Source organism: Dyella psychrodurans, assembly GCF_003363265.1.
Classification (GTDB): Bacteria; Pseudomonadota; Gammaproteobacteria; order Xanthomonadales; family Rhodanobacteraceae; genus Dyella_B; species Dyella_B psychrodurans.
In genome coordinates this window covers 190,571-304,258 of the sequence record NZ_QRBF01000005.1, presented here as the reverse complement: position 1 = coordinate 304,258, position 113,688 = coordinate 190,571, and the positions used below count along the sequence as shown (strand labels likewise).

At 60.6% G+C, this 113,688-nt stretch carries 107 protein-coding genes, 1 tRNA gene, 1 other RNA gene and 2 pseudogenes; 52 read left to right on the top strand and 59 right to left on the bottom strand.

Annotated features, from left to right (window positions below; genetic code table 11):
* Nucleotides 1-31: 31 nt before the first annotated feature.
* The 3 genes from DWU99_RS14670 (at nt 32) to DWU99_RS14660 (ending at nt 4,383) form a co-directional block, all read left to right on the top strand.
* Entirely contained in the window at nt 32-2,038 is a 2,007-nt protein-coding gene (locus tag DWU99_RS14670) for an ATP-binding protein (RefSeq protein ID WP_115478807.1), read from the top strand.
* Between the two features lie 191 nt (nt 2,039-2,229).
* Complete coding sequence (trpE, locus tag DWU99_RS14665; protein ID WP_115478806.1) at nt 2,230-3,705, top strand: anthranilate synthase component I; 1,476 nt, start codon at nt 2,230-2,232, stop codon at nt 3,703-3,705.
* A gap of 3 nt (nt 3,706-3,708) precedes the next feature.
* The gene (locus DWU99_RS14660) at nt 3,709-4,383 is read left to right on the top strand and encodes a hypothetical protein (RefSeq protein WP_199535809.1); all 675 of its coding nucleotides are present in this window, start codon (nt 3,709-3,711) and stop codon (nt 4,381-4,383) included.
* Here the strand turns inward: DWU99_RS14660 and DWU99_RS14655 are convergent.
* On the bottom strand, nt 4,380-5,504 hold the full coding sequence (locus tag DWU99_RS14655) for a hypothetical protein (RefSeq protein WP_115478805.1): 1,125 nt from the start codon (nt 5,502-5,504) through the stop codon (nt 4,380-4,382). The genes DWU99_RS14660 and DWU99_RS14655 overlap by 4 nt on opposite strands.
* Nucleotides 5,505-5,795: 291 nt before the next feature.
* On the opposite strand from DWU99_RS14655, the gene DWU99_RS14650 reads away from it, so the two are divergent.
* The 5 genes from DWU99_RS14650 to DWU99_RS14630 all read left to right on the top strand — a co-directional run bounded on the left by DWU99_RS14650 (nt 5,796) and on the right by DWU99_RS14630 (nt 10,039).
* Complete coding sequence (locus DWU99_RS14650; protein WP_115478804.1) at nt 5,796-6,395, top strand: anthranilate synthase component II; 600 nt, start codon at nt 5,796-5,798, stop codon at nt 6,393-6,395.
* A complete protein-coding gene (gene trpD / locus DWU99_RS14645; protein WP_115478803.1) occupies nt 6,392-7,447 on the top strand; it encodes an anthranilate phosphoribosyltransferase in 1,056 nt (351 codons plus the stop codon). The genes DWU99_RS14650 and trpD overlap by 4 nt, the downstream gene beginning before the upstream one ends.
* Nucleotides 7,448-7,502: 55 nt before the next feature.
* Nucleotides 7,503-8,297 (top strand): indole-3-glycerol phosphate synthase TrpC, encoded by a 795-nt coding sequence (gene trpC / locus DWU99_RS14640; protein WP_115478802.1) that lies wholly within the window; start codon nt 7,503-7,505, stop codon nt 8,295-8,297.
* Nucleotides 8,298-8,301: 4 nt separating this feature from the next.
* Nucleotides 8,302-9,003, top strand: a complete 702-nt coding sequence (locus DWU99_RS14635; protein ID WP_115478801.1) for an HAD family hydrolase — start codon at nt 8,302-8,304, stop codon at nt 9,001-9,003.
* Nucleotides 9,004-9,082: 79 nt separating this feature from the next.
* Nucleotides 9,083-10,039 (top strand): bifunctional helix-turn-helix transcriptional regulator/GNAT family N-acetyltransferase, encoded by a 957-nt coding sequence (locus DWU99_RS14630; RefSeq protein ID WP_115478800.1) that lies wholly within the window; start codon nt 9,083-9,085, stop codon nt 10,037-10,039.
* Between the two features lie 157 nt (nt 10,040-10,196).
* Here DWU99_RS14630 and crp read toward each other — a convergent pair whose 3' ends face one another.
* Nucleotides 10,197-10,913 (bottom strand): cAMP-activated global transcriptional regulator CRP, encoded by a 717-nt coding sequence (gene crp / locus DWU99_RS14625; protein ID WP_425476822.1) that lies wholly within the window; start codon nt 10,911-10,913, stop codon nt 10,197-10,199.
* 266 nt (nt 10,914-11,179) lie between these two features.
* Here crp and speD point away from each other — a divergent pair, with 266 nt between their 5' ends.
* Nucleotides 11,180-11,965 carry an adenosylmethionine decarboxylase gene (gene speD / locus DWU99_RS14620; RefSeq protein ID WP_115478798.1) on the top strand — a complete coding sequence of 262 codons (786 nt, stop codon included), beginning with the start codon at nt 11,180-11,182 and terminating at the stop codon, nt 11,963-11,965.
* Nucleotides 11,966-12,160: 195 nt separating this feature from the next.
* Here speD and coq7 read toward each other — a convergent pair whose 3' ends face one another.
* A complete protein-coding gene (coq7, locus tag DWU99_RS14615; RefSeq protein ID WP_115478797.1) occupies nt 12,161-12,814 on the bottom strand; it encodes a 2-polyprenyl-3-methyl-6-methoxy-1,4-benzoquinone monooxygenase in 654 nt (217 codons plus the stop codon).
* Nucleotides 12,814-14,013 carry a (Fe-S)-binding protein gene (locus tag DWU99_RS14610; protein ID WP_115478796.1) on the bottom strand — a complete coding sequence of 400 codons (1,200 nt, stop codon included), beginning with the start codon at nt 14,011-14,013 and terminating at the stop codon, nt 12,814-12,816. Before DWU99_RS14610 ends, coq7 begins: the two co-directional genes overlap by 1 nt.
* A gap of 125 nt (nt 14,014-14,138) precedes the next feature.
* Here DWU99_RS14610 and rplM point away from each other — a divergent pair, with 125 nt between their 5' ends.
* The 3 genes from rplM (at nt 14,139) to DWU99_RS14595 (ending at nt 15,110) form a co-directional block, all read left to right on the top strand.
* A complete protein-coding gene (gene rplM, locus DWU99_RS14605; protein ID WP_115478795.1) occupies nt 14,139-14,567 on the top strand; it encodes a 50S ribosomal protein L13 in 429 nt (142 codons plus the stop codon).
* A gap of 9 nt (nt 14,568-14,576) precedes the next feature.
* On the top strand, nt 14,577-14,969 hold the full coding sequence (gene rpsI, locus DWU99_RS14600; RefSeq protein ID WP_115478794.1) for a 30S ribosomal protein S9: 393 nt from the start codon (nt 14,577-14,579) through the stop codon (nt 14,967-14,969).
* Nucleotides 14,970-15,036: 67 nt separating this feature from the next.
* Nucleotides 15,037-15,110, top strand: a tRNA-Gln gene (locus DWU99_RS14595).
* 572 nt (nt 15,111-15,682) lie between these two features.
* Here DWU99_RS14595 and DWU99_RS14590 read toward each other — a convergent pair.
* The 17 genes and pseudogenes from DWU99_RS14590 to DWU99_RS14505 form a co-directional block, all read right to left on the bottom strand.
* Nucleotides 15,683-16,813, bottom strand: coding sequence for a Fic family protein (locus tag DWU99_RS14590; RefSeq protein ID WP_115478793.1), 1,131 nt, complete (start codon nt 16,811-16,813; stop codon nt 15,683-15,685).
* 216 nt (nt 16,814-17,029) lie between these two features.
* Nucleotides 17,030-17,620 (bottom strand): dihydrofolate reductase family protein, encoded by a 591-nt coding sequence (locus tag DWU99_RS14585; RefSeq protein ID WP_115478792.1) that lies wholly within the window; start codon nt 17,618-17,620, stop codon nt 17,030-17,032.
* Nucleotides 17,621-18,297: 677 nt separating this feature from the next.
* Nucleotides 18,298-18,897 (bottom strand): transposase, encoded by a 600-nt coding sequence (locus DWU99_RS14575; protein WP_233511150.1) that lies wholly within the window; start codon nt 18,895-18,897, stop codon nt 18,298-18,300.
* 132 nt (nt 18,898-19,029) lie between these two features.
* A complete protein-coding gene (locus DWU99_RS14570) occupies nt 19,030-20,550 on the bottom strand; it encodes a glycosyltransferase (protein ID WP_158543291.1) in 1,521 nt (506 codons plus the stop codon).
* Between the two features lie 121 nt (nt 20,551-20,671).
* The gene (locus DWU99_RS14565; protein WP_115478790.1) at nt 20,672-21,907 is read right to left on the bottom strand and encodes an MFS transporter; all 1,236 of its coding nucleotides are present in this window, start codon (nt 21,905-21,907) and stop codon (nt 20,672-20,674) included.
* Nucleotides 21,897-22,640 carry an HAD family hydrolase gene (locus DWU99_RS14560; RefSeq protein ID WP_115478789.1) on the bottom strand — a complete coding sequence of 248 codons (744 nt, stop codon included), beginning with the start codon at nt 22,638-22,640 and terminating at the stop codon, nt 21,897-21,899. Before DWU99_RS14560 ends, DWU99_RS14565 begins: the two co-directional genes overlap by 11 nt.
* Before the next feature lie 44 nt (nt 22,641-22,684).
* Nucleotides 22,685-23,626, bottom strand: coding sequence for an extracellular solute-binding protein (locus DWU99_RS14555; protein ID WP_115478788.1), 942 nt, complete (start codon nt 23,624-23,626; stop codon nt 22,685-22,687).
* Nucleotides 23,623-24,198, bottom strand: coding sequence for a GDP-mannose pyrophosphatase NudK (gene nudK / locus DWU99_RS14550; RefSeq protein ID WP_115478787.1), 576 nt, complete (start codon nt 24,196-24,198; stop codon nt 23,623-23,625). Before nudK ends, DWU99_RS14555 begins: the two co-directional genes overlap by 4 nt.
* A 14-nt stretch (nt 24,199-24,212) precedes the next feature.
* Nucleotides 24,213-25,103: an S-methyl-5'-thioadenosine phosphorylase gene (gene mtnP, locus DWU99_RS14545; RefSeq protein ID WP_115478786.1), complete on the bottom strand. Its 891-nt coding sequence runs from the start codon at nt 25,101-25,103 to the stop codon at nt 24,213-24,215.
* Nucleotides 25,100-26,203 carry a fatty acid desaturase family protein gene (locus tag DWU99_RS14540; RefSeq protein ID WP_115478903.1) on the bottom strand — a complete coding sequence of 368 codons (1,104 nt, stop codon included), beginning with the start codon at nt 26,201-26,203 and terminating at the stop codon, nt 25,100-25,102. The genes mtnP and DWU99_RS14540 overlap by 4 nt, the downstream gene beginning before the upstream one ends.
* Nucleotides 26,204-26,223: 20 nt before the next feature.
* Nucleotides 26,224-26,919 carry an HAD family hydrolase gene (locus tag DWU99_RS14535; RefSeq protein WP_115478785.1) on the bottom strand — a complete coding sequence of 232 codons (696 nt, stop codon included), beginning with the start codon at nt 26,917-26,919 and terminating at the stop codon, nt 26,224-26,226.
* Complete coding sequence (locus tag DWU99_RS14530) at nt 26,916-28,265, bottom strand: NAD(P)/FAD-dependent oxidoreductase (RefSeq protein WP_115478784.1); 1,350 nt, start codon at nt 28,263-28,265, stop codon at nt 26,916-26,918. Before DWU99_RS14530 ends, DWU99_RS14535 begins: the two co-directional genes overlap by 4 nt.
* Entirely contained in the window at nt 28,252-29,385 is a 1,134-nt protein-coding gene (locus DWU99_RS14525) for a DegT/DnrJ/EryC1/StrS family aminotransferase (protein ID WP_115478783.1), read from the bottom strand. Before DWU99_RS14525 ends, DWU99_RS14530 begins: the two co-directional genes overlap by 14 nt.
* Nucleotides 29,382-29,888 carry an NUDIX hydrolase gene (locus DWU99_RS14520; protein WP_115478782.1) on the bottom strand — a complete coding sequence of 169 codons (507 nt, stop codon included), beginning with the start codon at nt 29,886-29,888 and terminating at the stop codon, nt 29,382-29,384. Before DWU99_RS14520 ends, DWU99_RS14525 begins: the two co-directional genes overlap by 4 nt.
* 7 nt (nt 29,889-29,895) lie before the next feature.
* Nucleotides 29,896-31,002 carry a DegT/DnrJ/EryC1/StrS family aminotransferase gene (locus DWU99_RS14515; RefSeq protein ID WP_115478781.1) on the bottom strand — a complete coding sequence of 369 codons (1,107 nt, stop codon included), beginning with the start codon at nt 31,000-31,002 and terminating at the stop codon, nt 29,896-29,898.
* Nucleotides 30,995-32,119: a Gfo/Idh/MocA family protein gene (locus DWU99_RS14510; protein WP_199535807.1), complete on the bottom strand. Its 1,125-nt coding sequence runs from the start codon at nt 32,117-32,119 to the stop codon at nt 30,995-30,997. The genes DWU99_RS14515 and DWU99_RS14510 overlap by 8 nt, the downstream gene beginning before the upstream one ends.
* A 338-nt stretch (nt 32,120-32,457) precedes the next feature.
* A pseudogene (locus DWU99_RS14505) lies at nt 32,458-32,832 on the bottom strand (DDE-type integrase/transposase/recombinase); the annotation flags it as partial.
* Between DWU99_RS14505 and DWU99_RS14500 the strand changes: the two are divergent.
* A pseudogene (locus DWU99_RS14500) lies at nt 32,815-33,623 on the top strand (IS5 family transposase); the annotation flags it as partial. The pseudogenes DWU99_RS14505 and DWU99_RS14500 overlap by 18 nt on opposite strands.
* A 615-nt stretch (nt 33,624-34,238) precedes the next feature.
* Here the strand turns inward: DWU99_RS14500 and DWU99_RS14495 are convergent.
* The gene (locus tag DWU99_RS14495; RefSeq protein WP_115478779.1) at nt 34,239-35,831 is read right to left on the bottom strand and encodes a porin; all 1,593 of its coding nucleotides are present in this window, start codon (nt 35,829-35,831) and stop codon (nt 34,239-34,241) included.
* Between the two features lie 514 nt (nt 35,832-36,345).
* On the opposite strand from DWU99_RS14495, the gene DWU99_RS14490 reads away from it, so the two are divergent.
* The 4 genes from DWU99_RS14490 (at nt 36,346) to DWU99_RS14475 (ending at nt 39,577) form a co-directional block, all read left to right on the top strand.
* Nucleotides 36,346-37,863: an MFS transporter gene (locus DWU99_RS14490; RefSeq protein WP_199535806.1), complete on the top strand. Its 1,518-nt coding sequence runs from the start codon at nt 36,346-36,348 to the stop codon at nt 37,861-37,863.
* 478 nt (nt 37,864-38,341) lie between these two features.
* Nucleotides 38,342-38,968, top strand: a complete 627-nt coding sequence (locus tag DWU99_RS14485; RefSeq protein WP_115478778.1) for a hypothetical protein — start codon at nt 38,342-38,344, stop codon at nt 38,966-38,968.
* A 12-nt stretch (nt 38,969-38,980) separates the two neighbouring features.
* Nucleotides 38,981-39,268: a hypothetical protein gene (locus tag DWU99_RS14480; protein ID WP_115478777.1), complete on the top strand. Its 288-nt coding sequence runs from the start codon at nt 38,981-38,983 to the stop codon at nt 39,266-39,268.
* A 108-nt stretch (nt 39,269-39,376) separates the two neighbouring features.
* Nucleotides 39,377-39,577, top strand: a complete 201-nt coding sequence (locus DWU99_RS14475) for a hypothetical protein (RefSeq protein ID WP_115478776.1) — start codon at nt 39,377-39,379, stop codon at nt 39,575-39,577.
* Between the two features lie 4 nt (nt 39,578-39,581).
* Here the strand turns inward: DWU99_RS14475 and DWU99_RS14470 are convergent, their stop codons facing one another.
* From DWU99_RS14470 to DWU99_RS14460, 3 genes are all read right to left on the bottom strand, one after another.
* Nucleotides 39,582-40,778 carry a hypothetical protein gene (locus DWU99_RS14470; RefSeq protein ID WP_115478775.1) on the bottom strand — a complete coding sequence of 399 codons (1,197 nt, stop codon included), beginning with the start codon at nt 40,776-40,778 and terminating at the stop codon, nt 39,582-39,584.
* Between the two features lie 158 nt (nt 40,779-40,936).
* Nucleotides 40,937-41,512, bottom strand: a complete 576-nt coding sequence (locus DWU99_RS14465) for a hypothetical protein (protein WP_115478774.1) — start codon at nt 41,510-41,512, stop codon at nt 40,937-40,939.
* The gene (locus tag DWU99_RS14460; protein ID WP_115478773.1) at nt 41,509-41,856 is read right to left on the bottom strand and encodes a hypothetical protein; all 348 of its coding nucleotides are present in this window, start codon (nt 41,854-41,856) and stop codon (nt 41,509-41,511) included. The genes DWU99_RS14465 and DWU99_RS14460 overlap by 4 nt, the downstream gene beginning before the upstream one ends.
* A gap of 153 nt (nt 41,857-42,009) precedes the next feature.
* On the opposite strand from DWU99_RS14460, the gene DWU99_RS14455 reads away from it, so the two are divergent.
* Both DWU99_RS14455 and DWU99_RS14450 read left to right on the top strand, forming a co-directional pair.
* A complete protein-coding gene (locus tag DWU99_RS14455; RefSeq protein WP_115478772.1) occupies nt 42,010-43,101 on the top strand; it encodes an FRG domain-containing protein in 1,092 nt (363 codons plus the stop codon).
* Between the two features lie 37 nt (nt 43,102-43,138).
* Complete coding sequence (locus DWU99_RS14450) at nt 43,139-43,390, top strand: hypothetical protein (RefSeq protein WP_115478771.1); 252 nt, start codon at nt 43,139-43,141, stop codon at nt 43,388-43,390.
* A gap of 12 nt (nt 43,391-43,402) precedes the next feature.
* On the opposite strand, the gene DWU99_RS14445 is transcribed toward DWU99_RS14450, so the two are convergent.
* The 13 genes from DWU99_RS14445 to DWU99_RS14385 all read right to left on the bottom strand — a co-directional run bounded on the left by DWU99_RS14445 (nt 43,403) and on the right by DWU99_RS14385 (nt 57,549).
* Nucleotides 43,403-44,200, bottom strand: coding sequence for an FRG domain-containing protein (locus DWU99_RS14445; RefSeq protein ID WP_115478770.1), 798 nt, complete (start codon nt 44,198-44,200; stop codon nt 43,403-43,405).
* Nucleotides 44,201-44,284: 84 nt separating this feature from the next.
* Nucleotides 44,285-45,052: a MarC family protein gene (locus tag DWU99_RS14440; protein ID WP_199535805.1), complete on the bottom strand. Its 768-nt coding sequence runs from the start codon at nt 45,050-45,052 to the stop codon at nt 44,285-44,287.
* A gap of 134 nt (nt 45,053-45,186) precedes the next feature.
* A complete protein-coding gene (locus DWU99_RS14435) occupies nt 45,187-45,456 on the bottom strand; it encodes an XAC0095 family protein (protein WP_115478768.1) in 270 nt (89 codons plus the stop codon).
* A gap of 573 nt (nt 45,457-46,029) precedes the next feature.
* Nucleotides 46,030-48,012: a hypothetical protein gene (locus DWU99_RS14430; RefSeq protein WP_115478767.1), complete on the bottom strand. Its 1,983-nt coding sequence runs from the start codon at nt 48,010-48,012 to the stop codon at nt 46,030-46,032.
* Between the two features lie 821 nt (nt 48,013-48,833).
* Nucleotides 48,834-50,423 (bottom strand): tetratricopeptide repeat-containing sulfotransferase family protein, encoded by a 1,590-nt coding sequence (locus DWU99_RS14425; protein WP_325048476.1) that lies wholly within the window; start codon nt 50,421-50,423, stop codon nt 48,834-48,836.
* Nucleotides 50,424-50,537: 114 nt separating this feature from the next.
* The gene (locus DWU99_RS14420; RefSeq protein WP_115478766.1) at nt 50,538-53,627 is read right to left on the bottom strand and encodes a TonB-dependent receptor; all 3,090 of its coding nucleotides are present in this window, start codon (nt 53,625-53,627) and stop codon (nt 50,538-50,540) included.
* A gap of 839 nt (nt 53,628-54,466) precedes the next feature.
* Nucleotides 54,467-54,688 (bottom strand): hypothetical protein, encoded by a 222-nt coding sequence (locus DWU99_RS14415; protein ID WP_115478765.1) that lies wholly within the window; start codon nt 54,686-54,688, stop codon nt 54,467-54,469.
* Nucleotides 54,689-54,883: 195 nt separating this feature from the next.
* Nucleotides 54,884-55,525, bottom strand: coding sequence for a ribose-5-phosphate isomerase RpiA (rpiA, locus tag DWU99_RS14410; protein ID WP_115478764.1), 642 nt, complete (start codon nt 55,523-55,525; stop codon nt 54,884-54,886).
* Nucleotides 55,526-55,639: 114 nt separating this feature from the next.
* Nucleotides 55,640-56,092 carry an EVE domain-containing protein gene (locus DWU99_RS14405; protein ID WP_115478763.1) on the bottom strand — a complete coding sequence of 151 codons (453 nt, stop codon included), beginning with the start codon at nt 56,090-56,092 and terminating at the stop codon, nt 55,640-55,642.
* On the bottom strand, nt 56,089-56,706 hold the full coding sequence (locus tag DWU99_RS14400; RefSeq protein ID WP_115478900.1) for a 5-formyltetrahydrofolate cyclo-ligase: 618 nt from the start codon (nt 56,704-56,706) through the stop codon (nt 56,089-56,091). Before DWU99_RS14400 ends, DWU99_RS14405 begins: the two co-directional genes overlap by 4 nt.
* 88 nt (nt 56,707-56,794) lie before the next feature.
* Nucleotides 56,795-56,980: non-coding RNA, 6S RNA (gene ssrS / locus DWU99_RS14395), on the bottom strand.
* A 7-nt stretch (nt 56,981-56,987) separates the two neighbouring features.
* Nucleotides 56,988-57,332, bottom strand: coding sequence for a cell division protein ZapA (locus tag DWU99_RS14390; protein ID WP_115478762.1), 345 nt, complete (start codon nt 57,330-57,332; stop codon nt 56,988-56,990).
* A complete protein-coding gene (locus tag DWU99_RS14385) occupies nt 57,325-57,549 on the bottom strand; it encodes a TIGR02449 family protein (protein WP_115478761.1) in 225 nt (74 codons plus the stop codon). The genes DWU99_RS14390 and DWU99_RS14385 overlap by 8 nt, the downstream gene beginning before the upstream one ends.
* Before the next feature lie 100 nt (nt 57,550-57,649).
* On the opposite strand from DWU99_RS14385, the gene DWU99_RS14380 reads away from it, so the two are divergent.
* Both DWU99_RS14380 and DWU99_RS14375 read left to right on the top strand, forming a co-directional pair.
* On the top strand, nt 57,650-58,213 hold the full coding sequence (locus DWU99_RS14380) for a UPF0149 family protein (RefSeq protein WP_115478760.1): 564 nt from the start codon (nt 57,650-57,652) through the stop codon (nt 58,211-58,213).
* A complete protein-coding gene (locus DWU99_RS14375; RefSeq protein WP_115478759.1) occupies nt 58,171-59,520 on the top strand; it encodes an aminopeptidase P N-terminal domain-containing protein in 1,350 nt (449 codons plus the stop codon). Before DWU99_RS14380 ends, DWU99_RS14375 begins: the two co-directional genes overlap by 43 nt.
* 117 nt (nt 59,521-59,637) lie before the next feature.
* Here DWU99_RS14375 and DWU99_RS14370 read toward each other — a convergent pair whose 3' ends face one another.
* Nucleotides 59,638-60,477, bottom strand: coding sequence for a helix-turn-helix domain-containing protein (locus DWU99_RS14370; protein ID WP_115478758.1), 840 nt, complete (start codon nt 60,475-60,477; stop codon nt 59,638-59,640).
* A gap of 159 nt (nt 60,478-60,636) precedes the next feature.
* On the opposite strand from DWU99_RS14370, the gene DWU99_RS14365 reads away from it, so the two are divergent.
* Nucleotides 60,637-61,611, top strand: coding sequence for an alpha/beta fold hydrolase (locus tag DWU99_RS14365; RefSeq protein WP_115478757.1), 975 nt, complete (start codon nt 60,637-60,639; stop codon nt 61,609-61,611).
* A 6-nt stretch (nt 61,612-61,617) separates the two neighbouring features.
* Here the strand turns inward: DWU99_RS14365 and cydX are convergent, their stop codons facing one another.
* From cydX to rph, 10 genes are all read right to left on the bottom strand, one after another.
* Nucleotides 61,618-61,752 (bottom strand): cytochrome bd-I oxidase subunit CydX, encoded by a 135-nt coding sequence (gene cydX, locus DWU99_RS14360; RefSeq protein WP_115478756.1) that lies wholly within the window; start codon nt 61,750-61,752, stop codon nt 61,618-61,620.
* A 12-nt stretch (nt 61,753-61,764) separates the two neighbouring features.
* Entirely contained in the window at nt 61,765-62,895 is a 1,131-nt protein-coding gene (gene cydB, locus DWU99_RS14355) for a cytochrome d ubiquinol oxidase subunit II (protein WP_115478755.1), read from the bottom strand.
* A gap of 93 nt (nt 62,896-62,988) precedes the next feature.
* Nucleotides 62,989-64,575, bottom strand: a complete 1,587-nt coding sequence (locus DWU99_RS14350; RefSeq protein WP_199535814.1) for a cytochrome ubiquinol oxidase subunit I — start codon at nt 64,573-64,575, stop codon at nt 62,989-62,991.
* Complete coding sequence (gene cydP, locus DWU99_RS14345) at nt 64,575-64,796, bottom strand: cytochrome oxidase putative small subunit CydP (protein WP_233511147.1); 222 nt, start codon at nt 64,794-64,796, stop codon at nt 64,575-64,577. The genes DWU99_RS14350 and cydP overlap by 1 nt, the downstream gene beginning before the upstream one ends.
* Nucleotides 64,797-64,964: 168 nt before the next feature.
* Nucleotides 64,965-66,281, bottom strand: coding sequence for a Xaa-Pro dipeptidase (gene pepQ / locus DWU99_RS14340; protein ID WP_115478752.1), 1,317 nt, complete (start codon nt 66,279-66,281; stop codon nt 64,965-64,967).
* Between the two features lie 54 nt (nt 66,282-66,335).
* Nucleotides 66,336-66,674 carry a PilZ domain-containing protein gene (locus tag DWU99_RS14335; protein ID WP_115478751.1) on the bottom strand — a complete coding sequence of 113 codons (339 nt, stop codon included), beginning with the start codon at nt 66,672-66,674 and terminating at the stop codon, nt 66,336-66,338.
* Nucleotides 66,671-69,130, bottom strand: a complete 2,460-nt coding sequence (locus DWU99_RS14330; protein WP_115478750.1) for a DUF1631 family protein — start codon at nt 69,128-69,130, stop codon at nt 66,671-66,673. The genes DWU99_RS14335 and DWU99_RS14330 overlap by 4 nt, the downstream gene beginning before the upstream one ends.
* Nucleotides 69,131-69,196: 66 nt before the next feature.
* The gene (gene hemW, locus DWU99_RS14325) at nt 69,197-70,360 is read right to left on the bottom strand and encodes a radical SAM family heme chaperone HemW (RefSeq protein WP_115478749.1); all 1,164 of its coding nucleotides are present in this window, start codon (nt 70,358-70,360) and stop codon (nt 69,197-69,199) included.
* Between the two features lie 3 nt (nt 70,361-70,363).
* Nucleotides 70,364-70,963 carry an RdgB/HAM1 family non-canonical purine NTP pyrophosphatase gene (rdgB, locus tag DWU99_RS14320; protein WP_115478748.1) on the bottom strand — a complete coding sequence of 200 codons (600 nt, stop codon included), beginning with the start codon at nt 70,961-70,963 and terminating at the stop codon, nt 70,364-70,366.
* Between the two features lies 1 nt (nt 70,964).
* Complete coding sequence (gene rph / locus DWU99_RS14315; protein ID WP_115478747.1) at nt 70,965-71,693, bottom strand: ribonuclease PH; 729 nt, start codon at nt 71,691-71,693, stop codon at nt 70,965-70,967.
* A gap of 71 nt (nt 71,694-71,764) precedes the next feature.
* On the opposite strand from rph, the gene DWU99_RS14310 reads away from it, so the two are divergent.
* From DWU99_RS14310 to DWU99_RS14280, 7 genes are all read left to right on the top strand, one after another.
* On the top strand, nt 71,765-72,622 hold the full coding sequence (locus DWU99_RS14310) for a YicC/YloC family endoribonuclease (protein ID WP_115478746.1): 858 nt from the start codon (nt 71,765-71,767) through the stop codon (nt 72,620-72,622).
* On the top strand, nt 72,619-73,266 hold the full coding sequence (gene gmk, locus DWU99_RS14305; RefSeq protein ID WP_115478745.1) for a guanylate kinase: 648 nt from the start codon (nt 72,619-72,621) through the stop codon (nt 73,264-73,266). The genes DWU99_RS14310 and gmk overlap by 4 nt, the downstream gene beginning before the upstream one ends.
* An 85-nt stretch (nt 73,267-73,351) precedes the next feature.
* Nucleotides 73,352-74,188: an ABC transporter ATP-binding protein gene (locus tag DWU99_RS14300; protein ID WP_115478744.1), complete on the top strand. Its 837-nt coding sequence runs from the start codon at nt 73,352-73,354 to the stop codon at nt 74,186-74,188.
* A complete protein-coding gene (gene mlaE, locus DWU99_RS14295) occupies nt 74,185-74,958 on the top strand; it encodes a lipid asymmetry maintenance ABC transporter permease subunit MlaE (protein ID WP_115478743.1) in 774 nt (257 codons plus the stop codon). Before DWU99_RS14300 ends, mlaE begins: the two co-directional genes overlap by 4 nt.
* A gap of 40 nt (nt 74,959-74,998) precedes the next feature.
* On the top strand, nt 74,999-75,871 hold the full coding sequence (gene mlaD / locus DWU99_RS14290) for an outer membrane lipid asymmetry maintenance protein MlaD (protein WP_115478742.1): 873 nt from the start codon (nt 74,999-75,001) through the stop codon (nt 75,869-75,871).
* A 27-nt stretch (nt 75,872-75,898) separates the two neighbouring features.
* Nucleotides 75,899-76,582: an MlaC/ttg2D family ABC transporter substrate-binding protein gene (locus DWU99_RS14285; RefSeq protein ID WP_115478741.1), complete on the top strand. Its 684-nt coding sequence runs from the start codon at nt 75,899-75,901 to the stop codon at nt 76,580-76,582.
* Nucleotides 76,569-76,883 carry an STAS domain-containing protein gene (locus DWU99_RS14280; RefSeq protein WP_115478740.1) on the top strand — a complete coding sequence of 105 codons (315 nt, stop codon included), beginning with the start codon at nt 76,569-76,571 and terminating at the stop codon, nt 76,881-76,883. Before DWU99_RS14285 ends, DWU99_RS14280 begins: the two co-directional genes overlap by 14 nt.
* Nucleotides 76,884-76,958: 75 nt before the next feature.
* Here the strand turns inward: DWU99_RS14280 and DWU99_RS14275 are convergent, their stop codons facing one another.
* Entirely contained in the window at nt 76,959-77,831 is an 873-nt protein-coding gene (locus tag DWU99_RS14275; RefSeq protein ID WP_115478739.1) for an MlaA family lipoprotein, read from the bottom strand.
* A gap of 198 nt (nt 77,832-78,029) precedes the next feature.
* Here DWU99_RS14275 and rpoZ point away from each other — a divergent pair, with 198 nt between their 5' ends.
* From rpoZ to DWU99_RS14240, 7 genes are all read left to right on the top strand, one after another.
* The gene (rpoZ, locus tag DWU99_RS14270; protein ID WP_115478738.1) at nt 78,030-78,320 is read left to right on the top strand and encodes a DNA-directed RNA polymerase subunit omega; all 291 of its coding nucleotides are present in this window, start codon (nt 78,030-78,032) and stop codon (nt 78,318-78,320) included.
* A gap of 156 nt (nt 78,321-78,476) precedes the next feature.
* Nucleotides 78,477-80,639 carry a RelA/SpoT family protein gene (locus tag DWU99_RS14265; RefSeq protein ID WP_115478737.1) on the top strand — a complete coding sequence of 721 codons (2,163 nt, stop codon included), beginning with the start codon at nt 78,477-78,479 and terminating at the stop codon, nt 80,637-80,639.
* Nucleotides 80,640-80,717: 78 nt separating this feature from the next.
* Nucleotides 80,718-81,101, top strand: a complete 384-nt coding sequence (locus DWU99_RS14260) for a RidA family protein (protein WP_115478736.1) — start codon at nt 80,718-80,720, stop codon at nt 81,099-81,101.
* A gap of 80 nt (nt 81,102-81,181) precedes the next feature.
* Nucleotides 81,182-83,296: an ATP-dependent DNA helicase RecG gene (gene recG, locus DWU99_RS14255; RefSeq protein WP_115478735.1), complete on the top strand. Its 2,115-nt coding sequence runs from the start codon at nt 81,182-81,184 to the stop codon at nt 83,294-83,296.
* Between the two features lie 85 nt (nt 83,297-83,381).
* Nucleotides 83,382-84,314: a nucleoside hydrolase gene (locus tag DWU99_RS14250; RefSeq protein ID WP_115478734.1), complete on the top strand. Its 933-nt coding sequence runs from the start codon at nt 83,382-83,384 to the stop codon at nt 84,312-84,314.
* Nucleotides 84,315-84,400: 86 nt separating this feature from the next.
* On the top strand, nt 84,401-84,646 hold the full coding sequence (locus DWU99_RS14245; protein WP_115478733.1) for a type B 50S ribosomal protein L31: 246 nt from the start codon (nt 84,401-84,403) through the stop codon (nt 84,644-84,646).
* Between the two features lie 236 nt (nt 84,647-84,882).
* Nucleotides 84,883-86,178 carry a citrate synthase gene (locus DWU99_RS14240; RefSeq protein WP_115478732.1) on the top strand — a complete coding sequence of 432 codons (1,296 nt, stop codon included), beginning with the start codon at nt 84,883-84,885 and terminating at the stop codon, nt 86,176-86,178.
* Nucleotides 86,179-86,259: 81 nt separating this feature from the next.
* Here DWU99_RS14240 and DWU99_RS14235 read toward each other — a convergent pair whose 3' ends face one another.
* Nucleotides 86,260-86,937: a hypothetical protein gene (locus DWU99_RS14235; RefSeq protein WP_115478731.1), complete on the bottom strand. Its 678-nt coding sequence runs from the start codon at nt 86,935-86,937 to the stop codon at nt 86,260-86,262.
* A gap of 46 nt (nt 86,938-86,983) precedes the next feature.
* Entirely contained in the window at nt 86,984-89,545 is a 2,562-nt protein-coding gene (locus DWU99_RS14230) for a penicillin-binding protein 1A (RefSeq protein WP_233511146.1), read from the bottom strand.
* Nucleotides 89,546-90,022: 477 nt separating this feature from the next.
* Between DWU99_RS14230 and DWU99_RS14225 the strand changes: the two genes are divergently transcribed.
* The 11 genes from DWU99_RS14225 (at nt 90,023) to DWU99_RS14175 (ending at nt 102,433) form a co-directional block, all read left to right on the top strand.
* Entirely contained in the window at nt 90,023-91,081 is a 1,059-nt protein-coding gene (locus tag DWU99_RS14225) for a pilus assembly protein PilM (RefSeq protein ID WP_115478730.1), read from the top strand.
* Nucleotides 91,081-91,791 (top strand): PilN domain-containing protein, encoded by a 711-nt coding sequence (locus DWU99_RS14220; protein ID WP_115478729.1) that lies wholly within the window; start codon nt 91,081-91,083, stop codon nt 91,789-91,791. The genes DWU99_RS14225 and DWU99_RS14220 overlap by 1 nt, the downstream gene beginning before the upstream one ends.
* Nucleotides 91,788-92,462 (top strand): type IV pilus inner membrane component PilO, encoded by a 675-nt coding sequence (locus tag DWU99_RS14215; RefSeq protein ID WP_425476821.1) that lies wholly within the window; start codon nt 91,788-91,790, stop codon nt 92,460-92,462. The genes DWU99_RS14220 and DWU99_RS14215 overlap by 4 nt, the downstream gene beginning before the upstream one ends.
* Nucleotides 92,459-92,989, top strand: coding sequence for a pilus assembly protein PilP (locus tag DWU99_RS14210; RefSeq protein ID WP_115478727.1), 531 nt, complete (start codon nt 92,459-92,461; stop codon nt 92,987-92,989). The genes DWU99_RS14215 and DWU99_RS14210 overlap by 4 nt, the downstream gene beginning before the upstream one ends.
* Nucleotides 92,990-93,044: 55 nt before the next feature.
* Nucleotides 93,045-95,210, top strand: coding sequence for a type IV pilus secretin PilQ (locus DWU99_RS14205; RefSeq protein WP_115478726.1), 2,166 nt, complete (start codon nt 93,045-93,047; stop codon nt 95,208-95,210).
* A gap of 134 nt (nt 95,211-95,344) precedes the next feature.
* A complete protein-coding gene (locus tag DWU99_RS14200) occupies nt 95,345-96,340 on the top strand; it encodes an AAA family ATPase (RefSeq protein WP_115478725.1) in 996 nt (331 codons plus the stop codon).
* Nucleotides 96,337-97,269 carry a DUF58 domain-containing protein gene (locus tag DWU99_RS14195; RefSeq protein ID WP_115478724.1) on the top strand — a complete coding sequence of 311 codons (933 nt, stop codon included), beginning with the start codon at nt 96,337-96,339 and terminating at the stop codon, nt 97,267-97,269. The genes DWU99_RS14200 and DWU99_RS14195 overlap by 4 nt, the downstream gene beginning before the upstream one ends.
* Nucleotides 97,266-97,769 carry a DUF4381 family protein gene (locus DWU99_RS14190; protein WP_115478723.1) on the top strand — a complete coding sequence of 168 codons (504 nt, stop codon included), beginning with the start codon at nt 97,266-97,268 and terminating at the stop codon, nt 97,767-97,769. Before DWU99_RS14195 ends, DWU99_RS14190 begins: the two co-directional genes overlap by 4 nt.
* On the top strand, nt 97,762-98,739 hold the full coding sequence (locus tag DWU99_RS14185) for a VWA domain-containing protein (protein WP_115478722.1): 978 nt from the start codon (nt 97,762-97,764) through the stop codon (nt 98,737-98,739). Before DWU99_RS14190 ends, DWU99_RS14185 begins: the two co-directional genes overlap by 8 nt.
* The gene (locus DWU99_RS14180; protein ID WP_325048475.1) at nt 98,709-100,706 is read left to right on the top strand and encodes a tetratricopeptide repeat protein; all 1,998 of its coding nucleotides are present in this window, start codon (nt 98,709-98,711) and stop codon (nt 100,704-100,706) included. The genes DWU99_RS14185 and DWU99_RS14180 overlap by 31 nt, the downstream gene beginning before the upstream one ends.
* Nucleotides 100,703-102,433: a BatD family protein gene (locus DWU99_RS14175; RefSeq protein ID WP_115478721.1), complete on the top strand. Its 1,731-nt coding sequence runs from the start codon at nt 100,703-100,705 to the stop codon at nt 102,431-102,433. Before DWU99_RS14180 ends, DWU99_RS14175 begins: the two co-directional genes overlap by 4 nt.
* Here the strand turns inward: DWU99_RS14175 and DWU99_RS14170 are convergent.
* Entirely contained in the window at nt 102,420-102,941 is a 522-nt protein-coding gene (locus tag DWU99_RS14170; RefSeq protein ID WP_115478720.1) for an O-acetyl-ADP-ribose deacetylase, read from the bottom strand. The genes DWU99_RS14175 and DWU99_RS14170 overlap by 14 nt on opposite strands.
* A gap of 48 nt (nt 102,942-102,989) precedes the next feature.
* Between DWU99_RS14170 and DWU99_RS14165 the strand changes: the two genes are divergently transcribed.
* Nucleotides 102,990-103,469: a MarR family winged helix-turn-helix transcriptional regulator gene (locus DWU99_RS14165; RefSeq protein WP_115478719.1), complete on the top strand. Its 480-nt coding sequence runs from the start codon at nt 102,990-102,992 to the stop codon at nt 103,467-103,469.
* A 51-nt stretch (nt 103,470-103,520) separates the two neighbouring features.
* Here the strand turns inward: DWU99_RS14165 and DWU99_RS14160 are convergent, their stop codons facing one another.
* The 5 genes from DWU99_RS14160 to DWU99_RS14140 form a co-directional block, all read right to left on the bottom strand.
* Nucleotides 103,521-104,966: a M20/M25/M40 family metallo-hydrolase gene (locus DWU99_RS14160; RefSeq protein ID WP_115478718.1), complete on the bottom strand. Its 1,446-nt coding sequence runs from the start codon at nt 104,964-104,966 to the stop codon at nt 103,521-103,523.
* Between the two features lie 90 nt (nt 104,967-105,056).
* Entirely contained in the window at nt 105,057-105,455 is a 399-nt protein-coding gene (gene mscL, locus DWU99_RS14155; RefSeq protein WP_115478717.1) for a large-conductance mechanosensitive channel protein MscL, read from the bottom strand.
* A 368-nt stretch (nt 105,456-105,823) separates the two neighbouring features.
* Complete coding sequence (locus DWU99_RS14150) at nt 105,824-106,510, bottom strand: fumarylacetoacetate hydrolase family protein (protein WP_115478716.1); 687 nt, start codon at nt 106,508-106,510, stop codon at nt 105,824-105,826.
* A gap of 47 nt (nt 106,511-106,557) precedes the next feature.
* The gene (locus DWU99_RS14145; protein ID WP_115478715.1) at nt 106,558-107,016 is read right to left on the bottom strand and encodes a hypothetical protein; all 459 of its coding nucleotides are present in this window, start codon (nt 107,014-107,016) and stop codon (nt 106,558-106,560) included.
* On the bottom strand, nt 107,006-107,278 hold the full coding sequence (locus tag DWU99_RS14140) for a hypothetical protein (RefSeq protein ID WP_158543290.1): 273 nt from the start codon (nt 107,276-107,278) through the stop codon (nt 107,006-107,008). Before DWU99_RS14140 ends, DWU99_RS14145 begins: the two co-directional genes overlap by 11 nt.
* 66 nt (nt 107,279-107,344) lie before the next feature.
* On the opposite strand from DWU99_RS14140, the gene DWU99_RS14135 reads away from it, so the two are divergent.
* The 4 genes from DWU99_RS14135 to DWU99_RS14120 all read left to right on the top strand — a co-directional run bounded on the left by DWU99_RS14135 (nt 107,345) and on the right by DWU99_RS14120 (nt 111,883).
* Nucleotides 107,345-108,577 (top strand): efflux RND transporter periplasmic adaptor subunit, encoded by a 1,233-nt coding sequence (locus DWU99_RS14135; protein ID WP_115478713.1) that lies wholly within the window; start codon nt 107,345-107,347, stop codon nt 108,575-108,577.
* A 102-nt stretch (nt 108,578-108,679) separates the two neighbouring features.
* Nucleotides 108,680-109,372, top strand: coding sequence for an ABC transporter ATP-binding protein (locus DWU99_RS14130; RefSeq protein WP_115478712.1), 693 nt, complete (start codon nt 108,680-108,682; stop codon nt 109,370-109,372).
* 10 nt (nt 109,373-109,382) lie between these two features.
* Entirely contained in the window at nt 109,383-110,552 is a 1,170-nt protein-coding gene (locus DWU99_RS14125) for an ABC transporter permease (RefSeq protein WP_115478711.1), read from the top strand.
* 14 nt (nt 110,553-110,566) lie between these two features.
* On the top strand, nt 110,567-111,883 hold the full coding sequence (locus DWU99_RS14120; RefSeq protein WP_199535804.1) for an ABC transporter permease: 1,317 nt from the start codon (nt 110,567-110,569) through the stop codon (nt 111,881-111,883).
* Between the two features lie 69 nt (nt 111,884-111,952).
* Here the strand turns inward: DWU99_RS14120 and yedA are convergent, their stop codons facing one another.
* On the bottom strand, nt 111,953-112,864 hold the full coding sequence (yedA, locus tag DWU99_RS14115; RefSeq protein WP_115478710.1) for a drug/metabolite exporter YedA: 912 nt from the start codon (nt 112,862-112,864) through the stop codon (nt 111,953-111,955).
* Between the last annotated feature and the right edge of the window lie 824 nt (nt 112,865-113,688).

Sequence of the window (113,688 nt, the reverse complement as noted above, 5' to 3'; positions counted from 1 at the left end):
TCTTGTGCGAGCTTATCGGCTGGAACACTGAATGACCCTGCGCCACAAACTGCTGCTCGTCGCGCTATGCACGCTCGCGCTGCCCGTGGCGGGCTGGTTGTACGTGCGCCAGATGGAAACGCTGTTGCGCCAGGGACAGGAGCAGGCGCTGCTGGCCACCGCCACGGCCGTGGCGCGCAGCCTTGCCGTCACCGACGCGCCGTTGCCGCTGGCGGGCAAGGGTTGGTACGTGCAGCAGGCGGTGAGTCCCATCACCGTCGATGGCTACGGCGACGATTGGGCACCGATGACACCGTGGAGCCAGCCGCTCGGCAAGAATGCCAAATTACTGCTGGCCGAGGACGACAACGGCTTCTATCTCTATATCGACGTGCGTGTGGGGCGCCGCACGCGGGCCGACGCGGCCGATCCCAATGCGCTTTCGGCCGATCATCTGATCCTGGATCTGTATCAGGGCGACCAGCACCGACGCTATCTGCTGGCGAGCGCGGCGCCGGGCGCATTCACGGCATTGCCGCTGGATCCGCCCGTCGGCGGTTTGCCCGATCGCGTCACAGGACAGTGGCAGGAAGACGGCAGCGGTTATCACGCCGAGTTGGGCCTGCCGCGCGGTCTTGGACTTACCTCGCTGGGTGTCGGTGTGTACACGGCCGTGGATGGCGGCGACCCGATGGCGGCGGATGTGCGTCCGCTGTGGCGTTATTCGCCCGATCTTTCGCAGGAACTCTCCCGTCTCGCACCCGACGACGCGCGCGCGCGCCTGCTCAGTCCGGCCGGCTGGTTGCTGGCGCAGACAGGACGCCTGACGACAACGGGGCCGCAGCCGGGTTGGCTGTCCTCATTTGTCTACCGTTCGCTGCTTGCCAATCCGCTCGAGGATGCCGAAGCCTGGACCTCCGATGCGCCGCGGCTGGATCTGCCGGAAGTGCAAGGTGCGCGCGACGGCCAGCCTACGGCCGTGTGGCGCCAGGGCGAGCAGCGCGACAGCGTGGTGCTGGCCACGGCCGTCCCCATCGAGCGCGATCGCAGCGTAGTCGGCGTGCTGCTGCTGGAGCAGGCCAGTCGCGCGGTGCCGCTGCTCGCCAACCGTGCGTTCCTGAGCCTGCTGATGACCAGCTTTGGCGTGATGCTGGTTGCCGGTGCGATCCTGCTTCTGTTCGCCACGCGACTGAGCTTGCGCCTGGGTCGCTTGCGCGACGCGGTGGAGCGAGCCCAGCTCGATGACGGACGTATGGACGGCCAGATGATCCAGGGCCATTTCCCGATGGCGGAGGCCGACGACGAGATCGGCGACCTGGCGCGAAGCTTCCAGCGTCTGTTCGAAGCGGTCGGCGGTTATACCGATTATCTGCGCACGTTGGCGTCCAAGCTCTCGCACGAGCTCAACACGCCGCTGGCGATTGTGAAGTCCTCGCTCGACAACCTCGAGCACGCCGAACTCTCGGACGAAGCCCAGCCGTATCTGGCGCGAGCACGCGATGGCGTAGCGCGACTGGGTACGCTGGTGCGCGCCATGAGCGAGGCAAGCCGCATGGAGCGCGCCATCGCCGCCGCCGAGCCGGAAGATGTCGATCTGGTCGATGTCGTGCGCGGCTGCGCGGACGCTTATCGTCCTTTGGCGGGCACTCGCCGACTCGATTGCGTGTTGCCGGACCAGCCCGTGCATCTGCACGGTGCACCCGAACTCATCGCGCAAGCCTTGGACAAGCTGTTCGACAACGCCTTGTCGTTCACGCCTGCTGACGGTTGGCTGCGACTCAGCCTGCGCGCCGTCGACGGCGGCGCGGAGATCGAGCTGGCGAATCAGGGCCCCCCGTTGCCGGCCGCGATGCAAGGCCGCCTGTTCGATTCGCTGGTCAGCTTGCGCGACAAAGCCACGCCCGGCGATGCGCCGCATCTCGGCCTGGGCCTCTATGTCGTGCGTCTCGTCGCCGAGCGGCACGGCGGCATCGCCGCCGCCCGCAACCTCGAAGAGGGTTCCGGCGTGGCTTTCAGCCTTCGCCTGCACGGCATGCCAAGGCAACGTTTGGCCGGCTAATTCGCACCCCCGCCCTCCCCTGCGTGCAGCAGGGGAGGGCGGGGGTGGGGTGAAGCCCATCACCGTGCGGCAAGCTCGTGCAACCCCTCCCCAACCCTCCCCTGGAAGGGGAGGGAGTAACAGTGCGCGAGAATTCATCGCACATCCCTATACAATCCCCCTTTCACGCTTCACCGGATGGATTTCCCCACGTGATTTCTCGCGACGAATTCGATGCGCTTGCCGCGCAAGGGCACACTCGTATCCCGCTGGTGCGCGAAGTGTTCTCCGATCTGGACACGCCGCTGTCGGTGTATCTGAAACTGGCCGATGGCCCGTACACGTTCCTGTTCGAATCCGTGGAAGGCGGCGCGACGTGGGGGCGCTATTCGATCATCGGCCTGCCGGCCAGGCGCGTGTATCGACTCCGCGGTCATGAGCTGGAAGTGGAAGAGGCCGGCGAAGTGATCGAGCGTCGTCATCTGGACGATCCGCTCGCCGAAATCGAAACGCTGCGCCAGCAGTTCGATGTGCCGCGCCTGCCGCAACTGCCGGCATTCAGCGGCGGATTGGTTGGGTACTTCGGCTTTGAAACCATCGGTTACATCGAACCGCGTCTGGCGCAGTGGGATCGCAAAGACGAACTGGGCACGCCCGATGTGCTGTTGATGCTTGCCGAAGAAGTGGCGGTGTTCGACAACCTCAAGGGCCGCCTGTATCTGATCGTGCACGCCGATCCCTCGCAGCCGCAGGCGTATGCGCACGCACAGCGCCGCCTCGATGCGCTGACGCATCGCCTGCGCCAGGGTGGCGCGTCCTATCCGCAGCTCACGCAATCGACGGCGCTCAACGAAAGCGATTTCAAATCCTCGTTCACGCGCGAGGAATTCGAGGCGATGGTCGAGCGCGCGAAGGAATACATTCGCGCCGGCGATATTTTCCAGGTGGTGCCATCGCAGCGCCTGAGCGTCGGCTTCAACGCGCGGCCGGTGGATGTGTACCGCGCGCTGCGTGCGATGAATCCGTCGCCGTATATGTATTTCGTGGATCTTGGCGACACGCAGATCGTCGGCTCCTCGCCGGAAATTCTGGCGCGCATGAAGGATGGCAAGGTCCTGGTGCGTCCGCTTGCCGGCACACGCAAGCGCGGTGCGACGGATGAAGAAGATCTTGCGCTCGAAGCGGAACTGCTGGCCGATCCGAAAGAACGCGCCGAGCACGTGATGCTGATCGATCTCGGTCGCAACGACATCGGCCGCATCAGCGAGACGGGTACGGTCGAGGTGAGCGAATCGTTCGTGGTCGAGCGTTACTCGCACGTCATGCACATCGTGTCGCAGGTGCAGGGTACGGCGAAGCCGAATCTCAGCTACATGGACGTGCTCAAGGCGACCTTCCCGGCCGGTACGTTGAGCGGCGCGCCGAAGATCCGCGCCATCGAGATCATCCAGGAACTCGAACCCTACAAGCGCAACATTTACGCCGGTGCCATAGGTTGGATTGGCTGGTGGGGCGATGCGGACACCGCGATCGCCATTCGCACCGCGGTGATCCAGAACGGCCGTCTGCACGTGCAGGCGGGCGCGGGCATCGTGTACGACTCCGATCCCGCGTCGGAATGGGAAGAAACGATGAACAAGGGCCGTGCGCTGTTCCGCGCGGTTGCCCAGGCCGCGAAGGGACTCTGAGTCATGCGATGCAACGTTCGCCGCCTTGGCCATCTCGCCGTGTTGTCGATGCTGGTATGCGCATCGTCGCTGTCGGCGCGCGACGCATCGCAAGGCTGGCCGGATACGCCGCTCAGCCGCACACAGGCGTTGGCGGAATTGCAAACGCTCAATGCGCAGTTGCTCAGCCATCCGAGTGCAACGTTGACACTGGAGCAGTGGTGCGGCGCGCATCACCTCGCACCGGAGGCGCGGGTCGTTGCACATCGCGTGCACGATGCGGACAAACCGCTGCCCGAGGGCGCACGTGCGCTGCTCGGCATCGGCCCGGACGAGCCTGTGCGTTATCGCCGCGTGGCACTGAGCTGCGGCGATGTCGTGCTGTCGGATGCCGACAACTGGTACGTACCCGCGCGCCTTACGCCCGAGATGAACCGGCAACTCGATACGTCCGATGTGCCGTTCGGCAAAGTCGTCCAGCCGTTGCACTTCCGTAGACAGACGCTCTCTGCCGATCTGCTCTGGTCGCCGTTGCCGGAAGGCTGGGACAGCGGCACGTCGCTGCCACCTGCCGGCGACAAGCCGTTGGCGATCCCCGATCATGTGCTACAGCATCGCGCTGTGCTGTATACCGCCGATAACCAGCCTTTCAGCCTGGTCATCGAGAGCTATACCTCGCACGTATTGGCTCGCCCTTAGCGTGCCGCCAGCTTCATCTGACCGATCAATCCGATCGCAACCAGCGATGCGGCGAACACAAAAAATCGGTAGGTGTCTGCGGGGAAGAGCAAAAGGTGAGCGGCGACAAACGCCATCGGGATGACGAAAACGGCGCCGAGTAGGCGCTTGTCTGCGGGAAGCGTCCTGGTTCCGCCCCTCATGAGAAACCATAGGGCGAGGCTGTAGATCACGAAATGCGGGTGCATCGCGAAGTCGTAGGCCATGAAAGCGTAAGGTCTGAGGTAATCGCCGATCGCATGTGAAGGAACCAGCGTGGCCGGATAAGCCGTCTTGTGGATCAACGATGTGTTGAACAAGGTCAACCATCCGTAGGCACCGTTCATCCTCTCGACCAACCCGTACACCACGCAAGCCACCACCGCCGACGCGAGCGCGTATTTTCTTTGGCCGAAAACGTAGGTGTGGCCCAAAACCAGCAACGAAAGCAGTAGAAGATCTGTCCTGACCAGCGGAAGCAAGGCGGCGATGACGAGGACCCACATGCTTCGTCTGATCAGCGCGTAGATCGTCAGAAGGGAGAAGAAACAAGCCATCGCATCGGGCGTCGATAATCTTGCGATGTCGACGAATCCGGCGAACGCGACGACCAGCGGAACGGCAGCGACAGGTGCGCCGGTTCTACGCGCGAGGAGCGCGAGCAGCAGGACCGAAAGGGCTGCGGACACCGCGCTTACGATGTAGGTCGATGTGGGGTAATCCCATCCCATCGCGTGAACCGTCCGGATCAATCCGACATACACCACACGAATGCGATAGAACGGCAGTTGTTGCGCGAGCGACGACGGGTCGCGATAAACGGTTTCCCGATATTCTCCCTGCGTCAATTGATCGAACGTACTCGCGCTCACCTCGCTTCGCACGCTGTCGTACGTCGCCTTGTTGAGATCGGCCCCGCGATACCCGTCGGCGTTGAGCGCCACGGCGACGTAGCCGACGATGTCCCAGTTGTTGGTAGGTTTCTTCAAGCCGAAAAACAGCACAACCAGTGCAGTGATGGTCGCGAGGATCAGGCCTGGCGCGCGTATCGAAGACCTTGTCAGGCGCGCGGGCTTCGTTTCGCCGATCGTTGCCACAGTCATGCGAAATACCGGGCAGGAACTAATGATGTGTGCTCCAGCAACTTATGGCGGTTGCGTTCGGGTGCCATAGCCCGCGTCTGACAGGACGCTTAGGCTCTTTAGGGGTGCCGCCTGAGCGTGGTATTGTTGCGATTCGTTCTCATTTGTCGGAATGCTTCCGCGGTAAGCACCCGGGCACATGACGGTTTGACATGAGCGCTGTGCCGTAAAGCAGATGACGGCGGCGAAGGCGATCGCGCACAATGAGCGTCCATGCCGCACTGCGGCATCGCACCTCCAGGATTCCCAGCCATGTTGTTGATGATCGACAATTACGACAGCTTCACCTTCAACCTCGTGCAGTACTTGGGCGAGTTGGGACAGGAGGTGAAGGTGGTGCGCAATGACGCGCTCGATATCGCCGGCATCCGCGCACTGCGGCCCTCGCACATCATGATTTCGCCTGGTCCGGGAACGCCGGACGACGCGGGCATTTCTCTGGACGTGCTCACGCAGTTGAGCGGCGACATTCCCGTGTTCGGCGTGTGCCTCGGCCATCAGGCCATCGGCCAGGCCTTTGGCGGCAAGGTGATCCGCGCCAAGCAGATCATGCATGGCAAGACCTCGCCGGTGCGCCATCGTGGCCAGGGTGTGTTCGCAGGATTGCCCGATCCGTTCGAGGCGACGCGCTATCACTCGCTGGTGGTCGAGCAGTCCTCGTTGCCCGATTGCCTGGAAGTCACGGCGTGGACGGAGAATCCGGACGGCAGCATCGATGAAATCATGGGCTTGCGCCACAAGACGCTGGCGGTCGAGGGCGTGCAGTTCCACCCCGAATCGATCCTGACCCAGTACGGTCACGACCTGCTGCGCAATTTCCTTGGATTGCCGCTGCAAAAGCTCGCGGCATGACCGGGCGCGCCATCACCATCACGCCCCAGGAAGCGCTTCAGCGCACGATCGAGCATCGCGAGATCTTCCACGATGAGATGATCGCGCTGATGCGCCAGATCATGAACGGTGAAGTGAGCCCGCTGATGACGGCGGCGATCATCACCGGCCTGCGCGTGAAGAAGGAAACCGTCGGCGAAATCACCGGCGCGGCGCGCGTGATGCGCGAGCTGTCGGCCAAGGTGGACGCGCCGCCGCATCCGCATTTCATCGACATCGTGGGCACCGGCGGCGACGGGGCCTCGAGCTTCAATATTTCCACCGCCGCGATGTTCGTCACGGCGGCGGCGGGTGCGCGGATCGCCAAGCACGGCGGGCGCAGCGTGTCGTCCAAGTCCGGCAGTGCGGATGTGCTCGAGGCGCTCGGTGCGCGCATCGATCTCTCCCCGGCCCAGGTGGCCACGTGCATGGCCGAGACGGACATCGGCTTCATGTACGCGCCCAATCATCATCCCGCCATGAAGGTCGTGGCGCCGGTGCGCAAGGAAATGGGCGTGCGCACGCTGTTCAACATCCTGGGACCACTGACCAATCCGGCCGGCGCGCCGAACATTCTGATGGGCGTTTTTCATCCGGATCTCGTGGGCATCCAGGTGCGCGCGCTGCAGGCGCTGGGCGCCCAGCACGCGATGGTGGTGTGGGGCAGGGATGGCATGGACGAGATTTCGCTGGGCGCGGCCACCCTGGTGGGCGAGCTGCGCAACGGCGAGGTGCACGAGTACGAGATCGAGCCGGAAGATTTCGGCCTGGCCATGGCGTCCAGCCGCAATCTGCGGGTGGAGGGCGTCGCCGAATCGAAAGCGATGCTGCTCGACGCCCTGCAGGACCGGCACGGCGTGCCGCACGATATCGTCTGCCTGAATGCGGGCGCCGCCCTGTACACCTGCGGGCTGGCCGGCTCCATCGGTAGCGGGATCGAGCTGGCGCGGGCGACCATCGCCAGCGGCGCCGCGCACGCCAAAATGGAATTGTTCGTGGCAACCACGCGGCGACTCGCCGATACTACGCCGTAAATGGCCCCTGAAATCCCCACGTCCGTTCCACCGACATCACGTTGATCGCGAGCCCATGACCGACATCCTTCAACGCATCCTTGCCCGCAAGGCGGAAGAGCTCGCCGAGCGCAGCACCAAGTTGCCGCTGAAAGAGCTGTCGGCGCGCGCGGCCGACATGCCCGATACGCGCGGATTCGCCGCCGCGATCGAAGCGAAGATCGCCGCGGGGCTTTCCGCCGTGATCGCCGAAGTGAAGAAGGCCAGCCCCAGCAAGGGCGTGATCCGCGCCGAGTTCGATCCGGCCGCGATTGCGCGCAGCTACGAAGCGGCGGGTGCGGCCTGTCTCTCGGTGCTGACCGACAAGGATTTTTTCCACGGCTGCGAAGATTTCCTGCAGCAGGCGCGCGCGGCGTGTTCGCTGCCGGTGCTGCGCAAGGACTTCGTGATCGATCCGTATCAGGTGTACGAAGCGCGCGCGATCGGCGCGGACTGCATCCTGCTGATCGTCGCGGCGCTGAGCGACGCCGATCTGCTCGAACTGTCGCTGCTCGCCGCCGAGCTCGACATGGATGTGCTTTGCGAAGTGCACGATGCCGAGGAACTGGAACGCGCGCAGGCCGTGCCCGTGCCGCTGATCGGCGTGAACAACCGCAACCTGCGCACGTTCGAAACCTCGATCGACACCTCGCTCGAGCTGCAGGAATTGATGGAATACGACCGCGTGCTCGTGGCCGAATCCGGCATCCACACACCCGCCGACGTGGCGCGCCTGCGCGATGCCGGCATCAACGCTTTCCTGGTCGGCGAGGCCTTCATGCGCGCGCCCGATCCGGGACTGGAACTCAAGCGGTTGTTCGGCACGAACTGACATCATGTTTACAGGGGACAAGACGGCTGCGCCGGAGCACACCGGCGCCGAGGCGCGCGCGTCGCGCATCGTGGTTTTCGATTTCGACGGCGTGTTGTTTCACGGCGATTCGTTCTCCATGTTCATGCGTCATCGCTTCAAGCATTCGCTGCTGAGCAAGCTGCTCGCGTTGCTGACCATGCCGTGGTGGTTGCTGTGCCTGGTGTTCTCGCGCTGGTGGGCGGCGCGTGCGCTGGTGCATGTGGCCCTGTTCGGCATGGGGCAGAAGCGTTATCAGCAGGCGGTCGATGCGTTTGTCGATCAGGCGGTGCGTCGCCCGCGCCAGTTTTGCCGCGATGGCCTGCAGACCTTGCGCAAGCACGTGGCCGATGGCGATGAAGTGATCGTGGTGACCGGCTGCGAGCAGACGCTCGCCGCGCGCCTGCTGTCGCAGATCGGCTTGCCGGACATCGGCGTGATCGGCTCGCAGCTGAAGCCCGGTTGGTCGGGCTTGCGGATCAGTTTGCACAACGTGGGGCGCCGCAAGGTGCAAAGCCTGGTCGGCAAGGGCGTGAAAAGCTGGCGTGTCGCCTACGGCGATTCGATGCTCGACGCGCAGATGCTCAAGCAGGCGCACGAGGCGGTGCTGGTCAACGGCTCGCCCAAGCTGTGCAAGCGCATGGAGAGGGCGCTGGGTCGGACGGTCGCGCGCGTTGACTGGTACTGATTTCCGTTTGGCAGACACTTGCAAGGCCATCTCGGCCGAGATACGTTAGTACTTACGTATCTGCTCGACGAGTCGGTCTATGTACTTGGCATCATTGGGAAAACTGGCCCTTGGGAGTCGCCTCAAGGCGCTCAGCGATCACTTCTATGGCGCGGCGGACGCGGTCTATCAGGCGCGCGGCGCCCGCATCGAATCCCGCTGGCTGCCGGTCATGCGCTACCTGTGGGATGTCGGGCCCGGTTCGGTCACCGAGGTGGCCAACGCCATCGGCCAGACCCACTCCGCCGTCAGCCAGCTCACCGACAAGCTGGTCCGTGCCGGCATGGTGAAGCGCCGGCGCGATCCGGCCGATGGCCGTCGTACCGTGTTGGTTCTCACCGATAAGGCGCACGGCGCGATGGCCGAACTCGGACCCATCTGGTGCGCCGTTCGCAAAGGCGTGACGTCGTCGCTCGGCGAACACGCCGCGCAGTTGCTGGCTGCCATCGAGGCCTGCGAGCGTGCGCTACAGGAGCGCCCCATCGTCGACGCCATTCTTGCCGAACACACGGCGCTGCTGGCCAGGCCGGTGGAGATCGTGCCGTATGCGCCCGAGTGGCGCGAACACTTCTATCGCTTGAATGCGCAGTGGCTGGAACGCTATTTCCGCATCGAGGACATCGACCGCGCGGTGCTTAACGATCCGGAGCGCTACATCCTGCAACCCGGCGGCGAGATTTTCTTTGCGCGCCTTGGCGACGAAATCATCGGCACCTGTGCGCTGCTGCAGGAATCGCCCGGCGTGTTCGAGCTGACCAAGATGAGCGTGGATGAAACATTCCGCGGCCTTGGTGCGGGCAAACGCTTGCTGGACGCGGCGATTGCCGAATTCCATCGGCGCGGCGGCACGACCTTGTTCCTGGAATCCAACAGCATCCTCAAGCCCGCGCTGCGCATGTACGAGCAGGCTGGATTCCGCTTGCAGCCGAACATCCGCCCGGGCTCGCATTACGAGCGGGCGGATGTCTACATGATCTACGAACCTCGCCGCTCATAGCTCCCTCTCCCCTTTGGGGAGAGGGTTGGGGTGAGGGGCAATCTTGCCTGATGCTCACATAAGAGCGTGGCTCTTATAAGGACTGGGGCGAGCGTGTCCCCTCACCTCGGTCCTCTCCCCGGAGGGGAGAGGAGGAAAAGCGCGAGGAGGCAGGGTGTCAGCGGGTGCCGCGCACCACGATGGTCTTGCCGGACACCTCGATCATGCCTTGCTCCTCGAGCTGCTTGAGCACGCGGCCGACCATCTCGCGCGAGCAACCCACGATGCGGCTGACTTCCTGACGCGAAATGCGGATCTGGGTACCGTCGGGATGGCTCATCGCATCCGGCTCCTGGCACAGGTCCAGCAGGGTGCGGGAGATGCGGTTCGTCACATCCATGAACGCCATCCGGCTCACCTGGCGCGAGGTGCGCAGGAGGCGGTGGGTCAACTGAGCGCCGATGGCGAACAGGATCTTCGGACATTCGTCGCGCAGCGGGCCTTCCATCAGCTGGAACAGACGCTCGTAGCTGATCTCGGCCATCTCGCAGGCGCTGCGGGTGCGCACCATCGACTCGCGCTGCGCCTGTTCCACGAACAGGCCCATCTCGCCGATGAACTGGCCACGGCTGATATAGGCCAGGATCAGTTCACGCCCCTGTTCGTCCTCGGTGCAGACGGCCAGCGAGCCTTCGATGACGTAATAAAGCGTGTTGGCGGGGTCGCCGGGGCGGATGATGGCGGTCTTGCCGGGGTAGCGGCGGCGGTGGCAAAGGCCAAGGAAACGTTCCATGGCTGCGGGGTCCGGCGCAAAGCCGAGGGGCGCCTGAGACTTTTCGAACGCTTGTTGTAATTGATATTTCAGCTGCACCACAGAAGTTTTCCCCAAGCTGATAGTTCATGAGCCGCCCCATCCAGCGGCCAAGAGGCGTACGTCCCTGACAACTTTCGCATTATGGCAAAGTCGGAGCGAGCCCCGAAGGTTCAGTTTTCAACCGTTTTGCCGCATACTTCGCAATCTACCGGATGGTGACAGTTGCCATCGTCCGTACACAAGAGGCGTGCAGGATAAGGGTCCAGCACGTCTGTCCAATTTCAGCGGGGACCCTTGTAGCTAACCCGCCTCACCTGTCGGCCGTGACCCGGCCATGGAGTGTCGCCGTGGTGAAACCCCTCCCGCGCCTGCGTTTGCAGGGCTTCAACAACCTGACCAAGGCCCTGAGCTTCAACATCTACGACATTTGCTATGCCGTGTCGGAAGATCAGCGCCAGCGTTACATCGAGTACATCGACGAGCAGTACGACGCCGACCGTCTCACCCAGATCCTCACCGACGTGGCCGAGATCATCGGTGCGAACATCCTCAACGTGGCCCGCCAGGACTACGATCCGCAGGGTGCCTCGGTGACGATCCTCATCTCCGAAGAGCCGGTGGTGGAGAAGCTGGGCCGCGACACCATCTCCGAAGCGGTGGTGGCGCACATGGACAAGAGCCACATCACCGTCCACACCTACCCGGAAACGCATCCCCACAACGGCATCGCGACCTTCCGTGCGGATATCGATGTTGCCACCTGCGGCGTGATTTCCCCGTTGAAGGCCCTGAACTATCTGATCGACAGCTTCGAGTCGGACATCGTGGTGTGCGACTACCGCGTGCGCGGCTTCACCCGCGACGTGAAGGGCAAGAAGCACTTCATCGACCACAAGATCAACTCGGTGCAGGATTACCTGGCGCGCCACATCCGCCAGAAGTACGAAATGTTCGACGTGAACGTGTACCAGGAAAACATCTTCCACACGAAGATGCACATCAAGGACTTCGACCTCGACACCTACCTGTTCGAAGCGCATGCCGACGACCTGTCGTTCAAGGAGCGTCAGAAGATTGAGCAGCTGCTGCGTCGGGAGATCGAAGAACTCTTCCACGGTCGCAACCTGATGTAAAAGAAAACCCGCCAAAAGGCGGGTTTTTTCTTTCGCGGCGCGCAAGAGATCGGCTTTTCCTCCTCTCCCCTCCGGGGAGAGGACCGAGGTGAGGGGCCAATCTTGCGAAAGAGCCTCTTTAACCCGTGCTCCAAATCGACACGACCGCAAGAGTATCCCCTCACCCAAACCCTCTCCCCGGAGGGGAGAGGGCTTTTAGATTCGGTACGCCACCGTCTTCATCACCATCGAACTCACATGCATCACCTGCGGAATCGGAAACGGTAGCTTCACGCCACCACGCTCGCGCGCATTCTGCGCATGCTGCACCTCATCGTTCTGCATCTGATGAAGCACCGCACGCGAACGCTCGTCCTGAGCAGGCAGCCGGTCCATATGATCGGCAAGATGCGCCTCCACCTGCTTCTCCGTTTCCACCACGAAACCGAGACTGATCGCATCGCCCGCCAATGCAGCGAGCGCGCCGATCGCATAGCTGCCCGCATACCACAGCGCATTGAGCCGGCTGGGATGGCTATCCAGCTCGTTCAGGCGCTCGGCACACCAGGCGAGATGATCCGTCTCCTCGGCGGCAGCATGCTGCAGATGCGCGCGATTTTCGTCCTTGCGTGCAAGCGCGGCCTGTCCGTCGTACAACGCCTGCGCGCACACCTCGCCCGTGTGATTCACGCGCATCAAGCCTGCGGCGTGGCGACGCTCGGCATCGTCCATCTCCGCGTCGGCGATGCCGTGCGCCGGCGATACGCGACGCGCTTCCGGCGACCCGGCCACGGTTTCCATGGCGCGTTCGATGCCGGCAAGCAGGCGGTCGAAGGGCGAGAGCGAGCGAATGTTTGCGGTGGTGTCCATCAAGGTTCCCATTGCTGTGCGAGCAGGGTGAGCGGATGCATGGTCGGAAGCGTCGATGCCTGTCCGGCCAGCCCTGCCGCAAGATGAAGCCGGCAGCCGATATTGGACGACAGAAGCAGTTGGACATCCAGCGTGTGGACGTTCGAAAGCATATCGTCGCGCAACAGCGCGGCCCGTTCCGGGAACTGCAACACGTGACTACCCGCCGCACCACAGCAATAGGGCGGCGCGGGAAGGCGCTTCACGTCGAGATCGGGGATTCGTTGCAGCAGCTTCACGAGCGCCGCGTCGCTGCGCGCCACGTTCGCCTGCGTGCACGGCACATGCAGTGCGGCGCGCAGCGTCAAAGGACGGAAACGCAACGTATTGACGCGCTCGGCCAGCAGGCGATACGGATCGTCCACGCGCACATCCGGCAGGGCGCGGCGCAACGTGCCCAGGCAGCCGGGTGTCACGGTGACCAGGTAATCGGCGCCGGCAGCGCGCCACGCTTCGCGAACGTGGGCTGCGGATGCCTCGGCTCCTGCCGCCTCGCCATCGTGCGCATCAAGCGCTCCGCAACAGAAAGCCGGCAGGCGAGTCACTCGAAAATCGGCGGCGCGCAGCAAGGTTTCGGCAGCGCGCTCCGCCTCGGCATCCTGGACGCTGGCGGCGCAGCCGGGAAAAAGGGCGACCGTGCCCACAGGCTGGGCCGATGGCTTGGCTTCCCGAATGGAAGCTGGCGGCGCCTGATTCCGGGGAAGCAGCGACAATGCCGCCCGCCACGCCGAACTGGTCCGAAAACCGGGCAGGGCAGGCAGCCAATACGCCGCGCCCGTCCAGCGGGCCAATCGCTGCAGCCAGCGATTCAGCTTCGGCCGCTTTGCCAACCCCAGCAGAAATTTAGGCCGGGTGGGTGCCGGCCCCAGCAGGGCGCGCGTTTCCACCAGCAATTCTTCATACTGAACGCCCGCCGGGCACACCCGCTGGCAATTCAGGCAGCCCAGGCAATGATCCAGCGGCTCGCGCAGCGCCGGGGAAGGCGATACCTCACCCCGCGCCAGCGCCGCCGCGATGGCAATGCGCCCGCGGGGCGATTCGGCCTCATTGCCGTCCAGCGCGTAAGTGGGGCAGACCGGCAGGCACAGGCCGCATTGCACGCACTGGTCTGCCAGCACGGCAATGCGGTGTTGGGGCTTCTCAAAGGGCATAACATTCATGTTATCATTGCCGACTCGCAGCCCACCGTGGGCTTGCGCGGCAGATGAAAGCTTCGCTATCATCTCGCGCCTTTGTTCCACCGATTCCGCTTACCGCCCATGTGGCGGCAGACAGGTATTCCGAAATGAAAACGTTCAGCGCCAAGCCGGAAAGCGTCAAGCGCGACTGGTACGTGGTTGACGCCACGGACAAGACCCTCGGTCGTCTCTCGACTGAGATCGCGCGTCGTCTCCGCGGCAAGCATAAGCCCGAGTTCACCCCGCACGTCGATACCGGCGACTACATCGTCGTGATCAACGCCGAGAAGGTGGCTGTCACCGGCGCCAAGCTGGACGACAAGAAGTACCACCGTTTCACCGGTTACGTCGGCAACCTCAAGACCACCAGTCTGAAAGACATGCTGGCCACCCATCCCGAGCGCGTCATCGAGATCGCCGTGAAGGGCATGCTGCCGAAAAACCCGCTGGGCCGCGCCATGTACCGCAAGCTCAAGGTTTACGGTGGCGCCGAACATCCGCACACCGCACAGCAGCCGCAGGCGCTGGAAATCTAAGGAAGCAACATGGCGATTCAGCAGAATTACGGCACCGGCCGCCGCAAGACCTCCGCAGCTCGCGTGTTCCTGCGCAAGGGCACCGGCGCAATCGAAGTCAACGGCAAGAGCCTTGATCAGTTCTTCGGTCGCGAGACCTCGCGCATGATCGTGCGCCAGCCGCTCGAACTGACCCAGAGCGCCGACAAGTTCGACATCAAGGTCACGGTTTCCGGCGGCGGCATCACCGGCCAGGCCGGCGCCATCCGCCTCGGCATCGCCCGCGCTTTGATCGAGTACGACGAAAGCCTCAAGACCCAGCTCCGCAAGGCTGGCTTCGTGACCCGCGACGCCCGTGAAGTCGAGCGTAAGAAGGTCGGTCTGCACAAGGCACGTCGCGCTACCCAGTTCTCGAAGCGCTAATCCTCGCAAGAGGCAGCGATTCGACCGTCCGGTGCACAAAGTCAGAGCGCACCGCTCGGTACGACATTGGGAGATCGTCTAACGGTAGGACAACGGACTCTGACTCCGTTTATCTAGGTTCGAATCCTAGTCTCCCAGCCATACGCAAAAAGCCCGCCCGTAAGGCGGGCTTTTTGCGTATGGCTGGGAGACTGTCGGACTCGAACCTATCGTTCGACAAATTTGTCCGGAACAAATTTGGACAGCGCGAATGCGCTGGCCCCGTAGCGCGCAGCGCGGAGGGGTGAGCCCCATGGATGGGGCGAACAATCCTAGCCTCCATGTGTGCAGTAAGCCCGTTCGTAAGGCGGGCTTTTTGCGTATGGCTGGGAGACTGTCGGACTCGAACCTATCGTTGACTCGGCACATCCTGTGCCTCGCCCTTCGGGCCATCGGCTGCGCCGATGTTCGCTTCGGCATCCGTGCCTTCGCAGTGACAAATTTGCCTGGAGCAAATTTGGACAGCGCGCAGCGCTGGCCCCGGAGCGCGCAGCGCGGAGGGGTGAGCCCCATGGATGGGGCGAACAATCCTAGTCTCTCATCTAATAAACCGTGCGAAGCACACTATGTGAAGCTTCAAGCGCTGTTGGCACTGCCGCCCCAAAAAATTTCGACTACACCGATCCGCCGAAGCGATTTCATCGATGTTGATCAACCATAGACACCGGACTTCGTCACAGAGCGAGCTTGTACCGCGCTCCGGGACCTTTGCCGCTGTCGACGCCAACGATGCATCCCTTAGCTATCAAGTCAGCCAAATGCCTGCTCGCCGTTGGCTTCGATACGCTCGTGATGTTCCTGTAATTCCGCGCGCTAAACGTCGGGCTTTCATTCTCGTCGAGCTCTCTGAGCATGCGAGTTAGAAAGCGTCTTTGTTCTGGCTGCAATTCCGTAGCTTCGTGATCCCTCCAAAAGCGCATGCGCGCAACGACAGCCGCAATGCGTGCCAGCGCTTCGTCGAGGCTGTTCTTTAGAGTCTTCAGAAACCATACGAGCCATGGCGTGATGTCCATGCCGGACTTCTGGCAGGATTCCAGGACGTTGTAGTAACCGACTCTGTCATTGAGGATGCTCAGCGACATGGAGTAAAGCCGAATCGATTGATGTTCGGCTTGTGACAACGCCAGGTCGGTGAGTGCGCGAGCCATGCGGCCATTGCCGTCTTCGAATGGATGGATGGTGACAAACCAGAATTGAGCGATGGCAGCGCGCACGAATGGATCGATGTCGGAAGATTCGCGCGTACTCTCAAACCACTTCAAAAACGACTGGAGCTCGCGTCCAACTTTCGCAGATGGCGGTGCTTCAAAATGGACGCGTCGCCGGTTTTCCGGGCCGGAAACAACCTGCATAGGATCTTCTTTACGCAATGCCCCCACGAGGATGGGTTTATGTACGTAGCTGGCCTGGTCGCCTGGAAACAAGAGGGTGTGCCACCACTTCAAGCGATCGAGGTCAAGCGGGGCATCGTAGTTCGTGGTGGCGTCTAGGATGAGTTCGGCCAGGCCTTCGCTTGCGAGCGATGGACGCGTGCTACCTGCCTCGACGACGCCAAGACGCTTGGCCAATGAAGAGCGAATGGCGTCTTCATTCAAATGCTCGCCCTCGATCTTGGACGAGTTAACGATGTTTTGAAGGAGCGTGTTCAACTCTCGCTTGGCCAAATCATCCTTGTCGACAGTCCCCGCCATCCCTAAGAGTTTCCCCTGGGATTGGTGGCATTCGGCTAGCAGGGAGGCGAAATCTTCACTGACCCAAGTGAACTTGGGCCAATGAGGCTGTTGCCAGATCCATTCAACGCTCATGGGCTGCGCCTTTTGAGGGCGCTGAGCCTATTTTCTTCCAAATAGGCTCAGCTTGTGAGCCTATTATGCACCATAATGGGCTCAGCTGATGAGCCTATTTACACCACCAATGGGCTCACGAGGCCAGATTGGCATGGGCGCCATGGGGGAGGGGCGCAGCACTAGAACGGAACTGCGCGAAAAGGTCTCTGACACCTTTCTCTTCTGAGGTGCCCCCTATCTCAGATTCTGCAAAGGTCCAACGGCCTTAAAGATATTCACCACGATGCCAGTCGGTGTCGTATGCGAGCTTTCCAGCGCCAACGCGCGTGGCGGAGTGCCCTCCGCAAAAAGGCGCTTTCCCTTGCCCAGCAGGACCGGATTGACCAAAAGCACCACCTCATCCGCCAGCCCATGCTCGATCACTGCCGACGTCAGCGTCGAGCTTCCCGCGAGAACCAGGTCCGGACCGTCCTTCGCCTTGATGCCACGAACGCTCTCCACGACATCCGGTCCAATACCTTCGAACGGGCCCCATGCCAGGCTCTCTGGCCGGTGGGTGACGACATACTTCGTCGCCGCGTTCAGGCGGTCCGCCATCGGACTCTTCGCTGCCTTCGGCCAGAAGCCCGACCACAGATCGTAGGTCCGGCGGCCAAGCAACACATCGAAGGTCTCGCCATACATCGCGAGGACTTTCTCCAGCCCCGCAGGCGAGCGATACGGCGCGGTCCAGTCACCGTAGGGAAAGTCGCTGTCGTTCGGACCAGTGGCTACCTCGATCACGCCGTCCAGCGAAATATGTTCCATGATTTTCAGCTTGCGCATGCTGGATCTCCTTTACAGGTTTGTGTCGCTGCGTCAGCCGGGCCAGTTGCCCTGCACGTCACTATTACAACGAACGGCGTGACCGGACTTCGACAAGTTGCCCAGGAGAATTTCAGATTCGAGCATGCGACACGGTAGTTGATTTCGCCATGACGCAGCCCACCACCAGGAATGATGCAAACACGATCAATGAGCGAATGACATTCGGAAACAACATGATCAGCACTCGCGTCATCTAAGGGAACATATCAGTGGTTACCGTCGCATTCAATGACGGAGCAGTCTATCTATACAACCAAAGCGCAGGGTCTGAAAATATTCAACAGATGCAACGTCTCGCCGAGTTGGGCCAAGGGCTAAATAGCTTCATCAACCGCTACGTGCGAAAAAGCTACGCACGAAATCTTCGCTGAATATGTGCAATTTCTAATAGGCAAGAAAAAAGGGTTACCATTTCGCCGCTCCGGTCAATAGGCAAATAGACGCCCATCTCCGATCATCGCGGTATCCGTCCATGTGCACGCCATGCGTGGCACAGAGTCACGGGCTCATGGCCCACCCGTTTCATGGCTCGGTCCGCGTGCGGTCTTGCTACCACACGGGTGTCAACGGCCGCGGCCAATCAGAGCGCCTGGCTCAAGGCCACCCCTGTTTCCGGCCTGCGGCCGTTGACGTAATCATTGAAAAGCTCGACCGGGATCGAACGTCGTGCCCTCACGCAGCATGTAATAGCAAGCCCGTGCGAGTTTGTGGCCCACCGCCTTGATGGCCACCACGCGGTGTTTGCGTGCGCGCTTGCGCTCGTACCAGCGACGTATGGCGGGCTGGTAGCGGGTGGCATAGTTGGCCGCTTCCACAAACGCCCAGCACAGGTAGCGATTGCCGCACTTGCGGTTGCCATGGCCCTTCCGTTTGCCATTGGACAGACGCACGCTCTCGACCATGCGGCAGTAGGAGGCGTAGTCGCCGACGGAAGCGAAGCGTTCGATCGCACCGGTTTCCAGCAGGATCGTCATGCCGAGGATGGGACCTATGCCGGGTACGCTTTGCAATCGCTTCAGCAGATCCGGTCGCGCCAGATCCTGTCGAACCCAACGTTCCAGTTCGGCAATGTGATCCTGCAAGGTGAGCCAAAGCTTCAGTTGTATGAGCGTGCCGTAGCGCGTGGTGGTATCGGGAAAGGCGGCTTCCAGTTGCGTGGAGGTGATCCGGCGAATGGCTTTGCTCGACAGCTGCCGGCCGGTCGTGCGGCTAAAGCTCGGTTGGATGGAAAGCATGAGTTGCACGGCTTGTCGCACCAACATGAAGCGGCGCCCCACCCGACAAGAACCTGACTAACTAGCTGGACGTCTAAAGGTATGTCGGCCGAATCCATTTCCCCCATGGCGCGCCCAAGTTATGCGCGCCACTCATCCATTGACCGGCGACCGCATTTCATCCGCGACTTCTCGCAAAGGATGGTTTGCCACGTTGGCCGGCACCTGAACCTCTTGCGCCGAATCAATCGCGTCCAGGACGCGGGCGTACTGCTCGAGGTGATAGGAGGTCAGGAACAGGTCGCGCACGCGCTCTGTCGCCTGAACCCCCAGCCGTGTCGCCAGACATTGGTCATGGCTAAGCTTCTCGAGTGCTTCGCTAAAGGCGAGCTCGTCATGGGGATCGGTCAGCAATAGTCCGTGCTGGCCATGAACAATCTGGTCCTGGATGCCGCCAACGGCACTCGCCACCACCGGACGTCCTTTCCACATGGCTTCGGTCACGGTAAGGCCGAAGCCTTCCTTCAGACTCTTTTGCACGATGATCGCGGCGTGTCGCTGTATGGCGTTGACGATAGCGGCATTTTCCTCGCGGTCCTCCATCGGCAAGGACACGAGATGAATGCGCTGCCTGATAGGTGCGGGCAACACCTTCCAGGCGCCGATCACGCTGTCGAGTACGGCACGCCCTTCCGGATCATCCGTAACCGATGTGACATCAGGCCCCACCAGCGCCAAATGAGCGTCGACGGAAACAACGCGGAGGATAAGATTGACGAACCCACGAATGACTCCGACCGGATCCTTAAGCGGGTCCCAGCGCGACACCTGCACGATCAGTGGCGTCTCCCAGCCTGGAGCCGTACCCTCACGCACGATGTCGGCTTTGGATGTGACCAGCGCCGGCGTCCCGTCTTCTCGCGTGAAGCGCGGCAACACTTCCGCCCATGCTTCGCCACGTATCAAGCCGGTATGGACAAGGATGGATTTGACCGTTTTCTCATCCATATTCTGATTCTTGGGTGAGAACGCGTCGATGGAAGGCGTAATGACAAAGCTGCGTTGCGACTTTAGAAACTCCGGGATGTACTCCTTCCTGGAAAACACCGTTGCAAAAACGTGCCTCAGGTAATGCCCGACGAAATGCCACGCCAGATCCGTATGTTCATTCACTACATCAGCGCCGATGTGGCTGCGCCAGAGAACCGTGGCCCCGTGCTTGACCAGTGCCGGCGCCAGCCCCGCGCTCTGCGGGTCGTGCAGAAGCACAATGTCCCCGGGCTTGATGAGGGGGAGAAGTTGCAGAATGTTTTCCTTGAGCGTTGCGTCGTAGATGGCCTGTTCTTTTTCTCCCAGGTCGGATCCATCGCCAAGCGCACCGTGAAAAGCATGGTGCATGCGCTTGGTGATCTTGAAGAAATCCGCATGTCCGCCAAGCACGAGCCAACGCGTATGGATGCCCAGTCCGCGCGCATATGCCAGCTGCGACTGCAGCATTTCCGCCACGCCGCCGCCGCGCGAAGTTGAATTGATATGCCACCACGTCCGGCCATGTAACTGACCCGAGGCGCGCTTTGCGAGCTCCGTGAGCTCGCGCGCGCCACCGGGCCCGATCAGGCTCGAAAAGCAGTCAAATGGTGCAGAGCGAAGGCTGACTTCCGTGATGGATGACATCGAGGACCTACCGGCAACAATCATTGACGATGAATAACCAGACAAAGCGATGAGCGTCTCAGCGTTCCACGATCACGTGGTGAACGAGGCATCGGCGTGTCGAGCCCTGCTCCTCCGGCCATCAGGATTCGAGCGCGTAGCTGGGCAGGCTTTCCTGCACTGGCTTTGGCTCCTTGATGTAAAGCGCCAGTATCGAGATGAGAACGCCGCCCACGATCACCAAGCCGAACGCAAACCTCAATCCGTAAAGCTCGGCCAACCCACCGATGAGTGCAGGACCGCTCAGAAAGCCCGTGTAACTGATGGTTGTAATGATCGACGTCACCTGCCCGGCCTTGTCCGGCGCAACGTCGCCACCGATCGAATAGGCCACCGGCGCGAGGCCTGACTGGGCCACGCCACAGAACAGGAAGCCGGCAATCACGATCCATGGAATCGTACTGGACAGCGCGATGACCATGCCCAGCGCGGTAAGTACACCGGAGATACGCAGCAACGCGCACCTGCCAAGACGCGTCACGACATATCCGGTAATAAAGCGCCCGAGCGACATGGCTGCGTATACGCCGGCCGGCGCGATCGATCCGATCAGCACAGGAACGCCAAGCGAAATGCGCAAATAGATGCTCGACCAGGTCTGGAGCGCGTTCTCCGACAGGAAGCTCAAGGTGGTAATCGCCGCGACCAGCAGCACCGTCGGCACCAGCAGCAGGTTGATCGCACTGACGTTTCCGCCAGCCGGCTTCGGCGGCGATACCTTGGCATGCGCAAGCACGGGGTTGCTGGTGACCAGTATGCTCACCACAAGCATGAGCACGGCAAGCCCTATGTAGATCCACCGGAAGGGAACGGCACTGGAAAGCAGATAACCGGCGGACAGGCCCGAAATCGCAGCAACGCCGCTGAACGCACCGTGGAAATAAGCAATGACTCGTCGCTTGGTGGTGCGCTCGATATGGATGGCCGCGGCATTGATGGCTACGTCGTATGCACCGGACGATCCATAAAGAATCGCCATCGCAGCACAAAACGTCACGTAGTTTCTCGCCAGTGCAAAGCACAGCAGGCCGGCTGCCAGAAGCAGCGCCGTCATGGCCATCAACGCCCTCGGGCCGAGCTTATCGACAAGACGCCCGCTGATGAGCATGCTGGGGATCGAAGTCGACACGCCGAAGGTCATGGCCGCGCCCAGTGCTCCAGTGGAAAGCTTGAGCGCCTCTTGAAGATCGACCAGCACGACGTGACAGATGCCCCACATCATGCCGAATGCGCAAAAAGCTCCCACCACCGACCAGAGCGCGATTCGCTCGGCACCATGCAAGCTTCCTGCGTGCACCTGGCCAGGGTCAGTCGTCATGCGCGCTTTCTGCCAGATCCTTCCTGTCCGCGGAGATGTATTCGTCTAGTTCCGGCGCTTCCACATCAAACAGCGGATAGAGCATGGCGCGCATGGTCGGATCGAGGAAATTCCTTATCGCGCGCACCGCACCGGCTTCAAGTAACTTCGACTCCGGCAGTGACGTCAGCAGGCCGAAGGTTCGCAGGCCCGCGGAGGACGCCGATTTTACGCCCGAGTAGGAATCCTCGAAGGCAAAAGCACTTTCCGCGCGCGCGCCCAGAAGCTCCAGGGCAGTCAAATACGGCAGCGGGTGCGGTTTGCCATGGGTAAGCTCCTCGCCGAGGACGACCGTTTTGAATCGGTCTCGCAACCCGAGTCCGCTCAGCAGCAGCTCCGCGTTCTGTCGCGGAGCATTGGTCACCACCGCGATGCGGCAGCAGAACAGCTCCGCACGCTGCAGCAGTTCCAGCAATCCAGGAGCCGGCGTGAGATCGGTAAACAGGGAGCGGACGATCTCCTCTTTTTGGTTGGCGTACTGAGTGTGCTTGCTGCTGCTCTCGGCAGGGAACAGTTTGCGCATGATCTCGTCGTTGGAAAAGCCCATCACGTAGGTCTTGTAATAGTCCTCATCTATGTGCCGGTCGAATGTTTGAAGGAGTGTGTTGTATGCCTTCAGATGAAGGGCATCCGTATCGACCAGGGTTCCATCAAGATCGAAAAGTAGCGTCGCAGTAGGTTTTTTCCGAGACATAGATAACCACCTTCAGTCAGCAAAACGGCGCGAACGCGCCCTGTTCAATTGAAAAACCTTGACCATGCCGAGCACATCGCGTCACGGTCCTGGTTGGCCTTGGCGGCATTGATCGCCGTCATCGCAGGGAAGCGCGGATCGCCATCCTCAGGACTGCGTATATCGATGTCCTTCAGCACCACCTTGCCATACCGGCCGTAGGTTTCGCAGGCGGCGGAACTCATCGTCCAATCCAGTGCGCGCTGTGCCTGTGACAGGTGCCTTGATCCCGCCCTGATGGCAAAACTTTCCGGCTCGAAGGCAGCCGCATCGGAGGGAATCACCATGCGCACATCGACACCTTGATTCATCAGGCCGCATACGGCGGTAGACACCGTGACGCCAATGGCCGCTTCGCCATTGAGAACGGCCGAGCAAGGCTCGAACGCTGACCTGACCACGCGTGGCCTGCTATTGGCAACACGCCGGAACACCGAGTCCACATACGCCGAGCCGGACTTCTGGTTCAACGCCGTCACATGCAGGAATCCCGCGCCCGAGTAGGCGGGATCCGGTAACACGATCTCGCCACCGTAGTACGATTCGGCGAGCTCATTCCAGTTTCGCGGCACAGGCAATCCTTTCTCTTTCAGCCTGGCTTCGTTGACACAGAACGCCGGCACAAACGCCGACGGGCTGAACCACTTGCCGCCCTCGTCCCGTGCCTCCCGAGGCAGGCGATCCAGCTGCGCGCTGTCGAAGGTGGCCAGCAAGGTCTGAATCATCGGGTCGAGCAACTTGGTCAGTGACCACCCGAAAATGATGTCCCATTGCCCTGCATCGCCTTCCTGAAGAATGCGCTCGTGCAGCGCAGCCGTGGACACCCGGATCACCTTGATGTGGAGGTCCGGGTTATCCCGCTCTATCTGGCTCACATAGTCGGCAAGCTCGCCATCTTCCATCGAGCTGTAGGCGACAAGCGTATCGTCGGCGCCGGCATGGGTCATTTCAGCAGCCCCGCCAGCTTTGCGTATTGAAGCAACATGATGGTCTTGCCGTCGCGGATTTCGCCGCCTTCGACCATGGCCATGGCCTGCGCAAAGTCGAGCTCCAACACTTCGATATCTTCGCTGTCTACGCCGCCTCCGTCGCTCGTCTGGTTCCGTTCGGAATATTCACCAACGAAAAAGAATAGCTTTTCCGTGACCGATCCCGGACTCATGTACGCTTCAAAGACCTTGCGCACGCTGTCTATGATGTAGCCGGTTTCTTCCTCGGTTTCCCGCCGGATACAGGTTTCCGGATCGTCATTGTCGAGCAATCCCGCACAGGCCTCGATAAGCATCCCATCTAGGTTGCCATTTACAAACGTCGGATAACGGAACTGTCTGGTGAGAATGACGCCATTACGCGTCGTGTTGTACAGAAGGATGGTGGCGCCGTTGCCGCGGTCGTAGGCCTCTCGGCTCGTTGTTTCCCAGGTGCCGTTCCGCCGTTGGAAGTCAAACGTGGCTTTTTTTAGGACGTACCAGTTATCTGATAACAGCTGTTCTTTGATGTTGCGAATTCGCTCACTCACTCCAACCTCCCTCTTTAGATCTGGCGGATTCTTGAAACGACGAATTCAAAGCGCGAAAGCATCTCTGGATCGCGATGCGCCGGTGCTGTCATGATGGCCGTATCCAGCGCGCGATGGCAGCCGCACTGGCAGTCCTCCCCATTGACGCCGGACAGATAGGTTGTCGCGTCCGCGACCAGCGCATTGGCGCTGGCGCTGATCTTAGCCATGCGCTCGCTGATCATGCTTGCCGTCACCGGCGGTTCGCCGGAGAACCAACAATCGTAGTCGGTGGCCATGGCCACCATCGCGTAGCACATTTCCGCCTCGCGGGCGAGCTTGGCCTCGGGCATGCCCGTCATGCCGATGATGGTGCCACCCCATTGACGATACAGGTTCGATTCCGCCTTGGTCGAAAACTGCGGCCCCTCCATCACCACGTAGGTGCCGCTGGTGCGCAAGGCAAGCGCCTTTTCGCGCGAGACGTTGATCAGTGCATCGCGCATGCGCGCGCAGGTCGGGTCGCCGAACGGCACATGTCCCACCAGGCCGGGACCGAAGTAGGTTTTTTGCCGTTGGATCGTGCGGTCGATAAATTGGTCGACGACCACAAAGGTCCCAGGCGCGACGTTTTCATCCAGGCTGCCGACCGCACTCAGCGACAACACTTGCCGGCAGCCGATGTGCTTGAGGGCCGCCATGTTCGCCCGGACATTGATCGATGCCGGAGGCACGCGATGCCCCACTCCATGTCGTTGCAGAAAAGCGACATGAACATCACCGAGCTGTCCGGTCGTGATGTTGACCGGCGTGTCGCTGTACGGCGTCTTGATCTCGATGTGTTCGACGTGCGCAAGCCCCTGCAAGCCTTGCAGGCCGCTTCCGCCAATGACACCGATACTATGCTGCTTGCCCTGTAAGCTCATCCACCAATTCCCTGCACGCCAGAAGAGTGTTGTTCCAACTCACGGATGACCAACCGGTCGCGCAGCTCTGACAGGGCGGATGGCGCGCCATGTTTGGAAAAGATCAAACCTTCGCTGGCGTGGGCGGTGTAGCGGGAGTCGGTAATCTTGAGAATCCTGTCTATCGCCGGCAGGTAATTCCAGCGAACGCCCGGATACAAGGAATGCGCAAGGTGGTAGGCATCCGAGGTAGGGCTTACCAGGATGCGGACCATCCAGCCGCTGAAGCCGCAGTAGTCGGTGGGTCTGCCTGCCAGGTATTCGAGTTCGCGCCGATTCTCGAAGCTCCCGCTCACGAACCAGCGGTGCTCGGCCAGCAGTGCAAGCCAGGCGAGCAGCGCATAAGTGGTGAACAGCGGAGCGAACCAACCAAGCACGATGCCCTTCCATCCGGCCAGCAGAAAGAACGTCAACGCAAGCTGCAGCAGGCAGATGCAGCGGATCATCGTTGTCGCCTTGCTGTGGTTGAGTGTGCTGTTGCGAAGCATGGTGGTGATGTTCACCTTCAACCCTCCGGGTGTCAGGGGATAGAGCAAGCGCGCGTAAAATTGCCGCTCGGTCAGCGGATAAGCCATGCCACCGTCCCGGACCCTTGCTCGGTTCGGATCAAGGGAGATATGGTTCGGGTTCTTGTGGTGCTCGCGAGTATGGGTGACGTGCCGGCTATGCATGTCCCGCTTGAAAGCCGGAAACTGATAAAAGTAATCCGACAAGAACCATTGCCATGCATGCGACTTGCACAGCGCGAAATGCACGGCATTGTGGCCGAACTCCTGCAGCGCCCTGAACCGGCCGCCGATGATCACGATGGCCAGCCCCCAGACGATGGCATGATCGAAATGGTTGGCCAGCCATACCATCAAAAAAATTTCGATCCAGGTCCACAAGAAAGGAAGCGGTGCGAGCACCGCGTCGAATCGCTTGTAGTACGGCATCCTTGGTCCCTTTGGCCGCGGCAGCAGGTTCAGGATCTGCAGCACGCGCTCCTCATCCGCATAGTAGGCCCAGGTAATCAGCCGCAAGGCGATGTCGATCGCCACAAGCTTGCCGATCACCTCCATCACGTACGTCGTCGACGGTGTCATGGCGCAAACCCCCCTGTACGTTGCCCGGGCGCGCCGGGATGTTCGCTTTCTTGAAGGCGGACAAGAATTTCCCGCAATGAGTCGACAGCTTCGTTGCCCTTGTCACTCCTGGTCTGATGGCCACTCCTGACCATCAAAAAGGACCACCCCATCGACGTGGCCACTTCTGCATCGTGGTTGGTATCGCCGATGTAAAGGGTCCTGTGCGTAGCGACGCCTGAGCGATCCTGTAGCTCTCGGGCGATTCCCAATTTTCCGCGCGCGTGGTTATCGCCAAGACCGACCACGTACGTGAAATACCTCTCAAGCCCCTTAGTGCCCACGGTTTCGGTGAGAATGGATTGATGAGATGCTGACAAAATGGACAAAATTTTCCCTTCGTCAAGAAGCTTTTCCAACAATGCCACGGTGCCCTCGTACAAGGCGCACTGAAAGACATTCCGATCGAACACGCTCAGATAGTTCTTGATGACGTCGTCAAAGAGTCGATTCTCCACCTGGAAGCCTAGGTCGCGGTAAAAGTCCCGGATCGGAAAACGAAACTTGCTGCGATACTCGTCACGGCTGATGGCGTTCAGCCCGTAGAGGTTGCAGCACCGATTCACCGCCCGGACGGCCAGGTCGACGTCGTCGATCAGGGTCCCATTCCAGTCGAAGACGATATGTTGCGCATCAAGCAGGAGCTGTCTCATAGCCACTCCTTGCTGCGCTTGAACATCGTCAGTTTGTCGAGCAGCACCCCGCCGACGATCTCCGGGCGGAATAGCTGGCCAGACGGCGTGACTAGGTTGGTGACACCGATCTGCGTCTTCAGCGCCAAGCGATGCTTGGCCGAAAGCCGCCCTATGCCCATGCCATACCAGTGGCGCAGACGAACAGCGGGCGTCCGATGCCCGATGGTTTCCGGAAACCGGAGATCTTCCTCGGTCGCCATGTTCCAGGCAGGCTCCACCACCTTGCTCACTTCTTTCTGGATCTCGTGCGCGCTGATCCTTCCGGCCAGAAAACCGCCCAGCATCTTGCGGAAACAGTTCGCTTCCAGGGCGCACAACGTCATGCCCTGGCTGTATAGGGGATTGAGGCTGTACAGCGCGTCGCCAAGCACGAAATAGCCCTCGGGCCACCGCGTGAGCAAGTCGAAACGACGGCGCAGACTGCCGGGCATGCCGAAGCCGAAGACATCGGAAAGCGGCTCGGCTTGCCGGATGATCTCGTAGATGTCGGGCACAGGAAGCTGGCCGAGATAGTCCAGGAACTGCTCTGGGTTCGGCTTGGGGTAATGACCAAACCAGCCGCCCGTGGTGACCAGCCACCGATCTCCTTCGATCGGGCTGATCACACCCATGCAGCGCTGTTGCGGCGGCTTGGGCAGGACCAGCAGTACTTTCCACAGATCCCGATATTTCGGATCCCTGCGGTAGATGCGCGACGCATAACCCAGACGGGTTTCCACCAGGTCCTGCTGGACGCACTCCTTGTCGCCGCAGAACTCGCCGATCCACTCGGAAGACCGCGAGCCGCGACCGCTGGCGTCGACCACAAGGTCAGCGAATTCCTCATGCTCGCTGCCACCGACGCGCAGCTTGACACCACTCACCCGCGTACCGTCGTAGCACAGTCCATACGTCGTTGCGTACGAGATGACCTTCACTTTCTCGTTGGAGCGCACCCGCTTGCGGACAACGTTGTCGATCAGGCGTCGGCTGCAGTAGTGCGCGCTGATGCCGGTCTTGTAGCGGTTTTTCCAGCGGCCGTATTGGTACCACTTGACGTCGTGGCCCAGATCCGCAATTTCGGCCCCCGCTTCACCAAGCTCATCCAGGAAGCCAGGAAAGATGTTTTCAAAGATCTGCTTGCCGCGCAGCAGCAGCAAATGAACATGGTGCTCCTGGGGAACGCTCTTGCGATACCCGGTTTCGTCGTCGAAGTCACCCTTTTCAATCACAAGCACGCGATCAAGATGCTTGGAAAGCACTTCGGCGGCGAGACAGCCCATCATGTTGCCGCCTATGACGATGGCCGTCTTAGGCGTACGCATGTTCGATACTTTCCGGCCGATAGCGGTTGAGTACGTGTGCGATGTGGACGAGGTCGTCCTCGCACAAGTCCGGATGCAATGGGATTGTAGTCAGTGACCTCAACAGCGACGTCGCGTTGGGGCAATGCCGGCTGTACTTCGCCAGCAACGGATACTCGTACAAAGGTCGATTGTCGTACTTACGGATATCAGAAGGGATTCCATGGCTGACCTGATGGCGAACCAAATCGCGGCCGTCGTGTCCAATCGCCTGCAGCAACAATGCATAGCCACTGGGGCTGCCACCTGGTGTGACAGGCAGCTCACGGAAGTGGGCGTTGTCGAGCAATGCCTTGAGCTTCTGCCGGTGGCCCTGGCGGATCGCCAAGTGCTGTTTCAACAACGGCGCGCGCGCTACGCCGAGCGCTGCCTGCAGGCCGCCCATTTTCAAGTTGATGCCGGGGCTCTTGCCGTCGAGATTGCCAAACCGTGTGTAGGACCTGACGCGTGATGCGACTGCCTCATGCTGCGACATCACGAAGCCACCTTCGCCGGTGGACATGAACTTGCAGTCATGCGTGCTGAAACAAGCCACGTCGCCATAGTGGGCCAGATATCGTCCGCGAAGACTGGCCATGTGTGCGTGAGCCAGGTCCAGCACCAGGGGGATGCGATGCTCGGCGGCGATACGTTGGGTCTCATCGACGGCAACCGGATACCCCCACATCGGCACTTCGATAATCACGCACGTCTTGGGCGATATCAGGCGAGCCAAATCATCAGGGCACAAACCGAAGCTGTTCGGCCTGACGTCGCAGAACACCGGCACCAGCCCATGCTCCAGCAACGGCAGCACCGTGCAGATGGGACAAGTGGGAGAAACAATGACCTCCTGTCCCGGCGACCAGTCGAATCCTTTGAGTGCGGCCATCACCGCGGCCGCTCCCGAGGAGACGGCCACCACATGCGGCACACCATAAATGGCGGTAATCGCCTGTTCAAATTCGAGCACGATAAGCGAGGTTCCCGTCAGCCCCGTCGCCAGCGCGCGCTCCAGGTAATCAATATCACTCGGCTGGCGATGGCTGCACAGCTCGGCGACCGCCCGAAATCCGGAGTCACCCGTCATGACCTTGCTCATAGGGGCGCCACCTTTTCGTCCACGCGTTGCCAAATGGCATCGTCCCTGAAGACGCCTTTGACCAGCGCGCGAAAATTCGGAAAGAGCGCTAGGCCTTCCAGGGCCGCCTCATCGAAGAAGCCCATCCCGGTGTTGCCCACGCGGCTTTCGTCGGCATGGTCTTTCACTCCACACAGGTAGATGAGATCGATGTGATAGTGAGGGTCTTTGGGATCGTTTATGAACTCGCAGAGAATCCGGTAAGGAACATGCAGCGCCGCCACATCGGCGGCCTCGTCGTCGAGCTTCCTGTCCCTGGCATCGAGGAATGTGGCAACGAGGCCTGTTTCTTCAAGCACCTCCCGCAACACCGCGGCATCCGGCGTTTCATCCGCTTCGATATGGCCGCCGGGGTACAGCCACACTCCAAGCTTCTTATGCCTCAGGAGAAAGACTTGCCGCTCGGCCTTCAGGACGAAGGCCGATGCCGTGAAATGTTTTTTGAGATGTGGCTTGGTGGACATTTGGTGATCAGTCTTCCGAGTAGTCGTTGATCAACTCAACGATGTAGCTCAGATCGTCATCCTTGAGATCAGGATGAACGGGAACCGTCGTCATGCTATTGAGCAGACGCTCGCCGTTCGGGCACTGCCTTGCATAGGCTGCCACCGCTGGAAATTCGTAAAGGCAGCGGCATCCATAGCGCTTGATGTCGGATGGAATACCGTTTTCGTCCAGATAATCGATGAATTTCCGGTTGTCGCGGAGGCTGAGGCTCAGGTTCAGGAAGTAGTAGTTCGGGCTGCTGTCGGCGATGATCTGCTTCTCGCTCACCTTCGGATGGGTAATCCGCGAGACGATGTAATGCGCGTTGCGGCGCCGGGCTTCGATCTGTCGTTCGAGATGCTCCAGACGGCTCCGGCCCAGGCAGCTCGATAACGCGGCAAGCTTGTAATTGAGTCCGAAGTCTTTGCCGTTGAGGTGGCCAAACCGGCTGTAGCTTCTGCAGCGATCGGCCAGCTCGAGATTGTCCGTCAGGATGAAACCGCCTTCTCCCGTCGCCAGCGGTTTGCGCTCATGCGTGCTGAAGCAGGACAGATCTGCGTAGTGCGACAAGTGCTTGCTGTTAAGCTTGCTACCATGGGAGTGAGCAAGATCCAGGATCAGCGGAATACTGCGGCCACGCGCTACTGCTTGCAGCTCGTCGACCTCGGTCGGATAACCCCACATGGGAATATCGATGATGGCCTTCGTGCGTGGTGTAATTACTTTGGCAAGATCTGACAGATCCACGCCAAAACCATGTGGGCGGGTGTCGACAAACACGGGCCTGGCGCCGGCACTCATCACCGGATAGACGGTGCAAAGCGGGCACGTGGGAGTCAGCACGACTTCGTCGCCGGGCTTGACGCCAAGCGTGCCCAGGGCAACGCTGATCGCCGCTGCGCCGGACGAGACGGCGACCGCGTGACGGCTGTCGAACCAGGCCGCCAGGGCTTGCTCATATTCCGTAACGATGTCGCTGGTGCCAGACAGGCTACCTGCCAGTCCTTCGAGAATGGCCGGCATATCCCCTTCGTAAACCGGCCGATATTTGTCAGAGATCACTCGATGCGAGATTTCACTGCGACTAGACATTAGCGCTCACCTTGCCTTGTCCGAGATCCGATGCTTGCAGGCTTGGCTTGTGGCCCTGGAGGAGATTCAGCGTGTCGATGGCAACCTCCGCTGCCAGCCGATCGCCCTTCTCGCACACCTGCTCGATGACTTCGTAGGTAGGAATAAGGTTGGCGAAGTCCGCTTCGAACTTGCCACCGGTTCGAATGGCGTCAAAGAAATCCTGCAGTTCACTCTGATAGCCGCTTCGCACGTAGCCTGAGTCCAGCGGTCCAGGGCGCCAATAGCCGCGCCAACGTTTATCGTTGCCACCCGCGCGGGTAACATGGTCGGGCTCGTGCAACGTGATATCCGACAGGTTGTCAAGGCGAACCATCGTCGACGTATCGCTGATCAACTTCATTTCGAATTCGAAGTAAGGGAACATCGTTCCAGTGAGGATTGACGCCGTTGCACCATTCTTGAAAGAGATGTTGATCTCGACGATCAAGCTGCCATTGTCATTCTGCACTTCCGATCGCGTTTCCTTGACGTCACCGCCAAAGAGCATGGCCAAATCAATGGTGTGGATGGCCTGCGCCAGCAGGAACGAGCGAAGCGTGGAATCCAGGCCCCACATTGGCGCCCTTGGCTTGTTCGCGTAGTGATTCAGCTGGATATGGGCCGTCCGACCGAATTGCGGCTCATTCTGGATCAGCCGCAGATGCTGAATCGACCTCGCGAATCGAAAATTCATCCCCACGCCGGTGACTAGCCCCGACTGGCGCGAAAGTTCAGTCAGCGACAAAAGCTCATTGAGCGTGAAGCACGGCGGCTTCTCGACAAAGACATGCACGCCACGATTCATCGCCAGCGTGGCGATATCTCGATGCGCCTGGGGTGGACACGCCACGACCAAGGCATCCAGTTTCGTATCGGTAAGCATCTTGGCGACGTCGTCGTACAGCTCGACATCCTTGACATGCCGATGCACGAGTCGCGCACGCTCGGCGACTCCATCGCACACAGCAACCACGTGAATATCAGGAGTTTGAAGCAGCGAAGGCAACAGATTCTCTTGTGATTGTGCGCCTATTCCAACAAGTCCAACCCTGACATTGCTCATAAACGGCCTCATATGCCTCAGAAAGAAGATCACGTTATTTACGAGTTACACCGTTGCAGTCATTTCACTGAATGCGAGCACGCGACCACCTGTCGTTGTAGGAACGCCGCGTTTGGCTATGAATCCCATCTATCGGCTCCTAGTTTTTTAGGGAGGACGCTCGTCGTCGTCCGAGCGCCAATGAAGCGCCATTCCGTCATCTCTCAATAGTCAGGAAACGACGATTAATACGTAGGCTCTGATCGCTGCGGCCTTGGGTCGGGAGTAAACCAAAATCAGTGTGTGTGCTGATGACGCGCCTGGTTGGGCCCGAAATGGAGTTCCCAGGATTTAGTGGGCACGCGATCGAGAGCGTTGTGCGTTGCCTCGAACTACTCAGGACTGATGACGCCTAGATAGCTGTGGCGGCGTGTTCGATTGTAAAGCTCATCGATGTGCTCAGAAATTTCCGCAACGTCAGCGTCGCGATTGGCGTAAATTCGTTTCTTGATGCGCTCTTTCTTTGGGCTTCCGAAGAAGGACTCGGCGACGGGGTTATCCCAACAGTTTCCTCGGCGACTCATGCTCGGCTCAAGATGATTTGCCTTGCAGAAGCGTCTCCACGCGTTGCTACCATACTGCGTTCCTTGATCCGAATGGATCAACGTGTGGCGAGGTCGGCGATGACGTACAGCCTTGGTAACAGCGTCCAAGACAAGTTCTTGGTGAATCGTTGGTTTGGCTGACCACCCAACAATCTTGCGAGAGAGCTGCGCCTCCACTTCCTGCAGCAGCGGTACGCGTTGAGCGATCCTTCGATGGAAGAAGCCCTATACGACTCGGCATCGATGCGCCGGTTCGTGGGCATCGATTTGGGCCATGAGCCGGTGCCGGACGAAACGACGGTATGTAAGTTCCGCCACCTACTGTAAAAGCACCGGCTGGCCACGCCGCTGTTCAAGACAGTGAGCCAGCATCTGCACGACCATGGCCTGAAGCTTGCGCAGGGCACGATCGTGGACGCTACCATCCTTGGGCGGCACCCTCGACCAAGAGCTGGGCCAAAGCACACGACCCGCAGATGCACCAGACCAAGAAGGGAAACCAGTGGTTTTTTGGCTTGAAGGCGCACATCGGTGTGGATGAAGCGACCGGTCTAGTGCACTGTGTGATGACGACCGCGGCCAACGTGGCGGACGTCACGCAAGTGGAGCATCTGCTGCATGGTCGTGAGAAAGCCGTGTTTGGCGATGCTGGCTATACCGGTGCAGTCAAACATGCCAAGGCGAAGCGCGGCCGGCGCTGGTACATCGCGATCAAGCGCAGCGCGGTCAAGGCCATCAACGACGTGAAGCTGCGCGAGCTGACCACGCAGATCGAACGCGCCAAAGCACCGATTCGCGCAGCGGTTGAGCCTGCCTTCCGGGTCATCAAGCGCCAGTTTGGCCATGTGAAAGCCCGTTATCGCGGCTTGACCAAGAACGGCGCGCAGGTGCTGGCGCTGTTTGCGCTGAGCAACGTTTGGATGGCTCGCAAGCACCTGCTGGCGCAGGCAGGATGGATGCGCCTTGGGCACGCCTCGCGGTGGCAAAACGGGGCGCGAAACAGCGCCGAACCGAGTGTGACGGCTGCGGGTGAGGGTCAAGCGAGAGCGATTATCGGCTGCTGCCGTCAAAAACGAGGGATGATCAGAGCATCCTTAGACCGCAGAATCAGGACGGTTAAATCGACTTGGCTTTGGGGACAATACGTCTGTGAGTCGGTACGTAGATTGCTGGCCCTCTCATTCTGACGAGCGGCAAAAAGGTGAGTGCGTAGTTTTACCTATTCAACAACGCACTCTGACCCTGAGGTTTCCCCACGTTTTGCGACCGAAAATCGCCCACAAAACAGGGGATGGATTTAGAACGGCATGCCACATGCTTTTTTTACTCGTCATCCCGGCGCAGGCCGGGATCCATTTTGAATAACGGTGCGAAGCACTCAACAACTGAAAAGCTTTCCAGTGTGCTGCGCACGCTTATTTCATTGGATGACCAGCTTCGCTGTTGTGAAGCGCTTCCGGCCTGCGCCGGGATGACGAGCAAAAATGCGGGGAAACCTCAGACGCTAACCCCTTTTCCCGACGCGGCGAAATGGTAACTCGTTGCTTTTTAGGCCAGAACGATGGCGATCAGAACTTGAGCCGGACGCCAGTACCAATGCCAGTCGTCTCAGCACGCAAGCTGGGGCCACCACCATTGCCTTGCGTGTCGAAAAGAGTATGGCTCCAACCACCTCTACCCAATTGGTAGTCGTAGGCGAAATAGACATCGGTCTGCTTGTCCAGGTGATACATCAGGCTCACCGTCGCATTGATGCGGCTACCGTTGACGGTCTTCGTGCTGTTCGCAGTTGAAATAAAGAACGGTAGAACGACAAGGTTGTTGCCAGCATAAAGAGCGCTGTTATGCCCAAACGCTTCCCAAGCGCCCCAGTACAAGTCGAGATCCTTGCTGATCGGCCGGACAGGAATCGTACCGTCGACGATCCAGACATTATCCTTCCGGTCGCCGAGATTGCCCGTGTTAGTGTGCTGTTGCGCGATGTAGCGGATATAACCGGCGCCGACTCGCCAACCGTCAAAGACGTACGTTCCGCCCGTCAGGAAGGCCTGGTTGGTGTTCTGGTTGACATAGTTGCCGGCGCTTGGGTCGGAGGCGTCACAATGATCGTCGCCGAAGTTGCCGCAAGAGGAGCGGTTATAGTTGACGTTCCAGCTTAACTGGCCTCCGCCGACCTCCAAATTGTTGTAGGCAAGCGAAATGGCTTGATTGCTGCCGACCTTGAATTGTCCCGGGCTGCCGCCGCCGCCGTCCAACAGCGGCATATTGCCAATGCCACCGTTGCCACTGCCGCCGACGCCTTGGGAGCCGAAGGAGTAGTCGAGGCCGAGGATCATGTGGTCGCCAAGAAACGTTTTTTTCCAGACAATTCCAGAGTCGTTACGCGTGGTGGTCGATGAGGCGGAATAGAAGATGATCTGCTTGAAATTGTTGACATTCGAGTAGCCACCCTCGTTCAGAGACACGAACGGCGTTCCGTAAGGGTCGCCCCACGTTTGCGTAAAGTCGCGCGTGACCGTGTTTTGACGGCCGAAAGTCAACTTGCCGAGTTCTGGGCTCTGGAAGCCAATCCAGGCGTCACGGTTAAACAACACGCCGGGAGTGTCCATATTGCCGGAGGGTGATTCAAATTCGGCCTCGAGTTTGGCAATGACCTTCAAATCATGCAGACCGAATTTTTCGGCTGATGTCAGGGCATGATCGACATCGAAGCCCAGGCGGTTACCACTGAACCAAGCGGTCTGGAAACCGGTGGCCCATGAGGGCTTGCCGTTGCCGTTGGCGTTCGGCTGATTCGACCAGCCGCTGATAGTGCCTTCGATAATGCCGTATATATGCAACGACGTGTCGTGTCCGTGATAAAGCATGATGGGCTGCTGAAGAACGCCGGCCACGTTGTCGCTGTTCTCCGTCTTGGGCATCGCCGGTACATCGCCGGCAGACGTGTTGGCGATCACCTTGGCATCTTGTTGGCGGACCAGTGTTTCTTGAGCCGCAGGTTGGGACTTTTCTTTTTCGAGCTTTGCCAGACGCGCGTTAAGAGCCTGGACTTCCTTCTTCAAGTCAGAAAGTTCGTCGGCATGGGCGATGACCGGCAGCGATATGGCGAAAGCGGCGCCAATAAGAAGCGCTATGCGTAGTCGTCGCGATTTTTGGAACATCAAAACCTTACCCCTCGTGGCTAACATCGAAAGTCTTCCTCTCCATAGTTGTTGCTTTTAGTTTTTTTCTATCGATCTTGTCTTTACGCCATTGCGGCGCCTTGTGAGCGATCAATAGCTCTTCAATTACGATACGAACGGCATCGTGCGGCGACTTCATTCGAAATTATTCGAAGCCGAAAGCGACGATGCTTTCGCTGTCGTTATCGTGCGCGTCTGTTCGACACTTGCCAGCTCTTTAACGCTGCCGGCAACTGTCAACATCTGCTGTGTCTGGAAGTAAGGTAATTCCCTTATTGCTTCCGACATCGCGGCACGATGCGTCAACCTGTTGTGATAAAGCCGTCTATCTGCAATGGTGGGGACGAATCAATTCCGTGTTCGTTGTCTTTGCATGCTAGGACGGCGAATCAATGGGCGTCACCGCATATTCGTGAGACATTCATAAGCTCACGGCCAGTCACGGCGAGTAATCACGCAGAGTTATTTTTTCGGGGAATAAAGGAACGGATCGATGCAAAACGCAGAACACGATAGCGACATCCCCGTGAATTCGCAGGTTTCGCATGGCGCACATGGAGCATCCGCGCATGCGTCGTCCGATATGAAATCATCGCCGGCCAAGGCGACGGCATCCAACATTGGCTCCGCTCAGATCGCGGCACGCCTGGATAGATTGCCGCCGTCGCGCACGGTGTGGACCATCATCGTTCTGATTTCATTGGGCGGTGTGTTCGAGTTCTACGATCTGTTCTTCACCGGTTACGTCGCGCCCGGCATGACAAAGTCCGGATTGTTCACGGCACAGTCGTTAGGTTTTTTCGCGCATCTGGACGCGATCAAGGTCGCCGGTTTCGGTACCTTCGTCTTCAGCACCTTTGCCGGCCTATGGGCGGGTGTCGTGCTCTTCAGTCAGCTTGCCGATCGTTTCGGCCGCCGTCCCGTGTTTACGTGGTCATTGGTGTGGTACGTCGTGTGTACGGCCATCATGGCGTTCCAGCATTCGGGTGAAATGGTCAATGTGTGGCGCTTCGTTGCCGGTGTCGGTTTTGGGGTGCAACTGGTCACCATCGACACCTACATTTCGGAGCTCATTCCCAGTGCTGAGCGCGGCCGTGCGTTTTCCGTCAACCAGTTCATCACCTTCAGCGTGGTTCCGGTGGTGGCCTTGCTTGCCTGGTTGTTGGTGCCTAGTGCGCCGTTGGGGTTGGATGGTTGGCGCTGGGTTGTGTTGATCGGTTCCACGGGAGCAGGCCTTGTATGGCTGCTGATCCGCCGCATACCGGAGAGCCCTCGCTGGCTTGCCTTACAGGGGCGCCTGGAAGAAGCGGACAGGGTGACCACCGCCATCGAAACCCGAGTTCAGGCAGAAACCGGGCGACCCTTGCCGGCGCCAAAGAGCGACATTGCCGAGGAGATGGGAGAAGGGCGCTTCGGGGAGATATTCTCCGCGCACTATCGTGGACGCACGCTGATGCTGTCCCTGTTCAATATGGCGCAGGTGATCGGCTTCTATGGTTTTGCTGCGTGGGTGCCGACGCTGCTGATCGCGCGCGGCATCACCATTACGCATAGTCTGGAGTACTCCTTCATCATCGCCGTGGCCAATCCGTTTGGGCCTCTGCTCGGCGTGCTGTTCGCGGACAGGATCGAACGGAAATCGCAGATCGTCTGGGGCCTCTTGATCATGGGGCTTGCCATGCTCGGCTTCGCCAATGCAACCTTGCCGGCCGTGCTCATTGTTTTGGGCGTGGTATTCACGCTCGCCTCCAACGTGATGTCGTACGCCTATCACAACTATCAAGCGGAGCTTTATCCAACCCGGATTCGGGCGACGGCGGTGGGTTTTGTCTATTCGTGGAGCCGTATTGCCGCGGCTTTCGCGGGGCTCGCCGTGGGCTACTTCTTGAATGCGGGCGGCGTGATGGCCGTGGCGTTTTTTATCGCCACGGCGATGGTGGTGGGTATTGCGGTGATCGGTTTGTTCGGGCCAGTAACCAATGGCGTTTCCCTGGAAAGCAGCGGTATGTAGGTGCCTTGCCGACGGCAACGTGGTCTGCCAGGGGAGTTCGCGATGCCGCTGAGCAATCAAGATAACGATCAGGCGCACCGGCACCCTAACGACTGGCGCAGGTTGGTTTATCGGTTGCCCGTGGCTGGTCCCGGGAACTGGTAGATGCTGTCAGAAAGTCAGCCTGGTACCGTTTTGTTATCCTCTTGATTTCGGCATTGACCCTAAATCAGCGAGCCGATCCAGACACGGATGCAGTGCTCGAATTCGTGGAACTTGCCAGTACTGCGTCATTTGATCTGGCTGGGATGGTCTGCAACAACGGGTATGGGTGGGGCGCAGTTGGCAAAGGACGTCCGCGAGCGACTATTGACGTGGCCTTCACATTTCGCTGCATGCAGAAATCGAATGTCTGCGCCGGAAGCCGTCGGAAGGAAGGCGAGCCTTAAAGCAAGCGTGGCATACTTCAGCGAAATGTTTTCAATAACAGGGGATGCATATGAGTCAGCAACTGTCCAAGTCGCGGACGGTTTTTCTGCTGTTGGTGGGCGTTGCCACCATTTGTTTTCTGGCGTCCCACGACAGCGGTGGCGATAAGCCGTCAGATCGAGCCACTTCAACATCACTGGACAGTCATGCGGCCCTGCCGGGCGCTGATGTGGCCAAGCGGGCGGCAACGATTCGAAACGTCTTGTCGGTGGATCCTCCTTCGGACAAGAACGGCAATGTGTTCGTCGTCAAGGTGAAGCAGGGCTCCATTTTTGAGGGTGGCAACACCAGCAAAGACGTGTTGCACACCATCGGCAATCATGCGGGCAAGACCCCGTATGTGGGTGTCGAGATTGATATGGTGGAAACGCTGGTGGATGGCTATGGTCGCCAATCCGATGTTCCGATTTTGCGGCTCGACCTGAGCCGCGACGATGTGGAGAAGTTCAACTACGACAACATCGTAGGCTGGAACGTCTTGAACATGGCTCACGTGTCGTCTTTGAATCCGGTGTCGGAGCACATCGTCGAGCAGGAGTGTGCCCCAGACAGCGAAAACGCGAAATATGCCCCGGACTTCTGCCAAGCGGCCGCAAACGCCGATACCACCCTCAACACCGCCGACGCCTCGCAATAAAGGGTCTCTAGAGTGACCATCAGGAAGGTTGAGGACCTGGTTGACGGCTTGCTGGATGAAAACCAGCCCATTGATATGGGTGTTCTCAGGGGTCAGTTGGCCAGAACAACCATCGATGACATTGGTAGGTTGGAGTTTCTGCTGCGCCGTCTTGGACAGTGGCCCGTGGTGGCCAACGAGATCGAGAACAAGGCCAAGGCGCTGAGAAGGAAACTGGATCGGGACTTTGATGAGGCCATGAAAATGGAGCGTCAGAAAGCCCAACCAGAGGCGAGTGCGGGTGATGGTTATGAGATGTGAATGAATCGAAGAACCTGTCAGAGCTGCCTCCGTGCGACTGCATGACCATGCTTGTCCCCTACTGACAAAACAAATCTACGGATATTCCCAACGCGGAGGACATTCGTTATGAAACAACCAGGACTGGACGGGCGCCATCGTGACAAAAAAGGCACGATTGACTTGAAGCATGGCAACACGAAGAACAAGAACCTCCCCACTCCCATACCTGGATTTGGGCCGGATGTAACACTCAAGGAAATGAGAGATGAAACGGGGAAGATGAGCGAGCAGGCGATTCGCGCTGCCATGAGAAATCGTAAGAGCTAATCCGCTAACCCCTGTTTGCTGCCATGTTTTCGATGAATGATGGAAGATCTTTAAGCGACGGAGCAAGTTTCGCCGCCTGTGATTTTCCTATTTTTCGAAGTTGCGCCTGAGACTGGTTGTCCGCGCGAAAGATGTCCGCTAGGGGTAAAAAAAGGGCGTGCAGTCCGTCCACATAGTCGCTGGACCGCTTGTTGTGCGGATTCCTGGCGCGTTGTTCGGGGGTAGATTGACGCATGACGAGAGATAAATATTCAAACAACGAGTAGAGAGACGGCGTATCGCCAGGATTGATGTGCAACGCCTTTTCCGGAACGTTGATGTTCAGTAGTTCTTTGGCCAATGACTGCGCGATGTTGTAAAACATTTCATCGCGTGTGCTCCTAAATTGCTCCGCAACCATGGCGTCCGAGTTTTTATTAAAGCCCGTTTCTTTTGCATGGGCGTGGAAAGTTCGCGTGTCGTCGTAGAGGTTGAGCAAAGAAGAGTGAAAATCCGATCCCACATCGCGAAGGGTGCGAATGAGAGGGTTTCCTTCGTCCCAGTTCGCTACAGTCCATTTGCAAAACAATCCAACATCTCTGAGGCCATCTTTGATGATGTTGACGAGTTCTTCTTCGTCGGCTTTTCCTTCAAAGACCCTCATTATTCGATCTGAATCAGACGGTCTGATCGGGTACGTGACCGTCAGTTCTTTGAGTGCGGCTTGAAATTTCTTTCCATTAATTCTATTTCGCAACTCCTTTCGCATCATCTTTGTTGCAAATCTTCGTTGCGAGCGCGTGCTGTTTGGCAGTTTTTCTGCCTGTTCTTTCATGGCTGCCGATAGATCGAGCAGATCAGTCGGCGCCGGGAAATCTGGGAACCAATCTTTCGTCAAGACGATTGGTTCGTGGTAATACCCCTTCACGGCAGCCAACTTTTTTATTTCGTATTCGATGATGGATCCGGAGTTTGGCAAATTGTGTTTGCCGCACAAATCCAGAATTGCTTTGATTCGCGCCATACCCTCCGGAGCACGCTCTTGGGTCTCGGAGAGGCACTCGAAAATATGGATGTCGCTGAACACGAACTGGGCAACGCCACGCGTTCGCAGCTCCAACAGGGCTTCCTTCGTCGGCAGGTACTCATCGGCCTTCGAATGAATTGGCGAAAGATGAGAAAAATCTTGGCTGTCCAGGTAGACCCTAAGCGGACCGGGCATTTCCAACTCCGTTCAAACACGTGCAGAGGCGTGTACAAGACTTAAGTCGCCGCGCTTTCAGGCCGAAGGCATCGACAATCCAGCGCCACTGGCAATCGTATAGACGCGAACCCTTCTTTTCTTAAGTTCTTCAACATCTCCTGCCCATGTGAATCTGACTATTTGGTTTGGCTTGAGGACGCACTGGCCGGCGATGGGGGACTCTTCATGGACAGAGCCAGGTAATACTCCGCGCCACACTGGCCACCCTTGTGCATCTCTTCCTCCAACTCCTTGGGCGTTTGGTTCCAGCCGTCGCTGATCGATTGACGAGTCGCGCCCACCAAACTCTGGTTGATCATGTGCAAGTTCCATTCGGTGCATTCGCGCGCCTTTGGGTTCTTGGGATGGGCGCACAGCCAGAGGGTGTTGTCCAGATCAACGGAGCAGGAAAGAACGTCTTCGGAGCCATACAGTTCGATCCTACCGCGCACCAGCGGGTGCACCTTCTCAAAGAGGTCCTGGTAATACGCGGGGTCCGTTTTACCCAGGGAAGCATCGGCGCTGAGTGTCAGGAGGTCTTCGTACGCGCTCTCACGCTTGGCGCGTAGTTCCTGGGACAGGGTCATGTGTTGAGTTGCGACGGTGGAGTAGATGCCCGAGGCGAGGGTGAGGGCGGACAGGATGGCGGCCCAGACGGCAGGGTTCTTCAAGGGATGCTTCGCGGTTTCGTGGTCGCCGGTGTGCTTGCTCATAACGACCTCTCGGCGTGGTTGTTTCGGCAGCCCAGGCATTTGCGGTGAGGCCCCCACCGACCCTCTCGGATGCCGCCCAGCAGGCAACCGCAGTTCGGGCAACTGAGGCTTCTGCCTTCCTTCCACCTCCAGATGCGAGCAGCCTGGACCGCAAAGAGGATCACGCACGCTGCAGCTGCCACAAGGGTGATCAGCCATGGAAGATCGGGCGACATGGGCAGGGCGCCCATGCGCACAAAAGCATCGTTGAACGCCGAGACCGCCATGGCGATTGGAACGGCGGCGATCATGGGGAGAAAGCAGATCACCAGCAGCCGCAGGCACATTTTGTCGACATTGGACATGAAACCCCCTGAGTCGCCCGCCCGGGTGTCGTCGGTCCGGCCTGGCGTTGGATAAGACCTCCGACATCGTCGGACAGAGGGGTCTCAAGGGTTGAGATCGCTCTGGGTAAAATCGGTCCATGGTTGCGGCTTGGCACAGAGTCAGGGGGACATATGCGCCATCAGCATTTTGGGTCCATCCACGAGGTGATGGATCTGCTTCGATCAGAGATTCCAGAAAACCCGTTTCCCGAAACATCGAGAGATGGCTATGTGTGGGTCAATGATGGAGGCCAAGGGCGACTGGTCCCTTCACCCGGCGCCCCATTTTCATCTCCATTCTTGTATCGAGGGCAAACCAAGCGGCATCCGCACTGTGTTCCTGGTGTATTCCGTGGATTGCAAATGGTTGATCACCCGCAAAAGTTGTCGCAGTTGGAGCGAGCCAAATGCTTCATCGCACGGGTTCGATTGGAAGAGTTCCTGATGGCACTTCGCTCGCATCCTGCACACGCTTATTCCAAAGAGATGAATCTGGTGGTGAGCGAGGAGGCGTTGGCTCAGCATTATGAACTTGCAACCGGACGTTTGGATTTGACCCAGGATCCCGATGTGGCGGCTTTCTTTGCGACCAACTGGCGTGATGCAAACGGGCAGTGGCACCCGGTGAAGGAAGGAGTTGGGGTTGTCTACCGGGTGGTCATCTCTCATTTGAAGCAAGTGTTGGGCGATGAAAGGTATGAGTTCTGCGCGGAGTGGATCGGCAAACAGGCCTGGCCACGGCCCGGGGAACAGAAAGGATGGACGCTGTTGGTTTCGCTGGGGGTGGACTTCGAAGATTATCCAGGGGACATCCTGACGTTTGACCAGAGGGAGTCATGCGGAGTCGATTTTCGCCAGAAGTTCGATGCGGGTCTAAAACTCTTTCCGCCGGATGTGTTGTCGGAGGTTGTCGAAGCCATCAAGACAGCCCCGACGATGGCCCGGAGCTTGGTGAGCGAGGTGCTGACATCACAGGGATGCACGGGCGAAATGCATGACCGTGAACTGGACGCCAGTGTGGGATTCTTTGCGCACCACTTTGGCATTGATGTGGTGGACAGGGAACCGATCGGGCTTTCACCGGAACAACTCCTAGTGGCCCAGGCTCAACTGGAACAGATGAAGCCAACGTTTTTGCACGACGTTCGCGCGTTGGCTGTCTGCAGGCCGATATCCACTGAGTTGGGCGCCATCAGCCGTCAGAATGAAGGTGAGCCGGGTTGATGGGCAGAGCATTCGATAAACGATTTGAGGGAAAGAGATGATCAAGGCAAGGAAAGAGGCTTCATCGTTCCATGGCTCTTTTACTTTGCCCGACGGCAAGTCCATGTTCGGTGAGTTGATTCTCAATGGTCCTGCCACCACGCTCACGTTGAAGAATGCCTCCACGATTGGTTCGGATTTCGAACGGCGAAACCTCCACGGCGTGAGCGTGGACAACGACCACATTACTTACATCGGCAGTGATTTGAGTGATTTGGGGACGGAGATAGTTAAGCTGAGATGGATTTAACTAACTCCGTCCCTATGCTGTGCTGCGCTTGGCCTTCTTGGGCGACGCCTTGTTCCCGGACGCGCCGGTGTCGGTGACGAGTCCCAGCCCGACTTTGTTCTTGAATTGCCAGGCAAGCTGCTGACCGAGCCCCTTGGCATCGGGATAGACGTACCAGTGGTCCACGCCGTACTTGAATAATCGGCGGCGGAAGTCATGCACCATCGCACTAGGGATGAGGAAGCTCTTAAGCCCCTTCGGGGCAAAGATCTTTGTCGGTGTGGGATGGATCGTGAAAACACCGCGCTGCGCACGGATACGATCAAACGCTAAGGGCGCTGTAAAACGGCCTACTTCGGTGTTCGAGAATGGACTGGTATTGCGATGATCAACTTCAAAGATGTAGTGCGAGTACTTCACGGCGTAGATAACACGGTCCGTGTCGCTGTCGGACTCCAGTGCAAAGTACAACGCAACCAACGGGCTAACCGTCCAGTCGAGCAATCGCGTCGGCACTCCGATATGTTGCGCATACGCAAGCCAGGTCCAGTCGTTGAAGCGATAGTCGCTAACTAAGGCGACCGCGCGTAACTTAAACTCCTCAAATAGCCGCTGTTCGCGCTCGGCATCATATGTCCCATACACCTTTTCGCGTCCGATCGACGGAATCAAACGATGTTCGGGCGATGACACACCGCGAAAGATCCAGCCGGTATCACGGGTTTCTTCGAACTGGGCGTGCAAGTGCTGCCAACTTTCAATGAGCACGTGCGAAGCATCACGTTCAGCGTCCACCACAGTTTTGTCGCCCTTCTTTTTTGGCGAGCTCATTACTATCCCCCTTCATTGTTCACAGTTACGATTGCCTTGCGTAACCTGCTTTTGCTAGTGCGGCGCGCTGATGTTGTCGCCGCCTCAAGTAAAGAGCGTCTTAAGTCCTGTAACGGCGATCTGCAATCCAACGCAAAAAATAAAGAACGCTATCAACCGATTGAAAATCCGCTCTCCCTGGGAGCCAAGATAACGCTCGATGCGTTGCGTGTTGAGGAAGAACACGTACACCAGCACGCACATCACAATGATGGCCAGAAGAATGGCTGTCATGTTGAATGCCAGTTGGCGCAGGTCGGCATCCGCGCCGTGTGCGCTCAGGGTTAGCAGCACCGAGATCGTTCCTGCGCCCGTGGTTAGTGGAAACGTCAGGGGATAGAACAGTTGGTTTTCGATGCTGCGGTGTTTCGTCGTGTTGACGTCTTTGCTGCTGTCGGCGCTGTCATCTTTGTCGGATGAGAGGAATTCCCAGCCCATTTTGCAGATCATGATGCCGCCTGCCAGGCGCACCACGGGGATCGATAGGCCAAACAGTTTCAGGATCCACGCGCCGGCGATCAGCGTCACGGTGCAGATGAAGAACGCGTACATCGTGATCTTGCGCACGGCTTGCTCTTTGCCGGCTTCGTCCAGTTGTGCGAAGTAGGGCATCACCACGAAGGCGGTGCCGATGGGATTGACCACCGGGAACAGCGCTACCACGCCGATGAAGAGCAGATGGATGAACGTGTGAAGTTCGGTTGCCATATTCACCGATCCTGATTTGGAGGAGTGATCTGCCTTGTATGACGGGACATCATACGTTTTTTGAGAAGGCGGCGGGATAAGGGCACGTCTGGAGGGTGACGACACTGGATGACCAGCTTCGCTGTTGTGAAGCGCCTCCGGCCTTCGCCGGAATGACGGGCAAAAATAGCCGGGATGTGATGCTCAGGGAATGGGTGGCGCTTTTTCCTGATTTTCAGGCTGATTTTGTCCGCCGTTGTTCAATGTGCCTGCGCCAGATCCGCACACGTTGAAGCGTGTTTGACGGTCTTCAACACATCGCCCATCTGAAAGCTCAGATCGGCGAAGAGTTGCCCGATCATGCTGCGGTTGATGAAAAGGATGGTGTCGTGATCGCCGTTCGTGGTGGCGGTGCCGGCGAGCTGCGCCATTAAAAGCAGCTTGTCGCGGATCATGCACAGATCGTCGTAGTGATCCTGGGACAGCACGTAGCTGCCCGCGTCGAACAGGGTGTGATTGGGGGGATTCATGGGCCTCGTCCATTACCGTAGGTCGCGCCACGTATTGCGCGTGGCGCGAAGGGCTACAGGAAAAATCCTGCACGTAGTGTTGGAACTTTCCGGTACCGTTTTCTACGTGTGCCCATTGTGGCCCGACGCCGTCCAGTATGAGCGGCGGTGAAGTAGTACAAAAAGCGGCTTGGCGGGGTCACGCGTGAGCGTGCGTGCCGTATGATCGAACATAACCATGGTCAACGTCCTTCGTTGGTTGTGGCCAGCGGATCGTTTGGGTTGGCGCCCAGGCGATCCGCGCTACTTCACTCATGTCGGGCGTGTCGGTGTCATCAAAGCCGGATGGACACGCCCGACTTTCGAACCTTCGCATAAAAGCGGCACGTCATCTGTCAGGCGACGCGGACTTGTGTTGACAGCCAAGTCGATAAGCGTTGCCGGAATCGCGCAAAAAAAACCAGCGAAGGGGAGACTTCGCTGGCTCACCAGTGGGTGAATTACCGGGAACTTTCTTCACGATCAGCACGGCCACGCAGGGGAAGCTACGGCCTGGATCGGCGTGGACGTCGCCTCCCGCGCGTGGATGTGGGATTACTGCACCAGCGTCATCGCCATGATCTGCACATTGGTGTTGTTCGGCAGCTTGATGCTCTGAACGGTCTTGGCGTTGTTCAAATTGAATTTGTAGTTGTAGAGATAGAAGGTGCGGCTATCGCGGCCACCGCTGTAGGTGTCGCGGTAGGGCTCCACGGCGGCCTGCAATTCGCCGGCATAGCTCTGGGGAGTGAACCAGTCGCTGATGCTTTGGGTGAAGGTCGATTGCGTGCCGTCGGTGTAGGTGACGGTGAAGGTTTGCGAGGTCTGGCTTCCATTCATGGCGGCTGCCAGCAATTGCAGGCCGGAGAACTGGCCCGACGGCAAGGTGATCGTCTGTCCCGACGCGCTGACGTCGTTGGCGGCGTTGGCGCTGCCGAAGTGGTACAGCACGTCGTTGTATTCCAGCGACGATCCCAGCAACTGTGCCGAATACGCATCGCCCACGCCATCCACGCCGCCGGTGGACGAGAAGGTGGCTCCGTCGTTGTAGATGGCGGTGCGATTGAAGGCCGATGCGAGACTCACCGACGTCGCATTGATGGTCGGATTGCTCAACACATAAGAAAGCACCGCCACGTTGCGGTTGTTCGGCAGCGCGATGCTCTTGACCGTCTTGGTGCTGTCGATCGGGAACGCGTAGCCGTACAAGTAGAACGTGCGGCTATCCTTGCCGCCGCTGCTGGTGTCGCGATACGCCATCGTCACGGCGTTCGATTCGCCGGGATAGCTTTGCGGACTGAACCAGTCGCTCATGCTTTGGCTGATGACCGTGCTGCTGCCATCGGTGTAGTCGACCATGAACGTCTGCGCTGTCTGGCCACCGTTGAGGCCGGTCGCAAGCAGGCTCAATTCGCTGTACTGCCCTTGCGTAGGCGTGATGGTGCCGCCGCTCAGGGCGTTGGCGGTGTTGGCCGCACCGAAGCTGAAGGTATCGCCGTTCCAGGTCTGCGAGCTGCCCAGCAGGTTGGCGGAGTAGGCGTAACCGTTGCCATCCAGGCCGCCGGTGGTGAACGACGTTCCATCGGTGTAGATGCCGTACACGCCGGTCGTCGTCGTGCTTCCTCCCACGCCGTTATTGATGGCGCTGGCGTAGGCGGCCGTTTCGTCTCCGCCGTTGTACGTCTTGCCGACAATGTCGTCGTACAACCACAGGAAGCCGCCGGTGATGCTGCACTGAGAGTGCCAGCTGCTCATCTGGCTTTGCGCTTGCGGAGGCGTGTCGTTGCTATCCCAAACGCCGGGATAAACCGGCACCGATCCGAAACTCCAGCCCGAGCACGGACTGTTGCCTGCGCCACCCGAGTAAGTCTGCAGATGGACGCCATCGACCGTACCGGGAAGCGTGGTGTTGATCTGCGAAACGACCGACGTCCAATACGAGGCGTTGGTGTACGGGGATATCGTCACGTGATAGCCGAGGTTGCCCAGCATCACCGCAAAGGCTTCGGTCGACGCCGCGTCGTAGCTGTTCTCGTCGTCGAAATCGATCGCATCGACGGAAGGCAATGCAGCCTTCAGCGCCTGGAAATCCTTGTAGAGGATGCTGCTCGATCCCGTACCTTGCGAATTGACCAAGGCCTTGATGTCCTGGAAATCCCCCACGTTCGACGAACCAATGCTGAGGGTGATGCGCTTGGGCGTTCCCTGCTTCATGGTCACCAGATCGGCCGCGAACGACGGCCATGTGTTGTTGCCCACATACGTGCCGCCGGACGTCAACGGGAATTCGCCGTTGAGGTTGAGGTCGCCCGCGGAACTCACCTCGACGCTCCACACGATCACTTCCGTGAAACCGGAGTTTTCGATCTCCGAGATATTGCTCGCTACGTGCTTGTACAACGGGCCGCCACCATAAATGCCGGTGTAACCCGTGGTTTGAGCACTCACGCTTCCGCATGCGAATGCAAGCGCCGAAACAACAAGCAGCAGCGACGATGTGCGACGCAACCGCGAATACTGATCCTTCGAATGCTTCATGGACACGCTCTCCAAAACGAAATTGGACGGAAACGCGCTGACTGCCCTACATGCCCCAATGACACCGCGTGGCCACAGGCATTCGGCGCTGCTGAGAAGTGAGGTTGCGAAGGTGCTGCGGCATCAAAGGCTTGTCGCGGCACCCTTTGGCTTAGCGCTGCAAAGGCAAGTCGCTGAACGTCGGTGTCACTTCGGTCGATGTCACTTCGGTTGCCGCGCATGGCGCGCTCTTGCGATACATGGATCCCCCTGCCTTTCGGCTTGTTAGCTGTCGTGCCTCATGCGTGATGCTTTTTGAGAGCACGAACTCACCCTGAGCCATGGCTGCTGCCATGACCCTCCGGCACTGCTTTTCAGAGATACGAAAACCGACCCCACTACCGGCGCATGCCGCAGGCGGATAACGCCTCGCCGCACCGTCCCGGAGCCCTTCGATCATCGATCTTTCAATCGATCCAAAATCCAATGACAACGTTGGACCGAAGGTCGCGGGTGGGCTATGAATAGGGCACGAAAAAGGCTATGTCAATGAAAATTTATATCGATTCAAATTTAGATTTTCTAAATGTATCTTGTTGATGTGCATGAAAATTTTGTGATGACCATGCTGCGTGACAGCAAATAACTTGGATCGATCTAATTAATCGCGGACTTACGGGTTTTGCACCTGCAAAAAATCGGGCAGTAAATCCAGTTCTACAAGCACAAACGCCCGCGCCCGGGGGCACGGCATAAGGACATCGGCGGAAGCCCGCCAACGCAAGCTGAAATCGTTGGGACGTTTCATCCGTGCATCAAACCAAGCGCTGCGTCACCGCGAGCTATTCCGGTTTATGCGGATTCCGATGATCCATCGCGGGAAGACCAAGTGCCTGACGCAACGGATTCAACAAGTCGCCGTAGCGTGGCGCGCGTGCCGTATCAGTGCGCAGCGGTTGCCGCACTTGCATGGCACTGGGTGTACCGACGACGCGCTGCGTTTCGTTGAAACGCAGGCATGTTTCCTCGAATGGCAAGCCGCAGAATGCGAGCAATCCACGAATTTGCGTTTCAGGGTCTTTAATCAGGTCTTCGTACGCATGTTGGTAGACGCGCACCGGATCTTTCTGGGCCCAATAACTCGCAGCGGCATCGAAGCTGCGCCAGTACGAGGCCAGATCGGAGAACGTGCGCGTGTAGTCGTTGCCGGGAAAGTATTGCCGGTAGCACGAGAAACAGGTTTCGAGCGCATCGCGACGACTGACGACAATGCGTGCGCCAGGCAGCATCGCGCGGATCATGCCGATGTGCATCCAGTTGTTGGGCAACTTGTCGGTAAACATCGGGCGATGCTTACGCCAGCGCGCGGTTCGTTCCAGATAACGCTGTCCCAGTTGCCGCCAATCTTCCGTGCTCATGTCCGCGAGCCACTTCGGATACGGTTTTTTGCGCCGGTTCGACTCTTCTCCGATAAGCAAGGGCAGGTCGGTCAACTCGGCGGCGCCCTCGACGCTGGAATGCGACGCGAGGATTTGTTCGATCAATGTCGATCCCGAACGCGGCATGCCCACGATGAAAATCACTTCCGAGCCGAGGTCTTGCCCGGCATCGGCGGTGCAGGGCGCGGATCGGATCGAGTCGATCTGCGCGGCCACTGTCGCTGCGTTCCATGTCCTGTGCCTGCGAGCGATGTCATTCGCGGCAGCCAACGCCTGCAGGGATTCGGCGTAACGGCCTTGATCGTCCAGCGCCTTGGCCAGGGCGAAACCCATCGCGATGCGGTCGCCGTCGTTGGCGCGCGGATGCGCGAGTGCGCGTTGGATGGCGTCGCTGTCGCTCGTGTCCAGGCGCAGCGTCTTGATTTCCGCCAGGCCCCACCACGCCATGCCCGCCCAGGGTTGCTCCGCGAGCAGCGTTCGATATTCGGCGATGGCTTCGTCGCGGAAATTGTCCATGCGCAACAGGTCGGCGAGTTGCGCGCGCGCCGCCGCATAGTCCGGCGCCAGGGTGACGGCACGGCGCAGTGCGTCTCTCGCTTCGTCAAAGCGTGCGCTGCGCGTCAAGAACAGGCCGAGGTTGTACCAGGCCATGACAAAGCCCGGCTGAAGTTCGCAGGCGCGACGCAAACCCTCGATCGCCTGATCGAGTTCGCCCGCCTCGGCGAGAAAGATGGCAAATGCGTTGTGGTACAGCGCTTCTTGCGGGCGCTGCTCCAGCGCGCGATGCATGTCGCGCAAAGCCGCGCGGTGTTCCCCGCGCATGCTCAGCAAACTCGCATGCAGACGCAAAACTTCGGGATGATCCGGATGGCTGCCCAGCACGGGCGCCAATTGGCTGGCCGCCTGATCCGGGCGATGCATCTCCAATGCCTGCGCCGCCGCCATCACGCGATTCGCCGCGGCGGGGTCCAGGCCTTGCAATAGCGGATTCAAATTCGCCTCCGAACGCACTGCGCTTGCATACACGCTACCAGGTAAAACAAAGATGCCTCCATGTCCGCTGGAACATGGAGGCATCGATGTTAACGCGAGTACAGCGTCAAACCATCAGTGGAACTGCCAACGGAACACCAACTCGCCGGTGCGCGGTTGCTGGAACGTATTGGGCTGCATGAAGTTGGGGTTGAACTGCCCGTTGCCGTTGCTCATGTTGGTGATGTACGAGGTAACGGTGTTGCTGTTGAACAGGTTGAGCACCTTCAAATCCAGCGAGAAGGCATTCGGGCCGTAGGCCCAGTCGTAGCCAACATCCAGGTCCACCTGCTTGTACGACGGAAGACGACCGTAGCTGCCGCGGGTGTAGTTGATGGTGTTGGATATCGGAGACTGGCCGGCCAACACGTTAGACAACGTGTTGCAGTAATACGCGTTGTTGTTGCCCAGCTGGTTGCTGCCGATCGCCAGCGTTCCGTTGTTCGGATATTGGGATTGGCAATCGATCGGACCACCCGCGTAGTACGTGAGCGCACCACCCACGCGCAGACCCTTCAGGAAGTTGTCCAGATGGGCGAACTTGTAATAGCCGAACACCTTCACCGTGGACGGGATATCGTCGCCCAGATTACCTGCGGCACCCTGCAGGAAGCCCGGGGCATTCAACCCGCTGTCATAGCCGGTGGCGCCGGTGTTGCCGGTGCCGCCGGCATAGCTGGTGGTGCCATCCGTGTTGCCGAATTCATGACGCCACGTGTAGGACGCGCTCAGGTAGTACGGCTCTTCCTCGGAGTAGGCGTGATCCATCGTCAGGCTGAGCTGATAGATCTTGCGTCGCAGCGAGGGGAAGCCGATGTAGCTGTTCGGGAAATCGACCATCGTGAGCGGGCTGTTGGCACCGTTCAACTGCACCGGAATGTTGATGTCCTTGCCCGGCGTGATCAGGTACTGGCCGAGGAACACAGCGTTCGGGTAGCCCTTGTTGGTGAGGTATGCCTTCAGCTGGTCGATGTTGTTGTAGATGTTCGGCAGGCCGGTCAGCTCGCTGGTGAAGAACGTGGCGCCCGCGGTCCAGCTGTCACCGAGCTTTTGCTGCGCGTAAATCGAGAACTGCCTCAGCTTGGCGTTTTGCGTCGTGCTCGAAATGAACTGTCCGGCCGTCAGGTAATGCAGGCCGCTACCGGCGCTGCCTTGCACGGGACCCACTTGCGTCAGACCGGCCGGAACGCCATTGGCTCCCACGCTGGTATAGGTGTACGTGGTGTTGGTGTGGATGTAGCCCTGGCCCGGCGTGCCGCCGTAAGCATTGAAGTAAAGCGGAATGCCTTCGGAGTATTCACCCGCGGTGGCGCCGATCTTCAGCGTCGAATCGCCGTGGACGTCCCATGCCACGCCCACGCGCGGCAGGAAGTTGCCCTTGCTGTACATCTTGGCGTTGATGTTGTCGGTCATGGCGTAATTGTCGTAACGCCCGCCGACGTACGCGGTCCAGTTCTCCGCGAAATGCCAGCTGTCGCCCAGGTAGAAGCCGTAGGTGGGCGAGCTGTTGTAGTAGATGCGCGGCGCGTAGGCCAAGGTGACGTACTTCGTTCCCGGTGCGACCGACACGCCGTTGATGGTGCAAGGCTCGTTGGGTCCCAGCGACGTACTGCAGTAGCTGTAGGTCCACGAGTTAGGGTTCGGGATATTGGCCTGCGCCATGGTCGGGCTGTAACGCTCGCCGCCGAACGTCACTTCGTGGTTGTCGGTCACGTCCCAGGTGAAGTCGAGGCGTGCACCCATCATGCGGTACTTCAGGTAGTACAGGCTGCTGGTGCCGTTGCCGGGCGGCTGCGTCGTCTGATTCGTATCCGGGTTTTTGTACTGGAGGTACGGGGTGTCGATGCCGTACTGGTAATACGAGTTGAAGTACTGCTGAGAGGTTCCCGCCATCGCCGAGACGGACAGCGTATCGGTGATCTGGCCGTGGTAGTTGGCCACCGCCAGGGTGTCGTGCCATGCGTTGCCGCTCCAGTTGGTCAGTGCGGACGACGCGCTGGAAGGGTCATACGGCGTCGACAGCGCATACTGCGATTGCGTCTGGAGGTTGCTCTGACGATCGATGAAGACGTTCAGCGAATGGCCGGTGGCGATGTTCCAGGTGAAGTTGCCGAGGAACTGCTTGTTGCGGTTTTCGTTGAGAGTCTTGGTGGTGGCGTTGTAGGTCTCGGTCGGGTTGACGCCTTGCACGCCCTGGCCGTAGTTGTTCGGCTCGATTTCGGCGAGCACGTAGTAGAACAGCTTGTCCTTGATGATCGAACCCGATGCCCAGTAATCCTGCAACAGGCTCGGCGACCAGTGGTTCAACTGGTTGGCGTTGGTCAGCTGGCCATTGTAGTTGTAGGTGTTCCTGGGGTTCTCGTTGAGCGTGCCCGTGGCAGGCGTGAACGCCAGATCCACACCGGCCTTGAAGTCGTTGGAGCCTTGCTTGATCGTGCCCGCAACGACGCCGCCCATGGCGCTGCCGTATTTGGCATCCATGCCGCCGTCGACGGTGGAAACGGTGGCGAGGGCTTCGTTCGGGATCTTGTCCGGCACCGCACCCTGCTGCATATCGGTGACGTTGAATTCGTTGAGGAAGTACCGGTTCTCGGTGCCCGACGCGCCGTTGAACTGCGGCGCATTGCCGTGCGAACTGGTGATGCTGGCCACGTTCGACTGCATCGAGGCGACAGCGAGAAGATCCGGATTGATCAACGGCAGCCGATTGATCTCCGTCGAATTCCAGGTCTGGATCTGCTGGCTCGTCGTGACGTCGATCGCGTTGACCGTCGGTTGCGTGGCCGTGACGGTGACCGAATTCAATTCCTTCGCATTCGGGGCAGCCGACGCCGTGAATATCGCGGGACTGTTGGAGCCCGCGACAACGACCACACTGCGCTGATCGATCACGTTACCGTCGCGCAGCATTTTTACGACGTAAGTGCCGGGCATCAGCCCAGTGACCTCGTAATGGCCATTGGCATCGGCATGCACGGTGCTGTCGTAGCCCGTCGACGGATTGGTGACTTCGGCGGCAACGTCCTTGCCGCCAGGCAAATTGCCGTAAACGCCGCCGGTGATGCTCTGCGCAAACACCGCGCCGCTGGTCATCGCAGCGGCCCATAGGCCAATGCGGATGCTCGCGCGCAAGCTGCTGCCCAAACGAAACTGGTACCTGCTCATCTTCTCCCCTTCCTTTCGGCTTGTTTGCTGTAGTGCCCGCATTCGCGATCTTTTTTTGAGGGCACAAACCCACCCTGGGCCATGGTGATTTCCATGACCCTCCGTCACTGCTTTTCAGAAATGCGCAACGAACCAATTGCTGGCGTGTGCTGCAGGCGGGATGACCACCTCGCCACGCCGTCCCCAGAATCCCTTCGGATGCCGATCTTTCAATCGATCCAAGTACTCGTGACAACGTTGGACTAAATGCCCCGAGCGGGCTAATCAATAGGACAGGAAAAAGGCAATGTCAATTAAAATTTGTATCGATTCAAATTTAGATTTTCTAAATGTATCCCATTGATGCATAAGTAATTCATCGCCGGGTCGATATTGCACGACAGCATGATGATTAGATCGATCCAAGTTTTTCCGGGAGTTACGGCGTGCTGCACTCGCAAAGAGATGTCCCGAAAACGGTGAATGGCCGATCTTTGGCGGCCTTGGCCCAGGCATGAATCAGGACAAAACAAGAGCCATGCCGCTTCCAGCTCCGCACGCGTTCCAGCCAAGTGCGATGACGATTATTCGTCCGCGTCTCGTGATGTGCTTTTGCTCGTCGTGTTGCCGAGTAGCGCTTCCGTCGCGCACGCCGATGGCGAAACCGGAGACGATCACGGAATCAAGGAAACCGTTGTCGGTGTTGTTCCAGGCGCACGGTGTGCATGCGTGTGGCGCCTACACCTGTTTCGAATTGGAGTCTGGCCGTTATCGCTTTGAGCAAAACAGGATCGGGTTCACTTGTTTCCATTCGTAGGCCAACAAGTGAACCCGATCCTGTTTTGTTTTCTGTTTAGCCGTCAAAACCGGCTGAACTGCGGCACCTTCACCTTGTTCTGCACGGGATGCACTTCGTCATTGGCAACAGTGAGATCCAGCAGAGTTGCCGCAGCTTGTGATGCCACGCGCATGGGCCAGCAATCTTCGATGTGTTCGGCGACCAGGCACGGCTCGCCGACCCTGCATTGAGAGCAGGAAAGGTTGTGAAGCATCAGCTCCTCGACGACGGATGCAGTCTTCATGGCGTCACTCCTCCAGTTGGGCCGGCACCGGTTTTCCCCTGCCGGCATGAGGATCTTTGAAGGGGTTATCGGCAGGCCGGGCGATTGACTTGAGGGTTGGGGCGTGTGCCGTGGCGCGGGCATGTCCTGGCCACAAAAAAGCCCCGCCTGGGCGGGGCTTTCGACTTTGAAAGCAGGCTATATCGGCCGGTTTTGTTACATCACCTTGTCGCCGATCAGCACCACATCGGCAGGGCGCCGCGCGAACAGGCCCACCGTGACGATGCCCGGAATCTGGTTGAGCTCGGTTTCCATCGCCACGGGATCGGCGATCTGCCAGCCGTGCACGTCGATCACCCAGTTGCCGTTGTCGGTGACCACGCCGTCGCGCCACACCGGATTGCCGCCGCGCTTGACGATTTCGCGACCCACCAGGCTGCGCGCCATCGGAATCACTTCGATGGGCAGCGGGAACTTGCCGAGAATGTCCACGCGCTTGCTGGAATCGATGATGCAGACGAATTTCTGCGCCGCCTGCGCGATGATTTTTTCGCGCGTGAGCGCTGCGCCGCCGCCCTTGATGAGGCGCTTGTGCGGATCGCACTCGTCCGCACCGTCGATATACAACGCCAACGGACCGATCGCGTTGAGATCGAACACGGGAATGCCGTGCTTCTTCAGCTGCGCGGTGGATTGTTCGGAGCTGGACACCGCGCCCTGGATGCGATCCTTGATCTTGGCCAGCGCATCGATGAAGAAGGCGACCGTGGAACCCGTGCCGACGCCGACGATGTCGCCGTCTTCCACGTATCGGATGGCCGCTTCGCCCGCGATGCGTTTTTCCTCGTTGTTACTCATGGCATCACCATCAATGTAAAACACGAATGATCGTCGATTTGGCGTCTTGCCGCATCTTGAACGGTTGGGCAGGGCCCGGAGGTCTGCCGGATCGCATGTTCGAGTGAAGCGGCGTTATTCCAGCTCCAGCACGTAACGCCATTCCGTCGCTTCCACCGGCATCACCGACAGGCGATTGCCTTTGCGCAGCAGGCGCATGTCTGCAATCGCGGCGTGATTCTTCAGTTCATCGAGCGTGATGACGCGCTTGAGCTTTCGCACGAACTTCACGTCCACCAGCATCCAGCGCGGATTGTCGCGCGAGCTGCCGGGATCGAAGTATTTGCTCTTGGGATCGAACTGGCTGGGATCGGGATACGCATCGCTTGCGACTTCGGCGATGCCGGCAATGCCCGGTTCCGCGCAGTTGGAGTGATAGAAAAACACCTGGTCGCCCACGTGCATCTCGTCGCGCATGAAGTTGCGCGCCTGATAGTTGCGCACGCCGTCCCAGGCTTCGCGCTTCTTGCGCTTGAGATCGTCGATGGAAAACGTGTCCGGCTCGGATTTCATCAACCAGTGATTCATGCGACGGTGTCTCCTGGCGAAGTCGCGCGGCAATCGATCAATTCGCGGTCGGTGGCGATGAAGTCCAGCGTGATGTCCCAACGTTCGGGGGCGATCTCAGGCAATTCCTGGAATTCGTAGGCGATGCCGACCAACAAGGGCTCGGTGGGACGCAGTTGGTCTTTCAGGAAAGCGAAGCTGCGGTCGTAATAGCCGCCGCCGTAGCCGAGGCGGTTGCCGCGGCGGTCAAAGGCGAGCAGGGGCACCAGGACCAGATCCAGCTGGAACGGGGCGAACCATTCGTGCGGGGTGACCGGCTCGGGGATGCCGAAACGGTTGGGCTGCACCGCGTCGCCGGCCGCCCAGGGGGCAAAGCGCAGCAGGTTGTCCTGGCCGATCAGGGGCAAGAGGAACTGCTGTCCACGGGTCGCCAGCGGTGGAATGACCAGGTTCAGCGGCAGCTCGCCGTCGCAGGCCCAATAGCCGGCCACGCGCTGGTCCGTATGGTATTCGGGCAGGTGCTCCAGGCTGCGCCGGAGGCCCTGTGCGGCGCTCATGCGCTGGGGTGGGGACAGCGAGCGGCGGCGTTCGGCCAGGCGCTGGCGTAGTTCACGGCGTCGTGCGGCGGTATCCACGTCGCGCGTCTCCTGAAGAGGGTGCACCGGGCTGGCGGTCCGCTCCCGGATGCCGTCTTTCGGCGGCATCCGGGCTGGGAATGAGGTGGCGTTTACCGCGATGCCGCTGCCCACCAAACGACCTTGATCCAATGGGATCAGGTGGGAGGGATATTAAGGCCTCGAGGCTTTCCGCTCGTGGCGGACATGCGCAACAGCTTTAAGTAACCGACCCGGGTCGTATATAGGAACAAGGCAATATGTAAGAGTGTGCTGGCGCACACCGCAGAAAACGCCGGGGTCTATTTTAGATGCGCGTCGAGTGCGGCTTCAAGCTTGCGTCGCAGCGAAGCGAGTCCTTCCGCAACGTCGTGTTCAGCTGCGCTGTTATTATTGGCACTTGCAACTTGACGTTTCTGCAATTGCAGATACTCGTGCGTGATGCTGATCGCGGCGAGCACGGCGAGACGATCGAAGCCCGGCGTTTTCGCGTGCGCGCGCAAGTCGCGCATCTTGCGATCGAGAAAGCTTGCGGCTTCCAGCAAACCGTCGCGCTCTTCGGGCGGACAGGCGATCAGGAATTCGCGATCGATCAGTCGCAGCGCAACCGGTTCGTTGGTGCTGGGCGTGCTGATGACGTCAGCCATTGTTTTCGAGCGCCTTGAGTCGTTGGATCATGGCCTCAACCCGGCTGCGCGCCTGTTCGTTGCGTGCCAACAAACCTGCGCGTTCATTCGCCAGTTGTTCCTGGCTGTGGCGCAGACTGCGATTTTCTTCATTCAACCGATGCACATGCTCGAGCAGCCGATCAAGCTGCTGGCTTAAGGCGGCAAGCTCAAACTGGGCTGAGTCGGGTGTCTTCATGCGGTTCACTATATCAGGACGCCGGAAGAAATCTGCTGGCCGGGACGCCAAGGCGGGGGTGTGCATTAAACTTGTGCTTTAGCCGTTAAAGGAGCACGTGATGGCCGTCCCCGATTTCATCGGTTACGACGAACTGGACGATGTCGTGGTGCACCTGAAACTGGCGGCGACCGCCAGCGAACTGCATGGCTCCCTATGCGGTTTTCTGGCCGGCAACGGCAGGCCGGGCAAGCGGCCGTTGCTGGAGTTGCTGCACCTGGATGCGGGCGGGGTCACGGTAGGCGTGGCCGATCAAATGATCCTGGACCGGCTGGTCCGCCAAAGCGAAGACGAACTGGCCGACCCTGAACTGGGTTTCGAACCTTTGTTGCCGGCCGATGACCGCCCCCTGCCTGAACGTGCTGATGCGTTAGTGGATTGGTGCCGCGGCTTCCTGGGCGGGTTTGGCCTGGGCGGTCCGGAGGTGCATGAACGCGTGTCGGACGAAGGCAAGGAAATCCTCAAGGATCTCGGTTCCATCGCCTCCGCATCGCTCGATTTCGGCAATGAAGATGAAGACGAGGATGCGCTGATCGAAGTGCACGAATTCGTCCGCATGGCCGCGATGCTCTTGTTCACCGAATGCCATATTCCCAACCAGCCTTCCAGCGGCACTTTGCATTGAACATCGCTTCTGAAGAATTCGCGCGCCGGCGGCGCCAGTTGATGAAAATGGCCGGGCCCGACGCCGTGGTGCTTATCGCCACCGCACCGGAGCGCATGCGCAATGCCGATGCGGCGTGGCCGTATCGGCAGGACTCCGATTTCCACTATTTGAGCGGTTTTCCCGAGCCTGACGCGGTGCTTGCGCTCCTGCCGGGGCGTCAGCACGGCGAAGCGGTGTTGTTCTGCCGCGAACGCGATCCGGATCACGAGCGCTGGCATGGCGAATCGATCGGCACGGAGCGTGCCGTGGCCGATTTCGGCATGGACGATGCGTTCCCGATCGACGATATCGACGACATCCTGCCCGGCATGATCGAAGGCAGGGGGCGCGTCTACTGTCATTTCGGGCGTGAGCCGCAATTCGATGCGCAGCTTCTGGGCTGGATGCGCCGTTTGCGGCAATTGCGCGGCGGCGGCGTGGTGCCGAAGGAATTCGTCGCACTCGGGCACCTTCTGCACGATCTGCGCCTGTACAAATCGCGAGGCGAATTGAAGTTGATGCGCGCTTCCGCAGCGATTGCCGCCGAAGCGCATCTCGTGGCGATGTCCCTGGCGCGCGCAGGGCGCCATGAGTACGAGGTGGAAGCGGAGCTGTTGCGCGTGATGCGCAGCCGCGGCGCGGTGGCGGCGTTCCCGCCCATCGTCGCCGGCGGCGCGAATGCCTGCACCATGCACTATGTGGCGAATCGCGCGCCGCTCAGGAACGGCGATCTGCTGCTGATCGACGCCGGTGCGGAACTGGAGTGCTATGCCTCCGACATCAGCCGAAGCTTTCCGGTCAACGGGCGCTACAGCCGCGAACAGCGCGCGTTGTACGAAGTGGTGCATACCGCGCAACTGGCGGCCATCGATGAGGTGATGCCGGGGCGCTCATACAGTGCCGCGCATGATGTCGCGGTGCATGTGATTACCGAGGGCCTGTGTGCGCTCGGTTTGCTTAAAGGCGAGCCTGCCGAAGCGGTAGCCGAAGGCAGCTACAAGCGTTTTTTTCCGGCGAAAACCAGTCATTGGCTGGGGCTGGACGTGCACGATGTGGGCGATTACCGCGTGGATGGCGAATCGCGGTTGTTGGAGCCGGGCATGGTGCTGACGGTCGAGCCGGGCATTTACATCGCGCCGGATGACATGTCGGTGCCCGAGGCTTGGCGTGGCATTGGCATTCGCATCGAGGACGATGTGGCGGTGACGCGCGATGGTCACGAGGTGCTTACCGATGGCGTGCCGAAGGACCCGGAAGCGATTGAGGCTTTGCTCGCCCAGCGCTGACTCAGAGTCGCTGATAGAACCGATGCGGTGAATAGATCCACCACCGTCATTCCGGCCTGCGCCGGAATGACGAGCAAAAGCAACATCGCGACAAGTAACCGGCCCTTTAAGTTACTTTTATTCTGGCTGTGCACTCCCATCATCACGCGCAAACCGCTTGCACAGCGCAACGGTTTCCTCGTCCATGGGAAAGCACGATTCGATGTGCAATTCGTCGATGGTGACGTCGCGCGGCGTACCGAACGTGGTGATGGTGGAAAAGAAACTCAGTTGCTGCCCATCCACGCGAAATACCGTGGTCAGCAGCGGCGACGGCGCAACACCGGGATCGCGTGTGTGCCATTGCTTGGGTACGCCAGGATAAGCCAGCGCTTCGTCCAGCAAAGCGCGCGCCTTGGCGTCGGAGGGTGCTGCGGATACCGCGTTGTGCAGATGGCGGATCAGGTCGCCGGCGACTTCTTCCCAATTGGCGATGCCCGAGCGCAGATCGTTGGGATCGAAGATCTGCCGCACCATGTTGCTATGCGGACTGCGCGCGCCGCGCAGCACGAAGTCGGCGACACGCGCTGCGGCGCGATTGGCCATCAGGATGTCCCAGTGCCGATTCAGCAGGAATGCCGGATAGGGTTCCTGGTGGTTGATCATGAACTCGATGGCGCGCCGTATTTGCGCGAGCGCAGGCGTGCTCAGCTCCGTCTCCGGATACTTGGGCGCATAGCCGGCCGCGACCAGCAGCGCATTGCGTTCACGCAGCGACATGTCCAGCGCATCGGCCAGGCGCACGATCATCTCGCGGCTGGGTTGCGACTTTCCGGTTTCCACGCAGCTCAGGTGACGCGCCGATACATCCGCCGCCAGCGCGAGATCGAGCTGACTGCATCGGCGCGCCGCGCGCCATTCGCGCAGCAGCACGCCGACGTGGGTGGTGGGCGCGGATGGCGAGATACGGGAGTCCATGTGGCTTGGCAAATCCTTGGGGTCTGTGTGGATGCTAAAGCACGCCTGCGCAGGAAAGCCATGATCCCCCAGGTCATGACGATATGACCTGGGAGGTCATTGATTGCATGTCGCGCCAAGCGAATCATGACGCCATTCCATCCACACACGGAGAGCGCCATGCAACGCAGGGATTTCATGAAACTTACGGCCGCCGCACTCACGGCCGGTGCCTTTTCCGGATACATGCCGCGTGCGCTGGCATCGGCAGGCGGCAACAGCGGCATGGATGCCAAGGCGTTCCACGCAAGCCGGCGATTCCTGCAGACACCGTTCGGCCGCATTGCCTACGTCGAGCGTGGCACGGGCGATGTCGCGCTGTTCCTGCACGGTTTTCCCTTGAACAGCTTCCAGTGGCGTGGCGCGCTCGATCGCCTCTCGCCTTATCGGCGCTGCATCGCGCCGGACTTCATGGCCTTGGGTTACACCGAAGTGGCGGAGGGACAAAGCGTGGCCCCCGATGCACAGGTGGCGATGCTGATCGCGTTTCTGGATGCGCTGGCGATACCGAAGGTCGATCTGGTCGCCAACGACAGCGGCGGCGCGGTCGCACAGCTTTTCGTGACGCGTCACGCGGACCGCGTGCGCACGCTGCTGCTGACCAATTGCGATACCGAGCACGAAAGTCCGCCGGCCGCGATGAAGCCGGTGATTGCGATGTCGCACGAGGGCACGTATGTCGACAAGTGGCTGGTGCCGTGGCTTGCGAACAAGACGCTTGCGCGTTCGGCGCAAGGCTTCGGCGGGATGTGCTTTGCCGATCCTCGCGATCCTACCGACGAAGCCATCGACTGCTATTTCACTCCGCTGGTGAGCACGCCGCATCGCAAGGCGCTGGTGCATGCGTATGCGATCGCGCTTGAGCACAATCCGCTGGAAGGAATCGGTGCCGCATTACGTCGCTGCGCGGTGCCTACGCGAATCGTATGGGGCATGGACGATACGATTTTTTCGCCCGCGGGAGCCGAGTATCTCGATCACACGATGGGTCACTCGCTTGGCGTACGGCGTGTGACCAACGCCAAGCTGTTCTATCCGGAAGAGCGTCCGGATCTCATCGCCGAAGAAGCGCGCAGGCTTTGGCATATGGCCTGACGCTACTCACTTGTCTTGCGATGGCGTTGACTCTTTGCGCTTGTTCGCTTCATCGGTAGCTTGTACCTCGTACCACATCGCATTGAGCACCGCGAAGGCGCATGCCAGTCCGATGCCAAGTATCCAGCTGAAATACCACATGGCCGTGCTCCTTCAGTAGGTGTTGTGCGAGTGCCGGACATCTTCCAGCGTGACCCTGCCGCGCATCACCCGATACACCCAGCCGGTGTAGAGAATGACGATCGGCAGCAACACGACCACCGCGCCGAGCATCAAGGCGAGCGTGCCGTGGCTGGAGGATGCGTCCCACACCGTAAGGCTGGAACGCGGATCGAGGCTCGATGGCAGCAGGAACGGAAACAGCGCGAAGCCGGCCGCGAGTATCGTGCCGGCCAGCATCAGGCTGCTGCACAGGAAGCCTGCGAGAGTGTGCTTGCCCACGGTCCACTGCACCCCGATGGCGCCGAGAATGCCGATCGCCGGCGCGGCCCAGAACCACGGATAGAGCATGTAGCTGGTGAACCAACTGCCGCCGATCGTGACCTGTTTGAACAATGGATTCGCGGGGCCATCCATCACCACCGGCCCCGCGACGGTGAAGCCGGGGATGCCATAACCGAGCCAGATGCCGGCGAGAACGAAGGTGACGGCATAGGCCAGTGCCATCCATCGCGCGACACGCGCGGCGCGTTCTGCGATGGCGTGATCGGAACGGTACGCGGCCCAGCACGCGCCGTGCGTCAGCAGCATGGTGATGCTCACCAGTCCCGCCAGTATCGCGTAGGGGTGGAGCAGGTCGAAGAAACCGCCTTGCCACGTCATGTACAGATCGTCGTCGTAACGGAACGGCAATCCCAGGAACAGATTGCCGAATGCCACGCCGCTGATCAGCATCACCACGAAGCCGGAAAAGATCAGCGTGCCGTCCCATACGGCGCGCCAGCGCGCGTCGTGGATCTTGCCGCGGAAGTTGAAACCCACCGGGCGCAGGATGAAGGCAAGCAGCACGAGTGCGAGTGCGAGGTACAAGCCTGAAAAGGCGGTGGCGTAAAGCGTGGGCCATGCGGCGAAGCTCGCGCCGCCACCCAGCACGAACCAGACCTGATTGCCTTCCCAGGTGGGCTCGATGGTTTCCAGCAACACGCGGCGTTCGTCTTCCGTGCGGCCCAATACGCGCAGCAGTGCGGCGACGCCGAAGTCGAAGCCGTCCATGATGGCGAATCCGATCAGCAGGATGCCCAGCAACGCCCACCAGATCACTCGCAATGTCGTGATGTCGAACATGGCGTTCTCCTCAATGGATGGCATCCCGCCCCGTCAGGGCGAGCAGGCGTTGACGAAGATCGAGCGCGGCGATTCGAATCCTGCGAAGGTTTTTCATGGCAATGCTCCCTTGGCATCTGTTGCCCCTGCAGCGCGGGGAGCGTGCCGCATCGGCCACAGACCCAGTTCGTCGGGACCTTTGCGTGCGTACTTGACCATCAGCACGGCGTCGACGATGGCCAGGGCGGTGTAGAACAACACGAAGCCGCCCAGTGAAATCCATACTTGTCCTGCCGTGACCGACGACACGCCAAGCGCGGTGGGCAAGATGCCTTCGATCGCCCAGGGCTGGCGTCCGTATTCGGCGACGATCCAGCCGAGTTCGGTCGACACCCATGGCAGCGGCAGGCTGTAGAGCGCCAGTCGCAGGTACCATCGGTTGCGATCGAGCTGTCGCTTGCTAGCCAGCCAGAACGAGTAGGCGAAAAGCGCGATGAAATAGAAACCGCAAGCGACCATGATGCGAAACGCCCAAAACAGCACGGGCACGTTTGGAATCGTGGAATCGGCCGCCTTCTGGATATCCGCGGGCGTCGCCTGGCGCGGATCGGCCAGGTAACGTTTCAGCAGCAAGGCGTAGCCCATGTCGTCGTCGTATTGCGCCAGCGTGGTCTTGGCCTGCGCATCGTTGGGATTGGCGCGCAGCGCAAGCATCGCGCCGTAAGCCTGGAGGCCGTTCTCGATCTTGCCCTTGGTGTCTTCGACCAGGTTGTTGATGCCCGGGATGGGTGTGTCGATCGAGCGCGTGCCGATCAATCCCATCACCCACGGTACGTGGAATGCATAGTGAGTGGTGCGGTTCTGTACGTCGGGAATGCCGAAGACGGTGAAGGATGCCGGCGGCGGCTCGGTTTCCCACATGGCCTCGATGGCGGCCATTTTCATCTTCTGGTTTTCCGAGACGGCGTATCCGGATTCATCGCCGAGCACAACGACAGACAACGACGCTGCCAGGCCGAAGCTGGCCGCCACCGTCATCGAGCGCCGCGCGAAATCGACATTGCGGCCGCGCAGCAGATACCACGCGCTGATCGACAGCACGAACATCGAGCCGATGACGTAGCCGGCACTTACCGTGTGCACGAACTTGGCCTGCGCGACGGGATTGAACAGCACTTCCGAGAAGTGCGTGACTTCCATGCGCATCGTCTGCACGTTGAACTTCGCGCCGACCGGATGTTGCATCCATGCGTTGGCGATCAGGATCCACAGCGCCGAGAGATTGGTGCCGAGCGCCAGGAACCAGGTCACCAGCAGATGTTGGATGCGCGACAGGCGATCCCAGCCCATGAAGAACACGCCCACCAGCGTGGCTTCCAGGAAGAACGCCATCAAGCCCTCGATGGCCAGCGGCGTGCCGAACACATCGCCGACGTAGTGTGCGTAGTACGCCCAGTTCATGCCGAACTGGAATTCCATGGTGATGCCGGTGGCCACGCCCATGGCGAAGTTGATGCCGAAGAGCACGCCCCAGAAGCGCACCATCTGCTTCCAGACTTCGCGTCCCGTCATCACGTAGACGCTTTCCATGATCGCGAGAATCCACACGATGCCCAGCGTCAACGGCACGAACAGAAAGTGATAGAGCGCGGTCAGCGCAAACTGCGCGCGCGACAACGTGACGACTTCGCTATCGATGATCATGGCTTGGTTTCCGGCGAAGAATGTGTGGACGGTGCGAGCAAGTGTTCGATGGCGGCGGGCCGTGTATCCGGACGCGGGTAATGCGCGGCGACGATCCACCAGATCAGCGCGAAGAACGCGATCTTGGCGAGAACGATGAGGATGAGCTCAATACTCAGCCGACGCAGCGGACGGCCCGGTGGGCTGGAGGAAACAGACCCTGTTGGAGGTGACTGCATCGCGACGGATTCCATCCATCCATGACACGGGAAAGCATACGCCCGTGCTCGGCGCGCTGTCGCGCGTCACGCGGTCACAGCGACGCCCTGCCGCATGGCGTGCGGCAGGGCATGAGTGTAGATGTGGTCGACGGCGGTCGACTGAAACTTTGTTAGATCACCGTTGATTTAAACAACGGCAAATGCGTTGCGCGTCAGGTTTTCCGGCTCGCCGTCCGTGCACACCACGTCATCCTCGATGCGGATGCCACCATACGGACGGAACGCATCCACCTTGGCCCAGTCGATGTCCTTGGCCGCAGGCGTGGCGCGCAGTTCTTCCAGCAGCATGTCGATGAAGTACAAACCAGGTTCGATGGTGACCACCATGCCCGGTTCCAGCACGCGCGTCATGCGCAGATACGGATGACCCTCGGGACGCGGAATGCTGCCGCCGCTTTCGCTGGCCTGGAATCCGGCGACATCGTGCACCTGCAGGCCGATCGGATGGCCGAGGCCGTGCGGGAAAAACGCGGACGTCACGCCCGATTGCACCGCGCTTTCGGCATCCATGCGGATCACGCCATGTTCGCGCAGCACGCCGGCCAGCACGTGGTGCGCATGGATGTGAAGTTCCGGATAACTCTGCCCGGCCTTCACCATCGCGGCGAAACCTTGCTGCGCGCGTTCGACGCTGTCGATCAGCGCCTGGAATTCGGCATGGCCTTCGGCAGCGTACGTGCGCGTGATGTCGCTGGCGTAACCGGACGCGCTGCCACCCGCATCGATCAGGAACGAGCGGCTTTCCTTCGGTGGCGTGCGGTCGAAGTTCGTGTAGTGCAGGACAGCACCGTGTTCGTTGAGCCCCACGATGCTGGCGTACGGCAGTTCCGCATCGATCTGCCTTGCTGCAGCGAGATAAGCCATGTGAATGCCGAATTCGCTCCAGCCCGAGCGAAAGGCTTTTTCGGCCGCGCGATGCGCACGCGCGCCGATGTGGCTGGCTTCGCGCATCAAGGCCAGCTCGTAAGGCGTTTTGTAGCTGCGATGCCAATGCAGGTAGTCGAGCACCGGCGGCGGATTGTTGACATCCACGCCGTCGATTCCGGGGCAGCTGGGTGCGATGACGGCGCGATGGCCTTGCGGCAATTGCGCCACTGCTTCGGCGTTGCTGCGCACGATGACGACGTCGAACTGATCGACCCAATAACCGCTCGGCGCCGCCGGAACGACATGCCAGTAATCGCGTGGCTGCACGAAGATCAGTCTGGGTTTGCTGCCCGGCGTATAGACCACCCAGCTGCCTGGCGCGGCGGTCAACGGCAGCCAGTGGCGAAAATGCGGATTGGCGACGAACGGGTAATCCTGATCGTCGAGGAATTTGCGCAGCGGCGTGCTCGATGCGATCAGCAGATGATCGAAACCGCCGAGAGCCAGCGCCTTGTCGGCGCGCTCGCGCAGTGTGGCAATGTGTTGGGTGTACAGCGGGGCGAGGTGGCGGCTCATGCGTACTTCCGGGCGGTGACTACAAGAGTCCGCCAGTGTAACGCGACGGGCTGTTCAGGCCTGCTGAAGCCAGGAGTCCAGTTGCGTGGCATCCGCCGTGCCGATGGCGATGATCCGATAGCCGGCCCAGATCTGGCCCGGCGTCGCGGCCGGTTCGTGCCATTGTTCCTGGATGCCGATTTCGATGGTCGGCATGGTGCCGTCATGGCGGGGCAGGTTGAGGCTGACCTGATACACGGCCTCGTTGCGCGGGACGTGCTGGCCGATCAGCAACATGCCGTTGCTGGACAGGTTGCCCAGATGCCCGAGCGGCTGGCCGGTGATGGTATCCATCACGGTCACGCTGTATTCCGGCCGCTTGCGCGGTGCGCGGCGTTGTTCGGACGCATTCATGAGCGGGCTTCCGGTAAAGGCGTCGATGCCGGACGCAACAGATTGGTGGTAAGGGCATGCCACGCGCGATCAAGCAGGTTTACCTGCTGCGGCGGCACTTCGCGCACGCGACCGTTGGCAATGGCGCGGGCCAGTTCCTGCAGGTTCATCACGTCGCTGCGTTGGCCGCGGCGATTGACGAACAGGCTGTTGCCCGACACCGGCGAGAACCACGCCAGTTTGCGTTCCGTGGTTTCGCCCGTTGCTGGATCGGTGAACTCGAACCAGGTGCCGAACGGAAGCTGGCGCAGGCGATTGTGAATGCGTGCTTCGCGTAGTCCCAGAGGAGGGACTACGGCCGCCTGTGTAGGTGGTGGCGCGGAGGACGTTTCCTGACCTCGTTGCTCGCCCAGGCGCTGGCGCTGCTTCAGTCGAATCGCCAAGTCGGTGGCGCTGGGTGCTTCGACTGTGCGCGGCGGAATGACCGGTTTCGGTGCAGGTGGTGTGACCGTCGCTTTGGGTTCCGGAGCTGCTGCTTCCGGAGCTGCGGGTTTCTGCGCGACAGGTTGCACGGACGTTTCGGCCGGCCTTTCCACCACGGGTTGCCCGGCGATTGCCGAAGGTTCTTCGGTCGCCGCGTCGATGGCTTCGGCTGCGGTCGTCGTTGCGGGAGTTTCTTGTGCGGATGCTTCCGTGCCGATCAGGCGCAGGGCCACCTGTTCGGCTTCTTCGGCGTGCATGCCGATCTGCTGCAGGCCGGTTTCCACTTCATGGCGCAGCAGCACCGGATCGTTGACCGGGAACTGGCCGAGCAGTTGATCGGTAATGCGCAGCTGCGTGCGGAAGGCGTCGCTTTGCTCGCCGTGGCGCAGCAGGTTCAACGCCAAGACGTCGGTCCATGCGCGTTCGAGCAGGGTGCGCAGCAGGCCGCGCGGGGACGAGAGCGCAAAGCGCTCGCTCATCAATTCGTCGGCGCGGCGACGTGCCTGGTCCAGTCGTTCGTGGCCTTGCATGGCCTCGACGTGGCGACGCTCGGTGGTTTGCGCCTTGCGCACCAATTGCGCGAGGTGATGTTCGATATCCGCCAGCAGGCTGGTGTAAAGACCTGCGGTGGGCGGCTCTTGCTGGGCGCGGTCCACCAGATGGGTGAGTTGGGCGAGCAGTTGGTGGTCGGTTTCGCCGTTCGGTCCGTCGACCCAGTCGTTGAGGCCTTCGGCAAGTTTGCCGAGCAACTGACGGGCCGGATGTTCGCGCGTGTCGAAGAACCCGCGGTCCGTGACGGCGAGGCGAAGCATCGGCAGTTGCAGGTTGCCCAGCAAGGCGCGTGTATTGGGGCCCTGGTGCAGTTGTTGCGCCAGCTGTTCGAACAGCATGGCGACCAGTTCCACCGTGTCGCCCTGTTCGGCGGTGAGCTCCATGCGTGCCGTGCCGGGTGGCAGGCCCGCATTGAGCTGCAGCAGCAGTTCTTCGTGCAGGCGTTGCGCGCTGCGCAGTTCGCGGCTGGTGTTGTCGGTGACTTGAATCATGTGTTGCTGCAACGCAGACAGCGCGGTTTGCAGTTCATCGTGCGTGGCCGTGCGCGTGCCTGCGGCAGGCGCGGGGCCGGCATTACCGGTGCGCTGTCGCGAGAGCAGGTCGCGCAAGGTTTCCAGCACCGCGATGGGTTCGCTGCTGCGCTGATCGGGTGCCGTGGTCGCGGCGGGCGCTGCAGCGGCTGGCGTGGCCGTGGGCACCGCGCCATGCGCGGGTCCGTGGCTGGGCCGCGCGGCGGGAAATGCGCGCAGTTGCGGCAGGATGCCATCGGCCAGCAACTTGGTGTTGATGCCTTCGTACAACGAGACCAACGCTGCGCCGACGGTGCTTTCGAACACCTGCAGCAACAGGATGCGATGTTCGATCGGCAAGTCCAGCGGATCGCTCGCCTTGCGCAGTATGTGCGCCATGCTCTGCGGACTGGGCGGCAGATCTTTGCCTTCCAGCGGGGGCGCGCCGACGAGCACGGCCAGACGATAGGACAGCTCGGACAGTTTCTGGCTGTTGTGCGCCTCGATGCGCGCCGCGAGTTTGTCGAGTGCGGCAGTGAGTTCGTGTTCGGTGCGATCGAGCAGAGTCAGGGGCTGCATGCTCAGGAGCGAAGACGCTTCCTCGTCGCCTTCGGTACGCCCCATGTATTCGAAGCTCTGGCGCAGGCGGGACGAGAAGGACTGCATGAACGCCGCACGACCCTGTTGCACCAGGCTGCGACTGTCGAAGCAGCGTTGCTGGTCAAGATGGTTGCGCGAACTTTCGGCCTGTTCGTAGAGACGTTTGTCGAACCGGTCCAGGCACAGCCGCAGCGTCGGTTCGGTCCAGTGATCGCACAACGCGCACGCGGCATCCACCACGCGGCGCGCACGCACCGACATCTGGCCGTGATTGATACGGTCATTGCGGTCGAGGGCGGCAAACGGCGGACGTCCCCTTGATTCGACATCCATGACATGAGTCCCAGTAATTCCCCGGCGATGAGTGTAAGCCGGTTACCGGGTTCCCGTCATGGGATGTTAGTCAAGAAAGCTGGCAATCACGTCATTAAGGAAGCGCTGGCCCAGGGGCGTGGTCACCAGGCGTCCGGGAATGTCGTCCAGCCAGCCTTTGTGGCGGCCGGCGGCGAGCGGGGTGGCGATCCGTTCCAGTGGGAGCCCGGTGCGGGCGGGGAAATCCTCTGCGGGAACGCCGTGGATCAGCCGCAGCGCGTTGAGCATGTATTCGAACGGCAGCTCGTCGGTGGCGACGGCGGCGTGACCGCCGATGCGGCCTGGGCCGCCGGCTGCGTCGAGATAGGCGTTCGGATGGCGGGTTTTCCAGCGCCGCCATACCTGGTTACGGAGTGCGTCGGTCACTTTGCCGTGCGCGCCGGCACCGATGCCCAGGTAATCCCCGAATCGCCAGTAGTTGAGGTTGTGCTGGCACTGCCGGTTCGCGCTGGCGTAGGCGGAAATCTCGTATTGCGCATAGCCGGCTTCGGCCAGGCGTGTTTCGCAGGCTTCCTGCATGGCCCATGCTTCATCGTCATCCGGCAGCGGTGGCGGGTGCGCCGCGAACGCGGTGTTGGGTTCCAGCGTGAGCTGATAGTGCGAGATGTGCGTCGGCTGTAGGGCGATGGCGCGATCCACGTCGTGCAGGGCGCCCGGGAGCGTCTGTTCGGGCAGCGCGTACATCAAGTCGAGGTTGATGTTGTCGAAACCGGCGTCCTGGGCGGATTTCACCGCGGCTTCCGCTTCGGTCGCGGAATGGATGCGGCCCAGGCGCTTGAGCTTGTCGTCGTCGAAGCTCTGGATGCCGAAGGAGATGCGATTGACGCCTGCGGCCAGGTAGCCGTCGAAACGCCCATGTTCGACCGTGCCCGGATTGGTCTCCAGGGTGATCTCGCAATGATCGACGAAGGGCAGGCGGGCGTGAGCGCCGTCGAGAAAACGCTCGATCAGTTCCGGTGCGAACAGGCTGGGCGTACCACCGCCGAAGAACACGCTGACGATGGGGCGATCGCCAAGCGCATCGCCAAAATCGGCACGATCGGCGTCGAGATCGGCCAGCAACATGTCCACATAGGTGGCGTAGGGCGGCTCGCCGCGCAGGCCGTGCGAGTTGAAATCGCAGTAAGGGCATTTCTTCACGCACCACGGCATGTGGACGTACAGCGCCAGCGGTGGAGCGATCAGCGGCATAGATCAAACATGCAATTCGGCGATGCGTGCGTGCAATTGTGCGAGGGCCTGGGCGCGATGGCTCAGGCGATTCTTCACGCTGGGTTCCAGTTCGGCGGCACTCAGCAGTTGTTCGTGGGGGAGGAACAGCGGGTCGTAACCGAACCCATGCGTGCCACGCGGCGCTTCGAGCACGCGGCCATGCCAGCGGCCTTCGGCAATCAGCGGCGCGGGATCGTCGGCGTGCCACAGCAGCGCGAGCACGCAGATGAAGAACGCACCGCGCTGTTCCGGCACGACGCCGTCGAGTTCGCGCAGCAGCTTCGCGTTGTTGGCGGCGCTGTCGCCGTGTCCGCCGCTGTAGCGAGCGGAGTAAAGACCCGGCGCGCCGCGCAGATGCGGCATACACAGTCCCGAGTCGTCGGCAAGCGCCGGCAAGCCGGTCTTGCTGGACGCATGACGCGCTTTCAGCAAGGCATTTTCGGCGAAGGTGAGGCCGGTTTCTTCGGCATCCTCGACGCCCAGTTCCGCCTGCGGCACCACTTCGAAGTGGCTGTCGGCAAGCAAGGCGTTGAACTCGGCCAGCTTGCCGCGGTTGCTGCTCGCCAGCACGATGCGTTGCATATCAGCTTTCCAGCGCCACGCGCTGCAGCGCGATCAGTTCGCCGATGCCTTTTTCGGCGAGGGTCAGCATGGCTTCCATTTCGACGCGACGGAATGCGTGGCCTTCCGCCGTGCCTTGCACTTCGATGAAGCCGCCGCCGTCGTTCATCACGACATTCATGTCGGTGTCGCAGTTGGCGTCCTCGGCATAGTCGAGGTCGAGCACGGGCATGCCTTGATAGACGCCGACCGAGACGGCCGCCACCGCGCCGATGATCGGATTGCGGCGCAGGTTTTCGCGCTTCATCAGCACGTTCACGGCATCCACCAGCGCGACATAAGCACCGGTGATGGCCGCCGTGCGCGTGCCGCCGTCGGCCTGCAGTACGTCGCAGTCGAGGGTGATGACGCGTTCGCCCAGGGCCTGGCGGTCGACACAGGCGCGCAGGCTGCGGCCGATCAGTCGCTGGATTTCCATGGTGCGGCCACCCTGGCTGCCGCGCGTGGCCTCGCGCTGCGTGCGGCTGGAGGTGGCGCGCGGGAGCATGCCGTATTCGGCCGTCACCCAGCCTTCACCCTTGCCGCGCAGCCATGGGGGCAGGCGGTCTTCGACGCTGGCGGTGCACAGCACGCGGGTATCGCCAAAGGCGATCAGCACCGAGCCTTCGGCGTGGCGGGTGTAATGACGCTCGATGGTGATGTTGCGCAATTGATCACTGGCGCGGCCACTGGGGCGGGACACTGTAGACATAGATGTTGGGCAAGTGATGGCAGGACAGTTTACCATTTGCCACTTTCCCCATTGCCTTGGAACCGGTTTCGATGATTCGCAGCATGACTGCCTATGCCTCCGCCGAGGCCGTCACCCCCGCCGGGGCGCTGACGTGCGAACTGCGCACGGTCAATCATCGTTACCTGGAGCTCAGTCCGCGCCTGCCGGAGGATTTGCGCAGTTTCGAGTCCGCCCTGCGCGAACGCATCGCGGCGCGGCTGTCGCGCGGCAAGGTCGATGTGATCGTGCGTCGCGGCGAATCGCGTGGCGAATCGCTGCAGGTCGAGCAGATGATGGTGGGGCGACTGTCCGAGCTGGCAAGCGAGATGCGGGGTCATTTCCCGGACATGCGCATCGAGTTCACCGAACTCCTGCGTTTCCCCGGCGTGCTGCAGCACGCGGAAGTGGATCAGGACACCCAGCAGGTCGCCTTGCTGGGCGTGCTCGACCGCGCGCTGGATGCACTGACCGCCACGCGCGAACGCGAGGGTGCCAAGCTTGGCGACATCCTGCGCGAGCGGCTGGATGGCATCGAGCGCATCGTCGGCGACGTGCGCGGCTGGATGCCCGAGATTCGCGCGGCTTTGCGCACGCGCCTGGAAACGCGCCTGGCCGATCTCAAGCAGCCGGCCGATCCGGGGCGCCTGGAGCAGGAACTGGTGCTGCAGGTCACGCGTTCGGATGTGGATGAAGAACTGGACCGCCTTGGCGCGCATATCGCCGAAACGCGCCGCGTGCTCGGCCTGAAAGAGCCGGTGGGGCGCCGCCTCGATTTCCTGATGCAGGAATTCAACCGCGAGGCGAACACGCTCGGTTCCAAATCCGTCGATGCGCGCAGCACCAACGCCGCGGTCGAGCTGAAAGTGCTGATCGAGCAGATGCGCGAGCAGGTGCAGAACATCGAATGAGCGCGCAAACGCCCAACAAGGAAACGGCCGAAGGCACGCTGTTCATCGTGGCCGCGCCTTCCGGCGCGGGCAAATCCACGCTGGTCAATGCGCTGCTCGAGCGCCAGCCGGCCATTTCGTTGTCGGTTTCGCACACGACGCGTCCGCCGCGGCCAGGCGAACAGTACGGCCGGCATTACTACTTCGTCGAACGCGCGGAATTCGAACGCGAAGTCGCCGAAGGCATTTTCCTGGAACACGCTGAAGTGCATGGCAATTTCTACGGCACCTCGCGCAGGACCGTGCAGGACTTGCTGGGGCAGGGGTGCGACGTCCTGCTGGAAATCGACTGGCAGGGTGCGGCGCAGATCCGCAAGGCCAAGCCCGATTGCGTCAGCGTCTTCATCCTGCCGCCGTCCCGGGCGGAACTGGAGCGCCGCCTGCGCGGTCGAGGTTCGGACAGTGCGGAAGTGATCGAGCGCCGTCTGCGCAACTCGCGCGGCGAGATCGCCCACGCCCACGAATTCGACTACATCATCGTCAATGACCGCTTCGAGGACGCGTTGGACGGGCTCCAGGCCATCGTCCGGGCGGTACGGCAGCGCGCCGGCCTGCAATGTCAGCGGCACGACAGCCTGATCAAGGAGTTGTTGGCCGAGGGGTGAATTCGGATCATTACTGTACTGCCTAGGATAGCATTACACACCCACTTCAGCTAACGTGAGCACTTTCCCCAAACCCCCTTTGCCCATGATCGATCCCGTCAACGCCAAGCTCGACGATCGCACCCTGGTGCGCATTCGTGGCCTCACCACGGTGCTCAACGGGAAAACCGTGTTCGATGCGCTGGACATGGACATCTGCCGGGGCAAGGTGACGGCGATCATGGGCCCCAGCGGTACGGGCAAGACCACCCTGCTCAAGCACATCACCGGCCAGATGCGCGGCCAGGCGGGCGAGGTCTCGGTCGATGGCCTGAACGTAGCGCGGCTGACGCGCGACGAGCTGTTCGATCTGCGCGAGCGCATCGGCTACCTGTTCCAGAACTCGGCCTTGCTTACCGATTTCGATGTGTTCGAGAACGTGGCTTTTCCGCTGCGCCAGCACACGAAACTGCCGGAAGTGCTGATTCGCAACATCGTGCTGACCAAGCTGCAGGCTGTGGGTTTGCGTGGCGCCGCCTCGCTGACGCCGGCCGAGCTTTCCGGCGGCATGGCACGCCGCGTTGCACTGGCGCGTGCGATCGTGTTCGATCCGATGCTGATTCTTTATGACGAACCGTTCGTCGGCCTGGATCCCATCGCGCTCAATCAGGTGTTGAAGCTGATCCGCACGCTCAACGAGACGCTCGGCATCACCAGCGTGCTGGTGGCGCACGAGTTGGCGGCGATCAAGGAAGTGGCCGACCATGTGTTCCTGATCGCCAACGGCAAGGTCGTGGCGCAGGGTAATCCCAAGACGATCGCCGACGATGGCTCGCCGTGGACGCGCCAGTTCTTCGGTGGCGACGCGGATGGCCCGGTGCCGTTCCAATATCCGGCCGGCGATTACGCGCGGGCTCTTGGCTTCACACAGGGTGCTGCATGAGTTCGCAGAGTCGGCGCGAAAATGTCGTGATCCAAACGCTCGGGCAGATCGGCGCCTGCGGTTTGTTCCTGCTGCGCATCCTGGCGGCGATTCCGCGCAGCATGCGCCATGTGCGCGAGACGGTTCGGCAGCTGTGGTTCGTCGGCGCGATGAGCCTGACCATCATCATGGTCTGCGGACTGTTCGTCGGCATGGTGCTGGGTTTGCAGCTTTACCACGTGCTCGCGATTTTCGGCGGCACCTCGGCCAGCGGTACCGCGTTGTCGCTGTCGATATATCGCGAGCTGGGGCCGGTGGTGACGGGCCTGCTGTTTGCGGGGCGCGCCGGCACGTCCGTTACCGCGGAAATCGGCCTGATGCGTGCGACCGATCAGATCGCCGCCATGGAAATGATGGCGGTCGACCCCATCGCCTACGTCGCCACGCCACGCTTCCTCGCCGGCCTGATCGCCATGCCGCTGCTGTGCTGCATGTTCTGCGCCATGGGTATTTTTGGCGGCTACCTGGTGACGGTGGATTGGCTGGGCGTCGATAACGGCACGTTCTGGTCGAACATGACCGCCAACGTGGATGTGTGGCAGGACATCATCAACGGCGTGATCTGGAAAAGCGCGGCATTCGGCGCGGTGATTTCGCTGATCGCCGTGTTCCAGGGCTATACCACGGCACCCACCAGCGAGGGCGTGGCGTATGCGACGACGCGCACCGTCGTGGCGTCGTCGATCGCGATCCTGGCGCTCGACTTCGTGCTCACCGCTTTCCTGATGTGACCATCATGATGACTAATTGCTTCTTTCTGAGGACTTTGCCGTGAGCCAGAGAAAATCGTTTGCCGTCGGCACCGGTTTGTTTATCGTGCTCGGTTTCGCTTCGCTGGCGTATCTGGCAACGCAGACCAGCTCCATTGCCAACAGTCACCAGGGCGCGGCCTACAGGGTCGATGCGCAGTTCGCCAACATCGGCCAGCTGAAGGAGCGTGCGCCGGTGAAGGTGGCGGGTGTGCGCATCGGCCAGGTCCAGTCCATCGCACTGGCGCCGGGCAAGGACGTGGCGGACGTGACGCTGTCCATCGACAAGCAATACAGCCAGATTCCTGTCGATTCGGTCGCGACCATCTACACCAGCGGCCTGCTGGGCGATCAGTACGTCGGCATTCAGTTCGGCGGCGCGAAGACCTACGTGGCCGACGGCGGCCACTTCGGCCTGACCAAATCCACCCAGCCGCTGGAAGAAATGCTGAGCAAGTTCATCGGCGGCGGCGGTGCGGCGGATGCGATCGGCGGTACCTATGCGGTCAAGGCGAACTTCACGAACGTCGGCACGCTGTCGGTCGGGGCGCCGGTGAAAATGGCGGGCGTTGCGATCGGTAGCGTGGCGTCCATCAAGGCCGATCCGGTCAAGCTGGATGCCACGGTCACCTTCGATATCGACAAGCGCTACAACCAGATCCCGGACGATTCGGCCGCCGCGATATTCACCAGTGGTTTGATTGGCAGCCAGTATGTTGCGATCCAGCCCGGTGGCTCGCCGAATTCGCTCAAGGATGGCGATCAGTTGGTCCTGACCCAGTCAGCGATGCAGCTGGAAGACTTGATCGGCAAGTTCCTGGTCAGCGGTTCTTCCGGCGGCAGCAACAACGCCTCCGGCAACGGTTCATCCAATACCCCAACCGGCAAGCATTAATCCGGCTTTTATCCGAGGAGTTTCCACATGTTGCGTCACCTGGCTATTGCCACCGCCATCGCCCTGGGCAGCGTCATGATCGTCGCGCCGGCCTTTGCGCAGGATGCATCGAGCGCTCAGGCTTCCAACGCGGCGTCGCCGCAGGATGTGGTGGTCACCATCACCCACGACCTCGATACGCAAATCGCCGATCACAAGGCGGAACTGCAGAACAACAAACCCAAGCTGGTGGCGTTGATCAACCAGATCTTCCTGCCGCACTTCGATACGGACTGGGCATCGATCCTGGTGCTGGGCATGCATGCGCGCGAAGCGACGCCCGAGCAGCGCTCGCGCTTCGCCAAGGCGTTCTATACCTCGCTCACCAACCGTTACGCCGACGGCCTGCTCAACTACACCAAGGGCACGGTGAAGGTTTTGCCGTTCACCGGCGACATCAACGACAAGTACACGGTCGTGCGCACCCAGGTGAGCACGGACGACAAGAAGACCATCGCGGTGAACTACGTGTTCCACAAGGCTTCCGATGGCCAGTGGAAAGCGTATGACGTGATCATCGAAGGCATTTCCTACATTACCAACTACCGCAACCAGGTCGACGCGCAGATCAAGAAGGAAGGTCTGGATGCGCTGATCCACGATCTGGAGACCCAGGGCGACCAAGCGCTCAAGTCGATGGAACAGGACAACAAGGGCAATGTCGCCAAATAGATCCGCCAAGGGTGATTTTCAGATCACCTCCGGCACGCCGGATACGGTTTCCGTCTCCGGCGTGTTGAATTTCGGTAACGCCGCGAAAGCCGTGGTCGCGTTGAAGGCCGCATTCGAAGGCGGCGATCGCCATGTGCTGGACCTGTCGGAGGTAACCGGCTGCGACAGCGCGGGCCTCGCGTGTGTGTTGGCGGCGCTCTCCGCCGCCGACTGCCGCGGGCGGCATGTCAGTACTCGGCATGTGCCCGAAAGCATGCGCAGCCTTGCCCAGGTGTGCGGCGTCGAGTCGTTGTTGCAGTAGGCCTGCGATCGCACTGAGTGGCACAAAAAAACGGGGCCATCGGCCCCGTTTTTTTGTGCCAGCCTTCCGGCAACGTTACTCGTTGCCGGAAGGATTGCCCGATTTGTTCTGCTGCTTCTGCTTCTGTTCCCATTGTTGCTGTTCTTTCAGCAATTCGTCGGGATTGAAGTTCTGCTGATTGTTGTTGTTGCTGTTGTTCGAGCCCTGCTGGAGTTGCAGCATCACGTCTGCCGGCGGATTGCCGTCGTAGAGTTTGTTCAGGCGCGTCTGGCGCCACGCATCGCGCACGAAGGCGTACGGGTCGTAGGCGCTCTTCAGGTAGCTGTCGGCGTCAAGCAGCTGGGCGCGCATCTGGATGAAGTACACCACCTCGGGGATGTAGTACTGGCCCCAGTGGAACTTGTGGTTCCGCTCGAAGTAGCTGAGCGGATCGAACAGGTAGCCGTCGACCGGGAACTGCCACACATCGCGCATCGTGGACGGGCCGAGCAGGGGCACCATCAGGAAGTCGCCTTCCGGCACGCCCCAGCGGGCCAGGGTGATGCCGAAGTCGGTTTCCTTCAGCGGGATCTGCATATGCGTGGCGGGATCGAAGAAGCCGGCCACGCCTACCGTCATGTTGATCAGGAAGCGGCCGGTATCGGTCATCGCATCGCTCGGGCGACCCTGCATGATGTTGTTGGCGATGCTGATCGGCAGCTTGATGGTGGTAAAGAAGTTGCTGATGCTGGTCTGCACCGGCTGGGGGGTGACCTTGGTATACCCCACGGCCACCGGACGCAGTACATGCTTGTCCAGCGCCATGTTGAAGGCGTAGCTCTTGCGGTTGAACTTCTCCAGCGGATCGTCGGTGCGGGGCTTGGCGATGGCGCAGCCGGCCAGCACGGAGACCATGACGGCGAGGGGCAGGAGGCGGCTCAGTACGGCGAAGCGAGGCAGGGAGGGCATGGACTAGGGGATCCGCTGCAAAGTGAGGGAAGGTCGCAAAATTGTACTTTGTAGTTCTATATTGTGCACTAACCAGGGGGTGGTTTCGAGCTGGCGCGCGACCGGTTGGACATGATAAGAGTCAATTGCATTGCCAGCCAAGTGGCTGCCCGATAGACTACAAGACCGCATAAGTCATTTATTGTTTAAGGATTTCCCATGGCTCGCATTACCGTGGAAGACTGCCTCGAGGTCGTCGACAACCGTTTCGAACTGGTATTGATGGCGACCAAGCGCGCCCGCCAGCTCGCCAAGGGTGCCGAACCGGCGGTCAACCCCGACAACGACAAGCCGACGGTGCTGGCGCTGCGCGAAATCGCAGACCGCCGCATCGATCAGGCAACGATCGACGAAATCGACCGCACCGAACGTGAACGCGCCGAGCGCGAAGCACTGGAATGGGCCGCGCAGGAAGTCGACGACGACCTCTCCAAGGGCGGGGACGATTGATGGGTAGCGGCGGCTGTCGACAGTGCAGTCGTCGCACCGGCCACACCGGGCTGGCAGATCGCGTTGCGCGATGTTCTAGTTCGCTCCAGGTCCACTCGTTTCATTCTCATCCACTCCACTCAGCGAGGCGATCGCCTGAACGGGCGTCGTGAATCCATGTCGGCGGCCACGCATCCCGCTTCCGAGGATACGTCCACACTGCCGCCTTATGTGCTGGCGCTGAAAGAGCGCATTGCCTATCTGCCCGAGCAGAACGTTGCCCGGGTGCTGCGTGCCTATGAGATGGGCGCGGTCGCGCACGAAGGGCAGACCCGCAAGAGCGGCGAGCCTTACATCACCCATCCGATCGCCGTGGCCGGCATCCTGGCCGAGTTCGGCATGGATGCGGAAACGATCATCGCGGCGATTCTGCACGACACGCTCGAAGACACCGCATTGAGCCGCACCGAACTCGCCGGCGAGTTCGGCGAACCCGTGGCGGAACTGGTCGACGGCGTCACCAAGCTCGACAAAATGCGTTTCAGCAGCCGCCAGGAAGCCGACGCGGAAAGCTTCCGCAAGATGCTGCTGGCGATGGCGCGCGATCTGCGCGTGATCCTGATCAAGCTCGCCGATCGCCTTCACAACATGCGTACGCTGGGTGCGAAGGATGCCGATTCGCGCCGGCGCATCGCGCGCGAAACGCTGGAAATCTACGCGCCCATCGCGCAACGCCTGGGCATGAACAAGATCAAGGCGGAGCTGCAGGACCTGGGCTTCCGCGCGCTCCATCCCGACCGTTACCGCGTGATCAGCGAGCGCATTCGCGCCGCGCTCGGCAATCGTCGCGAGGCGATGGGGCGCATCGAAGGCGCGTTGACCGCGCGCTTGGTCGAAGAGCGCATTCCCGTGCGCGTGGTCGGCCGGATCAAGTCGCCGTGGAGCATCTATTCGAAGATGCGCAACGAGCACAAGAGCTTTGCGCAGTTGATGGATGTGTACGGCTTCCGCGTCGTGACGGACAGCGCGATGAGTTGTTACATGGCGCTCGGCGTCGTGCACGCGCTGTACAAGCCAGTCGATCGCCGCTTCAAGGATTTCATCGCGATTCCCAAGGCCAACGGTTACCAGTCGCTGCATACCGTGCTGCTTGGGCCGTTCGGTGCGCCGATCGAAGTGCAGGTCCGCACCGAGGAAATGGATTCGGTGGCCGAACGCGGTGTCGCCGCGCATTGGGCGTACAAGACCGACAGCGGTCCGGCCAACAGCGCGCAGGCCCGTGCACGCGAGTGGCTTTCCGCGCTCGCCGACAGCCAGGCGAACACGCCTTCCGCCGCGGAATTCATCGAAAACGTCAAGATCGATCTGTTTCCGGACGAAACGTATCTGTTCACGCCGCGTGGCGACATTCTTTCGCTTCCGCGCAACGCGACCGCGCTCGACTTCGCCTATGCGGTGCACACCGATGTGGGCGATCACGCGGTGGCCGCGCGCGTCGACAAGAAGCTGCTGCCGCTGCGCACGCGACTGGAATCGGGGCAGCTGGTGGAGATCATCACGGCGCCGTCCGCGGTGCCCAATCCCGCGTGGCTGGAATTCGTGGTCACCGGCAAGGCGCGCACGGCGATCCGGCAATACCTCAAGCATTTGCAGCACGAAGACGCGGTGGACTTCGGCCATCGCATGCTCGACCGCGCACTGGATGCGCTGGGCACCAGCCTCGATGCGATTGCGCCGGCGGCGCTGGAGCGGTTCCTGCAGAAATCCAAGTTCAAGCGCCTGGAGGAACTGCTTTCCGACATCGCGCTTGGCAACCGCATGCCCGACCAGGTCGCCAGCCAGCTCGTGGCCTCGCGCGGAGCGACGGTGCGAGGCACGGTCGCGCCGCACCCGAGAGAAAACATCCGCATCACCGGTGCCGAGCGTGGCGTGTTGAGCTTCGCCAACTGCTGCCATCCGCTGCCTGGCGACGACATTATCGGCTATCTCTCGCCCGGCAAAGGCATCGTCGTGCATCGCACCGAATGCCCCAATGTCGCGGAGCTGCGCAAATCGCCGGAACGCTGTGTGGCCATCGAATGGGATCGCGACGTCCAAGGCGATTATCGCGCCGAGTTGCGCATCGAAGTCATCAACCGCCCGGGTGTTCTCGCCACCGTGGCGGCGGCGATCGCGGCGGCGGATTCCAATATCGAAAACGTGGAATACGTCGAGCGCGACATGGCGGCAGCCACGTTGTTGTTCACGATCGAAGTAAAGAACCGCAAGCATCTGGCGGAAGTGATCCGGCGCGTGCGCCGCACGGGCGTGGTGAGCGGGGCGTATCGATATCCGCTTTAGCGTGCTCGGTGTCGAAGGGCGCTACGCAGCCGGTGCTCCTGGAATTACACTGCGTTTTTCCTCACTCGGATCTTCCCCATGTCCCGCACCATCATCGCCACCGACAAGGCTCCGGCCGCCATTGGTCCGTATTCGCAAGCTGTGCGTGCGGGCAATACCGTTTACTTTTCGGGCCAGATTCCGCTCGATCCCGCCACGGGCGCGTTGGTCGAAGGCGACATCAGCACGCAGACCCGCCGCGTGTTCGACAACCTCGTCGCCGTTGCGCAAGCCGCCGGAGGTTCGCTCGTGCAGATCGTACGCGTGGGGATCTACGTGACCGACCTGGCCAACTTCGCGGCGGTCAATGCCGTGATGGGCGAGTATTTCCAACAGCCGTATCCGGCGCGTTCCACCATCGAAGTCTCCGGCCTGCCGAAAGGCGCGCAGGTCGAGGTCGATGCGATCATGGTGCTGGACTGATCGATCGGTGGGCGGCCTGCTGACAGTACTTGTCGGCAATGATCCCCCGGATATCGTCGCGCTCCGTTAGTCTTTCAACGATGGCGGCCATCAAACCTCGCACCACGACCGACACGACTGCCGATCCGGGTAACTCGCCGGTGTCGGCACTCGGCGGTGTCGGCCCTGCGCTGGCCGAAGCGCTGGGACGACTTGGATTGCACCGCGTGCAGGATCTGTGGTTTCACCTGCCGCTGCGTTACGAAGATCGCACGCGAGTCACGCCGTTGGCGGATTTGCGCCCGGGCATGCGTGCGCAAGTGGTGGGCACGGTCGAGGCCGTCGACAAGACTTACCGCTACCGTCCGCAGCTGAAAGTGGCGATCGGCGATGGCGCCATGGAAACGCTGTTGCTTCGGTTTTTTCATTTCAATCGTGCGCAGGCCGAACAACTGCGTCCCGGCGTGCGTCTGCTGTGTTACGGCGAAGTTCGCCAGGGCTCGGGCAGCCTCGAAATGGTGCATCCCCAGTATCAACGCCTGGCGGAGAGTGCCGAGGTCGTGGTCGATGAGCGCCTTAGCCCTGTCTATCCCACGACGGAAGGGCTTGGTCAGAAACGATTGAGTGGCGTCATCGCAAAGGCGTTGCAGCTTCTGCCCGCCGACGATCAACTAGAGCTGATTCCTCCTTCGCTGTGTGCCGAGTGCGGACTGACATCGCTGCGTGAGGCGTTGTTGTACGTCCATCGCCCGCCACCGGACGCGCACGTCGATCAGCTGACGCAAGGAAGACATCCGGCACAGCAGCGTCTGGCGTTCGAAGAACTGCTCACCCAACACATGAGCCTCAAGCGATTGCGTGCGGCGGTACGCGAACGCCGTGCGCCGGCGTTGAATGGTCGAGGCGCGTTGCAAAAGCGTTGGCTGGGCGGTCTTCCTTTCAAGCTTACGTCAGCGCAACAACGTGTGATTCGAGAAGTCGCTGCCGACATTTCACAACCGCGCCCCATGCTTCGTCTGGTGCAGGGCGATGTCGGCTCCGGCAAGACTGCCGTCGCCTGCGCAGCTGCGCTTGCGGCGGTCGAGGCGGGCTATCAGGTTGCCTTGATGGCACCCACCGAATTGCTGGCAGAACAGCATTTGCGAAACTTCCGGCATTGGCTGGAGCCCCTCGGCATTGCCGTCGAATGGCTGGCAGGCAAGCAACAAGGCAAGGCACGCCAGCAAGCGATGCATCGCGTGGCGCAGGGTGCATCCGTGGTGATAGGTACGCATGCCCTGATGCAGGAAGGTGTCGAATTCGCGCGGCTGGGACTCGTGATCGTCGATGAGCAGCATCGCTTCGGCGTGCAGCAACGGTTGGCGTTGCGCGACAAAGGGCTTGAAGGTGAGTTGGTACCCCATCAGCTGGTGCTTACCGCAACACCGATTCCGCGCACGCTGGCGATGAGTGCATACGCCGACCTGGACATGTCAGCCATCGACGAATTGCCGCCGGGGCGCACGCCGGTGCAGACCATTGCGATTTCCAATGCGCGCCGTATCGATGTCATCGAGCGCATCCACGCCGCATGCATGGAAGGCCGGCAGGCCTACTGGGTTTGCACGCTCATCGAGGAATCCGAACAACTACGCGCCCAGGCGGCCGAAGCCGCACACGCAGAACTTACTCATGCGCTGGCCGATTGCCGTGTGGGTTTGATCCATGGCCGCATGAAGCCGAAAGAAAAGCAGGCTGTGATGGATGCGTTCAAGGCTGGCGAGCTGGCAGTGCTGGTTGCTACCACCGTGATCGAGGTGGGTGTGGACGTACCCAACGCCAGCCTGATGGTGATCGAGAACAGCGAGCGCCTGGGTCTTGCGCAATTGCATCAGTTGCGAGGGCGCGTGGGGCGTGGCGCGGTGGCTTCCAATTGCGTGCTGCTCTACCAGCCGCCGCTGGGGCAGCTTGCGCGTGAACGCTTGCAGGTGATGCGCGAAACCAACGACGGCTTTCGCATCGCCGAAAAAGATCTTGAACTGCGCGGACCCGGCGAAGTGCTGGGCACGCGGCAGACAGGACAACTGAGTTTTCGCATGGCCGATCTTGCACGCGATGCGCACTTGCTGCCTGCCGTGCAACGCGCGGGCGAGCAGATGCTGGCTCAGCATGCCGAGCGGGCGGGGCGGTTGATCGAGCGCTGGATTGGCGGTGCGGCCCGATATGCGAATGCATAGAGCGGTCTTTCGGTCGTGCAAGAGACTGGCCCTTGCCATGGGCGGCGTCTAAGCTTGCCGGACTCCCCAGAGCAATCACTCTCCCATGAGCACTCCGCAACTCTTCATCGATACGGACCCGGGCGTAGACGATGCCCTGGCGATTCTCATGGCTCACGCACATGCCGACGTGCTTGGCTTGAGCATCGCCGCGGGTAACGTTGGTCTTGAGCATACGGTGCGCAATGCGCGCACGCTGGTGGATCTGGTCGGCGCGTCCACGCCGATTTTTGCCGGAAGTCCCTCGCCGCTGGTGCGCCTGCCGGAAGAGAATGCTGCCTTCGTGCACGGCCGGGACGGCCTGGGCGACGTGGGATTTCCCGAGCCGGAAAGCGAAGTCGCCAACGAGCACGCTGCGCTCGCCCTATTGCGACTGACTCGGGAGCGTCCAGGCGAGATCACCCTCGTGGCGCTCGCTCCGCTGACCAACCTGGCGCTGGCGCTGAAGCTCGATCCCACGCTGCCGCAGCGCGTAAAGCGACTGGTGATCATGGGCGGCGCCGTCACCGGTCATGGCAACACCGGCCGTGTGCCGGCGGAATTCAACCTGGGCTTCGACCCTGAAGCGGCACACATCGTCTTCGAAGGCTTTCCCGACTTCGATCTCGTCGACTGGGAATTGACCTTGCGGCATGCGTTCGACGAGGCCGACTTCGATCAGTGGCTGGCCACCGGCGATCGCCGGGCAGCCTTCTTCGGCCGCGTGTCCCAGGTGGCGCGTGAAACCAACCGTGAGCGCGGGCGCCGCGGCGTCATCGCCGCCGACGCCCTGGCCATGGCAGTGGCGATCGATCCCACCGTGGTCAAGCGCAGCGAGCGCCACCACGTCGGCATCGAGCTGGACGGTCGCCTGACCCGTGGCGCCACCGTGGTGGATTGGGGCAATCGCCTGAAGCTGCCCGCCCGGGCCAACGTGGTCCTTGAGCTGGATCGAGCCAAATTCGGAGCCATGGCGCGCAGGGCCCTCGGGGCGGAATAGTGTTTATGAGGGTGGCGGGTCGGTTGACTAAGCCCTTGGATGATCAATATAATGCCGCTCTTTTCACCCACCGCTTTGAGTCAGTCATGAAGCCCGATATCCATCCGAATTACCGCCAGGTGGTGTTCCAGGACCTCTCGTCCGAATTCGCGTTTCTGACGCGTTCGACGATTGCGACCAAGGAAACCGTCAAGTGGGAAGACGGCAACGAGTACCCGCTGGTTAAGGTGGATATCTCCAGCCACTCGCACCCGTTCTACACCGGCAAGCAGAAGACCATCGATGCCGGCGGCCGCGTGGACAAGTTCCGCCGCCGTTACGCGCAGAAGTAATCATTCTGCAAACTTGCCGTTATCGGCAGGTCAGTTGCAAAACACAGGGCAGGCCAGCAGCCTGCCCTGTGTTTTTTTGCGCCCGTCATCCGACCATGCGCCCTCGGATGTTTATGAGTCGATGTGCGATAATGGGAGGGATGCACCGTCGCTTCCCCACGACGGTGTGCCTTTCCTTCGCCGGCTGGTGCCGTGATGCGGCTGCCCCGGCGGCGACCCATGCGTAGGAGGTTTCCGTGTCCGATTCCAAATCCGTCAAGCTGGTAGATGAGTCCAACGGCCGCAGCAGCGAGCTCCCATTGCTGACCGGCACGATTGGTCCTGCTTGCATCGACATTGCCCCGCTGTACAAGGACACCGGGCACTTCACGTACGACCCGGGTTACGGCAGCACCGCCAGCACCAAGAGCTCGATCACCTACATCGACGGCGATCAGGGCATCCTGATGTACCGCGGTTACCCGATCGAGCAGCTCGCCGAGAAATCCAGCTTCCTCGAAGTGGCTTATCTCCTGCTCAACGGCGAACTGCCGAACAAGACCCAGTTCGTCGGCTTCGAAAACGACATCACGCACCACACGATGATGCACGAGTCGCACAAGAACTTTTTCCAGGGCTTCCACCACGACGCGCACCCGATGGCCATGCTGGCCGCGTCAGTCGCTTCGTTGTCGGCGTTCTATCACGAGGATCTGGACGTCGATAACGCGGAAGACCGCAAGCTGGCCGCGATCCGTCTGATCGCCAAGATGCCGACCATTGCCGCCGCGTGCTATCGCTATTCGATCGGCTGGCCTTTCCGTTATCCGCGCAACAATCTCGAATACGTCAATCGCTTCCTGCATATGATGTTCGAGGTTCCGAGCGAACCGCTGGAGATGAGCCCGGTTGCTGCCAAGGCGCTGGATCTGCTCTTCATCCTGCACGCCGACCACGAACAGAATGCGTCGACCTCGACGGTGCGCCTGGTCGGTTCCACCGGTGCCAATCCGTATGCGTCCATCGCTGCGGGCATCACGGCGCTGTGGGGTCCCGCACACGGCGGTGCCAACGAAGCCGTGCTGAAAATGCTCGAGGAGATCGGCTCGCCGGATAAGGTCGAAACTGCGGTCAAGCGTGCCAAGGACAAGAACGACAACTTCCGCCTGATGGGCTTCGGCCATCGCGTGTACAAGAACTTCGATCCGCGCGCCAAGATCATCCGCGAGATGTGCCACAAGGTACTGGCCGAACTCGGCGTCAACGATCCGCTGCTGGATGTGGCGATGAAGCTGGAAGAGGCCGCGCTGAAGGACGACTACTTCGTCGAGCGCAAGCTGTATCCGAACGTCGATTTCTACTCCGGCATCATCTACAAGGCACTGGGTATTCCGACCGAAATGTTCACGGTGATGTTCGCCATCGCGCGCACCGCCGGCTGGATCGCGCATTGGATCGAGCAGCACGAAACGCCAGGTTCGCGCATTGGTCGTCCGCGTCAGTTGTACGTGGGTTCGGACACGCGCAACTACGTCGGTATCGATAAGCGCTGATCGACGACGTTTCTGCGTATCACATAAAAACGCCCGGCTCATGCCGGGCGTTTTTCGTTTGCAGCGTTGAAATGAGTACAGTCAGCGCAAAGCGGCAGCCAGCTTGCGTTCGAACTCGTCCTGTTCGCTGCCTTCCTCTGCGAGCATGATTTCGACGGATGCCAGCGAAGCGCGCCGCATCGGCTTCTCGCCGATGCGATCGAGCGGTGCCTGACGCACGGCGTTGTGCGGAAGCACGGTCAGATCGAAGGGGAGATTGTCGGCCGCGAAAAGCAGCACCGGGTATTCGGCTTGCTCTTCCCGGCTGATGCGCAAGCGGCGCGTTTGCGTCTCGAACGGAACGCCGTGTTCGCGCAGATAGATACCGACAGCTTCAGGATCGTCGCTGAAAACATGCAGACACACGGCGGAATGCGAATCGGCCGTGCCATCGAGCACCGCACCGACCAGTCGCGGTTCAAAACGTTGAAGGAATCGCATGGCGTCGACGGCTGCTTCGCGTCGAACCCTTAGGAGTTGCGGTTGGCTGTCAGCCTGGAACAGCCGTTGATGTTCGCGCAATGCTTCTTCGATTTCGTGATTGCGTGGTAAGGCTTGTTCGTCGAGTACGCCCAGTCTTTCGGCGGCTTTGCGTTTGGCGTGGTGGAAGTCTCGAATTCCGTGCTCACTCATCAGGCGCGCCGCTTCTTGAGCGACGCGTAACCGATTGCGCTGTACACGGTCGTGTGCGTGGATGCGGTGGTGTTCACCTCGTGCCATGCCCCGGCCCTCTCTTGCAGCGTCGAGGCAAGACTACCGGAAAATTTTAGAAAATGTCGTTAGCCTGTTGTTGGTCCTGGTTTTGTTGCTGTTGCTGCAGGGCCTGGTTGTGCAGGCGGTCCACGTCCTCGACCTTGAATATCTCCGACATGGCATCCGGGTCGCCAGCGGCAGTGGGCAGGCCGCTCTCGCGATTGATTTGCACGGTCGTGATGCCCGGCGGCATCGGAAGGTCTTTCATCGGCAAGCCTTTGAGGGCGTCGCCCATGTAATCGATCCAGACCGGCAACGCGGCTTTTGCGCCGAATTCACCTTTGCCTAGCGGAGAGAAGTCGTCAAAACCCAGCCAGACCGCGGTGGTCAGATCGCCGTTGAAGCCCACAAACCAGGCATCGCGATGATCGTTCGTGGAGCCGGTTTTGCCTGCCAGATCGGGACGATTGAGCACCTTGGCCGCGTAGCCTGTGCCCATGGGAGAGGTGATCACATCCTTCATCAGCGAGGTGACGAGGTAGTCGTTGCGGATATCGATCACGTGAGGTGCCAGCACAGGCGCAGCCTCGCCGCTGCTGTGCACGTCCGCGGGTAGTGCGGTTTCGCCCGTCATGGCGACACTGGTCGCCGGTGCAGGTGTGGTTGACGAGTTTGCCGCGGCGACGCCGTTGGTGAGCATGCTTGCCGGCGGCGGGGCAGGCGGGCTGTTCTGCAGCAACCGGGCCTGGCAATCGGCGCAGGCGCGCGCGGGGTTGGCGACATAGACCGGCTTGCCGTCGCGATCATCAATCTCGTTGATGAAATACGGTGTAATCAGGTAGCCGCCATTGGCAAACACGGCATAACCGCGCGCCATGCTCAGCGGCGATACCGAGGCCGTGCCCAGTGCCATCGACAGGTTGTTCGGCAACGCATCGAGCGGGAATCCAAAGCGGGTCACGTAATCGCGCGCGTAGCGAACCCCGATGGCATCGAGCAATCGCACGGAAACCAGATTCTTGGATTCGATGAGTGCTTCGCGCAGTCGCATCGGGCCGGCGAACTTGTTGTCGTCGTTGCTGGGGGTCCACAGGCCATTCGGCTGGGAAGGATCGGGCAGAGCTAGCGGTGCGTCGTTGACGATCGACGCAGCCGTGAAGCCTCGCTCAAACGCAGACGAGTAGATAAAAGGCTTGAAGCTCGAACCTGGCTGGCGCGCGGCCATCACGGCGCGGTTGAACTTGCTGCGCTGGAAGTTGAAGCCGCCGACAAGCGACTGGATGGCGCCGTTTTCCGGATCGAGCGATACAAGCGCGGCCTGCGCCTTGGGTATCTGCGTGAGCTGCCAGTTGCCCTTGTCATCGCGGATCACGCGGATGACGTCGCCAGCCTTGAGCACTTCGCTCACCGATTTCGGGGCGGCGCCGACACGGCTTTCGTTGATATAGGGATGTGCCCAATCCATCGCGGCGAGGCCCAGCTTAATCGTCTGATGATCCAGCAGGTACACCGAAGCTTCGCTCGCGTTCGAAGCAATGACCAATCCCGGCGTCATGCTGGCGACGTCGGTGTAGCTGGAAAGCAGGCTGTTGTAATCGGCCTCGCTGGCGCCTGGCGAAAGCTCTTCATGCGCTTCCGGTCCGCGCCATCCGTGGCGGTGGTCGTAGATGGACAGCCCATCGCGCACCGCCGCGACTGCCGCTTCCTGACGAGTGCTGACCAAGGTGGTCTTGACGACGTAACCTTCAGTGAGCGCGTCGTTGCCCAGCCGATCCAGTGCCTGGAGGCGAGCCATTTCGGCCAGGTAAGGCGCATCCACCTGGATCGGCTGCTCGTGCGGCGCGGCATCGTCAGGTGCCTTGATCGCTTCCTGGTACTGGGCCTGGTTGATGTACTTGTGCTCGAGCATCTGGCCGATCACCCAATTACGTCGCGCGATCAACCGCGAGGTGTTGGTCAGAGGGTTCACCGCCGAGGGCAGTTGGAAGGTCGATGCGATCGCCGCGCACTGGGCCACGGTGAGCTGGTCCAGCCGCTTGCCGTAGTAGTACTCGGCGGCTGCGGCCACCCCATAGGAACGATGTCCCAGGAACATCTTGTTGAGATAGAGCTCCAGGATCTGGTCTTTGCTGAGCTCGCCTTCAATACGAAGCGCGATGAACATCTCTATGAGCTTGCGCGAATACAGCTTTTCCGGGCTCAGGAAAAAGTTGCGCGCCACCTGCTGGGTGATGGTCGATCCGCCCTGGGTCTTGTTGCCGCCGGAGGCCAGCACATGGAAACCCGCGCGCGTGATGCCGCGCCAATCGATGCCCGGGTGGCTGTAGAAGTCGGCATCCTCGGCGGACAGCACGGCATGCTTGACCATGTCCGGAACCTGGTCGATGGAAACCGGGATGCGGCGAGTTTCGCCAAAGGTCGCGATCAGCTTGCCGTCGGCGGTGATCACCCGCAGCGGCACCTGCATGTGGTAGTCCTTAAGGACCGCAACCGAGGGGAGGCGGGGGGAAACCAACCAGTAGGCCACTCCGGCCGCGGCGGCGATCAGCAGGAGTCCGCTGAAGCCCAGGATGAGCAGCCAGCGCAGGAGGGCTTTCAGAATTCGCGTCATGAGGTTGGGGGTGCTCTGATTCATTCTGCTCAAAATGTGATCGGCTCCGTCCGTTTGCGGTCACAGGACCATGGGCACAATCGGACTGGCTGCCTGTCAAGCGGCTAAGCCGAAGGGTGCGGGCAGGCGTGGCCGCACCCAACGTGTTGAATTTGAAGGCGATGGGGTGATGTCCGCAAGCCTCGCTAACCGGGTCGCCGTGCAGCGGCGAGCTCTGCGGACATCATGCCACTCGCCTGGAATGAATCGGAGCATCCCAAGGCGAGACCTGAGTCAAAACAGCCCAGAGTATAGATGTAGCAGTATGGCCGGCATGAGCGACGGATTAGCAAAACCTTAATCGCGGCATCTGGACGGGTTGGCCCAAATGTGCAGGCCATCACGTCAAAAGTCTCGAAGAAGATCGCGTAGGCCGTTGCTATTGCGTTAATTTTTGGATCTAATGGCCCGGCAGTCCTGCCAGTTACTGGCGGAAGCACCAGGGGTCAAGGGGGAATCATCGTGGGGCTCTTCACACCCAAGAAGCCGCCGCTGATCGGTGTCGACATTAGTTCGACTGCCGTCAAGCTGCTGCAGCTCAGTCAAGCCGGTGGCCGCTATCGCGTGGAGCACTACGCGATTGAGCCACTGCCCCCTAATGCCGTCGTCGAGAAAAACATCGTCGAGGTGGAAGCCGTCGGCGAAGCCATTCGCCGTGCGCTGGCGCGCTCGGGCGCCAAGCTCAAGCACGCTGCGGCTGCCGTCGCGGGCTCGGCGGTCATCACGCGCATCGTGCCGATGGCGGCCGAACTTTCCGATGAAGATCTGGAAGGACAGATCCAGGTCGAGGCCAATCAGTACATCCCGTATCCGATCGAAGAAGTCAGCCTCGACTTCGAGGTGCTCGGTCCGGTGCGCGACAACCCTGAAATGAACAATGTGCTGCTGGCGGCATCGCGCACCGAGAACGTGGACATGCGCGTCGCCGCGCTGGATCTGGGCGGCCTTGCCGCGCAGGTGATCGATGTCGAGGCGTTCGCGATGGAAAACGCCTTCACGCTGATCGCCGATCAGTTGAACGTCGGTCGCGATGCGCTGGTCGCGGTGGTCGACGTCGGCGCCACCATGACCACGCTGTCGGTGCTCAAGAATCAGCGCACTATCTACTCGCGCGAACAGGTCTTCGGCGGCAAGCAGCTGACCGACGAAATCATGCGTCGCTATGGTCTTTCCTACGAGGAAGCCGGGCGCGCCAAGCGCAAGGGCGGTCTGCCGGAATCCTACGAAACCGAAGCGTTGCAGCCGTTCAAGGAATCTTTGGTGCAGCAGATCAGCCGTCTGCTTCAGTTCTTCTACGCCGGCAGCGAATTCAGCAAGGTTGATCAGGTCGTACTCGCGGGCGGTTGTGCATCGATCGAGGGTATTACCTCGATGCTGGAAGAGCAGCTCGGGCTGCCCTGCATCGTGGCCAACCCGCTCGCGCGCATGTCGCTGTCCAACCGAGTTCAGGCGCAATCGCTGACCCAGGATGCGCCTGCGCTGATGATCGCAGTCGGACTCGCCATGAGGAGTTTCGACTGATGGCACGCATCAACCTACTTCCCTGGCGTGCCGAACGCCGCAAGATACGGCAGCGTGAGTTCTTCATGCAGCTCGGCGCTGCCGCGTTGGTCGCTTTCGGGCTCATGCTGTTCTGGTGGCTCTGGATGGACATGCGCGTCGACAATCAGAATGAGCGCAATGCCTATCTGCAGGATCAGATCAAACAGGTGGATGTACGCCTGGAGAAGATCAAGGATCTGGAGAAAGTCAGGGCTCAGTTGCTGGCGCGCAAACAGATCATCGAGCAGTTGCAGGCCAATCGTTCGCAGATGGTGCACCTGTTCGACGAGCTCGTTAAGACGATCCCTGCAAGTGGGCGTCTGACTTCGATCAAGCAGAACGGCGATCAGATGGTGCTCAATGGTGTTGCGCAGTCGAACGCAAGCGTCGCCGAATACATGCGCAACATCGAGACCTCACCGTGGATGGGGCAGGCTGATCTCAGCAAAACCGAAAACAGTCACGATGCTTCGCGTATGCCCTATAGCTTCGGCCTGACTGTCGCGCTCTCCAAGCCCAAGGATGACGGCGCTGGCCAAGGCTCGTCCTCGGCGCCGGCTTCGTCGAGCACCAGCGCCGCTGCCGCATCGGCGGCCGCGCAGCTCAAAGCCGCCGAGAAGACCCTCCCTGTAACTACGCTCGCTCCCGCCAAAACGGGCAGTGCGCCAGCCAAGGGAGGGGACAAATAATGAAACTCCTTGACGATCTGCGCAGTCTTGATCGCAACAACATCGGTGGCTGGCCGAAGTCGGTCAAGACCTTCTTCACGGTGCTGTTGTTCTTGCTGATCATGTTCATCGGCTGGTACACGGTGATCAGCGATCAACAGAACACGCTCAACAACCTGTCTGGCAAAGAAGAGCAGCTGAAGAAAGAGTTCTCGGAAAAACAGGCCAAGTCCGTCAATCTTGAGGCCTTGCAGCAGCAGCTGGACGAGATGAAGGACATGCTGCGCCAGTTGTTGCGCCAATTGCCAAGCAAGACGGAAATGCCCGAATTGTTGGTCGATGTGTCACAGACCGCGCTTTCGGCGGGTCTGCAGCAGGAGCTGTTCCAGCCGGGCACCGAGGTTCCGAAGGATTTCTACGCGGAGAAGCCGATTCAGCTGAAGATGATCGGCACCTATCATCAGTTCGGTTCCTTCATCAGTGGTGTGGCGTCACTTCCTCGCGTGGTGATTCTCACGATGCACGACGTCTCCCTGACGCCGTTGAACCCGCCAGGCAAGGGTGCTGAGCCCGCTCCGAACCAGTTGCTTGTGTTGCAGGGGACGGTGAAAACGTACCGTTACCTCGAGGATTCGGAAACCGGTGAGACCGGCAACAAAGCTAAGACCCAGCGGCCGGGAGGGCAGAAATGAAAATCATGACTGCCATCAAGCCAACGGGACTGGCCAAATTGTTTCTGCTGGCCGGTGTGGCGGCAGTGCTTGCCGGCTGCAGCGGTCAATCCGATCTGCACGACTGGGTGGCGCAGGAGAAGGCCAAACGTGGTGCTCCGATTCCGCCTCTGCCGGTTATCAAAACGTTCGAGACCTTCATTTACAACGACCAGGAAAAGCGCGATCCGTTCAGTCCTAGCGCGGACGAGCTCAATGAAAACAACGGCCCTCGGCCGGACGAGGGGCGTGCCCGCCAACCGCTGGAAGCGTTCTCGCTGGATAGCCTGAAGATGGTGGGCACGATCGGTAGCGGTGCCAGCATGGAGGCCTTGGTCAAGGATCCGGGCGGTGTGATCCATCGTGTGCACGCGAATGAATACATGGGCCAGAACTATGGCCGGATCACTGCCATCAGCAGTGACAGGGTCGATCTGGTCGAATTGGTTTCCAACGGCAATGGCGGCTGGATGGAACGTCCGGCCAGCATCGCGCTCAGCGCGAAATAGGATGACAGGGGCTGATGCAATGACCAATCCAATCAAACCAGTCCGGAGCCGTGCCATGCACCTGGCGAGCCGTTGCCTGATGGCCATCATGGTGCTGGGAGCCGCAGCGTGGGCAAATGCCGCTGCTGCGACCAGCACGCTGCAAAACATCACCTACAAGACTTTGCCTGGCGGCCGCGTCGAATTGCGCATGAACTTCGACAGCAGCCAGGTTCCGCAGCCGAGCATATTCACCACGGACAAGCCACCGCGCATCGCTATCGATTTCCCGGATACAGCTAATGACGCCGCGCGTCATCAAGACATTGGCACGGGCACGACCAGCGGTGTTTCGGCGGTATCGGCCGGTGGGCGTACCCGTGTTGTGGTCGAGCTGATGCAGGCTTCGTCTTACAAGTCGCATGTCGAAGGCAACAGCCTCGTAATGGTCGTGAACAATGGCGTGGCGGCGCAACCGATCACGACGGCCTCGACCATCGATCCGTCCAAGGCGTTGCCGTCGGCGATGAATGGTCCGTCGATCACTAATATTGACTTCCAGCGCGGCGCCAACGGCGGTGGTCGTGTCCTGATCAACTTCAACGGATCGGGTGCGAATGCAAACATGCACCGCTCCGACAACAATATTGCGGTCGATGTCGAGAATGCCCAGTTGCCGGCAAGCCAGGCTCAGCGACTGAATGTGCTGGACTTCGCTACGCCGGTGCAGTCGATCACGCCTCGCTCTACACCTAACGGAGCGCACCTGGATATCGCCTTCAGTGGTGATGTGGAGACGTCTTCGTACCAGACCGCCGATCAGTACGTCGTAGAGGTGACGCCGAAGAAGCACGACACCAAGACGGACAAGCTGGGACCGGGCGCGGAGCCGGCGTACACGGGCAACCGCGTGACATTCAATTTCCAGGACATCCCGGTTCGTTCGGCACTGCAGCTGCTTGCGGATGTGTCGGGTCTGAATCTGGTCGCCTCGGATACGGTTGGCGGAAGCGTGACATTGCGTCTGGTTAACGTGCCGTGGGATCAGGCGTTGGATGTGATCCTGCGCGCCAAGGATCTGGACAAGCGCCGCGACGGAAACGTGATCTGGATTGCGCCGCAGAAGGAACTTGCTGACTATGAGCAAAGCCTCGCTGATGCGCGCTTCAAGGCGGAAGACACGGCCCCGCTGGTTACCACTTATGTGCCAATCAGCTATGGCAAGGCCCAGGACATCGCGAAACTGCTAACTACGGGCAGTCTACAAGGCATCGCCGGTGGCAGTACCGGTGCGGCTTCGCAACATCACGGGTTCCTTTCTACCCGCGGTAGCGTTTCGTTTGACATACGCACAAACACGCTGTTGATCAACGACACAGCCGAAAAGACAGTCGAACTGCGCACAATCATCGCCGAACTTGACCGTCCGGTTCAGCAGGTATTGATCGAGTCGCGCATCGTGATCGCAACGGATGACTTCGAGCGAGACCTCGGTGTGCAATGGGGTGTAAGTGGCAATCGCGCCAATCCAAGCGGGCAAGTTCTGCAGGTTGGTAGTTCCATCGGTGGTGCACAGGGTAATAACGGAGGCAGCAATAATCCGCCTACGTTGGGTGCTGGTGGACTGGCTGTCAATTTGCCTGCAACGCCGACTACCGGCACTGCCTCGTCACTTGCTGCCGCGATCCTTGGCAAGAACTACGCCCTGGATCTGGAGCTTCAGGCTGCCCAGCTGGAAGGACGCAGCGAAGTGGTTTCCAGCCCGCGCGTGATCACCGCCAACCAGCAGGAAGCGGATATCCGCCAGGGTCAGGAAATCGGCTATGTGACCTACCAGAACAGTGTAGGCGGCGGTGGCGCCACCGGTACGGCAACGGTGGCCTTCAAGGATGCAGTGCTTGAGCTGAAGGTAACGCCTACGATCACTGCCGACAGTCGCGTCTTCCTGGCGATCAACGTGAACAAGGACTCGCTCGACAAGTACATCACCGTCCCGGGCAGCGGCCAGGTGCCGGTCATCGACACGCGTTCGCTCAACACTTCGGTGCTTGTGGACAACGGCCAGACCGTGGTGCTCGGCGGCATCTATGAAGTGAACAAGACGGACACGATCTACAAGGTTCCGGGTCTGGGCGACATTCCTGGCTTGGGCGTCCTCTTCCGCAGTACCCAGCGGATCAACGACAAAGACGAACTGCTGATCTTCGTTACGCCGCGCATCCTGAGCGATAGCCTGCAGTAAGCGAAATATTCGATCACGGTCTTGAGAATGGGGTGGCCAGATGCCACCCCTTTCTTGTTTCAGGGCGCCAAAACCACCAAACTTTCGTATCCCGCCGTGGTCTGTACCGGCAAGAAGTAGTACAGGATTTTCGGATGGACATGCCCCAAACCTCCGCCCCAGGGCGTTTGCAACAAGCCTTCTCCCGTCTGCGCGACGATCTCAAGCGCCAGATCATCGGCCAGCCGCGCCTCATCGATTGCCTGCTGGTCGCCTTGCTGGCGGACGGACATCTGCTGGTCGAGGGCGCGCCCGGCCTGGCGAAAACCACCGCGGTAAAGGCCCTTGCCGGGCGCATCGAGGCCGATTTTCATCGAGTGCAGTTCACCCCCGATCTGCTGCCGGCCGATCTCACCGGCACCGATATATTTCGCCCTCAGTCGGGCAGTTTTGAATTCGAGCGTGGTCCGCTGTTCCACAACATCGTGCTGGCGGACGAGATCAATCGTGCTCCCGCGAAAGTGCAATCCGCGCTACTGGAAGCGATGGCCGAGCGTCAGATCACCGTCGGGCGCAACACCTGGCATTTGCCCGAATTGTTCATGGTGATGGCCACGCAGAACCCGATCGAGCAGGAAGGCACGTTTGCACTGCCTGAAGCGCAGCTCGATCGCTTCATCATGCATATCACCATCGGCTATCCCGATGCCGCGTCGGAGTTGGCCATCCTGCGATTGGCCCGTGAACAGGCCGCCAAGCCCGCGCACTCCCCAGTGTCGACAACGGCGATCGTGACGCAGGAGGACGTTTTCGCCGCGCGGGAATCCGTGCTTGCCATACACATGGCCCCCGCGCTCGAGCAATACCTCACCCAGCTCGTGTTGGCGACGCGCGATGCGGGGCGCTATGGCCCCGAACTCAAACGCTGGATTGCATGGGGCGCCAGTCCACGCGCCACCATTGCACTGGATCGCTGCGCCCGTGCCCAGGCATGGTTGAGCGATCGGGATTTCGCGTTGCCGGAAGATGTACACGCCGTCGTCTACGAGGTGCTGCGTCACCGCGTCTTGCTCAGTTATGAAGCCGAAGCGGAAGGTGTGCGCAGCGAACAGGTGATCCATCGTTTGCTGGATCTCGTACCACTGCCGTGAACACTGGTGCTCTACTCATCGCGGACGGCGATGGACGTGTCCGTGTCTCGCTGTCGGAACTGATCGCCCTGCGCAACAGGGTCGCGCATGTGAGATTGCCGCCCCAGGACAGTCGCGCGACACACGTAGGGACACACACCAGCCGCCTGTATGGCCGAGGCATGGACTACGCGGAATCGCGCGCGTACCAGCCGGGCGACGACGTGCGCCGCCTCGATTGGCGCCTTACCGCACGCAGCGGCCGTCTGCACACCAAGCTGTTTCAGGAAGAGCGTGAGGGTCAGCTGTTGATCATGCTGGATCAGCACGCCAGCATGCGGTTCGGGACGCGTGTGCGTTTCAAGTCCGTGCAAGCGGCGCGGGCCGCGGCCTGCGCGGCGTGGTATGCCGCACGAGCTGGCGAGCGAATCGGGCTGATGACGTTTGGCGGGCATGCTCATCTACAGCGTCCCCGCGCAGGTGTGCGTGGTGCCCTGGATGTATGCGGAGCCATCGCACGATGCGATGCGGCACCGTCCGATCGTTCGCAGACACTCTCCGAAGCGTTGAGCAACGTCATCAAACTTCAGCAAAGCGCCAACCGGGTGCTGCTGATCAGCGACGGCCAGAGCACGGACGATGCGGCGCAACGTCGAATGATCGAGATGATGCGCCACACAGCCGTGCGTGTACTGGTCGTGGCCGATGCGCTTGAACTGACGATGGCACCGGCTGGTCACTATCCGATCGAGCATGCCGGCGAGCGACACCATCTCACCTTGCAATCCGAGCATCAACGACAAAACTTTCAGCAGCGATTGGGCGCCGGGCAGGCACGTCTCGCACAGATGGCGCAATCGCTGGGTGCTCCGTGCAGGATCATCGATACCGCAGTCGATCCATTGGAGGCAGTGTCTGCCTTGCTGCGCGATGCGGGAGGACGCCGATGAAGCTCTCCCTGCAACATGGACCGGATGACCTGGTGTTGCGCGACATCCACCTCCCGCCCACGCCGCCATGGTGGCCGCCCGCACCGGGTTGGTGGGTACTCTTGGGCATGCTTTGCGTGCTGCTTGCCGCTGCATTTTTCATTTACCGCCGCACTCGCCGCAGGCGCGTCTGGCGTACTCGCGTGCTTGCTGAAATCCAGGCGATATCCATCCATCATCCGCACGACGACATCGCATTTGCTACCTCGCTGCACCAACTCCTGCGCCGTGTCGCGTGTCTCTACGCCGTCGACGCACACCAGGTTCAAGGCGAACGCTGGCGGGAGATCCTGGGCCAGGTGCCGGTCGACGAAGCAACCCTCGACATGCTGATGACGCTCGAAACCCGCATGTACCGGCCGCGCGCGGAATTTGATCGCGACGGTTTGCAAGCGGCCGTGCATCGCTGGATGCAGTCCGCCCTGCGAAGCACGAAGCTGACGGAGCCCAGGCATGTCTGAATTTGCATGGCCATGGGTTTTCGTACTGCTGCCATTACCGTGGCTGGTTTGGCGCGCGCTCAAGCCGATCTTGCCGGGTCAGGCGCTCCGACTGCCGCACGCAACGCTGTCTTGGAACGCGGCGGACCGCTTTCCCGCCCGTACCCCGGCACCGTGGTTACTGGCCCTGGGTTGGCTGTGCCTGCTCATGGCTGCGGCACGGCCGCAAACGCTGGGGCCACCGCAGGCGCAAGAGCGCAGCGGCAGGGCGATGATGCTGGCGGTCGATCTTTCGGGAAGCATGCAGACACCGGACATGCAACTGGGCGGTCAGCAACTCAGCCGCTTCGGCGCGGTGGAGGCCATCGCGGGCGATTTCATCTCGCGCCGTGGCGGCGATGAACTTGGTTTGATCCTGTTTGGCACGCACGCCTATCTGGTGACGCCGCTTACCTATGACCTCAACGCGGTGCGCGCGCAATTGCAAAGCGCTTCGGTCGGATTGCCCGGCACCGAAACCGCGATAGGTGATGCCATCGCCGTGGCAGTGCGCCGCCTGGCCACCTTACCCGAACAGGCACGCGTCGTGATCTTGCTCACGGATGGCGTGAACAATTCCGGAAGCATCTCGCCAAAGGACGCGGCGCGTGCTGCCAAGGCAGCGGGCGTGCGCATTTACACCATCGGCGTGGGTGCGACCAGGATGGTCGTTCCCGGATTGTTCGGGGACAGCGTCGTCAATCCGTCCGCTGATCTCGATGCAGACATGCTCACCTACATGGCGCATGAAACAGGCGGGCAGTTCTATCGCGCGACGGATGGCAATCAGCTCGCCGAGGCTTATCGCGCCATCGATGCACTGGAACCGATGCCGCAACACGGTCCAAGCTTGCGCTTGCATCATGAATGGTTTCGCGTGCCGCTCGCCGCGGCAGTGATTTGCTTGCTGCTCGGAATGTTGTGGCCAAGGCTGTGGATGGTGCGGGCATGATCGAGGTGCTGCATCACTTCCACTTCCTGCAACCGTGGTGGCTGCTTGGCCTGCTCGGTTTGCCCGTGGCGCTGGCATTGGGTATGCGCAGCCATACCGCACAACGAGAACTCAGCAAGCTTGTCGATGCTGAACTGTTGCCGCATCTGGTAAGTGGTGGCGAACGCCATGCGCGTTTGCCATGGGGTTTGCTCGCTACCGGTTGGACGCTGTGTGTGCTGGCACTGTCCGGACCCACCTGGAGCCGCGTCGCCGAGCCCATGTATACCGACCACGCGGCGCAGGTCGTGGCGATATCGCTCTCCCAGCACATGCTTGCGCAGGACGTGCAGCCAAGCCGCATCGAGCGTGCGCGCTTCAAGGCACATGATCTATTGAGCGCCAATCGAGACGGTTTGAACGCGCTGATCGGTTACGCGGGGCAGTCTTTCGTGGTGGCGCCATTGACCAGCGATGCCCACAGCCTCGACGACTTGCTCGACGCCATGGCGCCGGACGTCATGCCGGTCGATGGCGACAACGGCGCACAGGCCATCGAGCAGGGTGCCGAGTTGATCCACAACGCGAAGCTAAGCCGTGGATCGATCGTACTTATCACCGACGACGCCGATGAGGCATCACAGGCTGCGGCGCGCAAGGCGCTCGCATCGGGTGTGCACGTTTCCGTGCTCGGCATCGGTACGGAGCAGGGCGCGCCGGTTACGCAACCGGACGGCAGTTTTCTCCGGAATGAGCAGGGCGACATGGTTGTGGCGCGACGCAACGATGCGGACTTGCGCGCACTCGCCCAGGCAGGCGGCGGCCGTTATGCGGTGATGAGCGGAGACAGTAGCGACACCACGGCGCTGCACGCCGAGCTTCAGCTGCCTCAGCAAAACGCCATGGTCAACGGTTTGCATGGCGATGCATGGCAGGATCAAGGTCCTTGGCTGTTGCTGCCGTTGCTGCTCGTTGTCGCCATGGCCTTTCGTCGTGGTTGGGTCCTTATGTTGCCTTTGGTGTTGTTGCCGATGGTGCCAGGCAACGCGCATGCAGGCAGTTTGCAGGATTGGTGGCAACGACCCGATCAGCAGGCGGCCAGTGCGCTGCGCGAGGGCAATGCGACCAAGGCCCAGAAACTGGCGCAAGATCCGGCCTGGCAGGGTGCCGCAGCTTATCGCGCGAAGGACTACGCAGCTGCGGTGAATGCACTCGAACGTGCCAAAGGTTCCGATGCGCAATACAACCTCGGCAACGCATTCGCCAAACTTGGCAAATATCCAGAGGCCATCAAAGCCTACGATCGTGCTTTGCAGGAAGATCCGCACAACGATGATGCGCGCGCCAACCGCAAAACGGTTGAAGAAGCCATGCGCAAGCAGTCACAGAATGCGTCATCGCAACAGCAGCAGAAATCGGGTGGTGGACAGGGCCATCAGCAGAATGGCCAAAGCGGAAGTTCCGGCCAGAATCAGAACAGCCAGAATCAAGGTCAACAGGACGATCAGTCCGGCCAGCAGCAAAACGGGAGCGGTTCGCAGGAGCAGGGCCAAAGCGAGCAAGCCCAAGGACAGGACGGCCAGCGGCAAGGTGAAAAGAATGGGTCGGAAAGCGAAGAATCCAGCAGCAAGCAGTCGAGTTCTGAAGCTCGACAGCAGGCCAACGATCCATCCAGGCAACTGTCATCAAACCAGACCCCTGCGGCAGCATCGACCACCGAGCGCGCACAGGCTGCGAAGGCGCAGCAGGGCTTGCAGCAGCAAATGAATCAAGCGCTGGCAAGGATGGAAAAGAGCGGCACACAGGCACCCAGGAGCCACGAATTGGGTGCCGTGGAAGGCGATGATCCGTTGTCGAAACTGCCCGATGACGTGAGACGTGACTTGCAGCGCGTGCCGGACGATCCGGGCGCATTGCTGCGCAAGAAGTTCGAGCGTGAATACCGCGAGCGCATGGGCGCGCAACCGGTCGATGGAGATGAGCCATGAGTCGTTGCTGGTTGCTGTTGTGCCTGCTGTTTCCATTGAGTGCGATGGCCGGCGGTGTGCAGGCAACGCTGGACCGAGGCGAGGCGCATCTTGGCGAGACTGTGACGCTCAATCTGCGCATCGACGGCAGTACAAGTGTAAGCACCCCGGACCTCAGCGCGCTCGACAGCGACTTCGAAGTCCTCGGCACATCCGAAAACAGCTCGCTCACCATAGACAACGGCCGACAGACCGCGCAAATGATCATTGGCATCGCTTTGCGCCCCAAGCACGTCGGCGATCTTCGCATACCACCGCTCACCGTCGCGGGCAGCCAGACCGCACCGCTGACCTTGCACGTCAGCGCGCCGGATAATTCGGCGAGCAGCAACAGTCATAAAGATATCTTCATCGAGACGACGACAGAACCGGGCCATGTCTATGTCGGACAGCAGTTGGTTTACACCGTCCGTCTTCTTTTCGATGTCAATTTGAACAGCGGCACCTTGCCCGATCCGCACCCGGACAACGCCGATGTGCGACAACTTGGCAATGACATCGACTACGAATCCGAACGTAACGGTCGCCGTTATCACGTGGTCGAGCGGCATTACGCCATCATTCCGCACCACGCGGGAACGCTGACCATTCCCTCGGTCGAGTTTCAGGGTGAGGCAGTCGATCCGGCCGATCCCAACGATCCGCGCGGCCTGCTCGGTCAGGGTGGACTGTTCGGTGACACCACGCCGGTGACGGCAGATTCCACACCTGTTTCCGTCGACGTGCAGGCGGCACCCTCGAACTGGGGTGGCACGACATGGCTGCCCGCGAGATCTCTTTCGCTGAGCGTCGAAGGGCTGCCCCCGGATAACCAGGTTCATGTCGGACAGCCGATCAATGTGCACATGAGTGTGCAGGCGACCGGTTTGAGTGCCGACGCGCTGCCGGAACCCAGCTTGCCGATCATCGACGATGCAAAGGTTTACCCCGATCAACCGACCGATACGACGCACGACGATGGGCAGTGGCTCACCGGACGACGCGAACGCAGTTTTGCGATCTTTCCCCAGCAGACCGGCACATTGACCATTCCAGCCATTACCTTGACCTGGTTTGATGTGCAGAGCGGACAGAAACAACTGGCCACGGTTCCTGCTCGCACGCTGACGGTATTGCCAGCGGCGAATGCAGTACCTGCGGGACCTTCGCCATCAACGCAAACCGCGTCCGCCACCGTTGCGCCTGCGACAGGAAGCAGCAATGCAGCTGCGCACGTCGACGCTGCACCTTCACCCGCGCCATCCGCGATGCCCTGGCGCTGGATTGCCATCGTCAGCATCGGCATGTGGGTGCTCAGTATGGTTACGTTCTTGTGGTTGCGGCGGAGCAAGCGTGCATCGACGTCTGTCGTCGTTTCGGCTTCGGTCGAATCGATGCGTGCGCTTCGTCATGCGTTCTTCGAAGCGGCGCGCGGCAACGACATCGCGGCACAAGCACATCGCCTGCTCGACTGGGCGCGTGCCGAGCGTCCGGCATTGCAAAATCTGGGGCAACTCCAGGAGGCACTGGCTTCGGACCGGCAGCGACACGCGATCGGGCACTTGCAGCGCCAGCAATTCGCCGGAGGCGTGGCGGAAAAGGCGGTGGACCTCGCCGACGTTTTCGCAGATGGCTTTGTGTGGCATCGCAGTAGCGAGACCGAAGGCGATTCTCCCTTGCCGCCGCTGTATCCCTTCAAGCTTGATTGAGTGCGTGCTGCCAGATCGCCGCCATGCGGCTGTCGAAACAGCATAACTGCACGTCCAGCTCTGGGTGTGCGCTCAACGCATCGCGTAGCGTGGCGACGGCCACGCTCGCGGCTTGTTCCGGAGGATAGCCATAGACGCCGCAGCTGATTGCGGGGAAGGCCATGCTGCGCACATCGTGCTCTACGGCCAAGGCGACGCACGAGCGGTAGCAACGCGCCAGCAGCTCGGCTTCACCGTCATGGCCTCCATGCCATATCGGGCCGACGGTGTGAATCACATAACGCGCAGGCAGTGCGAAACCGGGCGTCAGCCGTGCTTCGCCGGTGGGGCAGCGCACGCCGGGCGCCACTTCCGGCAGCGCACGGCAGGCCGCCAGAAGGCCCGGACCGGCAACCCGGTGGATCGCGCCATCCACGCCCCCACCGCCAAGCAATCCGGGGTTGGCGGCGTTCACGATGGCATCCAATGCCAGTCGAGTAATGTCGACTTGGATGACAGAAACAGGCATTGGTTTCGGCATATGCTTGGTTACGTGACACCAAGAGTGCTACACATCATGACTAAAGCGGAAGACATTTCCTTCGGTTATCTGCTCAACGACATTACCTTGCTGTTTCGCAAACACTTCGACCGGCGCGCGGTCAAATTCGGATTGACGCGCGCCCAATGGCGCGCCACCAAGATGCTCCATCACCGCGAAGGCCTGCGGCAAACCGAGCTTGCGGAATTCCTTGAGATGGAGCCGATCGCGGTGGGACGCGTGATCGACCGCCTTCAGGCTGCCGGCTTTGTCGAGCGCCGTCCCGATCCCAAGGACCGCCGCGCCTGGCGCCTGTATACCACCGCGCAGGCCAGCGAAGTGGTCGACGATATGGAGAAGATTGCCCACGAACTGCGTCGTGAGTCCACGGTAGGCGTCACTTACGAAGAAATGATGCAAGCCATGGATGTGATGACGCGTATCAAGGAAAACCTGCAAGCGCTCGATGCACTTGAAGCACCTGAAGAAGCCGGTGAGCAGGCCGCGCAGCTGTAAACCGTTGCGCCCTCTCCTCGAAAGGAGAGGGCGCGCATCGAGCACGCTGACTTATTCCTCAGCCCCATCGTGTGCAAAGGCGCCTGGCGCGGAGCCAAAGTCGCCATCGGCCTGCGCTGCCATGTAGGAGAACACGGCGTACACCGCCACGTTCTGCGCCAGTTGCTTGGGATCGATTTTGTCCAGCGTGTCGTTGGCGGTATGGTGCCAATCGAAATAATACGTGCCGTCCTGCACCAGGCTGAGCGCGGCCATGCCTTTGCCGTGCATCTGCGATAGGTCGGAGCCGCCACCCCCCGGATGCTGCGTGTCGTAGGCCACGCCGATCGGCGCCAGCACCTTGGCCATCTGCTCGATGGCGCCGCGTGCTTCGGGTTTCACGCTGGCGGTCATCTTCCACACGGGGCCGGAGCCGAAGTCCGATTCGGTGCCCAACTGGAACTTGTTCACTTCGGATGCGTGCTTGTCGGCGTAGGCACGGCCGCCCCACAGGCCCATTTCCTCATTGGCGAAGGCGATCACGCGGATGGTGCGGTCGGGGCGCTGCGGCAGATCATGGATCAGCTTGGCGGCACCGACGGCAATCGCCACGCCGGCACCGTCGTCGATGGCGCCCGTGCCCGGGTCCCAGGAATCGAGATGGCCGCCGATGGCGATCACCTGATCGGGATATTTGCGACCGGTGATCTCGCCGATCACATTCGCGCCGGTGTACTGGCCTTCGATGCCGCAATCCAGGTCCAGTTTCACCGTGACCGGCTTGCCATAGGCCAGCACGCGCTCGAGCTGGTCCGCGTCCGGATTGGCCAGGGCGGCAGCGGGAATCGCCTTGGCGGGGTCCATGAAGCCGGTAACGCCCGTGTGCGGCGTGCGGCTGTTGGCGTCCGTACCAGCGGAGCGCAGAAGATAACCGGCGGCGCCCTTTTGCTGCGCGATCACGGGGCCTTCGACACGAATCGGCGAGCCAATCCGGCCATAGTCCTGGCCATCCTTGTGGCGCTGCATCCGCTCACCGATGTAGACGATCTTGCCTTTCACACTGGCTGGATCGGCTGCTTTCAGCGCATCCAGGCTGGCGAATTGCACGATTTCCGCCGTGAGACCACCCTTCGGCGTGCCGGCCGAATAGCCCAGCGCCATCAACGTCAGCGGCTGGGGAAAGGGGGCCACGATGGCACCGTGTTCGCTGCGGCGCACCCATAGCGGATAGGTCACCGGCTCGGTGTAGACCTTGTCGAAGCCCAGTTCCTTGAACTTCGCGACCATCCAGTCACGACCACGCTGATCGTTGACGCCACCGGCCAGGCGGGCGCCCACCTCGGTCGTCATCGATGCCACCACCTTGTAGGCGGTGTCGTCATGCATGGCCTTGTCGCGCAATTGGATGGCCGTCTGCACGGCGGACGCGGGAATCGTGGTGGGCGCATCCTTGGCGCTGGCGAGTCCGGTGGCCAGCATCAGGCTGGCGGCAAGCAAGGTGAGGTGGGGGCGGTACATGGGAGCTCCTGATGACGAACCCCGATTATGGGGCTCGTATCAGGCAACGCTTAGGCCGAAAGTCATGCCCGCCTACACAGGCGTGAGTTATTACCGGCTTTTCAGCAGATCGCGAATCTCCGTCAACAACGCCACTTCCGCCGGTGTGGCCGCGGCAGCCTTGGTGTAGAGCTTGTTGACGACCTTGACCAGGATGAAGATGGCGAACGCAAGGATCACGAAGGCGATGATGCTATTGATGAAGCTGCCATAGGCAATGGCAACCTCGGGAATCTTGTGCGCCGGATTGCTGTTGTCGGCGGCCCGTATCACCCACTTCATGTCCGAGAAATCGATGCCGCCGGTCAGCCAGCCGATGGGCGGCATGATGACGTCGCTGACCAATGACGTAACGATCTTGCCGAACGCCGCGCCGATGACGATACCGACCGCCATGTCGACCACGTTGCCGCGTACCGCAAATTCCTTGAACTCCTGCAACATGCCCATGTGTCATCTCCCGAGGTAGTGAGCCGGATGGTCTGAGAGCCGGTCCTCATAGTCCACGTAGCCCGCGTTGTCACCGAATGGCCGTCAGGTGGTAGTGCGTGGCGTAGCGCCTGACTGGCTGTCAGGTCAAGCCGCGCGCTGCCGCATGGCGGCCATTCGGTGACAACCCGAAGGGCCGGGTCTGTTTGCCCGCCATCCTGCGTCATCGCTCGGTTACGTATCGACATACGCTCCCTCGCTCTTCCTGGTCTGGCGCGCAAACAGATCCCGGCGCGGGCCACGTGGACTATGAGGACCGGCTCTGCGGGACTTTAACCCAACCGGCATCGCATCGAGAGAGGTGTTGCGGCAGTAAATACAGCCTGGAATCAGACTACGCGGCCATCCAGTACAGCGATGCCCTGCAGTTCGGCGTGGTAGCGATCGCCTCGCTGCAGCGCCGCGACGCCGGCGGGCGTGCCGGTAAAGATCAGGTCGCCAGGCTTGAGCTCGAACAGCTTGGAGAGCGTAACGATGATCTCGACAACGCCATGCACCATCTCGCCGAGATGGCCCTGCTGGCGCAATGTGTCGTTGATGTGAAGAGTGATGGCGGTGTCCGCGTTGGGCGATGCTTCGCTCGCCAAACGCAGCGCGGATACCGGCGCGGAATGGTCAAAGGCCTTGGCCACGTCCCACGGATGGCTTTTCGCCTTGGCGATGGCCTGCAGGTCGCGACGCGTCAGGTCGAGGCCGACGCCATAGCCGAAAATGGCCGATGCAGCCGCGGCGGCATCCAGATCGGTGCCGCCAGCTTTCAAAGCCACCACCATTTCCACTTCATGATGCAGATCGGAGGTCGCTGACGGGTAGGGCACATCCGCGCCATCCGTCACCACCGCGTCGGCGGGCTTGCAGAAGAACATGGGTGCGGAGGTGTCCACCGTCGCGCCCATTTCGCGCGCGTGTTCGGCGTAATTGCGGCCGATGCAAAACACGCGGCGCACGGGAAAGCGTTCTTCGCGGCCGATGATCGGAAGGCTGGGAACAGCAGGAGCTTCGATGACGTAGCGCATCCCACAAGGTTAGCAGTTATCCGGCGCGCCACCCAATCGGCCAGTCGTCATGCGCCTGCATGGCGGCGAAACAGGATGTCGAACAATACCGTCCAGGTCTTTCCGCCGTCACGCGATCCCACGCAGACTTCGTGCACGCCATCCTTCACCGGTTCCCAGGTGACGCGCTGCTGTTGCACGCCCTGTGCATCCGTCACGCTGCCCGTCAGCACGATGCGGTTTCCTTCCCGCGTGCCTTCCACGACGTTCAGTTCTCCCTGATTGCTGACCCAACTCTGGTGCCACGCATGGCGGCTTGCGTCGTAGATGGTGAAGCTCTCGCCGGTATAACCATCGTTGCGGGTGTAGACCTCATGCAGCGCACAGCCGCCGAGTATCGAGGTGACATGGTTGCTCGCCACCGATGCGGTGCCCGCTTTTTCGTCCTTGATCCGATAGGTATCCCAGTCGCCGAGCCAGAAGTCGAATTGCCGGTATTCGGCCGCCGAACAGTAGTTAGATGTCATGACAGGTGTTGCGCTCGCCGGCTTTGGCAAAATGCCCAGCAGAGCGCAGGTCATCAGGATGAAGGCAATCCGTGGCAGTTTCGGCATGACCGGCTCCAGTGAATGTCAGTGTCGTGTAAGTGATGAGATGCAACTGGCTCAGCGGTACACCCTGCCAGTGCGAGGGCGTGAAGATCAACGGCCAATCGCGCTTGTCGAATAGCGGCCAATTCATACGTCGTAAGACATGACAGCTGTCATAGGCAACAGTTGATGAGCGCACGTGGCCGGCTCGTTTGCCACCTACTATGGTTATGGTGCGTCTATCGCGACACAAGGGACATGCAGGGTGAGCAACAGCGATCTTTTGAAGGAACTGCGCATCGAACGCCAGCACCGCGAAGACCACGACAGCGGACCGGGCCGCTGGCCCTGGATCGTCGCCGCGATCGTGCTGGTCGTGCTTGTGTTGGGCGCGGCGAGCTGGTGGTTGCTCGGCCGCAAGACTATTCCGGTGCACACCGCCACGGCTGTCGCTGCCGCGAGCGATCCGGTAGCAGGGGCGGTATTGCAGGCAACGGGTTACGTGACGGCGCGTCGCCAGGCGACGGTGTCGGCGCAAATCACCGGCACGCTGACCGAGGTGCTGATCGAAGAAGGCGATCGCGTCAAGAAAAACCAGGTGCTGGCGCGGCTGGACGACAGCGCATACAAGGCAGCGCTGGATACGGCGGTTGCGCAAGCCCGGGCCGCCCACGCGCTGGTCGCTCAGTACCAGAGCCAGTTGGGCCAGAATCTACGCGACGCCGCACGCGACGAAGCACTGGCCAAGCAAGGACTGGTGTCCAAGCAAGTCGCAGAGCAGGCACGTACGCTCGCCGACAGCACGCGCGCGCAAATGGTTTCGCAACAGAAACAGGCGGTGGCGGCCGATGCCAACGCCGTGCAGGCGCAAGTGAATTTCGATTACTGCGTCGTGCGCGCGCCGTTCGATGGCGTGATCACCACCAAGGATGCGCAGGTCGGCGAAATCATCTCGCCATTCTCTACAGGCGGTTTCACGCGCACGGGTGTCGGCACGATTGTCGATATGGATTCGCTCGAAGTCGACGTGGACGTCAACGAGGCCTACATCGGTCGCGTCACGCCGAATATGCCGGCAGAAGCGGTGCTGGATGCCTATCCGGATTGGAAGATTCCGGCGCACGTCATCGCCATCGTGCCCGCGGCCGACCGCGGCAAGGCGACGGTGAAAGTGCGTGTGGCGATGGAGAAAAAGGATGCGCGCATCGTGCCGGACATGGGTGTGCGCGTGTCCTTCCTCGAAGCCAAACCGGCCATCGCGTCGCAAGGTCCCAAGGGCGTGTTTGTGCCAGCCAAGGCCGTCGTTCAGCGCGATGGCGGCAGCAGCGTTTTCATCGTGTCGGATGGAAAGGTGCGCCGTCAGTCAGTCGAGCCTTCGGCACAAGATTTCGGCGACAAACGCCTGATCCCTGCGTCCGTCAACGCAGGCGACAACGTCGTGGTGTCGCCGCCCGATGATTTGCGCGACGGCTCCGAAGTGAAAGTGCAAACGGAGTAAAGACTATTGCTCCCTCCCTTGCTTGCAGGGGAGGGAGAACAAGATGCGCGGCGTGCTTGGTCGATGCATGCCGAGGACAGTTCTACTCGGGAGGATGTAGTTATGGTTACCAGTACGTTGATCGAAATCCGCGATCTCTCCAAAGTGTATGAACGCGGAAAGCAGAAAGTCGAAGTGCTGCATCACATCAATCTTGAGATTGCCGAGGGCGATTTCCTGGCGCTGATGGGGCCGTCGGGCTCGGGCAAGACCACCTTGTTGAACCTGATGGGCGGTCTTGATACGCCCACCGGCGGAAGCATCACCGTTGCAGGGCAGCGCATCGATCAATTCAGCGCGGGTACGTTGGCGCGCTGGCGCGCATCGAACGTGGGCTTCGTGTTCCAGTTCTACAACCTGATGCCGATGTTGAGCGCGCAGAAAAATGTCGAGCTGCCGCTGCTTCTGACCAAGTTGTCCGGCGCGCAGCGTCGCAAGAATGCATCCATTGCCTTGCAACTGGTCGGATTGGCCGACCGTGCGTCGCACAAGCCGAGCGAGCTTTCCGGCGGTCAGCAGCAGCGCGTGGCGATCGCACGCGCCATCGTTTCGGATCCCAACTTGCTGGTGTGCGACGAGCCCACCGGTGACCTGGATCGTCAATCGGCCGAAGAGGTGCTGGGACTGCTGCGTCAGCTCAATCGCGAGCACGGCAAGACCATCGTGATGGTCACGCATGATCCGAAGGCTGCCGAGTACGCCAACCACACGCTGCATCTGGACAAGGGCACCCTGGTCGAACAGGCGATCGCCTGAGGAGACGATGATGAAATACTTTCATCTCATCTGGGCTGCGCTGTTTCGGCGCAAGACCCGCACGCTGCTCACGCTAGTGTCGATTGCAGCGGCATTTCTTCTGTTCGGCATGCTAGACGCCGTGCGCATGTCGTTCGATCAGGCGGGCAAAAGCGCCAACGGCGCGCAACGTTTGCAGACGGGCTCCAAGCTGTCGTTCATCGACACGCTGCCGCAGGGCTTGGGTGGAAAGATCGCCACCGTGCCCGGCGTCAAGTCGGTGGCCTATGCCAACTGGTTCGGCGGGGCCTATCAGGATCCGCACAATCAGGTGTTCACCTTCGCTGTCAGCGACAACTACATCGACCAGTACCCGGAAGTGGCGGTCAGCGACGATGCGCGCAAAGCGTTTTTGAACACGCGCACGGGCATCCTCGTCGGCGAAAAGCTGATGGAGAAATACCACTGGAAAATCGGCGACCAGATTCCGCTGCAATCGAACATCTTCCCGCAGCAGAACGGCAGCAAGAACTGGGAGTTCAACATCGTCGGCGTCCTGCACCCCACGGAACAGAGCGTGAGCTTTTACGGCCAGATCATCCTGATGCACTGGAAGTATTTCGACGATGCCGTGCTGAAGGGCTACAACAATGGCCAGGTGGGCTGGTACGTCACGCGCGTCAACGACGTGAATCAGGCGGACCAGGTGGCCAGGGCCATCGATGCCGTATCGGCCAATTCCGATCATGAAACCCGCACGCAGACCGAAGCGGCAGCGACGGCCTCCTGGATGAAGCAGTTGGCCGATATCGGCCTGATCGTCGGTTCGATCATGGGCGCAGTGTTCTTTACGCTGCTGCTGTTGACGGGCAACACGATGATGCAGGCGGTACGCGAACGCACATCGGAATTGGCGGTGCTGAAAACGCTGGGCTTTTCCGATCGTGGTGTCCTGGCGATGGTATTGGCCGAATCCGTGCTGCTCGTGTTGCTGGGTGGCGTGATCGGCATCGGTCTGGCGACGGTGTTGATTCCCGGCGTCAGCGCCAACAGCGGCGGCATGCTGAATCTGCCCACGGTAGGCGCGGACAGCTGGTTGCTGGGCATCGCGTTGATGCTGGCGATAGGTGTGGTGGTAGGCGCCATTCCCGCATGGCGGGCCATGCGTCTGAACATTGTCGATGCGCTGGCTGGCCGGTGACAGGAGTCGAGATCATGACCTTTCTTTTCAATCTTCTCGTGTTGGTGATCCTGGTCGTCGCACTGTTCGTTTGGGTGCAATTGCCATGGTATGCAGTGCTGGTATTGGCGGTGCTGTTCGCGGCATGGATGGCGCTTAGCCGGCGCGGTCGGCAGGCCGCATCGGTGACCAGCGTGGGTGTCAGTACCCTGAGGCAGCGGCTGGGTTCCTCGTCCGTGGTCGTCATCGGCATCGCCGGCGTTGTGGGTGTATTGGTGGCGCTGCTGGCGATGGGCGAGGGCTATAGCGAGACCCTGCGTAAGACCGGCAGCGACGATACCGCGATCGTGTTGCGCGGCGGTTCGGCCAGCGAGGTCAGTTCGGTGCTGACGCGCGACAGCATTCTGGTCATCGAGCAGGAGCCCGGCATTGCGCACGACAAGCAGGGCAAGCCGATCGCATCGGGTGAGATCGTCGTGGCGGCCAATCTGCCGGTGAAGCATGGTGCGCCGGGCGATGAAGGCAGCGTGCAGGTGCGCGGTGTCGACGATCAGGCATGGGCATTGCGCCCCAACGTCAAGATCATCGCGGGTCGCGCGTTTCAGCCCGGCATGCGCGAACTGGTGGTGGGGCAGGGTGCGCAGCGGCAGTTCGTGGGCCTGGAGCCGGGGCATGAAGTGAAACTCGGCACGCAAACCTGGAACGTGGTGGGCGTGTTTGCCTCCGGCGATGCGTACGACTCGGAAATTTGGGGCGATGCAGGCGTCGTGGCGGAAACCTATCGTCGCGGCAGCAGCCGTACTTCGGTGTTTGCCAAGCTTACCGACGCCAAAGCCATGGATGCGTTCAAGGCCGCGTTGGCGGCCGATCCGCGCCTGCAAGTGGATGTGGACACCACGCTCAACTACTTCAGCAAGCAATCCGAAGGGATGAGCAAGGTGATGCGCATCATGGGCATCACCGTGGGTTCGATCATGGCGATCGGCGCCATCTTCGGCGCACTCAACACCATGTTCGCGGCCGTCGCTGCACGCGCGCGCGAAATCGCCACGTTGCGCGCGATTGGTTTTCGCGGCGTGCCGGTCGTGGTAGCCGTGATGTTGGAAACCATGCTGCTGGCCCTGCTGGGCGGACTCATCGGCGGCTTGCTGGCTTGGCTCATCTTCAATGGCTGGACCGCTTCCACGTTGGCGACCGGCTCCACCGGGCAGCTCGCGTTTACCTTCAAAGTGACCCCAGAGCTGATGTGGGAAGGTTTGAAATGGGCGTTGGCGATCGGTTTTGTCGGCGGGCTTTTCCCGGCGTTGCGCGCGGCGCGTTTACCTGTGACGACGGCGTTGCGCGAGTTGTGATGGATCAAGAGCGCAGGCGAATGCCTGCGCTCTTTGCTATAGCGGCTGCGGGAACTCAAGTTCGCGCGATTAGCGCGTTTGTCGTTGCTTCGCCAGAGTGATCGCGACGACGCCGACGAGAATGATCGCCATGCCCACCAGATCGAACGGGCCCACTTTCTCACCCAGCAACATGACGCCGAACAACACCGCGACAGGCGGGTTTACGTAGGCATAGCTGGTTGCCAGGGCAGGGCGTGCATGCTTGAGCACGTACAGGTATGCGCTGAAGGCGATAAGCGAGCCGAACACCACCAGATAAGCAGCTCCGAGTGTCGCGTGCAGACTGGGATGCGCCGGCAGTCTCTCTCCGCCAGTGAATCCCACGATAAGCAACGCGACGCTACCGCAGAGCATTTGCGCCGCCGTGTTCATGGGGCCGGCGGGCATATCCTGGCGACGACTCCAGACGGAACCAAATGCCCAGGCAGCCGCGGCCACCAGCAATGCCATGGCGCCGACATGCGACGCAGACAGGCTGCTGCCTAGATTCAACACGATCACGCCCACAAAGCCGATCATCAGGCCCCATGTTTCGCGACGCGATGGCCACTCGCCATAAAGGCCGGTAAACAGTGCAGCAAACAAAGGCATGCTTGCCACGGCCACCGCCGAGATGCCCGAGCTCACGCTCTCTTCCGCATAACACACCAGACCATTGCCGAAGCCCAGCAGCAGCACGCCTGTGAACGCGGCATTGCGCCACTGACGCGCGGTGGGCATGGCGACGCCGCGCAGCCGCAAGGCGCTCAGCAACAACACGCCGGCGCATGCGAAACGGAATCCTGCCAACAGGAAAGGTGGGTAGCTTTCCAGTGCGATGCGGATGGCCAGGTAAGTGGAGCCCCAGATGATGTACAGCGCAAGCATGCACAGCGGCAACCATAGGGTGTCGCGTGGGGCTTCTGTGGTTGCTATGGGGGAAGTGGTGGAGTCGGTCATGCGGGTATCACGGTGATGGACGTGCACGATAGCTGCCTGGCGTGTCTTTCGGAAGCGAAAGGTATGCAAGGCTGGGTTGTGGTGCGGTAAAGATGATGGACGAAAGGTGACTTTTGCTTGTGATTGAGTTGCGTTGGTATTGGAAAGTGCTTTGGCGGAGCCTGGTCGTCTCACTGCTTGCGTTGTGCTTCATCGTCGTCATCCCGGCGTAGGCCGGGATCCAGTGGCGTGGGGTTTTGTATGAGCGTTGAGGCTAGGTTGCTCGCCTACGCGGCGGGCGTTCCGACCGCCTGCCGGCGGCCGGGTCACTTTTCTTTGCTTGCCCAAAGAAAAGTAACCCAAAGAAAGGGCAGCCCCGAGTACCCGCTTTGCGGGCTTTGCCCGCAAAGTGCGCGGAGGGATTGCGGGGTTTTTCGACAGCACATCCTGTGCTGACGAAAAACGAGTCGACATCCATGTCGACTCCCCTACGGGCTGATCCTCCATCCCTCCGCCGGGTCCAAGGGGCCCCAAGATCAAGATCAAGAGCAGAAGCCAGAGCAGCGCGCTATGCGCGCCCTCGATGCCGGCGCATTGCGCCGGAAGGACTCGCACGCAGTAGTGCACGGCGTCTTTGCTTTTTGCTCCTTGCTCCTTGCTCCTTGCTCCTTGCTCCTTGCTCCTTGCTCCTTGCTCTTTGCTCCTTGCTCCTTGCTCCTTGCTCCTTGCTCTTTGCTCTTTGCTTTGGCTTTTGCTCTTTTGCTCTTTTGCTCTTTTGAAAAGTGCGCGCATCGCGCGCCCCGGGTCCCCGTAGTCGGTGAGTGAGCTGGGGACGATCAGGCCCA

Bases quoted from the DNA above. Each gene is read 5' to 3' on its own strand.
- DWU99_RS14670 (WP_115478807.1), top strand. From the start codon at position 32: ATGACCCTGCGCCACAAACTGCTGCTCGTCGCGCTATGCACGCTCGCG.
- DWU99_RS14660 (WP_199535809.1), top strand. From the start codon at position 3,709: ATGCGATGCAACGTTCGCCGCCTTGGCCATCTCGCCGTGTTGTCGATG.
- DWU99_RS14655 (WP_115478805.1), bottom strand. From the start codon at position 5,504: ATGACTGTGGCAACGATCGGCGAAACGAAGCCCGCGCGCCTGACAAGG.
- DWU99_RS14650 (WP_115478804.1), top strand. From the start codon at position 5,796: ATGTTGTTGATGATCGACAATTACGACAGCTTCACCTTCAACCTCGTG.
- trpD (WP_115478803.1), top strand. From the start codon at position 6,392: ATGACCGGGCGCGCCATCACCATCACGCCCCAGGAAGCGCTTCAGCGC.
- trpC (WP_115478802.1), top strand. From the start codon at position 7,503: ATGACCGACATCCTTCAACGCATCCTTGCCCGCAAGGCGGAAGAGCTC.
- DWU99_RS14635 (WP_115478801.1), top strand. From the start codon at position 8,302: ATGTTTACAGGGGACAAGACGGCTGCGCCGGAGCACACCGGCGCCGAG.
- DWU99_RS14630 (WP_115478800.1), top strand. From the start codon at position 9,083: ATGTACTTGGCATCATTGGGAAAACTGGCCCTTGGGAGTCGCCTCAAG.
- coq7 (WP_115478797.1), bottom strand. From the start codon at position 12,814: ATGGACACCACCGCAAACATTCGCTCGCTCTCGCCCTTCGACCGCCTG.
- DWU99_RS14610 (WP_115478796.1), bottom strand. From the start codon at position 14,013: ATGAATGTTATGCCCTTTGAGAAGCCCCAACACCGCATTGCCGTGCTG.
- rplM (WP_115478795.1), top strand. From the start codon at position 14,139: ATGAAAACGTTCAGCGCCAAGCCGGAAAGCGTCAAGCGCGACTGGTAC.
- rpsI (WP_115478794.1), top strand. From the start codon at position 14,577: ATGGCGATTCAGCAGAATTACGGCACCGGCCGCCGCAAGACCTCCGCA.
- DWU99_RS14590 (WP_115478793.1), bottom strand. From the start codon at position 16,813: ATGAGCGTTGAATGGATCTGGCAACAGCCTCATTGGCCCAAGTTCACT.
- DWU99_RS14585 (WP_115478792.1), bottom strand. From the start codon at position 17,620: ATGCGCAAGCTGAAAATCATGGAACATATTTCGCTGGACGGCGTGATC.
- DWU99_RS14575 (WP_233511150.1), bottom strand. From the start codon at position 18,897: ATGCTTTCCATCCAACCGAGCTTTAGCCGCACGACCGGCCGGCAGCTG.
- DWU99_RS14570 (WP_158543291.1), bottom strand. From the start codon at position 20,550: ATGTCATCCATCACGGAAGTCAGCCTTCGCTCTGCACCATTTGACTGC.
- DWU99_RS14565 (WP_115478790.1), bottom strand. From the start codon at position 21,907: ATGACGACTGACCCTGGCCAGGTGCACGCAGGAAGCTTGCATGGTGCC.
- DWU99_RS14560 (WP_115478789.1), bottom strand. From the start codon at position 22,640: ATGTCTCGGAAAAAACCTACTGCGACGCTACTTTTCGATCTTGATGGA.
- DWU99_RS14555 (WP_115478788.1), bottom strand. From the start codon at position 23,626: ATGACCCATGCCGGCGCCGACGATACGCTTGTCGCCTACAGCTCGATG.
- mtnP (WP_115478786.1), bottom strand. From the start codon at position 25,103: ATGAGCTTACAGGGCAAGCAGCATAGTATCGGTGTCATTGGCGGAAGC.
- DWU99_RS14540 (WP_115478903.1), bottom strand. From the start codon at position 26,203: ATGGAGGTGATCGGCAAGCTTGTGGCGATCGACATCGCCTTGCGGCTG.
- DWU99_RS14535 (WP_115478785.1), bottom strand. From the start codon at position 26,919: ATGAGACAGCTCCTGCTTGATGCGCAACATATCGTCTTCGACTGGAAT.
- DWU99_RS14530 (WP_115478784.1), bottom strand. From the start codon at position 28,265: ATGCGTACGCCTAAGACGGCCATCGTCATAGGCGGCAACATGATGGGC.
- DWU99_RS14525 (WP_115478783.1), bottom strand. From the start codon at position 29,385: ATGAGCAAGGTCATGACGGGTGACTCCGGATTTCGGGCGGTCGCCGAG.
- DWU99_RS14520 (WP_115478782.1), bottom strand. From the start codon at position 29,888: ATGTCCACCAAGCCACATCTCAAAAAACATTTCACGGCATCGGCCTTC.
- DWU99_RS14515 (WP_115478781.1), bottom strand. From the start codon at position 31,002: ATGTCTAGTCGCAGTGAAATCTCGCATCGAGTGATCTCTGACAAATAT.
- DWU99_RS14495 (WP_115478779.1), bottom strand. From the start codon at position 35,831: ATGTTCCAAAAATCGCGACGACTACGCATAGCGCTTCTTATTGGCGCC.
- DWU99_RS14490 (WP_199535806.1), top strand. From the start codon at position 36,346: ATGCAAAACGCAGAACACGATAGCGACATCCCCGTGAATTCGCAGGTT.
- DWU99_RS14485 (WP_115478778.1), top strand. From the start codon at position 38,342: ATGAGTCAGCAACTGTCCAAGTCGCGGACGGTTTTTCTGCTGTTGGTG.
- DWU99_RS14475 (WP_115478776.1), top strand. From the start codon at position 39,377: ATGAAACAACCAGGACTGGACGGGCGCCATCGTGACAAAAAAGGCACG.
- DWU99_RS14470 (WP_115478775.1), bottom strand. From the start codon at position 40,778: ATGCCCGGTCCGCTTAGGGTCTACCTGGACAGCCAAGATTTTTCTCAT.
- DWU99_RS14465 (WP_115478774.1), bottom strand. From the start codon at position 41,512: ATGAGCAAGCACACCGGCGACCACGAAACCGCGAAGCATCCCTTGAAG.
- DWU99_RS14460 (WP_115478773.1), bottom strand. From the start codon at position 41,856: ATGTCCAATGTCGACAAAATGTGCCTGCGGCTGCTGGTGATCTGCTTT.
- DWU99_RS14455 (WP_115478772.1), top strand. From the start codon at position 42,010: ATGCGCCATCAGCATTTTGGGTCCATCCACGAGGTGATGGATCTGCTT.
- DWU99_RS14450 (WP_115478771.1), top strand. From the start codon at position 43,139: ATGATCAAGGCAAGGAAAGAGGCTTCATCGTTCCATGGCTCTTTTACT.
- DWU99_RS14445 (WP_115478770.1), bottom strand. From the start codon at position 44,200: ATGAGCTCGCCAAAAAAGAAGGGCGACAAAACTGTGGTGGACGCTGAA.
- DWU99_RS14435 (WP_115478768.1), bottom strand. From the start codon at position 45,456: ATGAATCCCCCCAATCACACCCTGTTCGACGCGGGCAGCTACGTGCTG.
- DWU99_RS14430 (WP_115478767.1), bottom strand. From the start codon at position 48,012: ATGAAGCATTCGAAGGATCAGTATTCGCGGTTGCGTCGCACATCGTCG.
- DWU99_RS14420 (WP_115478766.1), bottom strand. From the start codon at position 53,627: ATGAGCAGGTACCAGTTTCGTTTGGGCAGCAGCTTGCGCGCGAGCATC.
- DWU99_RS14415 (WP_115478765.1), bottom strand. From the start codon at position 54,688: ATGAAGACTGCATCCGTCGTCGAGGAGCTGATGCTTCACAACCTTTCC.
- rpiA (WP_115478764.1), bottom strand. From the start codon at position 55,525: ATGAGTAACAACGAGGAAAAACGCATCGCGGGCGAAGCGGCCATCCGA.
- DWU99_RS14405 (WP_115478763.1), bottom strand. From the start codon at position 56,092: ATGAATCACTGGTTGATGAAATCCGAGCCGGACACGTTTTCCATCGAC.
- DWU99_RS14390 (WP_115478762.1), bottom strand. From the start codon at position 57,332: ATGGCTGACGTCATCAGCACGCCCAGCACCAACGAACCGGTTGCGCTG.
- DWU99_RS14385 (WP_115478761.1), bottom strand. From the start codon at position 57,549: ATGAAGACACCCGACTCAGCCCAGTTTGAGCTTGCCGCCTTAAGCCAG.
- DWU99_RS14380 (WP_115478760.1), top strand. From the start codon at position 57,650: ATGGCCGTCCCCGATTTCATCGGTTACGACGAACTGGACGATGTCGTG.
- DWU99_RS14375 (WP_115478759.1), top strand. From the start codon at position 58,171: ATGCCATATTCCCAACCAGCCTTCCAGCGGCACTTTGCATTGAACATC.
- DWU99_RS14370 (WP_115478758.1), bottom strand. From the start codon at position 60,477: ATGGACTCCCGTATCTCGCCATCCGCGCCCACCACCCACGTCGGCGTG.
- DWU99_RS14365 (WP_115478757.1), top strand. From the start codon at position 60,637: ATGCAACGCAGGGATTTCATGAAACTTACGGCCGCCGCACTCACGGCC.
- cydX (WP_115478756.1), bottom strand. From the start codon at position 61,752: ATGTGGTATTTCAGCTGGATACTTGGCATCGGACTGGCATGCGCCTTC.
- cydB (WP_115478755.1), bottom strand. From the start codon at position 62,895: ATGTTCGACATCACGACATTGCGAGTGATCTGGTGGGCGTTGCTGGGC.
- cydP (WP_233511147.1), bottom strand. From the start codon at position 64,796: ATGCAGTCACCTCCAACAGGGTCTGTTTCCTCCAGCCCACCGGGCCGT.
- pepQ (WP_115478752.1), bottom strand. From the start codon at position 66,281: ATGAGCCGCCACCTCGCCCCGCTGTACACCCAACACATTGCCACACTG.
- DWU99_RS14335 (WP_115478751.1), bottom strand. From the start codon at position 66,674: ATGAATGCGTCCGAACAACGCCGCGCACCGCGCAAGCGGCCGGAATAC.
- DWU99_RS14330 (WP_115478750.1), bottom strand. From the start codon at position 69,130: ATGGATGTCGAATCAAGGGGACGTCCGCCGTTTGCCGCCCTCGACCGC.
- hemW (WP_115478749.1), bottom strand. From the start codon at position 70,360: ATGCCGCTGATCGCTCCACCGCTGGCGCTGTACGTCCACATGCCGTGG.
- rdgB (WP_115478748.1), bottom strand. From the start codon at position 70,963: ATGCAACGCATCGTGCTGGCGAGCAGCAACCGCGGCAAGCTGGCCGAG.
- rph (WP_115478747.1), bottom strand. From the start codon at position 71,693: ATGTCTACAGTGTCCCGCCCCAGTGGCCGCGCCAGTGATCAATTGCGC.
- DWU99_RS14310 (WP_115478746.1), top strand. From the start codon at position 71,765: ATGATTCGCAGCATGACTGCCTATGCCTCCGCCGAGGCCGTCACCCCC.
- gmk (WP_115478745.1), top strand. From the start codon at position 72,619: ATGAGCGCGCAAACGCCCAACAAGGAAACGGCCGAAGGCACGCTGTTC.
- DWU99_RS14300 (WP_115478744.1), top strand. From the start codon at position 73,352: ATGATCGATCCCGTCAACGCCAAGCTCGACGATCGCACCCTGGTGCGC.
- mlaE (WP_115478743.1), top strand. From the start codon at position 74,185: ATGAGTTCGCAGAGTCGGCGCGAAAATGTCGTGATCCAAACGCTCGGG.
- DWU99_RS14285 (WP_115478741.1), top strand. From the start codon at position 75,899: ATGTTGCGTCACCTGGCTATTGCCACCGCCATCGCCCTGGGCAGCGTC.
- DWU99_RS14280 (WP_115478740.1), top strand. From the start codon at position 76,569: ATGTCGCCAAATAGATCCGCCAAGGGTGATTTTCAGATCACCTCCGGC.
- DWU99_RS14275 (WP_115478739.1), bottom strand. From the start codon at position 77,831: ATGCCCTCCCTGCCTCGCTTCGCCGTACTGAGCCGCCTCCTGCCCCTC.
- rpoZ (WP_115478738.1), top strand. From the start codon at position 78,030: ATGGCTCGCATTACCGTGGAAGACTGCCTCGAGGTCGTCGACAACCGT.
- DWU99_RS14265 (WP_115478737.1), top strand. From the start codon at position 78,477: ATGTCGGCGGCCACGCATCCCGCTTCCGAGGATACGTCCACACTGCCG.
- DWU99_RS14260 (WP_115478736.1), top strand. From the start codon at position 80,718: ATGTCCCGCACCATCATCGCCACCGACAAGGCTCCGGCCGCCATTGGT.
- recG (WP_115478735.1), top strand. From the start codon at position 81,182: ATGGCGGCCATCAAACCTCGCACCACGACCGACACGACTGCCGATCCG.
- DWU99_RS14250 (WP_115478734.1), top strand. From the start codon at position 83,382: ATGAGCACTCCGCAACTCTTCATCGATACGGACCCGGGCGTAGACGAT.
- DWU99_RS14245 (WP_115478733.1), top strand. From the start codon at position 84,401: ATGAAGCCCGATATCCATCCGAATTACCGCCAGGTGGTGTTCCAGGAC.
- DWU99_RS14235 (WP_115478731.1), bottom strand. From the start codon at position 86,937: ATGGCACGAGGTGAACACCACCGCATCCACGCACACGACCGTGTACAG.
- DWU99_RS14230 (WP_233511146.1), bottom strand. From the start codon at position 89,545: ATGAATCAGAGCACCCCCAACCTCATGACGCGAATTCTGAAAGCCCTC.
- DWU99_RS14220 (WP_115478729.1), top strand. From the start codon at position 91,081: ATGGCACGCATCAACCTACTTCCCTGGCGTGCCGAACGCCGCAAGATA.
- DWU99_RS14210 (WP_115478727.1), top strand. From the start codon at position 92,459: ATGAAAATCATGACTGCCATCAAGCCAACGGGACTGGCCAAATTGTTT.
- DWU99_RS14205 (WP_115478726.1), top strand. From the start codon at position 93,045: ATGCACCTGGCGAGCCGTTGCCTGATGGCCATCATGGTGCTGGGAGCC.
- DWU99_RS14200 (WP_115478725.1), top strand. From the start codon at position 95,345: ATGGACATGCCCCAAACCTCCGCCCCAGGGCGTTTGCAACAAGCCTTC.
- DWU99_RS14190 (WP_115478723.1), top strand. From the start codon at position 97,266: ATGAAGCTCTCCCTGCAACATGGACCGGATGACCTGGTGTTGCGCGAC.
- DWU99_RS14185 (WP_115478722.1), top strand. From the start codon at position 97,762: ATGTCTGAATTTGCATGGCCATGGGTTTTCGTACTGCTGCCATTACCG.
- DWU99_RS14175 (WP_115478721.1), top strand. From the start codon at position 100,703: ATGAGTCGTTGCTGGTTGCTGTTGTGCCTGCTGTTTCCATTGAGTGCG.
- DWU99_RS14170 (WP_115478720.1), bottom strand. From the start codon at position 102,941: ATGCCTGTTTCTGTCATCCAAGTCGACATTACTCGACTGGCATTGGAT.
- DWU99_RS14165 (WP_115478719.1), top strand. From the start codon at position 102,990: ATGACTAAAGCGGAAGACATTTCCTTCGGTTATCTGCTCAACGACATT.
- DWU99_RS14160 (WP_115478718.1), bottom strand. From the start codon at position 104,966: ATGTACCGCCCCCACCTCACCTTGCTTGCCGCCAGCCTGATGCTGGCC.
- mscL (WP_115478717.1), bottom strand. From the start codon at position 105,455: ATGGGCATGTTGCAGGAGTTCAAGGAATTTGCGGTACGCGGCAACGTG.
- DWU99_RS14150 (WP_115478716.1), bottom strand. From the start codon at position 106,510: ATGCGCTACGTCATCGAAGCTCCTGCTGTTCCCAGCCTTCCGATCATC.
- DWU99_RS14145 (WP_115478715.1), bottom strand. From the start codon at position 107,016: ATGACATCTAACTACTGTTCGGCGGCCGAATACCGGCAATTCGACTTC.
- DWU99_RS14130 (WP_115478712.1), top strand. From the start codon at position 108,680: ATGGTTACCAGTACGTTGATCGAAATCCGCGATCTCTCCAAAGTGTAT.
- DWU99_RS14125 (WP_115478711.1), top strand. From the start codon at position 109,383: ATGAAATACTTTCATCTCATCTGGGCTGCGCTGTTTCGGCGCAAGACC.
- DWU99_RS14120 (WP_199535804.1), top strand. From the start codon at position 110,567: ATGACCTTTCTTTTCAATCTTCTCGTGTTGGTGATCCTGGTCGTCGCA.
- yedA (WP_115478710.1), bottom strand. From the start codon at position 112,864: ATGACCGACTCCACCACTTCCCCCATAGCAACCACAGAAGCCCCACGC.